110 protein-coding genes, 4 tRNA genes, 1 other RNA gene and 1 pseudogene (2 of these 116 cut by a window edge) are annotated in these 112,011 nt (G+C 62.0%); 60 read left to right on the forward strand and 56 right to left on the reverse strand.

What is annotated here, in order from left to right; translation table 11 throughout:
* The 6 genes from AC1ECK_RS13655 to gyrA all read right to left on the reverse strand — a co-directional run.
* A protein-coding gene (locus AC1ECK_RS13655; protein ID WP_480319840.1) for a prephenate dehydrogenase crosses the window boundary here: on the reverse strand, nucleotides 1-510 show its 5' portion. Its footprint begins 432 nt before the window's first position; only the first 510 of its 942 coding nucleotides appear in the window; its start codon is at nucleotides 508-510; the stop codon falls past the left edge of the window.
* Between the two features lie 80 nt (nucleotides 511-590).
* A complete protein-coding gene (hisC, locus tag AC1ECK_RS13660; RefSeq protein ID WP_480319842.1) occupies nucleotides 591-1,703 on the reverse strand; it encodes a histidinol-phosphate transaminase in 1,113 nt (370 codons plus the stop codon).
* 64 nt (nucleotides 1,704-1,767) lie between these two features.
* Nucleotides 1,768-2,850 carry a prephenate dehydratase gene (pheA, locus tag AC1ECK_RS13665; protein WP_480319844.1) on the reverse strand — a complete coding sequence of 361 codons (1,083 nt, stop codon included), beginning with the start codon at nucleotides 2,848-2,850 and terminating at the stop codon, nucleotides 1,768-1,770.
* A 58-nt stretch (nucleotides 2,851-2,908) separates the two neighbouring features.
* On the reverse strand, nucleotides 2,909-3,991 hold the full coding sequence (gene serC / locus AC1ECK_RS13670) for a 3-phosphoserine/phosphohydroxythreonine transaminase (protein ID WP_480319846.1): 1,083 nt from the start codon (nucleotides 3,989-3,991) through the stop codon (nucleotides 2,909-2,911).
* Between the two features lie 237 nt (nucleotides 3,992-4,228).
* Nucleotides 4,229-4,837, reverse strand: a complete 609-nt coding sequence (locus tag AC1ECK_RS13675) for a DUF2059 domain-containing protein (protein WP_480319848.1) — start codon at nucleotides 4,835-4,837, stop codon at nucleotides 4,229-4,231.
* Nucleotides 4,838-4,954: 117 nt separating this feature from the next.
* Nucleotides 4,955-7,585, reverse strand: coding sequence for a DNA gyrase subunit A (gyrA, locus tag AC1ECK_RS13680; protein WP_480319850.1), 2,631 nt, complete (start codon nucleotides 7,583-7,585; stop codon nucleotides 4,955-4,957).
* Nucleotides 7,586-8,067: 482 nt separating this feature from the next.
* Here gyrA and ompA point away from each other — a divergent pair, with 482 nt between their 5' ends.
* The 6 genes and pseudogenes from ompA to AC1ECK_RS13710 all read left to right on the forward strand — a co-directional run bounded on the left by ompA (nucleotide 8,068) and on the right by AC1ECK_RS13710 (nucleotide 12,380).
* On the forward strand, nucleotides 8,068-8,715 hold the full coding sequence (ompA, locus tag AC1ECK_RS13685) for an outer membrane protein OmpA (protein WP_090684547.1): 648 nt from the start codon (nucleotides 8,068-8,070) through the stop codon (nucleotides 8,713-8,715).
* A 225-nt stretch (nucleotides 8,716-8,940) separates the two neighbouring features.
* On the forward strand, nucleotides 8,941-9,639 hold the full coding sequence (ubiG, locus tag AC1ECK_RS13690) for a bifunctional 2-polyprenyl-6-hydroxyphenol methylase/3-demethylubiquinol 3-O-methyltransferase UbiG (protein ID WP_480319853.1): 699 nt from the start codon (nucleotides 8,941-8,943) through the stop codon (nucleotides 9,637-9,639).
* Nucleotides 9,640-9,670: 31 nt separating this feature from the next.
* Complete coding sequence (locus AC1ECK_RS13695; RefSeq protein WP_480319855.1) at nucleotides 9,671-10,384, forward strand: HAD family hydrolase; 714 nt, start codon at nucleotides 9,671-9,673, stop codon at nucleotides 10,382-10,384.
* Between the two features lie 62 nt (nucleotides 10,385-10,446).
* Nucleotides 10,447-10,816, forward strand: a transfer-messenger RNA (tmRNA) gene (ssrA, locus tag AC1ECK_RS13700).
* A gap of 140 nt (nucleotides 10,817-10,956) precedes the next feature.
* Nucleotides 10,957-11,145 (forward strand): annotated as a pseudogene (locus tag AC1ECK_RS13705) (transposase); the annotation flags it as partial.
* 452 nt (nucleotides 11,146-11,597) lie between these two features.
* Nucleotides 11,598-12,380 carry a substrate-binding domain-containing protein gene (locus tag AC1ECK_RS13710; RefSeq protein WP_480319857.1) on the forward strand — a complete coding sequence of 261 codons (783 nt, stop codon included), beginning with the start codon at nucleotides 11,598-11,600 and terminating at the stop codon, nucleotides 12,378-12,380.
* 73 nt (nucleotides 12,381-12,453) lie between these two features.
* Here the strand turns inward: AC1ECK_RS13710 and AC1ECK_RS13715 are convergent, their stop codons facing one another.
* The 4 genes from AC1ECK_RS13715 to AC1ECK_RS13730 form a co-directional block, all read right to left on the reverse strand.
* The gene (locus AC1ECK_RS13715) at nucleotides 12,454-12,717 is read right to left on the reverse strand and encodes a hypothetical protein (protein WP_480319859.1); all 264 of its coding nucleotides are present in this window, start codon (nucleotides 12,715-12,717) and stop codon (nucleotides 12,454-12,456) included.
* A 109-nt stretch (nucleotides 12,718-12,826) separates the two neighbouring features.
* Nucleotides 12,827-14,581: an FAD-dependent monooxygenase gene (locus AC1ECK_RS13720; protein ID WP_480319862.1), complete on the reverse strand. Its 1,755-nt coding sequence runs from the start codon at nucleotides 14,579-14,581 to the stop codon at nucleotides 12,827-12,829.
* A gap of 78 nt (nucleotides 14,582-14,659) precedes the next feature.
* Nucleotides 14,660-15,880 (reverse strand): cation diffusion facilitator family transporter, encoded by a 1,221-nt coding sequence (locus tag AC1ECK_RS13725; RefSeq protein WP_480319864.1) that lies wholly within the window; start codon nucleotides 15,878-15,880, stop codon nucleotides 14,660-14,662.
* Entirely contained in the window at nucleotides 15,880-16,227 is a 348-nt protein-coding gene (locus AC1ECK_RS13730) for an ArsR/SmtB family transcription factor (protein WP_480319868.1), read from the reverse strand. The genes AC1ECK_RS13725 and AC1ECK_RS13730 overlap by 1 nt, the downstream gene beginning before the upstream one ends.
* A gap of 126 nt (nucleotides 16,228-16,353) precedes the next feature.
* Here AC1ECK_RS13730 and AC1ECK_RS13735 point away from each other — a divergent pair, with 126 nt between their 5' ends.
* Nucleotides 16,354-18,201, forward strand: coding sequence for a tetratricopeptide repeat protein (locus AC1ECK_RS13735; protein WP_480319870.1), 1,848 nt, complete (start codon nucleotides 16,354-16,356; stop codon nucleotides 18,199-18,201).
* 121 nt (nucleotides 18,202-18,322) lie between these two features.
* Here AC1ECK_RS13735 and tcuC read toward each other — a convergent pair whose 3' ends face one another.
* On the reverse strand, nucleotides 18,323-19,618 hold the full coding sequence (gene tcuC, locus AC1ECK_RS13740) for a tricarballylate/proton symporter TcuC (protein WP_480319872.1): 1,296 nt from the start codon (nucleotides 19,616-19,618) through the stop codon (nucleotides 18,323-18,325).
* Nucleotides 19,619-19,929: 311 nt separating this feature from the next.
* Here tcuC and AC1ECK_RS13745 point away from each other — a divergent pair, with 311 nt between their 5' ends.
* Entirely contained in the window at nucleotides 19,930-20,475 is a 546-nt protein-coding gene (locus AC1ECK_RS13745) for an N-acetyltransferase family protein (protein WP_480320138.1), read from the forward strand.
* 53 nt (nucleotides 20,476-20,528) lie between these two features.
* Here the strand turns inward: AC1ECK_RS13745 and AC1ECK_RS13750 are convergent, their stop codons facing one another.
* From AC1ECK_RS13750 to AC1ECK_RS13760, 3 genes are all read right to left on the reverse strand, one after another.
* Nucleotides 20,529-21,260, reverse strand: coding sequence for a DUF2968 domain-containing protein (locus AC1ECK_RS13750; RefSeq protein ID WP_480319876.1), 732 nt, complete (start codon nucleotides 21,258-21,260; stop codon nucleotides 20,529-20,531).
* 466 nt (nucleotides 21,261-21,726) lie between these two features.
* On the reverse strand, nucleotides 21,727-23,229 hold the full coding sequence (locus AC1ECK_RS13755; RefSeq protein ID WP_480319878.1) for a gamma-glutamyl-gamma-aminobutyrate hydrolase family protein: 1,503 nt from the start codon (nucleotides 23,227-23,229) through the stop codon (nucleotides 21,727-21,729).
* Nucleotides 23,230-23,368: 139 nt separating this feature from the next.
* On the reverse strand, nucleotides 23,369-25,126 hold the full coding sequence (locus tag AC1ECK_RS13760; RefSeq protein ID WP_480319880.1) for a cation:proton antiporter: 1,758 nt from the start codon (nucleotides 25,124-25,126) through the stop codon (nucleotides 23,369-23,371).
* Nucleotides 25,127-25,292: 166 nt separating this feature from the next.
* Here AC1ECK_RS13760 and AC1ECK_RS13765 point away from each other — a divergent pair, with 166 nt between their 5' ends.
* The 10 genes from AC1ECK_RS13765 (at nucleotide 25,293) to guaD (ending at nucleotide 38,335) form a co-directional block, all read left to right on the forward strand.
* Nucleotides 25,293-25,979 (forward strand): DUF2848 domain-containing protein, encoded by a 687-nt coding sequence (locus AC1ECK_RS13765; protein ID WP_480319882.1) that lies wholly within the window; start codon nucleotides 25,293-25,295, stop codon nucleotides 25,977-25,979.
* A 7-nt stretch (nucleotides 25,980-25,986) separates the two neighbouring features.
* Nucleotides 25,987-27,345 (forward strand): MFS transporter, encoded by a 1,359-nt coding sequence (locus AC1ECK_RS13770; protein ID WP_480319884.1) that lies wholly within the window; start codon nucleotides 25,987-25,989, stop codon nucleotides 27,343-27,345.
* 178 nt (nucleotides 27,346-27,523) lie between these two features.
* Nucleotides 27,524-28,201 carry a GntR family transcriptional regulator gene (locus AC1ECK_RS13775; RefSeq protein ID WP_480319886.1) on the forward strand — a complete coding sequence of 226 codons (678 nt, stop codon included), beginning with the start codon at nucleotides 27,524-27,526 and terminating at the stop codon, nucleotides 28,199-28,201.
* A 61-nt stretch (nucleotides 28,202-28,262) separates the two neighbouring features.
* Nucleotides 28,263-29,642, forward strand: coding sequence for an amidase (locus tag AC1ECK_RS13780; RefSeq protein WP_480319888.1), 1,380 nt, complete (start codon nucleotides 28,263-28,265; stop codon nucleotides 29,640-29,642).
* An 83-nt stretch (nucleotides 29,643-29,725) separates the two neighbouring features.
* Nucleotides 29,726-30,235 carry a disulfide bond formation protein B gene (locus tag AC1ECK_RS13785; RefSeq protein ID WP_480319890.1) on the forward strand — a complete coding sequence of 170 codons (510 nt, stop codon included), beginning with the start codon at nucleotides 29,726-29,728 and terminating at the stop codon, nucleotides 30,233-30,235.
* Nucleotides 30,236-30,606: 371 nt separating this feature from the next.
* Nucleotides 30,607-32,151: a xanthine dehydrogenase small subunit gene (xdhA, locus tag AC1ECK_RS13790; RefSeq protein WP_480319892.1), complete on the forward strand. Its 1,545-nt coding sequence runs from the start codon at nucleotides 30,607-30,609 to the stop codon at nucleotides 32,149-32,151.
* On the forward strand, nucleotides 32,151-34,667 hold the full coding sequence (gene xdhB / locus AC1ECK_RS13795; protein WP_480319894.1) for a xanthine dehydrogenase molybdopterin binding subunit: 2,517 nt from the start codon (nucleotides 32,151-32,153) through the stop codon (nucleotides 34,665-34,667). The genes xdhA and xdhB overlap by 1 nt, the downstream gene beginning before the upstream one ends.
* Nucleotides 34,668-34,757: 90 nt before the next feature.
* Nucleotides 34,758-35,765, forward strand: a complete 1,008-nt coding sequence (gene xdhC, locus AC1ECK_RS13800; RefSeq protein ID WP_480319896.1) for a xanthine dehydrogenase accessory protein XdhC — start codon at nucleotides 34,758-34,760, stop codon at nucleotides 35,763-35,765.
* 73 nt (nucleotides 35,766-35,838) lie between these two features.
* Nucleotides 35,839-36,885, forward strand: coding sequence for an adenosine deaminase (locus tag AC1ECK_RS13805; RefSeq protein WP_480319898.1), 1,047 nt, complete (start codon nucleotides 35,839-35,841; stop codon nucleotides 36,883-36,885).
* Between the two features lie 94 nt (nucleotides 36,886-36,979).
* The gene (gene guaD, locus AC1ECK_RS13810) at nucleotides 36,980-38,335 is read left to right on the forward strand and encodes a guanine deaminase (protein WP_480319900.1); all 1,356 of its coding nucleotides are present in this window, start codon (nucleotides 36,980-36,982) and stop codon (nucleotides 38,333-38,335) included.
* Between the two features lie 152 nt (nucleotides 38,336-38,487).
* On the opposite strand, the gene AC1ECK_RS13815 is transcribed toward guaD, so the two are convergent.
* Nucleotides 38,488-39,177 (reverse strand): DUF4136 domain-containing protein, encoded by a 690-nt coding sequence (locus AC1ECK_RS13815; protein WP_480319902.1) that lies wholly within the window; start codon nucleotides 39,175-39,177, stop codon nucleotides 38,488-38,490.
* A 181-nt stretch (nucleotides 39,178-39,358) separates the two neighbouring features.
* On the opposite strand from AC1ECK_RS13815, the gene pepN reads away from it, so the two are divergent.
* From pepN to AC1ECK_RS13845, 6 genes are all read left to right on the forward strand, one after another.
* Entirely contained in the window at nucleotides 39,359-42,061 is a 2,703-nt protein-coding gene (gene pepN / locus AC1ECK_RS13820) for an aminopeptidase N (RefSeq protein ID WP_480319904.1), read from the forward strand.
* Between the two features lie 193 nt (nucleotides 42,062-42,254).
* A complete protein-coding gene (locus AC1ECK_RS13825; RefSeq protein ID WP_480319906.1) occupies nucleotides 42,255-42,524 on the forward strand; it encodes a type II toxin-antitoxin system RelE/ParE family toxin in 270 nt (89 codons plus the stop codon).
* Between the two features lie 17 nt (nucleotides 42,525-42,541).
* Nucleotides 42,542-42,997 (forward strand): HigA family addiction module antitoxin, encoded by a 456-nt coding sequence (locus tag AC1ECK_RS13830; protein ID WP_480319908.1) that lies wholly within the window; start codon nucleotides 42,542-42,544, stop codon nucleotides 42,995-42,997.
* Between the two features lie 236 nt (nucleotides 42,998-43,233).
* Nucleotides 43,234-44,250, forward strand: a complete 1,017-nt coding sequence (locus AC1ECK_RS13835; protein ID WP_480319910.1) for a class 1 fructose-bisphosphatase — start codon at nucleotides 43,234-43,236, stop codon at nucleotides 44,248-44,250.
* Between the two features lie 54 nt (nucleotides 44,251-44,304).
* A tRNA-Thr gene (locus tag AC1ECK_RS13840) sits at nucleotides 44,305-44,380 on the forward strand.
* A 769-nt stretch (nucleotides 44,381-45,149) separates the two neighbouring features.
* Nucleotides 45,150-45,398, forward strand: a complete 249-nt coding sequence (locus AC1ECK_RS13845; RefSeq protein ID WP_480319912.1) for a hypothetical protein — start codon at nucleotides 45,150-45,152, stop codon at nucleotides 45,396-45,398.
* 200 nt (nucleotides 45,399-45,598) lie between these two features.
* Here AC1ECK_RS13845 and AC1ECK_RS13850 read toward each other — a convergent pair whose 3' ends face one another.
* The 7 genes from AC1ECK_RS13850 to AC1ECK_RS13880 form a co-directional block, all read right to left on the reverse strand.
* Nucleotides 45,599-46,228 (reverse strand): hypothetical protein, encoded by a 630-nt coding sequence (locus AC1ECK_RS13850; protein WP_480319914.1) that lies wholly within the window; start codon nucleotides 46,226-46,228, stop codon nucleotides 45,599-45,601.
* A complete protein-coding gene (locus AC1ECK_RS13855; RefSeq protein WP_480319916.1) occupies nucleotides 46,221-46,505 on the reverse strand; it encodes a hypothetical protein in 285 nt (94 codons plus the stop codon). The genes AC1ECK_RS13850 and AC1ECK_RS13855 overlap by 8 nt, the downstream gene beginning before the upstream one ends.
* Nucleotides 46,498-46,974 (reverse strand): hypothetical protein, encoded by a 477-nt coding sequence (locus AC1ECK_RS13860; RefSeq protein WP_480319918.1) that lies wholly within the window; start codon nucleotides 46,972-46,974, stop codon nucleotides 46,498-46,500. The genes AC1ECK_RS13855 and AC1ECK_RS13860 overlap by 8 nt, the downstream gene beginning before the upstream one ends.
* Complete coding sequence (locus AC1ECK_RS13865) at nucleotides 46,967-47,368, reverse strand: hypothetical protein (RefSeq protein WP_480319920.1); 402 nt, start codon at nucleotides 47,366-47,368, stop codon at nucleotides 46,967-46,969. Before AC1ECK_RS13865 ends, AC1ECK_RS13860 begins: the two co-directional genes overlap by 8 nt.
* A gap of 92 nt (nucleotides 47,369-47,460) precedes the next feature.
* Nucleotides 47,461-47,709 carry a hypothetical protein gene (locus AC1ECK_RS13870; RefSeq protein ID WP_480319922.1) on the reverse strand — a complete coding sequence of 83 codons (249 nt, stop codon included), beginning with the start codon at nucleotides 47,707-47,709 and terminating at the stop codon, nucleotides 47,461-47,463.
* Complete coding sequence (locus tag AC1ECK_RS13875; protein ID WP_480319925.1) at nucleotides 47,702-47,893, reverse strand: hypothetical protein; 192 nt, start codon at nucleotides 47,891-47,893, stop codon at nucleotides 47,702-47,704. Before AC1ECK_RS13875 ends, AC1ECK_RS13870 begins: the two co-directional genes overlap by 8 nt.
* A gap of 180 nt (nucleotides 47,894-48,073) precedes the next feature.
* Nucleotides 48,074-48,367, reverse strand: coding sequence for a hypothetical protein (locus AC1ECK_RS13880; protein ID WP_480319929.1), 294 nt, complete (start codon nucleotides 48,365-48,367; stop codon nucleotides 48,074-48,076).
* 119 nt (nucleotides 48,368-48,486) lie between these two features.
* On the opposite strand from AC1ECK_RS13880, the gene AC1ECK_RS13885 reads away from it, so the two are divergent.
* The 3 genes from AC1ECK_RS13885 (at nucleotide 48,487) to AC1ECK_RS13895 (ending at nucleotide 51,541) form a co-directional block, all read left to right on the forward strand.
* Nucleotides 48,487-48,729: an Arc family DNA-binding protein gene (locus tag AC1ECK_RS13885; protein ID WP_480319932.1), complete on the forward strand. Its 243-nt coding sequence runs from the start codon at nucleotides 48,487-48,489 to the stop codon at nucleotides 48,727-48,729.
* Nucleotides 48,730-48,827: 98 nt separating this feature from the next.
* A complete protein-coding gene (locus AC1ECK_RS13890) occupies nucleotides 48,828-49,346 on the forward strand; it encodes a restriction endonuclease (RefSeq protein WP_480319936.1) in 519 nt (172 codons plus the stop codon).
* A 1,082-nt stretch (nucleotides 49,347-50,428) separates the two neighbouring features.
* On the forward strand, nucleotides 50,429-51,541 hold the full coding sequence (locus AC1ECK_RS13895) for a type I restriction endonuclease (protein ID WP_480319939.1): 1,113 nt from the start codon (nucleotides 50,429-50,431) through the stop codon (nucleotides 51,539-51,541).
* 649 nt (nucleotides 51,542-52,190) lie between these two features.
* On the opposite strand, the gene AC1ECK_RS13900 is transcribed toward AC1ECK_RS13895, so the two are convergent.
* The 3 genes from AC1ECK_RS13900 to AC1ECK_RS13910 all read right to left on the reverse strand — a co-directional run bounded on the left by AC1ECK_RS13900 (nucleotide 52,191) and on the right by AC1ECK_RS13910 (nucleotide 54,376).
* Nucleotides 52,191-52,400, reverse strand: a complete 210-nt coding sequence (locus tag AC1ECK_RS13900) for a hypothetical protein (protein ID WP_480319941.1) — start codon at nucleotides 52,398-52,400, stop codon at nucleotides 52,191-52,193.
* A 48-nt stretch (nucleotides 52,401-52,448) separates the two neighbouring features.
* Nucleotides 52,449-52,676, reverse strand: coding sequence for a hypothetical protein (locus AC1ECK_RS13905; RefSeq protein ID WP_480319943.1), 228 nt, complete (start codon nucleotides 52,674-52,676; stop codon nucleotides 52,449-52,451).
* A 1,265-nt stretch (nucleotides 52,677-53,941) separates the two neighbouring features.
* Complete coding sequence (locus AC1ECK_RS13910; RefSeq protein ID WP_480319945.1) at nucleotides 53,942-54,376, reverse strand: MarR family winged helix-turn-helix transcriptional regulator; 435 nt, start codon at nucleotides 54,374-54,376, stop codon at nucleotides 53,942-53,944.
* A 48-nt stretch (nucleotides 54,377-54,424) separates the two neighbouring features.
* Between AC1ECK_RS13910 and AC1ECK_RS13915 the strand changes: the two genes are divergently transcribed.
* Nucleotides 54,425-54,799 carry a hypothetical protein gene (locus AC1ECK_RS13915; protein WP_480319947.1) on the forward strand — a complete coding sequence of 125 codons (375 nt, stop codon included), beginning with the start codon at nucleotides 54,425-54,427 and terminating at the stop codon, nucleotides 54,797-54,799.
* A 103-nt stretch (nucleotides 54,800-54,902) separates the two neighbouring features.
* Here AC1ECK_RS13915 and AC1ECK_RS13920 read toward each other — a convergent pair whose 3' ends face one another.
* Nucleotides 54,903-55,790, reverse strand: a complete 888-nt coding sequence (locus AC1ECK_RS13920; protein WP_480319950.1) for a LysR substrate-binding domain-containing protein — start codon at nucleotides 55,788-55,790, stop codon at nucleotides 54,903-54,905.
* Between the two features lie 97 nt (nucleotides 55,791-55,887).
* On the opposite strand from AC1ECK_RS13920, the gene AC1ECK_RS13925 reads away from it, so the two are divergent.
* From AC1ECK_RS13925 to AC1ECK_RS13960, 8 genes are all read left to right on the forward strand, one after another.
* Nucleotides 55,888-56,664 (forward strand): HpcH/HpaI aldolase family protein, encoded by a 777-nt coding sequence (locus tag AC1ECK_RS13925; protein ID WP_480319951.1) that lies wholly within the window; start codon nucleotides 55,888-55,890, stop codon nucleotides 56,662-56,664.
* Nucleotides 56,665-56,686: 22 nt separating this feature from the next.
* Nucleotides 56,687-57,565, forward strand: coding sequence for an amidohydrolase family protein (locus AC1ECK_RS13930; RefSeq protein WP_480319953.1), 879 nt, complete (start codon nucleotides 56,687-56,689; stop codon nucleotides 57,563-57,565).
* 15 nt (nucleotides 57,566-57,580) lie between these two features.
* The gene (locus AC1ECK_RS13935; protein ID WP_480319955.1) at nucleotides 57,581-58,732 is read left to right on the forward strand and encodes a DUF5624 domain-containing protein; all 1,152 of its coding nucleotides are present in this window, start codon (nucleotides 57,581-57,583) and stop codon (nucleotides 58,730-58,732) included.
* 83 nt (nucleotides 58,733-58,815) lie between these two features.
* Nucleotides 58,816-60,135 (forward strand): MFS transporter, encoded by a 1,320-nt coding sequence (locus AC1ECK_RS13940; protein ID WP_480319957.1) that lies wholly within the window; start codon nucleotides 58,816-58,818, stop codon nucleotides 60,133-60,135.
* Nucleotides 60,122-61,228, forward strand: a complete 1,107-nt coding sequence (locus AC1ECK_RS13945) for a hypothetical protein (protein ID WP_480319959.1) — start codon at nucleotides 60,122-60,124, stop codon at nucleotides 61,226-61,228. The genes AC1ECK_RS13940 and AC1ECK_RS13945 overlap by 14 nt, the downstream gene beginning before the upstream one ends.
* A gap of 120 nt (nucleotides 61,229-61,348) precedes the next feature.
* Complete coding sequence (locus tag AC1ECK_RS13950) at nucleotides 61,349-62,455, forward strand: porin (protein WP_480319961.1); 1,107 nt, start codon at nucleotides 61,349-61,351, stop codon at nucleotides 62,453-62,455.
* A 67-nt stretch (nucleotides 62,456-62,522) separates the two neighbouring features.
* Nucleotides 62,523-63,653: a YncE family protein gene (locus AC1ECK_RS13955; protein WP_480319963.1), complete on the forward strand. Its 1,131-nt coding sequence runs from the start codon at nucleotides 62,523-62,525 to the stop codon at nucleotides 63,651-63,653.
* Between the two features lie 165 nt (nucleotides 63,654-63,818).
* Nucleotides 63,819-64,625 carry a COG4705 family protein gene (locus tag AC1ECK_RS13960; protein WP_480319965.1) on the forward strand — a complete coding sequence of 269 codons (807 nt, stop codon included), beginning with the start codon at nucleotides 63,819-63,821 and terminating at the stop codon, nucleotides 64,623-64,625.
* Nucleotides 64,626-64,714: 89 nt separating this feature from the next.
* Here AC1ECK_RS13960 and AC1ECK_RS13965 read toward each other — a convergent pair whose 3' ends face one another.
* The 4 genes from AC1ECK_RS13965 to AC1ECK_RS13980 all read right to left on the reverse strand — a co-directional run bounded on the left by AC1ECK_RS13965 (nucleotide 64,715) and on the right by AC1ECK_RS13980 (nucleotide 68,372).
* Entirely contained in the window at nucleotides 64,715-65,536 is an 822-nt protein-coding gene (locus tag AC1ECK_RS13965; protein ID WP_480319967.1) for an alpha/beta fold hydrolase, read from the reverse strand.
* A gap of 155 nt (nucleotides 65,537-65,691) precedes the next feature.
* Nucleotides 65,692-66,555 carry an SDR family oxidoreductase gene (locus AC1ECK_RS13970; protein WP_480319969.1) on the reverse strand — a complete coding sequence of 288 codons (864 nt, stop codon included), beginning with the start codon at nucleotides 66,553-66,555 and terminating at the stop codon, nucleotides 65,692-65,694.
* A gap of 15 nt (nucleotides 66,556-66,570) precedes the next feature.
* A complete protein-coding gene (locus AC1ECK_RS13975; RefSeq protein ID WP_480319971.1) occupies nucleotides 66,571-67,617 on the reverse strand; it encodes an aldo/keto reductase in 1,047 nt (348 codons plus the stop codon).
* A 143-nt stretch (nucleotides 67,618-67,760) separates the two neighbouring features.
* Nucleotides 67,761-68,372 (reverse strand): TetR/AcrR family transcriptional regulator, encoded by a 612-nt coding sequence (locus tag AC1ECK_RS13980; protein ID WP_480319973.1) that lies wholly within the window; start codon nucleotides 68,370-68,372, stop codon nucleotides 67,761-67,763.
* Nucleotides 68,373-69,005: 633 nt separating this feature from the next.
* Between AC1ECK_RS13980 and AC1ECK_RS13985 the strand changes: the two genes are divergently transcribed.
* Nucleotides 69,006-69,428, forward strand: a complete 423-nt coding sequence (locus AC1ECK_RS13985) for a DUF2628 domain-containing protein (RefSeq protein WP_480319975.1) — start codon at nucleotides 69,006-69,008, stop codon at nucleotides 69,426-69,428.
* 27 nt (nucleotides 69,429-69,455) lie between these two features.
* Here the strand turns inward: AC1ECK_RS13985 and AC1ECK_RS13990 are convergent, their stop codons facing one another.
* Nucleotides 69,456-70,376 carry a LysR family transcriptional regulator gene (locus tag AC1ECK_RS13990; RefSeq protein ID WP_480319977.1) on the reverse strand — a complete coding sequence of 307 codons (921 nt, stop codon included), beginning with the start codon at nucleotides 70,374-70,376 and terminating at the stop codon, nucleotides 69,456-69,458.
* Nucleotides 70,377-70,492: 116 nt separating this feature from the next.
* Between AC1ECK_RS13990 and AC1ECK_RS13995 the strand changes: the two genes are divergently transcribed.
* From AC1ECK_RS13995 to AC1ECK_RS14005, 3 genes are all read left to right on the forward strand, one after another.
* Nucleotides 70,493-71,617 (forward strand): aldo/keto reductase, encoded by a 1,125-nt coding sequence (locus AC1ECK_RS13995; RefSeq protein ID WP_480319979.1) that lies wholly within the window; start codon nucleotides 70,493-70,495, stop codon nucleotides 71,615-71,617.
* A gap of 813 nt (nucleotides 71,618-72,430) precedes the next feature.
* A complete protein-coding gene (locus AC1ECK_RS14000; RefSeq protein ID WP_166660758.1) occupies nucleotides 72,431-72,580 on the forward strand; it encodes a hypothetical protein in 150 nt (49 codons plus the stop codon).
* A gap of 230 nt (nucleotides 72,581-72,810) precedes the next feature.
* Nucleotides 72,811-73,413: a chorismate mutase gene (locus AC1ECK_RS14005; protein WP_480319981.1), complete on the forward strand. Its 603-nt coding sequence runs from the start codon at nucleotides 72,811-72,813 to the stop codon at nucleotides 73,411-73,413.
* Here the strand turns inward: AC1ECK_RS14005 and AC1ECK_RS14010 are convergent.
* Nucleotides 73,410-74,564 carry an exonuclease domain-containing protein gene (locus tag AC1ECK_RS14010; RefSeq protein ID WP_480319983.1) on the reverse strand — a complete coding sequence of 385 codons (1,155 nt, stop codon included), beginning with the start codon at nucleotides 74,562-74,564 and terminating at the stop codon, nucleotides 73,410-73,412. The two genes, AC1ECK_RS14005 and AC1ECK_RS14010, sit on opposite strands and share 4 nt — an antisense overlap.
* 428 nt (nucleotides 74,565-74,992) lie before the next feature.
* Entirely contained in the window at nucleotides 74,993-75,196 is a 204-nt protein-coding gene (locus tag AC1ECK_RS14015) for a cold-shock protein (protein ID WP_137956053.1), read from the reverse strand.
* A gap of 423 nt (nucleotides 75,197-75,619) precedes the next feature.
* Between AC1ECK_RS14015 and AC1ECK_RS14020 the strand changes: the two genes are divergently transcribed.
* Nucleotides 75,620-75,862 (forward strand): hypothetical protein, encoded by a 243-nt coding sequence (locus AC1ECK_RS14020; RefSeq protein WP_480320140.1) that lies wholly within the window; start codon nucleotides 75,620-75,622, stop codon nucleotides 75,860-75,862.
* A gap of 524 nt (nucleotides 75,863-76,386) precedes the next feature.
* A complete protein-coding gene (locus AC1ECK_RS14025; RefSeq protein WP_480319986.1) occupies nucleotides 76,387-77,556 on the forward strand; it encodes a porin in 1,170 nt (389 codons plus the stop codon).
* Between the two features lie 212 nt (nucleotides 77,557-77,768).
* Here the strand turns inward: AC1ECK_RS14025 and greB are convergent, their stop codons facing one another.
* Nucleotides 77,769-78,338 (reverse strand): transcription elongation factor GreB, encoded by a 570-nt coding sequence (gene greB, locus AC1ECK_RS14030; RefSeq protein ID WP_480319988.1) that lies wholly within the window; start codon nucleotides 78,336-78,338, stop codon nucleotides 77,769-77,771.
* Between the two features lie 119 nt (nucleotides 78,339-78,457).
* Here greB and AC1ECK_RS14035 point away from each other — a divergent pair.
* Both AC1ECK_RS14035 and AC1ECK_RS14040 read left to right on the forward strand, forming a co-directional pair.
* Nucleotides 78,458-78,534 (forward strand) — tRNA-Arg (locus tag AC1ECK_RS14035).
* A gap of 82 nt (nucleotides 78,535-78,616) precedes the next feature.
* Nucleotides 78,617-78,693: transfer RNA gene (locus tag AC1ECK_RS14040), tRNA-Arg, on the forward strand.
* A 131-nt stretch (nucleotides 78,694-78,824) separates the two neighbouring features.
* Here AC1ECK_RS14040 and AC1ECK_RS14045 read toward each other — a convergent pair.
* From AC1ECK_RS14045 to AC1ECK_RS14065, 5 genes are all read right to left on the reverse strand, one after another.
* On the reverse strand, nucleotides 78,825-79,313 hold the full coding sequence (locus tag AC1ECK_RS14045) for a phage protein NinX family protein (RefSeq protein ID WP_480319990.1): 489 nt from the start codon (nucleotides 79,311-79,313) through the stop codon (nucleotides 78,825-78,827).
* Nucleotides 79,314-79,404: 91 nt separating this feature from the next.
* Nucleotides 79,405-81,777, reverse strand: a complete 2,373-nt coding sequence (locus AC1ECK_RS14050; RefSeq protein WP_480319992.1) for a RelA/SpoT family protein — start codon at nucleotides 81,775-81,777, stop codon at nucleotides 79,405-79,407.
* 80 nt (nucleotides 81,778-81,857) lie between these two features.
* A complete protein-coding gene (rpoZ, locus tag AC1ECK_RS14055) occupies nucleotides 81,858-82,061 on the reverse strand; it encodes a DNA-directed RNA polymerase subunit omega (protein WP_006025620.1) in 204 nt (67 codons plus the stop codon).
* A 60-nt stretch (nucleotides 82,062-82,121) separates the two neighbouring features.
* Nucleotides 82,122-82,802, reverse strand: coding sequence for a guanylate kinase (gmk, locus tag AC1ECK_RS14060; protein WP_480319995.1), 681 nt, complete (start codon nucleotides 82,800-82,802; stop codon nucleotides 82,122-82,124).
* A gap of 31 nt (nucleotides 82,803-82,833) precedes the next feature.
* Nucleotides 82,834-83,757 carry a YicC/YloC family endoribonuclease gene (locus AC1ECK_RS14065; protein ID WP_480320142.1) on the reverse strand — a complete coding sequence of 308 codons (924 nt, stop codon included), beginning with the start codon at nucleotides 83,755-83,757 and terminating at the stop codon, nucleotides 82,834-82,836.
* 265 nt (nucleotides 83,758-84,022) lie between these two features.
* Between AC1ECK_RS14065 and rph the strand changes: the two genes are divergently transcribed.
* From rph to AC1ECK_RS14100, 7 genes are all read left to right on the forward strand, one after another.
* A complete protein-coding gene (gene rph / locus AC1ECK_RS14070) occupies nucleotides 84,023-84,763 on the forward strand; it encodes a ribonuclease PH (protein WP_480319997.1) in 741 nt (246 codons plus the stop codon).
* Nucleotides 84,764-84,815: 52 nt separating this feature from the next.
* Entirely contained in the window at nucleotides 84,816-85,430 is a 615-nt protein-coding gene (rdgB, locus tag AC1ECK_RS14075) for an RdgB/HAM1 family non-canonical purine NTP pyrophosphatase (RefSeq protein WP_480320144.1), read from the forward strand.
* Nucleotides 85,431-85,435: 5 nt separating this feature from the next.
* Nucleotides 85,436-86,653: a radical SAM family heme chaperone HemW gene (gene hemW, locus AC1ECK_RS14080; protein WP_480320146.1), complete on the forward strand. Its 1,218-nt coding sequence runs from the start codon at nucleotides 85,436-85,438 to the stop codon at nucleotides 86,651-86,653.
* Nucleotides 86,654-86,719: 66 nt separating this feature from the next.
* Nucleotides 86,720-86,809: transfer RNA gene (locus AC1ECK_RS14085), tRNA-Ser, on the forward strand.
* A 142-nt stretch (nucleotides 86,810-86,951) separates the two neighbouring features.
* Nucleotides 86,952-87,401 (forward strand): hypothetical protein, encoded by a 450-nt coding sequence (locus AC1ECK_RS14090; RefSeq protein ID WP_480319999.1) that lies wholly within the window; start codon nucleotides 86,952-86,954, stop codon nucleotides 87,399-87,401.
* A gap of 122 nt (nucleotides 87,402-87,523) precedes the next feature.
* Nucleotides 87,524-87,955 (forward strand): nuclear transport factor 2 family protein, encoded by a 432-nt coding sequence (locus AC1ECK_RS14095; RefSeq protein ID WP_480320001.1) that lies wholly within the window; start codon nucleotides 87,524-87,526, stop codon nucleotides 87,953-87,955.
* A 1-nt stretch (nucleotide 87,956) separates the two neighbouring features.
* Nucleotides 87,957-89,399: an MFS transporter gene (locus AC1ECK_RS14100; protein ID WP_480320003.1), complete on the forward strand. Its 1,443-nt coding sequence runs from the start codon at nucleotides 87,957-87,959 to the stop codon at nucleotides 89,397-89,399.
* A gap of 262 nt (nucleotides 89,400-89,661) precedes the next feature.
* Here the strand turns inward: AC1ECK_RS14100 and AC1ECK_RS14105 are convergent, their stop codons facing one another.
* The gene (locus AC1ECK_RS14105; protein WP_480320005.1) at nucleotides 89,662-89,892 is read right to left on the reverse strand and encodes a hypothetical protein; all 231 of its coding nucleotides are present in this window, start codon (nucleotides 89,890-89,892) and stop codon (nucleotides 89,662-89,664) included.
* 318 nt (nucleotides 89,893-90,210) lie between these two features.
* Between AC1ECK_RS14105 and AC1ECK_RS14110 the strand changes: the two genes are divergently transcribed.
* Nucleotides 90,211-90,372, forward strand: coding sequence for a hypothetical protein (locus AC1ECK_RS14110; protein ID WP_480320007.1), 162 nt, complete (start codon nucleotides 90,211-90,213; stop codon nucleotides 90,370-90,372).
* 318 nt (nucleotides 90,373-90,690) lie between these two features.
* Here AC1ECK_RS14110 and AC1ECK_RS14115 read toward each other — a convergent pair whose 3' ends face one another.
* From AC1ECK_RS14115 to AC1ECK_RS14135, 5 genes are all read right to left on the reverse strand, one after another.
* Nucleotides 90,691-91,206 carry a hypothetical protein gene (locus AC1ECK_RS14115; protein WP_480320009.1) on the reverse strand — a complete coding sequence of 172 codons (516 nt, stop codon included), beginning with the start codon at nucleotides 91,204-91,206 and terminating at the stop codon, nucleotides 90,691-90,693.
* Between the two features lie 26 nt (nucleotides 91,207-91,232).
* Nucleotides 91,233-91,595: a hypothetical protein gene (locus AC1ECK_RS14120; RefSeq protein ID WP_480320011.1), complete on the reverse strand. Its 363-nt coding sequence runs from the start codon at nucleotides 91,593-91,595 to the stop codon at nucleotides 91,233-91,235.
* A gap of 196 nt (nucleotides 91,596-91,791) precedes the next feature.
* Entirely contained in the window at nucleotides 91,792-92,001 is a 210-nt protein-coding gene (locus AC1ECK_RS14125; protein ID WP_480320013.1) for a hypothetical protein, read from the reverse strand.
* A 299-nt stretch (nucleotides 92,002-92,300) separates the two neighbouring features.
* Nucleotides 92,301-92,669, reverse strand: coding sequence for a nuclear transport factor 2 family protein (locus AC1ECK_RS14130; protein ID WP_480320015.1), 369 nt, complete (start codon nucleotides 92,667-92,669; stop codon nucleotides 92,301-92,303).
* 18 nt (nucleotides 92,670-92,687) lie between these two features.
* A complete protein-coding gene (locus AC1ECK_RS14135; protein WP_480320017.1) occupies nucleotides 92,688-93,302 on the reverse strand; it encodes an HAD family hydrolase in 615 nt (204 codons plus the stop codon).
* A gap of 246 nt (nucleotides 93,303-93,548) precedes the next feature.
* Here AC1ECK_RS14135 and AC1ECK_RS14140 point away from each other — a divergent pair, with 246 nt between their 5' ends.
* The 3 genes from AC1ECK_RS14140 to AC1ECK_RS14150 all read left to right on the forward strand — a co-directional run bounded on the left by AC1ECK_RS14140 (nucleotide 93,549) and on the right by AC1ECK_RS14150 (nucleotide 96,209).
* Complete coding sequence (locus tag AC1ECK_RS14140; protein ID WP_480320019.1) at nucleotides 93,549-94,073, forward strand: energy transducer TonB family protein; 525 nt, start codon at nucleotides 93,549-93,551, stop codon at nucleotides 94,071-94,073.
* A 448-nt stretch (nucleotides 94,074-94,521) separates the two neighbouring features.
* On the forward strand, nucleotides 94,522-95,829 hold the full coding sequence (locus tag AC1ECK_RS14145; RefSeq protein ID WP_480320021.1) for an MFS transporter: 1,308 nt from the start codon (nucleotides 94,522-94,524) through the stop codon (nucleotides 95,827-95,829).
* A gap of 200 nt (nucleotides 95,830-96,029) precedes the next feature.
* Nucleotides 96,030-96,209, forward strand: coding sequence for a hypothetical protein (locus AC1ECK_RS14150; RefSeq protein ID WP_480320023.1), 180 nt, complete (start codon nucleotides 96,030-96,032; stop codon nucleotides 96,207-96,209).
* Between the two features lie 187 nt (nucleotides 96,210-96,396).
* Here AC1ECK_RS14150 and AC1ECK_RS14155 read toward each other — a convergent pair whose 3' ends face one another.
* Together AC1ECK_RS14155 and waaC are read right to left on the reverse strand one after the other, a co-directional pair.
* A complete protein-coding gene (locus tag AC1ECK_RS14155; RefSeq protein WP_480320025.1) occupies nucleotides 96,397-96,525 on the reverse strand; it encodes a hypothetical protein in 129 nt (42 codons plus the stop codon).
* Nucleotides 96,526-97,101: 576 nt separating this feature from the next.
* Nucleotides 97,102-98,139, reverse strand: a complete 1,038-nt coding sequence (gene waaC, locus AC1ECK_RS14160) for a lipopolysaccharide heptosyltransferase I (RefSeq protein ID WP_480320027.1) — start codon at nucleotides 98,137-98,139, stop codon at nucleotides 97,102-97,104.
* Nucleotides 98,140-98,371: 232 nt separating this feature from the next.
* Between waaC and AC1ECK_RS14165 the strand changes: the two genes are divergently transcribed.
* Nucleotides 98,372-99,769: a chloride channel protein gene (locus AC1ECK_RS14165; protein ID WP_480320029.1), complete on the forward strand. Its 1,398-nt coding sequence runs from the start codon at nucleotides 98,372-98,374 to the stop codon at nucleotides 99,767-99,769.
* A gap of 115 nt (nucleotides 99,770-99,884) precedes the next feature.
* Here AC1ECK_RS14165 and minE read toward each other — a convergent pair whose 3' ends face one another.
* The 8 genes from minE to AC1ECK_RS14205 form a co-directional block, all read right to left on the reverse strand.
* Complete coding sequence (gene minE, locus AC1ECK_RS14170; protein WP_074263652.1) at nucleotides 99,885-100,139, reverse strand: cell division topological specificity factor MinE; 255 nt, start codon at nucleotides 100,137-100,139, stop codon at nucleotides 99,885-99,887.
* Between the two features lie 14 nt (nucleotides 100,140-100,153).
* The gene (gene minD / locus AC1ECK_RS14175) at nucleotides 100,154-100,969 is read right to left on the reverse strand and encodes a septum site-determining protein MinD (protein ID WP_007175863.1); all 816 of its coding nucleotides are present in this window, start codon (nucleotides 100,967-100,969) and stop codon (nucleotides 100,154-100,156) included.
* Between the two features lie 92 nt (nucleotides 100,970-101,061).
* Entirely contained in the window at nucleotides 101,062-101,925 is an 864-nt protein-coding gene (minC, locus tag AC1ECK_RS14180; RefSeq protein WP_480320032.1) for a septum site-determining protein MinC, read from the reverse strand.
* A gap of 157 nt (nucleotides 101,926-102,082) precedes the next feature.
* The gene (locus AC1ECK_RS14185) at nucleotides 102,083-102,616 is read right to left on the reverse strand and encodes a GNAT family N-acetyltransferase (protein ID WP_480320034.1); all 534 of its coding nucleotides are present in this window, start codon (nucleotides 102,614-102,616) and stop codon (nucleotides 102,083-102,085) included.
* Nucleotides 102,617-102,770: 154 nt separating this feature from the next.
* A complete protein-coding gene (gene map / locus AC1ECK_RS14190; protein WP_480320036.1) occupies nucleotides 102,771-103,556 on the reverse strand; it encodes a type I methionyl aminopeptidase in 786 nt (261 codons plus the stop codon).
* 412 nt (nucleotides 103,557-103,968) lie between these two features.
* Entirely contained in the window at nucleotides 103,969-104,187 is a 219-nt protein-coding gene (locus AC1ECK_RS14195; protein ID WP_480320038.1) for a hypothetical protein, read from the reverse strand.
* 180 nt (nucleotides 104,188-104,367) lie between these two features.
* Entirely contained in the window at nucleotides 104,368-105,087 is a 720-nt protein-coding gene (locus AC1ECK_RS14200) for an autoinducer binding domain-containing protein (protein WP_480320148.1), read from the reverse strand.
* 166 nt (nucleotides 105,088-105,253) lie between these two features.
* A complete protein-coding gene (locus AC1ECK_RS14205) occupies nucleotides 105,254-105,544 on the reverse strand; it encodes a hypothetical protein (protein ID WP_480320040.1) in 291 nt (96 codons plus the stop codon).
* 1,234 nt (nucleotides 105,545-106,778) lie between these two features.
* On the opposite strand from AC1ECK_RS14205, the gene AC1ECK_RS14210 reads away from it, so the two are divergent.
* Together AC1ECK_RS14210 and AC1ECK_RS14215 are read left to right on the forward strand one after the other, a co-directional pair.
* Nucleotides 106,779-108,710: a thiamine pyrophosphate-binding protein gene (locus tag AC1ECK_RS14210; protein WP_480320043.1), complete on the forward strand. Its 1,932-nt coding sequence runs from the start codon at nucleotides 106,779-106,781 to the stop codon at nucleotides 108,708-108,710.
* Nucleotides 108,711-108,822: 112 nt separating this feature from the next.
* The gene (locus AC1ECK_RS14215; RefSeq protein WP_480320046.1) at nucleotides 108,823-110,433 is read left to right on the forward strand and encodes a flavin monoamine oxidase family protein; all 1,611 of its coding nucleotides are present in this window, start codon (nucleotides 108,823-108,825) and stop codon (nucleotides 110,431-110,433) included.
* Nucleotides 110,434-110,475: 42 nt separating this feature from the next.
* Here AC1ECK_RS14215 and AC1ECK_RS14220 read toward each other — a convergent pair whose 3' ends face one another.
* A complete protein-coding gene (locus AC1ECK_RS14220) occupies nucleotides 110,476-110,964 on the reverse strand; it encodes a GNAT family N-acetyltransferase (RefSeq protein WP_480320048.1) in 489 nt (162 codons plus the stop codon).
* Nucleotides 110,965-111,234: 270 nt separating this feature from the next.
* Between AC1ECK_RS14220 and AC1ECK_RS14225 the strand changes: the two genes are divergently transcribed.
* Both AC1ECK_RS14225 and AC1ECK_RS14230 read left to right on the forward strand, forming a co-directional pair.
* Nucleotides 111,235-111,897, forward strand: a complete 663-nt coding sequence (locus AC1ECK_RS14225) for a GntR family transcriptional regulator (protein ID WP_480320150.1) — start codon at nucleotides 111,235-111,237, stop codon at nucleotides 111,895-111,897.
* Nucleotides 111,881-112,011: the 5' end (the start) of a dicarboxylate/amino acid:cation symporter gene (locus AC1ECK_RS14230; RefSeq protein ID WP_480320051.1), read on the forward strand. The gene runs 1,123 nt beyond the window's last position; only the first 131 of its 1,254 coding nucleotides appear in the window; it begins with the start codon at nucleotides 111,881-111,883; its stop codon lies off the right edge, out of view. The genes AC1ECK_RS14225 and AC1ECK_RS14230 overlap by 17 nt, the downstream gene beginning before the upstream one ends.

Genomic DNA, 112,011 nt, shown 5'->3' on the forward strand with positions numbered 1-112,011 from the left:
CGCCGGGGGATTGTCGGGTAAGGCACAGAGAACCACGTTGCGGCCCACATACAAATCGGGCAAGGCGGCATCCACCCCGCTCGACTCACGCCCGGCGATCGGATGACCAGGTACGAACTGGCCTACCCGCTCGCCCAGCGCGGCCCGTGCCGCAGCGACAACGTCGGATTTGGTGCTGCCGGCGTCGGTGACGATGGTGCCCGGATCGAGAAACGGCGCGATCCGCTCTAGCAGCGGCTGGGTCTGCGCCACCGGCGCGGCCAGCAGCACAAAATCCGCACCGGACAACGCGGCCCGCAGCGCTTCGTCGTCGGCGAGCGCGGCGCTCGCGTCGATCACGCCAAGTTCGAGCGCGCGTGCAGTCGAGGCCGGCGAACGGCCTACCCCGATCACCGTACACGCCCCAGCCGCTGTACCGCGCTCGCGCAGCGCGCGTGCGAGCGAGCCGCCGATCAGGCCGACACCGAAAATCACCAGCTTGTTAAAAGAAAACCCGGCCACGTCGGTCATAGAGAGAAGCGCGCCATCGCGTAATGCGCGGGCGCGTGGATCAAAATCTGACGCTCGGTTCGAGCGCCCGGCGCGCCCGATCAGGCTGGCGCGAGCGTCTTTTCGAGCGCGGCGAGGAATGCTTCGTTTTCTTCCGGCAGGCCGATCGTGACGCGCAGCCATTGCGGCAAACCGTAGTTGCCGACCGGGCGCACGATCACACCCTGCTTCAGCAATGCCAGATTGACGCGGTTGCCGGCATCGTCGTCGTTGCCAACGCGCACCAGAACGAAGTTGCCGAACGACGGCACATACTCGAGACCGAGCTTGTCGAACGCTTCAGTCAGACGGCCATAGCCTTGCGCGTTCAGCGCCGCACTCTTTTCCAGGAACGCCGCGTCGTTCAGGGCTGCGATTGCCGCAGCCTGAGCCAGCGTGTTCACGTTGAACGGCTGGCGCAGACGGTTCAGAAGATCGGTCAGTGCCGGTTGTGCAATCGCAAAGCCAACTCGCAGTCCGGCCAGGCCGTACGCCTTCGAGAACGTGCGCGAGACCAGCAGGTTCGGGTAACGGCGCACCCATGCGATCGAGTCGTAGCGCTTTTCCGGCGCCAGATATTCGGTGTACGCCTCGTCGAGCACCACCACGACATGGCTCGGCACCTTGTCGAGAAACGCTTCGAGCGCCGGGCCTTCGATGAACGTGCCGGTCGGATTGTTCGGGTTGGCGACGAAAATGAGGCGCGTGTCGTCGGAGATCGCGGCCAGCATCGCGTCGAGGTCGTGGCCGTGCCTGACCGCCGGCACCACGATGGCGCACGCTCCCAGGCCTTGGGTGGCGAGCGCGTACACCGCGAACGAGTATTGCGCATAGACGATCGACTGGCCCTTCTCCACCAGCGCGTGCGCGGCGATTTCGAGGATGTCGTTGCTGCCGTTGCCAAGCGTGATCCAGTCAGCCGGGACGTCATAGCGGCTGCTCAACGCTGCCTTCAATTCAAACGCGTTCGCGTCCGGATAGCGGCCCAGCTCGCTTGCGGCCTGCGCCATGGCGCGCTGCGCCGACTCCGGCATACCCAGCGGATTCTCGTTCGACGCGAGCTTCACGATGTTCGCCTCGTCGAGGCCAAATTCGCGGGCCACTTCCGAAATCGGCTTGCCGGCGACATAAGGCGCAATCGCGCGCACATAGGAAGGACCGAAAGGCGTTGTCATGAATATCTCCGGATCGACTAATTGAAGTAATGGATGAGGTTCGGCAAAGGACGAGGCCTGTGTATCAGCGGGCCCGCGGGTACGAGCCCAGAATCTTCATGAACTCGGCCTTTGCGCCGAGCTCGGCCAGCGCCGCCGCGACCGGGGCATCGTCCCGATGGCCTTCGACGTCAATATAGAAGTAGTACTCCCACGTACCGACGCGCGCCGGCCGCGACTCGAAGCGCGTCATCGACACGCTGTGGCGCGCCAGCGGTTCGAGCAGCTTGAACACTGCGCCCGGCTGGTTGGCCACCGACACGATCAGCGAGGTCTGATCGTGACCGCTGACGCTGGCCGGCTCCTTGCCGATCATCACGAAGCGCGTGCGGTTGTGCGGATCGTCCTGGATCAGCGCGTGCGCGACCTGCAGGCCGTAGTGCGCCGCCGCGCGGTCGCCGGCAATCGCCGCCACCGTAGGATCGCTGGCGGCAAGCCGCGCCCCTTCGGCGTTGCTCGACACCGCCTGGCGCTCCAGATGCGGCGCGTTCGACGCGAGCCAGCCCTGGCATTGCGCAAGCGCCTGCGGATGCGCGCACACACGTGTCACACCGGCCAGGCCGCCGCTCAAGGTCAAAAGATTGTGATGGATCGGCAAAGCGAGTTCGCCGCCGATCAGCAGTTGCGTTTGCAGCAGCAGATCGAGCGTGCGCGACACCGCGCCTTCGGTCGAATTCTCCACCGGCACGACGCCAAATTCGGCGGCGCCGGCTTCGACCGAACGGAACACTTCGTCGATCGACGGGCACGGCAAGCCTTCGATCGACTGACCGAAGTACTCGTGCATCGCCTGTTCGCTATAGGTGCCCACCGGCCCGAGATACGCGGCCTTGATGGTCTTCTCGAGCGCGCGGCTCGCCGCCATGATCTCGCGCCAGATCGCGCTGATGTGATCGCTGGCGAGCGGCCCCTCGCTCATGTCCTGCAAGCGCGCGATCACCTGCTGTTCGCGCTCCGGCCGGAACACCGGCGCGTTGAAATGCTTCTTGACCTCGCCGACTTCGAGCGCGATCGCGGCCCGCTGGTTGAGCAGCGCGATCAACTGCGCGTCGATCGCGTCAATGCGTTCGCGCAGCGGTTTTAGTCGGGTATTAAGTTCGTCGTCCATGCGTAAAACGGCTCTGCCGGGAAACTGCGTGAAGGGATGCGCGCACCTGAAGCCAGGCTTAAGCGCTGCGCTGTTCGAATTCCTTCATGTACTCGACTAGCGCTTTAACGCCTTCGAGCGGCACCGCGTTGTAAATCGACGCCCGCATGCCGCCGATGGACTTGTGGCCCTTCAGCTGCACCAGCCCGCGCGCTTTCGCGCCGGCCAGGAAATCTTCGTTGCGCGTTTCGTCCGCGAGAAAGAACGGTACGTTCATCCGCGAGCGCGAAGCGCGTTCAATCTTGTTCAGGTAGAAACTGCTTGCATCAATCGCGTCATAGAGAAGCTTCGACTTCTCGATGTTGCGCGCTTCCATGACGGCGAGGCCGCCCTGCTTTTTCAGCCACTTGAACACCAGCCCGGCAATATAGATCGCATATGTGGGCGGCGTGTTGTACATGGAATTGTTCTCGGCGACCGTTTTCCATTCGAACGCCGACGGGCAAATAGTCATCGCACGATCCAGCATGTCTTCGCGCACGATCACCACGGTGACACCGGCCATGCCGATATTCTTCTGCGCTCCACCGTACAGTACGCCATATTTGGCGATGTCCATGGGACGCGAGAGGATATGCGATGACGCATCCGCGACCAGCGGGATGTCGCCAAGATCGGGGATTTCGAAGGTTTCGACGCCGTGAATCGTCTCGTTCGTGCACAGATGCACGTAGGCCGGATCGTCAGACAATTGCCATTCCGCACGCGCGGGGGCGCGGGTAAAACCGTCTGCGGTCTCGCCGGTGGCGGCGAGATGGACGGTACCGTACTTGTGTGCTTCCTTGAACGACTTTTGCGACCACGACCCCGTCACCACGAAGTCGGCACGCGGCTTCGAACCGAACAGGTTCATCGGCACAATGGCGTTTTCACCGAGACCGCCGCCCTGCAGGAACAGGATACGGTGGCTGGCGGGCACCTGGAGCAGCTCGCGCAGATCGGTCAGCGCTTCCTCGTGGATCGACATGAATTCTTTACCGCGATGGCTCATTTCCATCACGCTCATGCCGCTGCCGTGCCAGTTGAGCATCTCGTCGGCTGCGAGGCGCAGCACTTCTTCGGGCATGGCCGCAGGTCCGGCCGAGAAATTAAAGACGCGCATTGTGAAGTCCCTGAAGCAGGCGCTTGGCCAATAAGCCATGCGAATTCGCGCCTGAAAAGAAAATGGCCGTCTGCGCGTGTGCGCAAACAGCCATTATCGCATTGACGCCGGTAACCCGCCAAACCCCAGCGCCGCGAGGGGCTTAAGGCTGACCGGTTACTAACCAGATCAAGCTAAGCGAATCCAGCCAGGCGAATACCGGTGCCGCGGGCACCGGCGGTGACAGCCACGACGTGCTTACTTGGCCGGCTTGACCGAAGCGACTTCCTGGTCAGCCTGAGCGCGCGTTGCCTTGATCGATTGCGGCATGTACTTCTGCATCAGACCGTTCACGACGTCGCGGCCAACCTGGTCTTGAACCTGGATGAACTTGCGGCCCGTCGGGCTCTTGTAGAACGCCGTCAGATCCTTGATTTCCGACGTCGTGTAGTACTTCGCGTAGGCGTCGTACTGTGCTTGCATCGCATCTTGACGGAAGCCGTCCGTTGCGAAGACCTGGCCTGCCGAGTCAACCAGCTTCGGCACAGCGTTCTTCTGCAGCGTCGGAACGGAAGCTTGCTTCTGCTTGTCCGTCATCGTCTTGTTTTCGCTCAAAGCGTCCGACAGGATAGCCGGGACCAGTTGCTTGGCTTGCATTTGCGCGCTGTTACCAATTGCGCCGACGAGCTTTTGCGCGTCGATCGCGTCCAGCAGATCCTTGATGGCAGCCTGCTTGGCCGGATCGACCGGCGCTGCAGCAGCAGTGCTGTCAGCAGGAGCAGCCGTTTGATTCTGAAGTGCTTGCGCCATCGCGAAAGTCGGCACGAAAGCAGCCAGCAACATCAACTGTTTGAATCGTTTTTGCATCATTACTCCCTAAGAGAAATTAGTCGAACTGCTTGCCGCGCGGACTGCGTATCGGCCCGATACGCTTGTCTGCGTCCACGCAGCATTCACCTAATATATGAGACTTGCCGACGCGAATCAGGCGGCTCCGCCTTCTTCACCGCTTTCGTCACCTTCAGCGGAACCTTCGGCGTCGCCATCCACATCGGCTTCGGCCTCAGCAACCTGCTGCAGACCCGACAGCTTCGTCCCTTCATCAAGGCTGATGAGTGTAACACCTTGGGTCGCGCGGCCCATTTCACGAATTTCCGACACACGCGTGCGGATCAGCACGCCCGTATTGGTAATCAGCATGATCTGGGCTTCCTGATCCACCAGCGTTGCGGCAACGACACGGCCGTTGCGCTCCGACGTCTGGATCGCGATCATTCCCTTCGTGCCACGCCCGTGGCGCGTGTATTCGGCGATCGGCGTGCGTTTGCCGAAACCGTTTTCCGTGGCAGTGAGCACTGACTGCTGCTCGTCGCCCGCAACCAGCAGCGCAATCACCTGCTGCCCGTCTTCGAGCTGCATGCCGCGGACACCGCGCGCTTCCCGGCCCATCGGACGCACGTCGTTCTCGTCGAAGCGCACCGCCTTGCCCGAATCCGAGAACAACATGACGTCGTGCTGGCCGTCGGTGATCGCCGCGCCGATCAGGTAATCACCATCATCCAGACCGACCGCAATAATACCCTTGCGCAGCGGCCGGCTAAAGGCTTCCAGCGGCGTCTTTTTTACCGTTCCTAACGCGGTGGCCATGAACACGTACTTGTCGGCCGAGAATTCCTTGACCGGCAGCACCACCGTGATCTTCTCGCCGTCCTGCAGCGGGAACATGTTCACGATCGGGCGGCCGCGCGAGTTGCGCGAGCCCTGCGGCACTTCATAGACCTTGACCCAGTAGACGCGGCCGCGGTTCGAGAAGCACAGGATGTGGTCGTGCGTATTGGCGATGAAGAGCGTGTCGATCCAGTCGTCTTCCTTCATGGAAGTCGCCTGTTTGCCGCGACCTCCGCGCTTCTGGGCGCGATATTCGGACAACGGCTGCGATTTCACATAACCCGCATGCGACATGGTGACCACCATGTCCTGCGGCGTGATCAGGTCTTCGGTGTTCAGCTCGGTGGCGTTCAGCTCGATCTTCGAGCGGCGAGCATCGCCAAATTCGGCCTTGATCGAGGTGAGTTCGTCGACGATGATCGCCGTAATGCGTTCCGGGCGCGCCAGGATGTCGAGCAGGTCGGCGATTTGCGCCATCACTTCGCGGTACTCGCCGATGATCTTGTCCTGCTCCAGCCCCGTCAGGCGTTGCAGACGCATCTGCAAGATTTCCTGAGCCTGAGTGTCGGACAGATGGTAGAGGCCATCGGACTGCATGCCGAACGCCGGGTTCAGGCCTTCCGGGCGATACGCTTCCCGACCGCCGACAGCGGCGTTTTCCGTCTCGGCGCGCGACAACATTTCGCGCACCAGCGACGAATCCCACGAGCGCGCCATCAATTCCTGCTTCGCAATAGGCGGCGTCGGCGCTGCCTTGATGATTGCGATGAATTCGTCGATGTTCGCCAGCGCAACGGCCAGGCCTTCCAGCACGTGCCCGCGTTCGCGCGCCTTGCGCAGTTCGTATACAGTGCGCCGCGTCAGCACTTCCCGGCGATGCGACAGGAAGCAGCTCAACATTTCCTTCAGGTTCAGCAGCTTCGGCTGGCCGTCGACCAGCGCGACCATGTTCATGCCGAACGTATCCTGAAGCTGGGTCGCCTTATACAGATTGTTGAGGATGACCTCGGGCACTTCGCCGCGCTTGAGCTCGATCACCACGCGCATGCCGCTCTTGTCGGACTCGTCGCGGATATCGGAAATGCCTTCCAGCTTCTTCTCATTGACGAGTTCGGCGATCCGCTCGAGCAGCGAACGCTTGTTTACCTGATACGGCAGCTCGTCGACGATGATCGCCATGCGCTGGCCGCGGTCGATTTCCTCGAAGTGCGTGAGCGCGCGCATCACCACGCGGCCTCGGCCGGTGTGATAGCCGTCGCGCACGCCGGCCACGCCATAGATGATGCCGGCCGTCGGGAAATCCGGCGCCGGAACGATTTCGATCAGTTCGTCGACCGTCGCTTCCGGGTTCTTCAGCAGATGCTGGCAGGCGTCGACGATCTCGTTCAGGTTGTGCGGCGGGATATTCGTTGCCATCCCCACCGCGATCCCGGACGAGCCATTGATCAGCAGATTGGGAATGCGCGCCGGCAGAATGGCCGGCTCGTTTTCGCTGCCGTCGTAGTTCGGCGTGAAGTCGACCGTTTCCTTGTCGATGTCGGCGAGCAACTCATGGCCGATCTTGGACATGCGGATTTCGGTGTACCGCATCGCCGCGGCGTTGTCGCCGTCGACCGAACCGAAATTGCCTTGACCGTCGACCAGCATATAGCGCAACGAGAAGTTTTGCGCCATCCGGACAATCGTGTCGTAGACAGCCGTATCGCCGTGCGGGTGATACTTACCGATCACGTCGCCGACGATACGCGCCGACTTCTTGTATGCTCGGTTCCAGTCGTTGTTCAGCTCGTGCATCGCGTACAGCACGCGCCGGTGAACCGGCTTCAGGCCATCGCGGACATCGGGAAGCGCACGCCCCACGATCACGCTCATCGCGTAATCGAGATACGAACGGCGCATTTCCTCCTCTAGGGAGATTGGCAGAGTCTCTTTGGCGAATTGATCCATTATCCGTATCTTTTACGTGCGAAGACGATGGCGGAACACCGCCTCCGCGTAAGCGCTGCAGGCGCAACGCATCACGCGATTCTAACACGCGAGGCATCCATCCCCGCTGGGGTACGTATACCTATTAGTGGGAAGCACGCGAGCGGCTCTGGAGACGCTTCTGGGACAAGCAGCAGCGGGCCCGATTCGTGCTGACTCCAGATCGGCCCGCAGCCGCAACTGGCGGGGCAAACCGCCGCTCCAAGGCTTTTGTTGCGGATGCACCACAATCGGACAGGGGTATGGAAGGGGGGCGGAATTTTTTTTCGTGGGAAGGGAACGATATGGCAAAATGCCAACGCACAAAGAGTTAGACACTGCTCGAAGTCTACACAGCGCGTCTTTTGTTCCGCACCAATGTTATACTTCGAGCAATGTATGACTTGTCTTCGTCAACAGGCTCGCAGTAAACCTGCGGTAATCTCAATTTCGAGAGGAGAAATATGAATAAACTTTCAAAGCTCGCGTTCATTGCAGCTACCGCAGTTATGGCTGCATCCGCTTCGGCACAGTCAGTGCCGGCGTCGCGACAAGCTACGAACGACAACTGGGTGAACGGTACGGGCGAGTACGTGTGGATGAACGGCACGAACGAACTCTGCTGGCGAGATGCATTCTGGACGCCGGCAACCGCTAACGCAAAGTGCGATGGTGCACTGGTTGCACAGGCACCGACTCCGCCGGCACCGCCGGCACCGGCTCCGGTTATCTCGAGCCAGAAGATTACGTATCAAGCTGACGCTCTGTTCGACTTCGACAAGGCCATCCTGAAGCCGGGCGGCAAAGAAAAGCTGGACGATCTGGCATCGAAGATCGGCGCGCTGAACCTGGAAGTCGTGGTTGCTACGGGTTACACGGACCGCATCGGTTCGGACAAGTACAACGACCGTCTGTCGCTGCGTCGTGCACAAGCTGTCAAGGCATACCTGGTCAGCAAGGGCATCGAAGCCAACCGTATCTACACGGAAGGCAAGGGCAAGCGCAACCCGGTCACGACCGGTTGCAACCAGAAGAACCGCAAGCAACTGATCGCCTGCCTCGCACCGGATCGTCGCGTGGAAGTCGAAGTTGTCGGTACTTCGAAGCAGTAAGCTCCAAATTACCGCAGTATCAAAGCCCCGCTTCGGCGGGGCTTTTTTTATGTCCCACGGGTTTTTCGTACGCCCGGCCGGCATGCGCGCCGTCGCAGCCCGGCATCAGACACGCTGCCTGCAAGCCGCAAAGGCCGTGGCATTTTGCCGCTCTGTCTGTCGGCCTATATACTCAGGGTTTATCCTCGCATCCGCTCACCCGCTCTCCTCAAGGCCGCATCCGCCATGACCAATGCCGATCCCCACGAACTGCAGAAATTCAGCGATCTCGCGCATCGCTGGTGGGACCCGAACGCCGAATTCAAACCGCTGCACGAACTGAATCCGGTCCGGTTGAGCTGGATCGACGCTCACGCGCATCTTGCCGGCAAGCGAGTGCTCGATATCGGCTGCGGCGGTGGCATTTTGTCTGAGTCGATGGCCGGATTAGGCGCCGATGTGAAGGGAATCGACCTCTCGCATCAGGCATTGGGGGTCGCAGATCTTCACAGCCTTGAAAGTGGTGTAACCGTAGATTACGAAGAAATCGCTGCGGAGGCTCTCGCGGCCCGCGAACCCGGCACCTACGACGTCGTGACCTGCATGGAAATGCTCGAACACGTACCCGAACCGGCCGCCATCGTGGCAGCCTGCAAGACCCTGGTCAAACCGGGCGGCTGGGTGTTCTTCTCCACGCTCAACCGCAACGTGAAATCGTATCTGTTCGCGGTAATCGGCGCCGAATACATCGCGCGGATGCTGCCCAAGGGCACCCACGATTACGCACGCTTTATCCGCCCCTCGGAACTGGCAGCCTTCGTGCGCGCCGCCGAGCTACGCACCGCGGACATCAAGGGCATCGTCTATCACCCGCTCAGCAAGCACTTCGCGCTGTCGGACGACACGAGCATCAACTACATGCTCGCCTGCCGCCGCGACGTCTGACGCGCGCCGGCCCCCACCCTTACCTGTATACATGAGCGACCCTACTCCCCTGCCTCAGCGCGAAGACGAAGACGCCTCGATCGGCCTGTGTCAGGCGGTCCTGTTCGACCTCGACGGCACCCTCGCCGACACGGCCCCCGATCTGGCCGCCGCCGTCAACAAGATGCGTCATGAGCGCGGGCTCGAGATGGTGCCGCTCGACGACCTGCGGCCGCTGGCATCGGCCGGCGCCCGCGGACTGATTGGCGGCGCCTTCGGCATCGGACCTGAGCACCACGAATTCACTGCGATGCGCGCGGAGTTTCTTGCCAATTACGAAGCCGATCTGTGCATCGAAACGACGCTCTTTCCCGGCATAGACGCGTTGCTCGATGAGCTCGATGCACGCAGCGTGCGCTGGGGCATCGTCACGAACAAGGCCGCGCGTCTGACCGATCCGCTGGTTGCGCTGCTCGGTCTCGATCTGCGGGCGGGCTGTGTGGTCAGCGGCGACACCACACCGCACTCGAAACCCCATCCGGCGCCGTTGCTGCATGCGGCTCGCGAGCTCGATCTGGCGCCGGAGCGGATTGTCTATGTGGGTGACGACTTGCGCGACATCCAGGCGGGCTTCGCCGCCGGGATGGTGACGGTGGCCGCCGCCTACGGCTATTGCGGCAACGACATTCCGCCGGCCCGCTGGCACGCGCAGCATGTGGTGCAATCGCCGGCCGAGCTACAGAAGCTGCTCCGCGACATCAGCTAGGCGAGCACTGTCAATCTACTGTAAAATTTAGGTTGGCCCCGAAATTGGGGGCAACAAACCGCGGGGGCGACCTGGTTTCGACAGGGGTTGCGAAGCGGCTAGGGCATACCGAGGACCCGTCACCTCGTTAATCAATGGGAAAAACGTAACTGCAAACGACGATACGTTCGCACTGGCAGCCTAAGGGCCGCCGTCCTCTGCCTAGTTCACTGACGGGCTAGTGTCGCAAGACCGGTAGCAATACCGACAGAGGTCATATACGTCAGTTAAGCCTTGGCGGTGTCACGACGTCCGGGTCGAAAATCTAGTGAATCGCCGTCATGCAGCGTGTTCGTCCGCGTCGTGGCGGTTAAATCAAATGACAGAACTAAGTATGTAGAACTGGTCGTAGAGTGCTTCTGGACGCGGGTTCGATTCCCGCCGCCTCCACCAGAACACGTTGCACACAGCAGGAATGTCTTACGAGAAACCCCGACAGCATCAGGCTCTCGGGGTTTTTTGCTTCTATCGTCTACGATGTTCCAGCAGCACTTAAGACGCCTGTGACGGAGGGGGATTTCTTCCAGTAACCGCTGCGTGAGCAAATCAACCTGAAGCATCCGCTGGTGCGCCATGCTGACCTGATCAACTGGGAACGGCTGGGCGCGTCGATAAGCGAGAGTTTCGTGTCCAGCAAGGGGTGCCCGGCTACATCGCCGCGCCTGATTGCGGGTCTGCTTTACCTGCAAACGGAACCACCAATCGCCCCATCGAGCCTGACATGTTGACCACAACCTGCGAATGATCCTCAGGAAGCTACGGCTTCTTTATGCGTTCGTTGTTGCTGCTTTGCTCAACCCCAGCATTCCCGCCGATATGATGGCGTAACGTCGGCTGCACACAAGACGAATTGTTCAGGCTCGACCAATTAGAGAAACGCACTGCCAGTCGAGTCGCGCGCAGGCACTCAATCCATTTTCACGTAGATTGCCGCGTCCGCGGACTCGCCCCGGATCGCTCACGACGCCACGTTCATGGTTCACAAACCGCCCGACTTCGTCGAAGATCGAGTCTCGTCAAACGGAATACCTTCTCTGCCGCCGTTTATGCTCGCATCCGCCTCAGGTACCAGGCCGTTTTCCGTGCTAACACCAAGCGCCGCCTGCAACCTGCGAGCGCCGAACTGCGGAGTCTATTCGGATAGCACCGGCGACATCTCCACTCGGAACCCTTCATGAAATCACTCTTGCCGAAACTGTCTGCCGCAGTACTGATCTGCGGCTCGTTACTGGCGCAAAGCGCGCACGCGGTCGATCTTCAGGTCATGATCTCGGGCGGTTTCACAGCCGCCTACAAGTTGCTCACGCCAAAGTTCGAAGCGAGTTCCGGAAACACGGTCGACACCGCCTATGGGCCGTCGATGGGTAATTCGCCCGAGGCGATTCCCAACCGCCTCGCGCGTAACGAGCCTGCGGATGTGGTGATCATGGTGGGCTACGCGCTCGACAAGCTGATCGCCGAGGGCAAAGTGGCGCCAGGCTCGCGGGTCGAGCTGGCCGACTCGCGCATCGGCATGGCGGTGCGCACGGGCGAACCCAAGCCGGACATCGGCAGCGTCGAGGCGTTCAGAAAGACCTTGCTCGCGGCAAAGTCAGTGGCGTATTCAGACAGCGCCAGCGGCGTCTATATCCAGAACGAGCTCTTCGAGAAAATGGGCATCGAAGCTCAGATGAAGCCCAAGGCCACCATGATCCCCAAGATTCCGGTGGGTTCCGTCGTGGCCAAAGGGGACTATCAACTGGGTTTTCAGCAGGTGAGCGAACTGCTACCGGTGCCCGGTACCGAGTTCGTCGGCAAGATTCCCGAGTCGCTGCAATCGGTTACCCGTTACGCGGCGGGAATCCCGGTTAACGCAGCGCATCCGCGTGAAGCCAGGCAGTTGCTTGACTTCCTCGCGTCACCCGAGGCCGCGCCGGATGTGGCCCGCACCGGTCTCGATCCGCTCGCGGCGAAATAGACACCCGGCACCGCGGCGATACTGCCCGCGCACGCACGATCGTCGGCGCGATGTGTCGCGCCGCACGTGGCTATCAGTTTTGCGGGCACTGCAGATTGCAGCCGTCCGGGTCACCGTTGTCGCCCTTGCGGCGCATCGCCGACTTCTTGTCGGACTGGTATTTGTTCGACGGCGCCGAGGCGGCAAACGGCAATTGCGGGTGTTCCTGCAGATGGAATTCGTCGGTCAGAATGCCGCCCGGCACCCCCGGCGAGTTTTGCGCAAAAGCGATGGAAACCGTGGCGCACAGCGTGCCGGCCGCAACCGCCACGGCACAGGCTTTGAGTAGAACGTTCATGTCGATCCGGCGCGGCATGCCGCGCAGTTGAGGCTAATCCGAAGGCTCAAGAGTATCGCATACCGCACCGCCACGCAGCGGCACGCACCACCTGCGTTGTTACCGACGCTTACCCCACAAACCACGCCTCGCAATGGCGCAGCAAAGCATTGGCATCGAATGCAGGCCGGCCGCGGACGCTGACGTAGCCGTCCGGGCGCACCAGGTAGAACGCCGGCCGGGTCCGCCCATAAGATTCTGACAGCGGCGGCGCGCCCTCGCCTGCAACGTCCGTGATGCGCCAGATCCGCACGGCGCCGTGCAACAGGCGCTCGACGGCTGTGCCTAGCCGGTCGAGGTCCGCCGCGTGCGCTGCGGCGATGCGGCCGGCGGACGTATCGAGCGGCGCGTCTTCGGTGCCATTCGGCGCAACCAGCAGGAAGAGCGAGAAAAACGCCGGGTCGTGCAGATCGAAAATGCAGCCGATGCCAGGTGCGCGGCCAAGCGGCCCGTCCACCACATGCACCAGAGCATCCGGCGCGCGCTCCCCCGCCCGCGGGCCGCCATCGAGGATCCGTTCGAGCGTCAGCGGACTGCGCCGGTACTGGATCGACAGCTCGCTAACCGAGAGGCGCGCGGCATCGCGCAGCGGGCCGAGTGCGGCGAGCGCCGGCATCACCCGCTCTCGCAGCAGCTTCAGCGGCCCATGATCGGCTTCGGCGAGCTGCGTGACGAAGCTCGTCTGCCGCAACACCTCGCGCTCGATCGGATGCCGCTCCAGGTGATAGGAGTCGAGCAGCCGGTCCGGCGCATCTCCCTTGATCACGCGCGCCAGTTTCCAGCCCAGATTGAATGCCTCCTGAATGCCCGTGTTCATGCCCTGAGCCCCGGCGGGACTATGCACATGCGCAGCGTCGCCGGCAAGAAACACGCGCCCGGCCCGCAACTGTTCGACCATCCGGCTATTCAGATGAAAATGCGCCGACCACCGGAGCTCCGTAAATTTCACCGGGTGATGGATGCGCCGCCCGGCAATCGCGCAGCACTCGTCGAGCGACGGCGGCAGCGCAGATGACGCAGCGGCTCCTGATGGTGAAGGCGTTCCGTTAGCAGACGCTGCCGCCGTGTCCACATTGCGCGCCGGATCAGAATCGGCCGGCGCCGCGCCCGTTTCGACCGGGTCCGGCTGCGCGGAATGATCGGCGATCAGCCGGTAGCGCTCACCGCCCATCGGGAACAGCGCCGCGAGCCCCTCGCCCGAGGCGAAGATATGAAACTCGTCGTCGGGCCATTCGGTCTCGGCATTCAGATCGGCCAGCAAAAAAGTTTGCTCGAAGGTCTTGCCTGCGAAGCTCATGCCGAGCCGGTGGCGAATCGCACTATGCGCGCCGTCAGCCGCGATCAGGTACGAGGGATGGAGGGTTTCGCCGTGGCCGTCCGCGCGCTGCAGCGACGCGCTGAGTCCAGCGGAGCCTTGCACGAATTCAGTCAGTTCGACGCCACGCTCGACTGTCACGCCGAGTGTGGCCAGTTGCTCGGTCAGCAGACGCTCGGTGATCGACTGATCGAGAAACAGCAGATAGGGATAACGCGTTTGCAGCGGATCGAAATCGAGACGCGCGAGGCGTTGTCCGTTCGAATAAAGATTGGCCGCGCGAGCCCGATGGCCCAATTCCAGAAACGGCTCGACGAGGCGATGCTGCTCGAACAGTTCAAGCGTGCGCGCCTGGATGCCGATGGCCCGCGAATGCGGGTCGGGCTGCAACGCCTTGTCGATCAGGCGCACGGGAATATGCGCGCGCGCCAGACTCATTGCGGCGGCAAGCCCGGTTGGGCCCGCCCCGACGATCAGCACCGGCGACGCATCGTAGGAAGCGGCAGCCATGCGGAACTCCTGAGACCAACATCCGGCTAGTGTACGCCGCTGCCCCGCCACCTGAAGGTGCGGTGCGTCAATCCGGCGTCAATCGCGGTGCGGATGGTCGAGGGCGCAACGATGGTCGCTGGTGCCGAGGTCGACCTGCAGCGTAGCGTGCTGCATCGCAAATTTTTCGCGCAAGGTCAGGACGATGGCGTCGACGATCGCATCGCCCGGGTGACCGTCCGGCATCACGAGATGGGCGCTCAGCGCGTTGCCGGTGGTGGAAAGCGCCCACACGTGCAGATCGTGGACATCCGTGACGCCCGGCTGGCCCGCTAGATAGTCGCGAATCCGCTGCAGGTCGACGCCCGGCGGAACCGCATCCAGGGCGAGCCGGACCGAATCGCGCAACAGCCCCCATGTACCGTAGACGATCACCGCGACCACCACGAGACTCATCAGCGGGTCGAGCCAGCTCCAGTTGGTGGCGAGAATCACAAGGCCGCTGATCGCCACGGCGGCGGAAATCAACGCATCGCCCGCCATATGCAGGAAGGCGCCGCGGATATTGAGGTCCTCCTTCTGGCCGCGCATGAACAGCCACGCGGAGAAACCGTTGACCAGCATGCCCACGGTAGCGACCACGAACACCGTCAAGCCGGCGACCGGCGCGGGGTGCAGCAAACGGTCAAGCGCTTCGGCGACGATCGCCCCGCACGCAAACAGCAGCAGCCCCGCGTTCGCCAGCGACGCGAGGATCGACGTGCTGCCGTAGCCGAACGTGTAGCGTGCCGACGGCCGGCGTGCCGTGAGCCACGTGGCGCCCCAGGCGAGCAACAGACCCAGCACGTCCGACAGGTTGTGGCCGGCATCGGCAAGCAGCGCGGTCGAATGAGCGATCACGCCGTAGACGGCCTGTATCAGCACGATGGCGATATTCAGCACGATCGCGATAGCGAACGCGCGCCCATGACCGGCGACCGGCGCGTGATGGTGATGGTGACCGCCGTGGGCATGACCGTGGCTATGGGCGTGCCCCTGGGTGTGCGAATGACCGGCCTCCTTGTCGTGCTCGTGCGCCGTTTGGTCGTGCGAGGCGTGAGCATGCCCGCCATGATCATGCGCCGGGTGCTCGTCATCCGAGTGAAGATGGTCGGCCTCATCGCAATCCGCGTGATCATGTCCGGCGCCGGCCGGTTGCACGGCATCGGCAGCCGGCTCGCCGGCACGCGTTTCGTCGGCATCCGCGCCGTCGAGCCAGACCGGCGCGTGATCGTCTTCGCGCTCCTCGGCAGCCTCGTCAGGGCGTGGGATTTTATTCATTACGAGTCCAGGGAAAAGTCGGCGAGCGGTTCGGCCACATGTTCCAGCATGCCGGCAAGCATGCCGCTGATGTGCCGGTCCGCCGCGAGGTAGAACACCTGCTTGCCCTGGCGCGCGGCCCGCACGATGCGCGCCGCGCGCAACAGGCGCAGATGATGGCTCACCAGCGAAGGCGAGAGGCCCAATGATTCGGCAATCTCGCCTACCGGGCGCTGCTCGTCGACACAGGCCAGCACGATACGCAGGCGGGTTGGATCACCCAGCAAGCGAAACAGGTCGGCTAGCGGCACGACGCGGTCGTCATTGACAGCGGTGGCGTCAACGGTATCAGTGGACAAAGGCAACATCTCTCTCAAACATATGAATAGTTGTTCATATGTTATGGATCAAGCGGCAAAAGGTCAATCGGTGGGTATGGGGCAGCGAGTGTGGGAAAATGCGACATTTGCCTTACAAGAGCTGTGCTTCCCGTCATGGAACCCCTGTTTGAAAGCGCCTACGCGGCGCATCGTGACGGCCGCCTCGACGACGCCGAGCGCGGCTATCGCGCGACGCTGGATATCGATCCTGCGCACGTCGATGCGCTGCACCTGCTGGGCGTGCTGCGTCATCAGCTCGGCCAGCATGCCGAAGCGGCCGACCTCGTCGGCCGCGCGGCCGACCTGCGCCCGCAGGATGCCGCGCTGCAGTTGAATCTCGGCAACGCGCTCAAGGCGCTGGGTCAGCTCGACGGAGCAATCGAGCGCTTTCGCAATGCGCTGACGCTCGCGCCGGCGTTTCCGCTGGCGCACTACAACCTGGGCAACGCATACGCGTTGGCAGGCCGCCACGAAGATGCGGCCGACGCGTTCCAGAAGTCGTTGCGCCTGCAACCCGATAACGCGTCGACGCACAACAACCTCGGCAACGCGCTGCACGCGCTCGGCCGCCATGAAGAAGCCATCGCGTCGTTTCAGCAAGCACTCGAACTGCAGCCGGGACATGCGGGCGCGCACAACAACCTCGGCATGGCGCTCAATGCGCTCGGCAAGGCCGACGAGGCAATCGCGCAGTTTAGTGCGGCGCTCGCCGCACAACCGCGCTTTGTCGCGGCGCACTTCAATCTCGCCAACACGCTGGACGCAACCGGCCAGCACGAAAAGGCGCTCGGGGCATTCGAAGCGGTGCTGGCACTGCAACCGCAATTTCCACCCGCGCTATTCGGTCTCGGTAATGCGCTCGCCGCGTTGGGCCGTCACCGCGAAGCGCTGCCGCGCTTCGAACTCGTGGTGGGCCTCGATCCGAAACTGGCCTTGGCCTGGCTCAGTCTTGGCACCGCGCACCACGCACTTGGCGCCCATGAGGCAGCCGTGCGCGCCTTCGATCAGGCGTTACGGCTGCGGCCCGATCTCGCCTCGGCGCACCTGAACCGGGCACTCGCGTGGCTCACGCTGGGCGATTTCGCGCGCGGGCTACCCGAATACGAATGGCGCCTGAAAACCATAGCCCAGCATGCCGCACAGACGCTGCCGCGCTGGCAAGGCGAGCCGATCGAACAACGCACCCTTTTCGTGCATGCCGAACAGGGCTTTGGCGACACGCTGCAATTCGTGCGCTTCGTGCCGCTGGCCGCCCAACGCGCAGCGCGCGTCGTACTCGAGGTACAGCCGCAACTCGTGCCGATTCTCGCGCCCGCCGCGCTCGAATGGCGCGTCACCCTGATCGCACAAGGCGCCCCGCGCCCACCGGCGGATTTGCAATGTCCGCTGCTGAGCTTGCCGCTCGCGCTTGGCACCGACCTCGAAACGATCCCCACACGCACGCCCTACCTCAGCGTGCCGCCGGCCTACCTGCGCAAGTGGCGCGGCTCGCTTGGCGGCCATGCCAGGCGCAAGATCGGCCTCGCATGGTCCGGGCGCATCCAGCAGCAGGAAAACCGCTCGATGCCGCTCGCCGCGCTCGAACCGCTGTTCGCGCTCGAGGGTATCGACTGGATCATCCTGCAACCGAATCTCAGCGCGGCGGAAAGCGCGACGCTCGATACCCATCCGCGCGCCGGCTCGATTCATCGCTTTGACAAACGAATCGGCGATTTCGCCGACACCGCGGCGATCATCGAACGGCTCGATGCCGTCGTCTCGATCGACACCTCGATCGCCCATCTGAGCGGCGCACTGCGCAAGCCGCTCTGGCTGATGCTGCCGTTTGCCGCCGACTGGCGCTGGTTTGTCGGCGCATCGCGCAGCCCGTGGTACCCCGGCGCTCGCCTCGTGCGCCAGCCGAAACCGGGGGCGTGGGCTGAGGTCGTAGAAAGCATCGCGCGCGAGTTGCGCGATGCGTAAGAGTAAGAGGTCCGCAGATTTTTAGATGTTCAGCGACGCTTGCGGCCTGCAAAAAACCCCCACGCTCGCAAGAGCGGTGGGGGTTTTCTTCGAGCCTGCGGCGTAGCGCGCCGCCTTGTCGTCAGGCCGTGCGGTACTGCTTGCGCGACTCCGGCGTGCGGTACAGCACGAGCGTCGCGATCAGCCCGCAGATTGCAGCAAGACCGAGCCACAAGCCAGGCGCCGCCTTGTTGCCCGTAGTATGGATCAGCAGCGTCGAGATGGCAGGCGTGAATCCGCCGATCGTTGTGGCAAGGCTGTAGGCCAGCGAGAAACCCGCTGTACGGACTTCGACCGGCATCACTTCGGTCAGCGCCACCACCATCGCGCCGTTATAGCTGGCGTACAGGAACGAGAGCCACAGTTCGACGGCGAGCAGGTGAGCAAACGACGGGTCGGCCACCAGCCATTGCACCGCCGGATACGCCGTAAGAATCGTCAGGATCGTGAATACCAGCAGCACCGGGCGGCGCCCGATACGATCCGACAAGGCGCCGGACAAGGGCAGCCAGACCAGATTCGACAGACCGATACAGACGGTGACGACCAGCGAATCGATCGACGACAGCTTCAGCACTTCCTTGCCGAAGGTCGGCGTATAAGCCGTAATCATGTAGAACGACACGGTGGTCATGATCACCATGCCCATGCCGCCAAGCACGACGCCCCAGTTCTCGAGCATCGACTTCATGATTTCGCCCATGCTCGGACGATGCTTGCGGGCGGCAAATTCTTCGGTTTCCTGCAGCGAGCGGCGGATCAGGAACAGGAACGGCACGATCAGACAGCCGATCAGGAACGGCACGCGCCAACCCCACGCGCTCATTTCCTCAACCGGCAGCACCTGGTGCAGGAACACGCCGATCAGCGCCGCGAACACCACGGCGACCTGCTGGCTGCCCGACTGCCACGAGCAATAGAAGCCCTTGTTGCCCTTGGTGGCGATTTCCGACAGGTAGACGGACACGCCGCCGAGTTCCACGCCCGCGGAGAAGCCCTGCAGCAGCCGGCCCAGCAGCACGAGAATCGGCGCGAGGACGCCGATGGTTGCGTAGCCTGGAATGGCCGCGACCGCCAACGTGCCGAGCGCCATCAGGCCCAGTGTCAGCATCAGGCCCTTGCGGCGCCCGTGGTGGTCGATGTACGCGCCCAGCACGATCGCGCCGAGCGGGCGCATCAGGAAGCCCGCGCCGAATACCGACAGCGACAGCATCAGCGAAGCAAAGTCGCTGCCACCCGGGAAATAGGTCTTGGCAATCGCCGAAGCGTAGTAGCCGTAGACCATGAAGTCGTACATCTCCAGGAAGTTGCCGCTGACGACGCGGAAAACTGTCCGGAATTTGGATTCGTTGGAAGATGCGTGAGACGCAGTAGACATGACACTCTCAAAATGGCCCAGCGCCGGATTGAGTCCAGCATGATTGGGCGGTTGACGACACTTCACCGCGTCGGCGAGCAGATGCCACTGGCGAGGGAGAACCTGAAGCGAATGCGCCGGGGGCGCTGCATTTTGATGCTGCGCGCATTACGACGGTATCAGGGTAAACCTAGGGGTACCGGCACAACACTTGCGAAGCCGAATGTTACCGTTCCTGAGGCGACCTTGCAGTCAAGACGGACACAGATCGCGCCCCGCGGCACGGCTCGCAGTACACTTTGAGACTGCATCCTCACGTGACGCTCCAACTGATGTCCATCGCCAGTGCTCTTTCGTTGCGCCCCGCAACACCCGCCGATGCCGGCCTGATCGCCTCGATCCATTCTGCCAGTTGGCAGGCCACCTACCGGGGCCTGCTACCCGACGACTTTCTCGACGGCGAAGTCACCCGCGAGCGCGCCGCTTACTGGCAAGCGCGCCTGAACGCCCCGGGCGCCGAACGGCGCAGCGTGGTGATCGCCGAGCGCTCGGGCGAGCCAATCGGCTTCGTCTGCGTAGAACGCCAACCGGACTCGGCCTGGGGCGTCTTGCTCGACAACCTGCATGCGCTGCCTGGCCACCAGGGAATAGGCGTCGGCAAACTGCTGATGCAAGCCGCGATCGACTGGACGGCCGCGCAAGGCGAAAACCAGCTTTATCTATATGTACTCGAGGGCAATACGCCGGCCATCGGTTTCTACGAGCGTCGGGGCTGGCAGTTCGCGGGCGCGGAGCCCGATCATATGGGCGGGGTCGATATCACCGCGCTGCGCTACGTGTACCGGCTGGATCGCCCGCGCGATGCAAGCGGATCCTGACGCAGCCGCCTTGCGTGGTGAGGCCAGTCACGCCGCTTCGCGCCGGCGCCGGCTTAGTGAGGCGCAGGCAAACCCGATTCGCTCTGGCGCTGTAGTTGCAGAATTTCGTTCTGCAACTGACGCAATTGCGCCTGAGCCTTTTCCTTCTCGGCGCGCAACACCGCAGCCTCGGTCTGCGTCCGGCGTTGATAGTCGTTGACCTTTGCCTGCTGCGTACGGGCCACGTCGAGATCGGCCTGCAAGCGCTTTGCGCGGTCTTCCGACAGTCCAATGACATTTTCGATGAACGCCTTCTGCGCCTGCAATTGCGTGCGGCGGATTTCCACCTCAGCCAGTTGTGCGCTCTGCTGCACAAAGCCGGCATAGACCGCCTCGGCACGGACCTCGTCCTGTGACTTGATCACGCGCCAGAAATGCTTGTCTTGAAACAACGCTACGTAGTACGTCATTTCCTGCGGATAGAAAAGCAGACTTGCGCCATAGCTGCCGTTGTAGGTGGTGCGCAACTCCGTGAGTTGCGAGTCGTGAATCATTTGCATCAGTTCGGCAACGTTGCCTTGTGCATCGTCACCGGCGCCACCACCGGAGGCGGAAGCCGCGGACGTCTGCAACGCAGCTGCAACCGGCTGAGGCGTGAGCGTATTCAGCGCCGGACGGGTTCCAGCGACCGGCGCGGAATACGCTGAACCGGCGCCCTCTCCCGCAAACACGGGACCACCATGTTGCAGCAGCGCACAGGTGGTCGCGAACAGCAATGCGCGCCGCACAGTCAAGAGGTACTTCATACGTGCATGCTCCATGCGAATTCCAAACAGCCGGGAATTATCGCGCGGATTTTCGCTTAAGCGAAGCGTTCCTGTGTCGTGCGACAACACTTTAAATCGAGATAGATAGCAATCTTAATTATTTGGCAAATCGCTCATCGAATTGCGGGAAAAAAGCTGTTTTCGAGATGAAAAAGGATAGCGGTGCCCTTCGTGCCGCCACTACGAACTCCGTGCGATCCCTGACGGCCGATTGCCTCACAGCCCAAATCGATCGAGACGAGTGTTTCTCCAAACATCATCCAGTCTGGTTGTCGGCTTTCTATGTGGCAGAGCTGATTATCTTGTTAAGATCGCGCCGCCTGACACACAGCGACCGTCGTCCGGGCGACAAAGGTCCGCACATAAAAAAACGGCCCCGTTCGAAAACTGAGCCGCTCTTGTGTTCGCTGCCGGCGTATCGCGCACGGCAACTGGATATGCGCGACTAGAAACGCGTCTCGCGCGCAACCCGCAGGAAGGTATCAAGCAGCGGCGTGCAATCGAGCAACTCCGGCCCACCCGCGCGATGAAACTCCGGGTGCCACTGCACGCCCATCACGAACGGCGCGCGCCGATAGCGAACCGCTTCGATGATGCCGTCCGAGGCTGACACCGCTTCGATATTGAGATCCCGCCCGATCGTCTTGACCGCCTGGTGGTGAATCGAATTGACGATTGCATCGCGCCGACCCGGAAACATGTTGGCCAGTGTCGAGCCGTCCGGAAAATGAATGCCGTGACGGTGCTGGTCATAGTGTTCATTGACGTGAACACCGGCGGTCGGTACATCCGTGGCGATATCCTGGTAAAGCGTTCCGCCGAACGCCACGTTGATCAACTGACAGCCGCGGCAAACCCCAAGCACCGGTTTGCCGGACTCGATGAATTCGTGCAGCAGTTCCAGTTCATACATATCGCGCACGCGGTCGCCGGGCCACTCGGGGCTCGTCGCCTGTTCGGCATAAGACTGCGGCGAAACATCCGCGCCACCCTGCAAGAGCAGGCCGTCGAGATGCTTCGCATAATCGCGCAGCCGGATATTGCTCGGATGCAGCATGCCCTGGTGACCGACGGTCGGAATCATGAACACCAGCACGTCGCGCGACATCACCCAGTGCGCAATCGATTCTTCAAGATACTGCAGCGTCTTGCCGCGCAAGCCTTTCGCACCCGGCTCAGGGTGGAAGATCCGCGCCGACACGCCGATACGCAAGGTGCGCTGGGTGATCCGCTGACCAGCCCGGTCGAAAATCTGCCGGGCCCGTGCCGCGACGATGCGGCCGAACACCGACCAGGCCGAATCGGTCTGCCTCAGATAGCGTGGCGGCGCAGGCGGCAGCGCGTTGGGGGGAGGTGGATTCGAAGCGCTGAAGTCGGGCGCCGCGCCGAAACCAGGCGGCGGCGAACCTGCGCCGCGCGCACCGGGTGCCGCAGTAGGGCCACTCGCGGCGGCTGGCTTCGCAGCCGTAGCATGCGTCGTTGCCGAGGCGGAATCAGAGGCTGGGGCAGCTTGCGTGGCACCTGGCCTCGCGCGTGCAGCTTCACGTTGCCGATGCACCGCAGCCTCCTGCTGCGCGGTCGAAGCCGCCGCTGAGGCGCGTGCTTCGGCGGCGTCGCGTTGCTGTGCCTCGGCTGGGTCTACGGGCGTGACAACCGATGCGCTGATGGGATCGTCGGTCGAGGAGCGGACGGCCGCGTCTTCGGGCGCCGGTGTAGGCGCCGCCGGCTGGGCAGACTTGGGAGACGACGAACCAGGCGGCACATCTTTGAGCGGCGACTGAATGGCATCCTCATGTGAGCTCGGCAACGTTACCTTCGGCGATGCCGGCGCCGTCTCGGGCTGCGCTACTTCAGACGTTGCGATATCGGGCTTCGAAGCCTCAGCCGGCGCGCCGGACGGGGATGGGGTACCGGGCGTGCCGGCATTCTCTGGCTTGTTTTCGCTCATGACTGTCGGACAGGCGCCTTCCACGCGAACGAATGGATATGGATTGATTATCCGCTACCGGGCGATGCGCGGCAAATGTGCACACAATTACTCACATTGTTACGTCTCGCCAATCAATTCGCGCGAGCACAGCCTTCACTCATGGCTCGGGGCGTTCGTCGAAAGTTTCGCGCAGGGCGATCTGCAGCGTCGCATGGATCTTGACGCACCAGCGCCATAGCAGCGTCATCAATAGCGCGGCGCACACCAGCACCACGACGAGCAATCCCGTGGGTGGCAGGATGCCCCCGGAGAGCGCCGCCACCAGGAGAAACACGCCCACCATCGACACCACCGGCACGAGGTCGGAGATCGCCGAACGGATCGCATGGGTAAAACGCCCGGCCTTCGCCGGCTGCACGCTCAGCTCGGCGAGCAGCAGTGCGAGCGATTTGGTCTTGCGATACACGGCAACCAGAAACGGCATTGCCAGCAGCAAGGCCACACTCCACAGCACGACGCGCTGCATGGGTTCGGAGGCTAGCCAATGGGAGAGCAGCGCGCTCGCGTAAGGCGCTCCGTACGACACAGCGAGAAAGATCGCCACCACGAGCGCCAGATTCACCGCAATCTGCAGAACAATCCGGCGCGTGATGTCGAATAGCGTCGGCCCGCCGCTGGCCGGGCGCAAGCTGCCAAGCCACTGCGAGTACATGCCGAACACATTGGCGATCGGACGTGGCATCGCATGACCGAGCCGCCGGGTGAGCGGATCGGCGGCGCGAATCAGATAAGGCGTGAAGAGTGTCGTCAGTGCCGACACCGCGACCGCAATCGGATACAGGAAAGCACTCGTCACCTTCAGCGTGAGGCCGAGCGAGGCAATGATGAAAGAGAACTCGCCGATCTGCGACACGGTCATGCCCACCCGCATCGCCGTGCGCCCGTCCTTGCCGGCGAGGAAGGTGCCGAGGCCGCACGAGACGATCTTGCCGACCACCACGGCGACGGTGATCACCGCAATCGGCCACGCATAGTCGATCAGCACATGCGGATTGAGCATCAGGCCGATGGTGACGAAGAAGATCGCCGAGAAGGCGTCGCGCAACGGCGCGATCAGATGTTCGATGCGATGCAGATGGCGCGACTCCGCCATGATGGCGCCGATCAGGAACGCGCCGAGCGCAATGCTGTAGTCGAGCTTGACGACCAGCAGGCAAAAACCAAAGCAGAAACCGAGTACCGAGACGAGCAGCATCTCGTCGCTGCCCGAACGCGCCACGTAATTGAGCGCGCGCGGCACGACCAGGATGCCGACCACCAGCGATACCGTCATGAAGAGCAGCAGCTTGCCGAGCGTAACGAGCGCAAGCCCTGCGCTCAGCTCGCCGGTCTGCGCGATGCCCGACAGCAGCACCAGCATCGCGATGGCGAGAATGTCCTCGACGATCAGAATCCCGAATACCAGTTGCGCGAAGTTTTCCCGCTTGAGGCCGAGCTCGGAGAGCGCCTTGACGATGATGGTGGTCGACGAGATGGCGAGGATCGCGCCGAGAAACAGCGAATCCATCGGACTCCAGCCGAACACGCTGCCGATCTCGTAGCCGATCCACAGCATCAGCACGATTTCGGAAAGCGCCGCGACGATCGCCGTGGCGCCGACCTGAAACAGCTTGCGCAGGCTGAACTCCAGTCCAAGCGAAAACATCAGGAACACCACGCCGAGCTCGCCGAGCGTCTGAATGGTCTGCTCGTCGTGAATCAACTGAAACGGCGGCGTGTAAGGCCCGATGATCACACCCGCGGCGATATACCCGAGCACCACCGGCTGTTTCAGGCGATGAAACAGCACGGTGACGACGCCGGCCAGCGCCATGACCACCGCCAGGTCCTGAATGAAGCCGATTCCGTGGTGCATAGGCCGAGTTTCCTTACAAAAAGTAATCTAAACGCCAGATAGTAACGCATCTCGGCGGCAAACCGTTTTTGCGACCTCCGGGCGTTTCGGAATGTTTTTGACACACTGGACTCTTGTGAAATATCACAATAATATTTTTCGAATATTTGGCAAATGGAGTGCAGCAATGACGCAGGTATCGTTCAACGTAATCGGCCGAACGGGAGCCAGCGCCCCCTTTACCGTCGAGGTGAATCGCTTGACCATCGCGGGCTGGGCCGGACGTGACCGCGCCGCGATCGAGCACCACATTGCCGAGCTCGCGGAACTGGGGGTGAAGCGGCCCTCGACCACGCCCTGCTTCTACCGCCTCGGTGCCGAACTGCTGACCCAGGCCGAGCAGATCGACGTGCTCGGCGCTCATTCGAGCGGCGAGGTGGAGTGCGTGCTGGTGCAGTCCGCGGCCGGCCTGCTGGTGAGCGTCGGTTCGGACCACACGGACCGCCTCGTCGAAGCCTACGGCGTCACCGTGTCGAAGCAGGTCTGTCCCAAGCCGCTCGCCCGCGACGCGTGGCGCTTCGACGACCTCGCCGGACACTGGGACCAGTTGCAGTTGCGCGCCTTTGCGATTGCCGGCGGCGTGCGGCGGGTCTATCAGCAGGGCAGCGTCGCTTCCCTGCTGGCGGCATCCGACCTGCTCGAACGCGCGCCGCTGACTGCGGGCGCAGCCATGTTCTGCGGCACGCTCGCGGTCGAAGGCGGCATCGCCGGCATGGCCGACGGAGATGCGCTCGAACTCGAACTGCATGACCCGGTGCTGAATCGCAGCTTGCGCCACGCCTATCGCGTGCATACCTTACCCATCGTCGAATGAGGCACCCATGAGCCCTGCCCCGTCTTCCGCTAGGCTGCCTGCCGGTTCCGTCGGCGCGTCTCACGATGCCGCCATAGAAGCCGCCGCGCTGCGCAAGATCACCTGGCGCATCATGCCGTTCCTGTTCCTGGTCTACGTGCTGTCGTATCTGGACCGGGTCAACATCGGCTACGCGAAACTGCAGTTCACCGGCGATCTGGGGCTGTCGAACGCGGCCTATGGACTCGGCGCAGGGATATTCTTCTTCGGCTATTTCGTCTTCGAAGTCCCGAGCAACCTGCTGCTGAAGAAATTCGGCGCCCGCGCGACGATCGCCCGCATCACCATGCTGTGGGGCACGCTCTCCTGCCTGATGATGTTCGTGCGCTCGGAGACGATGTTCTACGCATTGCGCTTCCTGCTCGGCGTGGCGGAAGCCGGACTCGTGCCGGGCGTGGTGCTGTATCTGACGTTCTGGTTTCCGGCGGACCGGCGCGCCCGCATGGTCGCGGTCTTCATGGCGGCGATTCCGGTGGCCGGTATCGTCGGCGCGCCGCTCTCGGGCTTCCTGATGTCGGCGCTGCACGAGGCGCACGGGCTGCGCGGCTGGCAGTGGATGTTCCTGATCGAAGGCATTCCGTCGATCCTCGCCGGCTTCTGGGCGCTGGCGGTGCTGCGCAATACGCCTGCGGAAGCCGCCTGGCTTGACGACGAAGAAAAGCGCATCGTGCTCGCGAGGCTCGCGCGCGAAAACAACGCCGCAGCCTCGGCCGGCGCCGAACACAACCTGCGAGCCGCGCTGCGCTCGGGACGCTTCTGGCTGCTGACGCTCATTTATTTCTGCCTCGTCACCGGCAACGCGGGCTTCTCGTTCTGGCTGCCGCAGATCGTCAAGGATCTCGGCGTGACCAATCTCGTCAGCAACGGCTTCGTCACGGCGATTCCCTATCTGGCGGCCGGCATAGGCATGATCCTGATCGGCCGGTCCTCGGACATCACCGGCGAGCGGCGCTGGCACTACGCGGTGTGCTGCTTTACCGGCGCGGCGGGGCTCCTGGGCAGCGCTTCGGTGACGAACTCGATCCCGCTGGCGGTGACCGGGCTGTCGATCACCTACGTCGGCATTCTCGCGGGCTTCGGCATCTTCTGGTCGATGTCGACTACCTTCCTGCAAGGCACCGCGGCCGTAGCCGGCATCGCCGTGATCAATTCGATCGCCAATCTGGCCGGCTACGTGAGTCCCTATGTGCTCGGCATCGTCAAGGATGCGACGCATAGCGTGACCTTCGGCCTCGTGCTGATCGCCGGGGCGCTGATCGTCGGCGGTCTCGTGACGCTGCTGATGCCGCGGGTCAAGGTGCCGCATGGCGTGGCGGAACCGGCGTGACGCCGCCCCGCCCACCGCACACCTCACTAAGCGCTGCGCCGGACAGCGCCTCGCATCAGCCCTTCCCCACGCCGCCGGGCGCGCCCGGCGGATTGCCGCCAGCGGCCCGAAGCCTTGTTCTACAATGCGGGCGAATGAGCTTCACCCTTGGTCTTCATCCGGCCCGTACGCCTTATTCATGACGCTTTTGCAAACCTCCCGCGCTCCCACGTCCGCCCGGAAAAATGGCGCGAGCCTCGCCGAACAGGCCTATGAATTCGTCAAGCGCGAAATCATCACCATGCGTTTGCGTCCGAGCGAAGTGCTCAACGAAGCCGAGCTGATGGCGCTGACCGGCATTGGCCGCACTCCCGTGCATCAGGCGCTGCACCGGCTCGTTCACGAAGGGATGCTGACCATCATGCCGCGCAAGGGCATCATGGTGCGCCCGGTCTCGCTCGACGACGTGCTTGCCATCATCGACGTACGCCTCATCAACGAGGGCCATTGCGTCGAACTGGCGGCGCGGCACGCGCAGGCGCACGATTACGAAGTGATGGAAGCGTTGCTCGAACGCTCGAAGGTATGCGTCGCTGCGCATGATGTGGAAGGCATGATGGAAATCGACCGCGAATTCCATCTGGCGATTTCGACGGCATCGCGCAATCCGGTGCTAGCCGACATCCTGCGCGGGCTGCATGAACGCTCGTTGCGCTTCTGGTTTATCTCGCTGTCCGAGCCGCACCATCTCGAGGACGTTCACGAGGAACACCTCGAACTGTTCCGCCTGCTGCGCGAGCGCGACGCCGAAGGCGCCCGCCAGTCGGTGCAGCGCCACATCGAAGCGTTTCGCGCGACCCTGTTCAACAGGATTTAAGCGCGGACTCGCCTGCGAATTTAAGCGAATTTGCCACGCCCCTAACCGGACCCGAACGATCATGGCCACTGAATTCACGCCCTTCCCGCCGCTCGCCCAGCTCGCCGCCGATCTCGCCGCGGGCCGCACCACCAGCCGCAAGCTGGTCGAAATCGCGCTCGAACGCATCGCCGACCCGGCCGGCCAGGGGTCGACCGTCTTCATGCACGTCGATGCCGACAGCGCCCGCGCTGCCGCCGACGGACACGACCGGCTGCGCGCCGCCGGCGCGGTGCTGTCGCCGCTTGCCGGGATCCCGGTATCGGTCAAGGACCTGTTCGATATCGAAGGCCAGGTCACCCGCGCCGGGTCGCGCGCGCTCGCCGGGGCGCCGCCCGCCACCGCCGATGCCCTGGCCGTGGCCCGCCTGAAGCGGGCGGGCGCGGTGATCGTCGGACGCACCAATATGAGCGAATTCGCGTTCTCCGGGCTCGGGCTGAACCCGCACTACGGCCATCCGCTGTCGCCGTACCGGCGCGGCGTGCCGGGCGACGAGCGGATTTCGGGCGGTTCGTCCTCGGGCGCGGCGGCGTCGGTGGCCGACGGCATGGCGGCCGTCGCACTCGGCACCGACACCGGCGGCTCGATCCGCATCCCCGCCGCGCTATGCGGCCTGACCGGCTTCAAACCGACCGCCGAGCGGATTCCGAAGCAAGGCGGCGTGCCGCTCTCCCCGACGCTCGATTCGTTCGGGCCGATCGGCGTGTCGGTCGCCTGCTGTGCGCTGGTCGACCGCATGCTGGCCGGGCTCGAGCCGCGCATCCCGGCGGCGCGCCCACTGGAAGGCGTACGCCTCGGCGTGCTCACCCACTACGTGACGGACGGCGTCGAGCCGGCCGTGGCCGCCGCCATCGACACGGCGCTCAAGCATCTGGAAGCGGCCGGAGCGATTGTCAGCGAAGTGCGTTTTGCGCCGTTGGATCGCCTGCCGGAGATCAACCGGTTCGGCTTCGCGCCGATCGAGGCCTATGCATGGCACCGGCCGCTGCTGGAACAGCATCGCGAGCAGTACGACCCGCGCGTGCTGACCCGCATCCTCAAGGGCCAGCCGGCGAGCGCCGCCGATTATCTCGACCTGGTGGCCGAGCGCGCCGCCCTGCTGGAAGCCGCCCGCAGCACGCTCTGGCAACGCTTCGATGCGATCGTCGCGCCGACGGTGCCGGTCGAGCCGCCGCGCGTGGCGGACCTCGTGAATGACGACGACGCCTTCGGCCGCACCAATGCCTTGATCCTGCGCAATCCAAGCGCGTTTAACTTTCTCGACGCCTGCGCGCTGTCGCTGCCCTGCCATCGGCGCGGCGACGCACCGGTCGGGCTAATGCTGGCGGGCGCCCCGCACGGCGACGACGCGCTGCTGGCAATCGGCCGCGCCGCCGAAGCGGTGCTCAACTCAATTCGTTAGACGAGAAACCGCGAGGCGGTGTTCGCGCTAGAATCGCGGGCACCCGCCCCGCGGATTTCCGACTCTCGACCGCTACCCGATCCATGAATAACGACAATGCAATGCTGCGCCGCGAGCGCACCCTGCTGGTTCTGCTTGGCCTGATCTGCGTTGCGCTGGTTGCCGGCGCGTTGTACATGCAATATGGCCTGCACGAAGACCCTTGCCCGCTGTGCATCTTGCAGCGTTATTTCTTCCTGCTGATCGCGATTTTCGCGTTCCTCGGCGCGCGTTTCGGTAGTTGGCGCGGCGTCAGGTTGCTCGAAGTGCTGGCTGCGCTGTCCGCGCTGGCCGGCATCGTGACAGCGGCCAAGCACGTTTACGTGCAGGCCAATCCGGGCTTTAGCTGCGGCTTCGACGCGCTGCAACCGGTGGTCGACAGCCTGCCGCCGGCTCACTGGCTGCCGGGCGTGTTCAAGGTCGCGGGGCTGTGCGAAACGACCTATCCGCCGATTCTCGGCATTTCGCTGCCGGGCTGGTCGTTGATTGCGTTTATCGTAGCGTTCATCCCGCTGGTGCTGAGCCTGGTGCGTAACCGTCGCCGGATCGACTGAGTTCTGAGCACAAATGAAGCGCTGGGCGACGCCACGCCGCCCAGCGCTTCATTTGTTTCCCCCCGTTTTTGCCTCCTTTTCGCCCCCCCATTACCCGCGGCGACTCGCGACCAGCCCTCCCCGGCAACCCGCTGCCCCCACCCCGCGCGGCTCTGCGCGCAATCCACCACTGTGCCGCCGACACCCGGCCACTCTCCAGCCCACCTGTGTTCATGACTAACCGCGAATAACCCGCATCACCCATGGGAAATCTTTTCGGGACAAGGTAGTGCTATCTTGGAATATGGATGGCGATCTACGTGCGCGAGGCCGGCTACGGTACGGCCCCCTCCGTAACGCGCGCCCGGTCCGCAATGTCTTTCGGATTCGCCATGACAACGCAAACCATCCGTTTCTATCACCGGGGCGCCGTCCGTGAGGTTCAAGGCGTGCCAGCGACGCGCACCGTGCTGCAGCACCTGCGCGAAGACCTGCATTGCACGGGCACCAAGGAAGGTTGCGCGGAAGGCGATTGCGGCGCCTGCACGGTCGTGCTCGGCGAACTCGACGCGCACGGCGCGCTGGTCCTCAAAGCCGTCAATGCCTGCATCCAGTTCCTGCCCACGCTCGATGGCCGGGCGCTCTTCAGCGTCGAGGACCTGCGCGCCGCCGATGGCGCACTGCATCCGGTCCAGCAGGCCATGGTCGACTGTCACGGCTCGCAATGCGGCTTTTGCACGCCCGGTTTCGTAATGTCGATGTGGGCGCTGTACGAGAACCAGCCTGCCGCCGCCGGCCTGCCGACCCGCGACGAGATCAACGCTGCGTTGTCCGGCAATCTGTGCCGCTGCACCGGCTATCGGCCGATCGTCGAAGCCACGCAGAAGATGTTCGACTACGCCCAGTATCCGCGCGTGCCGTTCGAGCGCGCCGCCGTCGCCGCAGCGCTACAGGCGCTGCAGCGCCGCGACACTTTCGAATACCGCGCGCCCGACGTGCGCGGCAGCGCCTTCGGCACCCCTGCGTTTTACGCACCGGTCACGCTCGACGCGTTCACGGCGCTGTGCGCCCAGCATCCACACGCGCGCATCCTCGCCGGCAGTACCGATGTCGGCTTGTGGGTCACCAAGCAGTTCCGCGACCTTGGCGACATCCTGTACCTCGGCAATGTGGCCGAACTGAAGCGCATTGAACGCGACGCGCAGACGCTGACAATCGGCGCGGCCGTGACGCTGGAAGACGCGTATGCGGCGCTTGCCGTCGACTACCCGGAACTCGCCGAACTCTGGACCCGCTTCGCCTCGCTGCCGATCCGCAATGCGGGCACGCTCGGCGGCAACGTCGCCAACGGCTCGCCGATCGGCGATTCGATGCCGGCGTTGCTGGCGTTAGGTGCGCAAGTCGTGCTGCGGCACGGCCCCAAAACCCGTACGCTGCCGCTCGACGCGTTTTACCTCGGCTATCAGAAGACCGCCCTCGCCAGCGGCGAATTCGTCGCGGCGATCCGCGTGCCGCGTCCGGCGCCCGATCTGCGCTTTCGCACCTACAAGGTCTCGAAGCGCTACGATCAGGACATCTCGGCGGTCTGCGCCGCGTTCGCCTTGCACATCGTGAACGGCACGATCGTCGCGGCCAGCCTCGCCTTCGGCGGCATGGCGGCGACGCCAAAGCGCGCCACCCACGCCGAAGCCGCGCTGACCGGCGCCGCCTGGGACGACACGGCGACCCGGCGCGCCATGGAAGCGCTCGCCGCCGACTATCAGCCGCTCACCGACATGCGCGCGTCGAGCGCCTATCGATTGAAGGTCGCACGCAATCTGCTGCAGCGCTTCCAGTTGGAAACGCGCGATCACGCGCCGCTCGCCCTGTTCGACGTCAATGCGTTCGCATTCGAAGCCGGCGTAGCGGACCCGGCGCCTGCGCAGGAGTCCCTGTGATGAACCAGCAAACCGATGCTTTCATCCGGCACGCCGCGGATCGCGCGGAGACGGCCGCCATCGGCACGTCTTTGCCGCACGAGTCCGCGACGCTGCATGTGAGCGGCGAAGCCGCCTATACCGACGACCTGCCGGAGCTCCAAGGCACGCTGCACGCGGCGCTCGGACTGTCACGCCATGCCCATGCGCGGATCGTCTCGCTCGATCTGGGCGCGGTGCGCAACGCCCCGGGCGTGATCGCGGTGCTGAGCGCCGCCGACATCCCCGGTGAAAACAACTGCGGCCCGGTGCTGCACGACGACCCGATTCTGGCCGACGGCGAAGTACTGTATCTCGGCCAACCGGTGTTCGCGGTGATCGCCGAAAGCCACGAACTCGCGCGGCGCGCCGCGGCGCTCGCAAAGAGCGACGACGTGGTCCGCTACGAGCCGCTGGAGGTCGTGCTCACTCCGGCCGAGGCCAAGGCCAAAAAGCAGTTCGTCCTGCCGCCGTTGCACCTGAAGCGCGGCGAGCCCGCGGCGCAAATCGCCGCCGCTGCGCACCGGATCCAGGGCAGCTTCGAAGTCGGCGGTCAGGAACAGTTCTATCTCGAAGGCCAGGTCGCCTACGCGATCCCCAAAGAGATGGACAGCATGCTCGTCTACAGTTCGACCCAGCATCCGAGCGAAATGCAGCAGGTGGTCGCGCATATGCTCGGCTGGCCAGCGCATAGCGTCGTGTGCGAATGCCGGCGCATGGGCGGCGGCTTCGGCGGCAAGGAATCGCAATCGGCGCTGTTTGCCTGCGTCGCGGCGCTCGCCGCAAAGTTACTGCGCCGCCCGGTGAAGGTACGCGCCGACCGCGACGATGATTTCATGATCACCGGCAAGCGTCACGACGCCGTCTACGAATACGAAGCCGGCTTCGACGAGACCGGCCGCATTCTCGGCACGCGGGTCGAGATCGCGCTGCGCGCGGGCTATTCGGCGGACCTTTCCGGCGCCGTGGCCACGCGCGCCGTCTGTCACTTCGACAATGCGTATTACCTGTCCGACGTCGAGATCGTCGCACTGTGCTGCAAGACCAATACGCAGTCGAACACCGCGTTTCGCGGTTTCGGCGGACCGCAGGGCGCGCTGGTGATGGAAGTGATGCTCGACGACATCGCCCGGCAACTGCGGCGCGATCCGCTCGAGGTGCGGCTTGCCAACTACTATGGCGTGGGCGAACGCGACGTAACGCCGTATGGCCAACGTGTCGAAGACAATGTGATTGCGCCGCTTACCGAGGCCCTCCTCGCCAGCAGCGACTACAGCGCCCGCCGCGCGGCGCTGGCCGCGTACAACGCAAAGAGTCCGGTGCTCAAGCGCGGCATCGCCTTTTCGCCGGTGAAATTCGGCATCTCGTTCAACGTGCCGTTCCTCAACCAGGCCGGCGCGCTGGTACACGTCTATAAAGACGGCTCGATTCTCGTCAATCACGGCGGCACCGAGATGGGCCAGGGGCTGAACACGAAGGTCGCCCAGGTGGTCGCCAACGAACTGGGCGTGCCGCTCGCGCGGGTTCGCGCCACGGCGGCCGACACCTCCAAGGTGGCCAATACCTCGGCCACGGCCGCCTCCACCGGCAGCGACCTGAACGGCAAAGCGGCCGAAGCCGCGGCGCGCACGATCCGCAACCGGCTCGCCGTGCTGGCCGCCAAAGAACTCGGTGGCCAGCCCGAGGCCGTCCAGTTCAGGGACAGCATGGTGCACGCCAACGGGGTGGCGATGCCGTTCGCCCAGCTCGTCAACGCCGCGTACCTGGCCCGCGTGCAGTTGTGGTCCGACGGTTTCTATACGACACCCAAGGTCCACTGGAACCCAAAGACGCTGACCGGTCACCCGTTCTACTATTTTGCGTATGGCGCGGCGGTGTCCGAGGTCGTGGTGGATACGCTGACCGGCGAATGGAAGCTGGTGCGCGCGGACGTGCTGCACGACGCCGGGCAGTCGATCAACCCGGCCATCGATCTCGGCCAGGTCGAAGGCGGCTTCATCCAGGGCATGGGCTGGCTGACCACCGAGGAACTCTGGTGGAACCGCGAAGGTCGATTGATGACGCATGCGCCGTCGACGTACAAGATCCCAGCGGTCAGCGATACCCCTGCAGCCTTTCACGTACAGTTGTATCGCAACGAGAACGCTGAGCCGACGGTATTCCGCTCGAAGGCGGTCGGCGAGCCGCCGCTGTTGCTGCCGTTCTCGGTGTTTCTGGCGATCCGCGATGCGGTGGCCGCCGGCGCGCCACAGGTGCATCAGGCGCCGCCCCTACGCGCACCGGCGACGCCCGAGGCGATTCTGGACGCGCTGGAGGCGATGCAGCAGCAAGCTGGTCCTGCTGCGAGCGCGACACCCGGGCAAGGCGGCCCGCAGGAGCACAACGCAGAGGCCAGCCCAGCGGCGGAGCCGGCAGCGAATCTGGCAGCGCACCTGGCAGGAAGCCCGGTGAGCGACACGCCGCCGAACGCCCCCGCCGGCGTCGACACCGCCACCTGATTTTTCACGCGCTGCGCGACACGAACGCGCCGCGCCATGCTTAACCGGCTGCACGGACACCCCGCGCGGCCATCGATGGAGAACCGCCGGATGCAAGCCTGGCTACCCGATCTGCAACACCTGCTGGCACATGGCGACGCGGCCGTGCTGGTGACGGTCGCGCGCGTCGAAGGTTCGGCGCCCCGCGAAGCCGGCACCAAGATGATCGTCACGCGCGATTCGGCGCGGCATACGATCGGCGGCGGCCACCTCGAATGGAAAGCCATCGAGACGGCGCGCCAGGTCCTCAAGGAAGGCATGCGCGTGCCGCATCTGCGCCGGCTCGAACGCTTCGCGCTCGGCCCGAGTCTTGGCCAATGCTGCGGCGGCGCCGTGGTGCTCGCGTTCGAGCGTCTGGACGTCGGCGATCTCGGCTGGATCACCTCGCTCGCCAAGCGTCTGGCGGCGGGTCTTTCGACGGTGCGTAGCGTATCATTCGGGCCCGCACCGGATGCGGTGATGCTGTCCGACCCGGAACCCGGCGTCGAAGGCGCCGACTGTTTGCTGTGGGACGGCGCCGGCTTCGACGAGAGCAGTTCGCTGCTCACCGAGACCATCGCGCCGCGCGACTTCGCCGTGGTGCTGTTCGGCGCCGGTCACGTGGGCGCAGCGCTCGTGCGTGTGCTGGCGACGCTGCCGTGCCACGTGCGCTGGGTGGACGAGCGCGACGCGCAGTTTCCGCCGCCCGCTCTGCTGCAGGCGCCGAACGTGACGATCGACCCGAACGACGCGCCCGACGAGGCCATCGACCAGGCTGCGCCGCACACGTATTTCATCGTGATGACGCACAACCACACGCTCGACCTCGAACTCGCCGAGCGCATCTTGCGGCGCGGCGACTTCGCGTTCTTCGGCATGATCGGCTCGCATACCAAGCGCAAGCAGTTCGAGCACCGGCTTGCCGCACGCGGCATCGACCCCGCGCAAATCGCGCGGATGAAATGTCCGCTCGGCGTCGACGGCATCATCGACAAGTCGCCGGAGATCATCGCAATTTCCGCGGCCGCGCAGGTGTTGCAGGCGGTAGAAGCCAACGCGCGCGCAACTCAGGCGGCATGACGGGGCAGCGCCTCACGACCTCCATCCGGCACGAATAGACTCATTCCGCATCAAACCAGGCAAACAATCGAACATGACTACCACAACCGCTCATACTCTCGCCGACAAGGTGGCCGGCGCGCCAAAGGCCGAACTGCATATCCATATCGAAGGCTCGCTCGAACCGGAGCTGATCTTCAAGCTCGCCGAGCGCAACGGCGTGAAGCTCGCCTACGACTCGATCGAAGCGCTGCGCGCCGCCTATGCGTTTACCGATCTGCAATCGTTCCTCGACATCTACTACGCCGGCGCGAGCGTGCTGCTGCACGAACAGGATTTCTACGACATGACGATGGCCTACGTGGAGCGCTCGCTCGCGGACAATGTCATCCACACTGAAATCTTCTTCGACCCGCAGACGCATACGGAACGCGGCGTATCGATCGCCACCGTCGTGGCCGGCATCGAGCGCGCGCTCGCCGACGCAGAAAAGCGCGGTCTGACGAGCAAGCTGATCCTGTGCTTCCTGCGCCACCTCTCCGAGGAAGATGCGCTCGCAACCTTCGAGGAAGCGTTGCCATTGTTCGATCAATACCTGCACCGGCTGATCGGCGTGGGGCTCGATTCGTCCGAGCGCGGCCATCCGCCTTCGAAGTTCGAGCGCGTGTTCGCCAAAGCGCGGGCGAAGGGCCTGAAGCTCGTCGCGCATGCGGGCGAGGAGGGGCCGCCCTCGTATATCTACGAAGCGCTGGATCTGCTGAAGGTGGATCGTGTCGACCACGGCGTGCGCAGCATCGAAGACCCGGCGCTCGTCACGCGTCTGGCCGACACGCGCGTTGCCTTGACTGTGTGCCCGTTGTCGAACCTCAAGCTGTGCGTATTCGACGACCTGACCAAACACACGCTCAAGGCGCTGCTCGACAAGGGCGTCGCCGTTACCGTGAATTCCGACGACCCGGCCTACTTCGGCGGCTACGTCAACGCGAACTACCTCGCCACCATCGATGCGCTCAAGCTCACCGACGGCGAGGTCTACACGATCATCCGCAACAGCTTCGAAGCAGCGTTCGTCACGCCTGCGGAGCGCGATGCGCTGATCGGGAAACTCGACGCGCACTGGCACGCTGCAGAAGTGAGCTGACCGGCGCGGTTGCGATGACCTGACAGGGACGGCGCCCGTGGCAAACAACCGGGCGCCCCCCTTTACATTCCCAATAACGGAGACGGCTTTTCCCATGACTCACTCGGCTCAATCAGCACAATCGGCATTCCGCGCCCAGTTGCTGACGTTCAACGGCGACCCGGCGCAATCGTCCAATGCAGCGGTGTTCCACGAAGACGGTCTGCTGATCGTCGAAGACGGCCACGTCGTCGCGGCGGGCGCGCATGCGGCGCTAGCGGCGCGGCTCGCCCCCGGCACGCAGGTGCAGGACATGCGCGACAAGCTGATCGTGCCGGGCTTCATCGACACGCACATCCACTATCCGCAGACGGACATGATCGCCTCGCCCGCCCCCGGTCTGCTGCCCTGGCTCGATACGTACACGTTCCCGACCGAGCGCCGCTTCACCGATCCGGCCTATGCCCAGGACACCGCCAGCTTCTTCGTCGAAGAGCTGCTCGCCTGCGGCACGACCACGGCGCTGGTGTATTGCACGGTCCATAAGGAATCGGCGGATGCGCTGTTTACCGAAAGCGAAGCACGCAACCTGCGCATGGTGGCGGGCAAGGTGCTGATGGACCGCAACTGCCCCGAGTTCCTGCGCGACACCGCCCAGTCGGGCTACGACGACAGCGCCGAGCTGATCGGCCGCTGGCACAACCGCGGACGCCAGATGTACGCGCTCACGCCACGGTTCGCGCCGACCTCGACCGAAGCGCAGCTCGAAGCCTGCGGCGTGCTGGCGCGCGAGCATCCGGATCTCTTCATCCAGAGCCACGTCGCCGAAAACACCGACGAAGTGAAGTGGGTTGCCGACCTGTTCCCGGGCCACCGCAGCTATCTGGACATTTACGACCACTACGGCTTGCTGCGCCGCCGCGCCGTGTACGGCCATTGCATCTACCTGGACGAGGAAGACCGCAAGCGGATGGCGCAGACCGGCACGCTCGCCTCGCATTGCCCGACTTCCAACCTGTTCCTCGGCAGCGGCCTGTTCGATTTCGACAAGGCCGACGAGGCCGGCATGCCGATCGCGCTCGCAACCGATGTCGGCGGCGGCACCTCGTTCTCGATGCTGCAGACCATGAACGAAGCGCACAAGGTGGCGCGTCTGACCGGTCACCACTTGACTGCCACACGAATGTTCTGGCTCGCCACCGCAGGTGCGGCCGAAGCGCTCGATCTGGCGGACAAGGTCGGCACGCTTGCGCCGAAGTCGGAAGCGGATTTTGTCGTGCTCGATCCGCGCGCGACGCCGCTGCTTGCGCGCCGCACCGCGCGCACCGAGTCGCTCGAAGAGCTGCTGTTCGCCTTTGCGTTGCTTGGCGACGACCGCGCGATCTTCGAAACCTACGCGGCCGGCAAGCGTGTGCACCAACGCGACGCGGCACGCCAGCACGCCACCCGCAAGGCGCAAATTGCCGCCTGAATCGACGCCTGAGCGCACCTGGGGAACGCGTCGAAGACGCAATTCAGCGCGCATGCCTCGCTAAAACGCAAAACGGCCCGGCAGGTTATCCCTGCCGGGCCGTTTTGTTGGCGTCCGCGCGCGCAACCGGCGCTCAACGCTCAGGCATCACGTCACTGCACGGCGGTCGGCGTCGAGGCCGGCAGCGCCGGCGCCGGCGAACCGGCCGCCTCGTTCGACACCCCAGCGTTCTTGTCCACCGGCATCCTGACCGTGCGCACCGCGCCGTTGCCCAGCGGGAAGTCCGCCAGCGCGCTGCGCGCCAGATACGGCATGGCGCGCACCAGCGACTGTTCGTCACCGGCGTTACGCGCCATCACGTTGTAGACCTCCTTGCCGCTCGTACGCTCCGTGATGCGAATGCCGAGCGTATGGGTGAATATCGGATACGCCTGAGTCACATAGGCAGGCGGGAACGGCCCGAACGGCCCCCAAGGGTCGAGCGGGCGGCCCCAGTACGGTCCCGGCCACGGGCTGCTGTAAAACACCGGCTGGCTCACGCTGACCGTTTCGGCTTTGGTGCCGTACGACAGCCCCACCAGATAATGCGCCTGCTGCGCGTCGACCTGCCTGAAGGCTTGCGTCGCCAGTTCGTTGGCGACCAGCAATTCGTAGGTCGCCTGCTCCAGGCTGTTCTGCTGTGCAGCACCGCGCGTAAACGCATAAGTGCGGCTCGCGTCGTTACCGCTCCAGTCCGAGAACGCCGTCACCTGGGTCGTCACGTAACTGGTACAGCCGGACAGCACTGCTGCCAGCGCCACCAGCATCAGCATGGCGCGCCGGGTCCAACGGTCTGATTTCATGGTCTTCCTCATCCTTGCGTGTTGTCGCCGCACGCATCCGCGGCGGCCCGATCATACGCTGACCAGGCCCCTAAACAAAAAGTTCGACGCGCACAGCGCATCCGGGCTTTGTACAATGGTCCGACATACCGGTGCGCACGGGTTGCGCGACCGGCTTTAGACCCCATTCTTACAAAATACCATGGCTGATACCGCAACACCTCCAGTGATCCGCCGCGCCGATTACGCGCCGCCCGCCTTCCTGATCGACACGGTCGAGCTCGAATTCGATCTGGTTGCCGAACGCACGGTCGTCAAGAATACGATGCGCGTGCGCCGCAACCCGGACGCCGCCCATGCCGCGCACCTCGAACTGCTGGGCGAGCGGCTTGAGTTTGTCGGCGCCGCCATCGACGGCGCCCCGTACAGCGCCGTGCGCGCGCATGAACACGGGCTGACGGTGGAGAACGTGCCGGATGACTTCGAACTGACGCTCACCAACACCTGCAACCCTGCTGAAAACACTACGCTGTCCGGCCTGTACGTGTCCAGCGGCAACTTCTTTACGCAGTGCGAGGCCGAAGGCTTTCACAGCATCACCTACTTCCTCGACCGCCCGGACGTGATGGCCACCTACACGGTCACGCTGCGCGCAGACAAGGCGGCTTACCCGGTGCTGCTCTCGAACGGCAACCTGCTCGAGGAAGGCGAGTTGCCCGACGGCCGCCATTTTGCGCGCTGGGAAGACCCGTTCCGCAAGCCCTGCTATCTGTTCGCCCTCGTGGCGGGCAAGCTGGTGTGTGTCGAAGAACGCGTGAAGAGCGGCTCCGGCAAGGAAAAACTGCTGCAAGTGTGGGTCGAACCGCACGACCTGGACAAGACCCGCCACGCCATGGATTCGCTGATCCATTCGATCCGCTGGGACGAAAAGCGCTTCGGGCTGGAACTGGATCTGGACCGCTTCATGATCGTCGCCGTGAGCGACTTCAACATGGGCGCGATGGAGAACAAAGGTCTCAACATCTTCAACACGAAGTACGTGCTGGCGAACCCGGAAACGGCCACCGACACCGACTTTGCCAATATCGAAGCGGTGGTCGGCCATGAGTACTTCCACAACTGGACCGGCAACCGCGTCACCTGCCGCGACTGGTTCCAGTTGAGCCTGAAGGAAGGTCTCACGGTATTCCGCGACCAGGAGTTCTCGGCCGATATGGCGGGCGGCCAGAGCAACGGCAGCGACGAAGCCGCGCGCGCCACCAAGCGGATCGAGGACGTGCGGGTGCTGCGCCAGATGCAGTTCGCCGAGGACGCCGGTCCAATGGCGCATCCGGTGCGTCCGGAAAGCTATGTCGAGATCAACAACTTCTACACGATGACCGTGTATGAGAAGGGCTCGGAAGTCGTGCGGATGTATCAGACGCTGTTCGGCCGCGACGGCTTCCGCAAGGGCATGGACCTGTACTTCAAACGCCACGACGGCCAGGCGGTGACCTGCGACGACTTCCGTCACGCGATGGCGGACGCGAACGGGCGCGACCTCGCGCAGTTCGAGCGCTGGTACAGCCAGGCGGGCACACCGCGCGTGACGGTCAAGACCGACTACGACGCCGCGCAGCGCAGCTACCGCGTGACGCTCGCGCAAGGCTATGGCGACGCCGCCCCGGCCGCTCGCGAAACACAAAAGGGGCCGCTGCTGATCCCGTTCGCCATCGGCCTGATCGGCAAGGACGGCGCGGATTTGCCGCTGCGCCTCGAAGGCGAAGCCGGCGCGGCGCCTGGCACCACGCGCGTGCTCGAATTTACGCAGACCGAGCAGACCTTCACGTTCGTCGACGTCGCGGAAAAGCCGCTGCCGTCGCTGCTGCGCAATTTCTCGGCGCCGGTGATCGTCGAATACGACTACACCGCCGACGAACTGGCCTTCCTGCTCGCTCACGACAGCGACCCGTTCAACCGCTGGGAAGCGGGTCAACGCCTCGCCACGCGCGAGCTGCTTGCGCTGGCCGGGCGTGCTGCGACCGGCGTGCCGCTGCAACTGGACGATTCGGTGGTCGCCGCGTTCGCGCGCGTGCTGACGGACGAGTCGCTCTCGCCGGCGTTCCGTGAACTGGCGCTGATCCTGCCGTCCGAAGCCTATCTGGCCGAACAGATGGCCGAGTCGAACCCGGCCGCGGTGCATCGCGCCCGCCAGTTCGTGCGCAATCGCCTTGCCACGGCGCTCAGGAGCGAATGGCTGGCGATCTACGAGCAGCACCACACGCCGGGCGAGTATGAAGCGACGCCGACGGCAAGCGGCCATCGCGCGCTGAAGAATCTGGCGCTGTCTTACCTCGCCGAACTGGACGATCCGGCTGACGCAGTGCGCCTCGCCTCGGCGCAATACTCAGCCGCCGACAACATGACCGACCGCTCGGCCGCCCTGTTCGCCTTGCTCAACGCCGCGGCGACGGGCGGCGGCAAAGAGGCGCAGGATGCGCTCGACGACTTCTACCGCCGCTTCGAGAGCGAGCCGCTCGTCATCGACAAATGGTTCGCCATGCAGGCTGCGCAGCGCGGCACTGCGCAGCGGCCGGTGATCGAGATCGTGCGCAAGCTGATGGCGCATCCGGCGTTCAACCTGAAGAACCCGAACCGCGCGCGTTCGCTGATTTTCAGTTTCTGCAGCGCCAACCCGGCCCAGTTCCATGCTGAAGACGGCTCGGGTTACGCGTTCTGGGCCGAACAGGTGATCGCGCTCGACGCCTTGAATCCGCAAGTCGCCGCGCGTCTGGCCCGCTCGCTGGAACTGTGGCGCCGCTTCACGCCGAAGCTGCGCGACGGCATGCGCGCGGCGCTGGAGAAAGTGGCGGGACAGGTGAAATCGCGCGATGTGCGGGAGATCGTGCAAAAGGCGCTGGGCTGATTTTCAGAAAGCGCTTTAGCGTAGGAAAAAAGCCGGCAGAGAATGCCGGCTTTTTTTCGTCTGTAGGGTCTGTCGGAGTCGGCCCATAGGAACTGGTTGGCCGTTCGGATGACTGTTTTTGTCGAGCCGCTGGGGTGAAAGTAACGCATCCAACTAACTGTTTACGTTTAACGCGACGCGTTATATCATCCCTATGATCACAACATTCGGCGACAAGGCCACCGCATCGTTATTTAGAGGCAGCTTCGTCCGTTCGCTGCCCACGCAGATTCAATCCACCGCTCATCGTAAGCTGCTCATGATCGATGCCGCGGTTTCTATTGAAGATCTGTACACGCCGCCCGGCAACCGGCTGGAGGCGTTGCAGGGGCAATGGAGCATCCGCATCAACGCGCAGTGGCGCATCTGCTTTCACTTCGTGGATGGCGAGGCGCTGAACGTCGAGATCGTCGACTATCACTGATTGATTGGGAGACCAGCATGGTCATCAAACGCTCCGAGCTGGAGAGCAGCGACTTTTCGGACATCGAAACCGGCGAGCGGATTGCGCCCGTCCATCCGGGCGAGATCTTGCGCATCGAATTCCTCGACCCGCTCGGCATGTCGGTCAACGCGCTGGCAAAAGCCCTGCACGTGCCCACGCCGCGCATCAACGATGTTGTGCTCGGCAAGCGCGCGATCTCCGCGGACACGGCACTGCGGCTCGGCCGCTACTTCGGCGCGAGCGCGCAGTTCTGGCTCAATTTGCAGATCGACTACGACCTGCGCATCGCCACTGAGGCAGCCGGCGAGCAGATCGCGAACGAAATCGAGCCGCTCGCCAGGGCGCGACGCCCGAGATTGCCCAAAATGCCGCGCGGCCACGCCAGCGCTGCCGCCCTAGCCAAAAGCGTAGCTTGCAGCGTCGCCGCTATCAAACCTCGGCGCAAGCCCTGAGCTCCAACACCCACGCGGCGCTCGCATTCCGAGTCAGATCCCGCCAGATCCCGCATCGCAGGCAATCTCCGGCAAGCGGCGGCCAGGCGAATGCGGTCAGGCAGCAGGGAGAGTACGGGCACGGCCGCTCAGCCGGGTTGCGCCGACGCAGCGTGAGCTTTCCATCTTAAAAGCACAGGAAAGACACAGCGAGCAGGTAAAATTGCAAAATTCCTTCGCCTTATCGGAGTACTGCAATGGCTTTGCAACGTCGTACCACTCTTACGAAGTACCTGATCGAGCAGCAGCGCGAGACCAACAACCTGCCGGCGGATCTGCGCCTGCTGATCGAAGTCGTTGCGCGGGCGTGCAAGGCGATCAGCTATCACGTCAGCAAGGGCGCGCTCGGCGATGCGCTCGGCACCGCGGGCAGCGAAAACGTCCAGGGCGAAGTGCAGAAAAAGCTCGACATCCTGTCGAACGAAATCCTGCTCGATGCAAATGAATGGGGCGGCAACCTCGCCGGCATGGCCTCCGAGGAAATGGAAACGTTCTTCCCGATTCCGGCCAACTATCCGAAGGGCGAATATCTGCTGGTGTTCGATCCGCTGGACGGCTCGTCGAACATCGACGTGAACGTGTCGATCGGCACGATCTTCTCGGTCTTGCGTTGTCCGGACGGCCAACAGCCGACCGAGCAGTCGTTCCTCCAGCCGGGCACGCAGCAGGTTGCGGCGGGCTACGCCGTGTATGGTCCGCAGACCGTGCTCGTGCTGACCACCGGCAACGGCGTGAACTGCTTCACACTGGACCGTGAGCTGGGCTCGTGGGTGCTCACGCAAAGCGACATGCGCATTCCGGTGGAAACGCGCGAATACGCGATCAACGCGTCGAACGAGCGCCACTGGTATCCGCCGGTCCAGAAATACATTGGCGAGTTGAAGGCCGGCAAGGACGGTGCGCGTCAGAGCGACTTCAATACGCGCTGGATCGCCTCGATGGTGGCCGACGTGCACCGTATCCTGAACCGCGGCGGCATCTTCATGTACCCGGCCGACAAGCGCACCCCGGACAAGCCGGGCAAGCTGCGTCTGATGTACGAGGCAAATCCGATGGCGTTCATCGTCGAACAGGCTGGCGGCGCCGCGACCAACGGCGAGAAGCGCATTCTGGACATCGTCCCGAAAAGCCTGCACGAGCGCGTGGCGGTATTCCTCGGCTCGAAGAACGAGGTTGATCGCGTGACCCGCTACCATCTCGAAACAAAAAATTGAGCCGGGGACTTGCCAAAGCGCTGATGAAGTCCCTATAATCTCGGTTCTCCTGATGCCGGAATAGCTCAGACGGTAGAGCAGCGCATTCGTAATGCGAAGGTCGGGGGTTCGATTCCTCTTTCCGGCACCAACAGATTCAAGCACTTAGCCCAGTCATTGCGACTGGGCTTTTTGCTTTGTGGGGTCCATGTAACCGCTGTGTAACTACTTTCGGGGAAAGTGGCGGCCGGACTCTGGAGACTTTCCTTCACAGAGGTGGCTAAAGTTCGCGGCAAGGATGCCGACAGATTCTCTTGTCCGCGCCCCACATCTGGTTGGCTACGAATCGACTTTTAGCGAAGAGAACTAAAATACCCAAACTATCTTGGAATGAGTTCCTCCAAAAGCACGGCACTGGCGTTTGTCTATTTGGGCGAGTCCCAGCTGGAAGACCGCGCGGCTTGACTCGCGAGGGCTTGGTTATGCCAACCGCGTACGGGCTGATCGGCAAGCTTCTTGTATTGATCATGTATGTCAGGGAGATTGGTCCATGAGAAAGGAAGGGAAGCTAACTCATCTAGTTTTCAGCAACGGAGATGACGTTAAAAAACTGTCCTCCATTTTGCCGGTGGGCAATTTCAAAAAAAGCACCATCCCGCCGTGTGGCGTAGTCGGCACCTTTGTCTTCGAAGGCGCAACATACAACCGTCTAGCGCCAAAACTTGGTTTTGCTCGGTAAAATGACGCGGCCAATTCTGCGAAAAGTGTCAGCGGATATGCGAATCCATCTGTGTCCTGAACACAGATAGCGCGCGTAGTACTGCTGCAGGGGCGGCGGAGCTTTCATACAACTCGTCTTTCGCTGAATACGACACTAAGGCCGTTCAGGCAAGAATATCGTCTCACCAATTGGTACCGCAATGAAAGAATCGAAGACCGCAGCCGAGCTGAACCAAATCCTCATGGGCCTGATCAGCGAAACGCCTCTGACGCGAGCCGTTCGATCAGTCGAGATCGAAGCCCATCGGATGGACGACAATGGACGAAATTGGCGCGCAAAGATCGGGGAAGTCCGAGAAGGCTCCGACGCAATTGTTTTTACAACAATCTTCCCTACCGCGATCGAGAGCGTGATTGATCACGCCAGGGACTTGTACGATCTGAAGTGAATTGCGGCGGTCGGGCACTCCTAAAGGCTCAGTAGATATCTTCGTTTGCCGCGGCCTGTGATACGAACCTCCGTAACTGCCAGTCCCTGATCTGCACCAAGGCATTCGCCCATTCCCCCGACGACAACGTCCGCCATGCCTGCTCAGGCCTCGGCCAGACACGCTTCACGCGAAAACCATCGATGTCGTGCCACGCAGGGCTAACTGGATTGGCTCGAGGCGCTGGCGTGTATAAGAACAACGAACGCCGGCAGGTTCGACATCTTCGCCAGTTCCCGGATGACGCCGATCGGCTTCTCCTGTCCAATGTCCTGTGCCACCTCAACCAGCGCCAGCGGCAACTTGTTCGAGTACCCGTATTCGACGAACAGCACGCTATCAAGATCAGCCATCGTCAGAGACTGCGCCTGGCGACGGCCGAGGAAGCGACTAATCGATCGCGACCGGTGCCAGACACCATATGCGCGGTCGCGGATGAGATGTTGTTCTTCTTGCATGGCTTGAATTATTCGCTCTGATAGCTGGCTGATCCCTTCGCCCTGACAACACGGGCTTTGGCCATCAGAAACACAAGAGCATCCATGATGCGGCTCAATGTTGATACGGTTAAAGTGACAGTCGTAGGTGATATCGCCAAACGCATTTACGCCAAGATGAACATACGAGTCACGTTGTATCTCCTTTACCCCAGCCAATCCGGAATTGATAACGACATTATCCCGGTACGTCTGCAGGCTTACAGTATGGGCTAGTGGCCTGTCTGTGCGCGGGCGGATTCTGCGGCGCCCCTTCAATCGAGGCACGGCCGGCATGTGCAGGATGTCAGCCATTCGCATGCTCCTGAAGGTAGGCATCCGGGTTTTCGAGCTCCTTTAGCCACGGATCGTCGAATCTCGGGGAACCGCCTTCGAGATCCATCTGCAGATACAGGAACACCGCGTCCTGGAATCCGCGCCGACGTTGCTGGGGCATCTGGTTGAGCGTAGACATAAACTCATCGCCCATGTCCCACGGCGCGGCGAACTGACGATCGCTCCAGCCTTCCAGAAACTCTTGGGCCTCGCGCGTGCCGGCCAGATATTCAACAGTCACAATGCGCTTAGCCATTTTTCGCCTCGCTCACAAGACCCATCAGGGTTTCTGCAAGCTTGTACATGTCCGTCTTAGCGTTGATCAGCGCGCACTTCACCGGCAATGCGTCCAGTTCGTCGTCCGGAAGCGCCTCGGCCATGAACTCCAGGAGGTTCTGGATCCTCCAGGCGAAGGCGCTCTGCTCATCCAACAGCTTGGCGATGCGTTCAATGACCTCCCTGTATTTTCCGCCCTCACGAGCCGCGCTCACCGCCTCGTCGACTCCAGCGTCAAACTCATCGAATATCTCGCTGACCAGATTGCCGAACTCCTCGTCGGACTGCCCTACCGCCTTCGGCACGTTCTTGCCGACCCAATGCGAGACCAGGTCGCGCTGGACATAGGACACCGCTTCAGCGTCACCGAAGATTGCACGGCCGCAAACCCGGGCCAGTGCGAGCGCATCGTCTTTCGGCAAAGACGCCAGATTGATAGGCTTAGACATGGCGCCCTCCCTTCTCGCTAAGAAGGAAGCTTGCGTCATCGCCGATCTGCGTGAGCTCGCTGATGACGCGGAGCTGGTCCGCAATCACGAACATCAGGTCGGTCACGTTCTGGCTAATCGTGAAGTTACCGGCGCGTACCTTGCCGGGCTGATCGTCCCAGAAGATCAGGCAGCCGATATTGGAGACCGTCTCGGCAAGGTTGCCGGCCATATGAATGGCGCATTCCGTGGCCTGGCTCAGGAATCGAAGTTCGTCGGCATCAAGGCTCTTGGTGCGGGCGTGCGGGAAGCTGAGAACAGCGGAAGGTGACATCGGGCCGAACGAACGTTCTTCGGTCGGCGGTTGTGTGTTGTCGCTGGATTGCTCAGGACGAGCAAGAGCTTCAGTATTCATGATATGGATTCCTATGAGGTTACAAAGCGCCGACGACCGGTGCAATACCCACATTACGCCTCATGCACTACGTTATTTTCCGATCCGTGCCGTCAGTCATTCCCTCCCCCGCACGGCACCGTGATATGCGACACGATCGCATGCGCCGACGTCGCCATGCTTGCCAGATTGGCGAAGAACGCGGACCGCAAGTCGCTGGTGAATGCGCCAACGTCACCGTCCTCGCACAGCATCAACGATGCCCGAAGCGCCCCGAGCAGGTAATGCAGGCGCTCGACGTCGTCTGCGCTCAGATCGGCATGCACAGTGGCAGTCGCCCTTGACTCGCATACGTTAAGCATGAGGCGTCTCCGGCATTTTCGGAAGGTTCTTCAGCCCGACGTCAGCTTGTCGCCTCACAACCGCAGCCGCGTAGGTAATTCGCTCGAGCTTTGTCCGTGGATAGGTCGAGTCCTGGAGCAGGTCAGGAATCAGCTTTGCCGCGGCCTCGATAGTCTTGATCTCGGCGCCGGTCGTGGCATTCATTGCAGCGCTCCGCGTTCAGCCGCTGCAGCCGCCGTTAACTCCGAAACCTTGCGTAGCGCATCTGCAAGCAGGTCAAGACCCTCGCGCTCGCTCGGAGCATGTACGGCAGCGCGCAGTGCATCCTGGACGATGACGTGGATCGGCGCGGTGCCGGGGTTTATGGGTAAGTGTTCATGGTGCTCACGCAAACGCCAGCTCAACGTCGTCCGTGTCAACGAGCGGGATCAGTTGCCCGTCCATCACGAAACCGAGATTCGTGATAGCTGGCGCGTTGCTGCGGGCGTCGACCGCCCAGATCGGCGAGCCCAGCACCCCCACCTTCCAGTCGTAGTAGAGATCTGCTGCGCGGCCCACGACGCGCACGACACGTGTACCAAACCGGTTTGTCAGGATCGCAAGGTTGTTGCGCTCGCAACGCAAATTTTGACGGCGAGCGCTGGCCGTGGTCTTGGCGGTACTGGTTTGGCTGTTCATGATTCGCTCCTTTAGAAGGGAAATCTGGGTGGTCATTGGCATGGTTGTACATTGACCTTGATTGAAATGCAGCACCGTGCTTTATTTATTGCAAGCACCGTGCTGCATTAATATTCGCCATGGCTCGCGACGAACCCCAAGTGAATTTACGAATCCCAGCTAATCTGAAAGATCTGCTGGACGAGGCTTCAGCCCAAAACAAACGCCCCCTAACCGCCGAGGTGGTGGCTCGTCTGGAGGGAAGCTTCGGCGCAGAGAAAGGCTCGAGCGCGCCCCTGATCGACGAGCACACGCTCGACCTGTTCGCCGAGAAGGTTGGTCAGGTGCTGGATGAGCGGGAACGGAAGAAAAAGAAAAGTTGACCGAGTCCGGTTCTGGGTCGATGAGGCCACATAGCGCACGAATAATTTCAAAGCGGCGGCAGCATGACTCTTATTGACGAAACGATACCCCTTCCCCGATGTCGCCGATCGAGTATGAGCAGACGGTTCAGGCCTGGATCGACAAAGCTGCTGGAAATGAACTGGTCGATTACAAGTCGACGCATCGGGAGATAGTCGCTGGCTCGGATGGGGAATATGAGATCGACGTCGTCACACGTTTCTCGGCACTCGGCGGCGCGCTGTTCCTGGTTCTAATCGAATGTAAGCGGCATAGGGTCAGGGTGAAGCGCGAAGTAGTGCAGGCACTCGTCGCGCGCCTGCAATCAGTCGGTGCGCATAAGGGCATGATATTTTCGACTTCCGGCTTTCAGTCAGGCGCAATCGAGGTCGCGGAAGCCCATGGAATTGCACTTATCCAGTTGGCTAACGGCAGGACTACCTGGCTGGCGAAAGGCGGCGGGGTCGACCGTAAAACAGATCCATTACCCGACTATATCGACCCTGTGGTTGGTTGGCTTCTAGCGAGCGGGGCGACCGCACTCATTTCCACCCGTGATGTCGGAGCGCTCCAGGACGCTTTTGGGCTGCCTGGTTAGGATCTAACACAGCTATCAGGCACGCTGCGCAGCGACGATGTCGTCGCATAAACAAAAGGACCTTAATCGTCGATGGGAATATCGAACTGCGTCCCGCAAGACGGAAATTTCAGGAGATCGAATTTGTGTTTCCGCGGCAATGCTATGAGCGGTTGTTCCTTGCCGGCCAAGTAGCATGCCGGGCAAGGGAAGGCATCGTGCGACTTCAGGCCATGCCATCGACACAAAGTGATCGATATCGGGAGCCGCTGTGCAACTCCCCTCAAGGCAATCCAGCAGTATGTGAAACAGCGCCGGATTCTGCATCACAGCTTTCGATGTGCGCCTGAGACGCGTATAGCGACAATCAGTGAAGCGCGGCAAACAGTGGGATAAGCGCAGGTTTGACAAAAGGCCACGCCCCGCCGATAAAAAGCGTCGCAGTCAGCCAACCGGTTCCCTCGGCGATCCGAAATGGTCATGTTCCTTGCGTTGCATCTGCGATAGCGTCTTGTGCTGATAGAGTCTGCGCATCAAGTGCCTTGATTCTCCCCATAATTTCACGCTGGCGCCAGATGTGCCCTTGAGAATTTGCGTACATATTGATGAGAGCGGCGACCAATCCAAGTGCGAAAAAGTGCCGCTGATGGGTAGCCTCCGAGAGTGGCCTTCACAACACTCTCACTGGCATAGATTGCTGAGACACCAGCTAAGCCAGCACTATTGACGAGCGCCAGCGTGCGAACAGTTCCCAGGTTTCATACCTGAAAGGCTCCCAAGCAGTCGGACTGCCACCTTAAAAGCGCCTCTCGAACAAGCCTTCGGTATTCCGGATTCTCTTGCCCTGCCATCATGTCCTCTGGAACTTTTTCTCTTCATGGCAATCACTAATCGATACCGGTCAAGTCTTCGATGTCGATCTCAATGTACTCCCGCACCTCTATCATCGCAGAATCCAAGTATCCCAGCGAGGACATGCGGAATCGGTCAAATATTACAAATCGTTAAGTTCAATACCATTCTTGCAAAAAAACGTCCCTGCGGCCAGAATTTCATCGCTTACATGAAATTTAACTAGAACCACAATGGCCGAGGGACTAATAATGGACTTTATCGATCAAGTCAGAGCGCTTGCATCGCGTGTAGCAGTTGCCAAAGATATGCTGCAGACGGAAGAGGCCACTAAGAACGCGATGGTCATGCCGTTCATCCAGTTGCTGGGGTACAACGTATTTGATCCGCTGGAAGTTACGCCAGAACTGATAGCGGACGTCGGGACAAAAAAGGGCGAAAAGGTTGACTACGCAATTCTCAAAGATGGCCGGCCTATCATGCTGTTCGAATGCAAGAAGAGCGGCGGCGATCTGAACATCAACCATGCAGGACAATTGTTTCGTTACTTCCATGTGACCGAAGCACGATTCGGCGTACTGACGAATGGTATTGTTTACAGGTTTTTCACTGACCTCGAAAAGGCGAACAAGATGGACGACAAGCCATTTTTCGAGTTCAATATCTTGGATTTCCGCGAGCAGGATGTTGATGAACTGAAGAAATTCGCCAAGGCTACCTTTGATGTCGAGACCATACTGACGACGGCTAATCACCTCAAGTACACACGTTCGATCCAAAACACGCTGAACGATTGGATGACCAATCCTCCGGAAGAGTTTGTTCGCCTTGCATCCGCAGAGTTCTTGGCAGGAAAACAGTTTAGAAATGCAGTAAAGGACCTTTTTACGCAAGTCACCAAGCAGGCGTTCCAGCAGCTTGTGAGCGATAAAATCAACGAGCGGCTCAAAGGTGCAATGACACCAGAGCCAATCGCCGCTACGCCAACGCCGATCGCCGTGGAAGACTCCCCTGACGCTGAAGAAGCGTTTGCGCCCTCGGAGAGCGCATTGGAAGCGTTCCAGATCGTCAGGGCGATTGTTCGTCCCGTGGCAAAACCGGGTCGCGTCTCCATGCGCGCCGCAGCAAGCTACTGCGCTGTTCTATTTGACGATAACAATCGCAAACCAATCTGCCGATTACGGTTCAACAATGAAAATCGCCTTGTCATTGGGTTGTTCAACGACAACAAAGAGGAAGAGCGAGTTCCGATTGGAAGTGTCGACCAAATATTTGACTTCGATGATCGCCTAAGAGCGTGTGTAAGTGCGTACGTGAAAACCGACTCTTCTAAGGAAAGCGCTAGCGACGTCGCTGCTACGTGACACTTTTCTTTAACCTAGAGCTGCGATGGACATAATAGAAGCCTGAGTCGTCCGCAAGCCGTCGCTCACCGACCCGGTAGTCGTCGACATACGGCCTGCGGAACGACTAAACCATCGCATCTGCTTGCCAACATAGTGTATCAAGGTGCACCGGCTGAAATCGAGCCGACGCTATTATCATCGTCGCACACGGGCAACAATCGATTGAGACAGAAAACTCAACCAATGAAACGGCTGAAAATTCAACTTCGGCTCGGGGTTCTTTGCGTCTTGCTGTATTTCTCAAAAGCGATCTCGGCGACGGAAACGCCCCTCGCGTGCCAAACAGTGGCGGACGACATCCAGGTGCATTCATGCGCCGACAACGCTGTCTACTTTCGAGGTGCGCTACCGGTGTTCTTCGCCTGTCCGAATTTTGGCGTGCGCCACATCTGGGGACTGGGTGCGGGTATCGAATATTCGCCTCCCCCATCGTATAGCGGCGTATTTCCCACATGCGATGGTGCTCACACAAGAATGGAAAGCGTCGAAAGGCGACGGAAGGACTGGCTCCTGAAACACGTATGGAGAATGGCTTTTCGGCTTCACCTCGGCAACTTGTACTATCTCTAGGTGCGCCCTAGTATGACGTGCCATCGCGCAGACGCCTCTACGGCGACGGAGGTCCGATCGGGTTGCCGGCGGCTTGCTTCTGTGCGTCGAATGTCTTGTTGGTGAACAGCGAGCCGCTGCTGCTATGGTTAGAGCAGGGGGGAAGTGCGACTGGAATCGAGATGATTGAAGCAACCCAAATAAGCTCAACGACGCCGAACGAGCCGACCTGCTCTGCTTCCTCGCGCTGGTGCAACTCATCGGCCATGCAAGTGCCGGCGACCGAACTACCCAGCCGCAGACGGCGTGCTGATCGTCATTCCCTCGCAAGAATCTGGATCATGTCAAGGGCATTGCGTTGCGCGACGTCCCGATAGCAGTTGTTGAACAGGACATGCGTGCGCGCTACCCGCTTCGAGATGGCCTGAATGGCCGACGCCAGCTCGCGCAACTCATCGGCCACGCGCAGACTGGCGGCTGAATGCGGACTGATCACGTCATCGAGGCTGGCCTTGAGGCGGTTGCTGACATATGAGATGCACATTCCGCATATTCCGTCGAGCGCCACGTTGACTGGCTAAACGCACAGCATCTCAACATGTAGGAAATACATAAACTTTGCTTTCCACATCAACGCGGGGCGCACTATGCTCACCAATACTGTACGTCGCGCATTTTCTAGCTGAGTTTCCGCGTTCACGCCAATACCTAAAAGCAGTCAGCGGACCGCGCACACCCTGAAATCAGCACAACTGCATGCCGATGAAGCCTGGAAAAACACGATTCAAGGGATGCACAACTCCACATTCGGCAAAGATCCGAAAGCGCAATTCTCGAAAACGACAAGCAAGTCGAAACGCTCATTCCGAATTGGCTGTCGTCAAAGCTGGAGGTCAGATATGACTGCGCCAAGCAAACTTTATCGAGTATCGCTGAAGCTTCAAGCCAAGACGCCTGCGCGCAAGTTGATCGAAATCCCCTCCTCTGAAACGCATCCAGACCTGCTAGAAGCTGTTCGCCAAGCCGTTGCTGAGAATCGGGAAGCGGCTGAGTGGCCGTCCCCGTGTTAGACACTCTTACTGTAGCAGTACATAGCATTCCGCTTCGAGCACACTCCAGTGCAATAACAGATTAAAACTAAGGCGTGCGACGCCCGGAAAAGTACGACTGAGGGTGCCCCGGGTATCGGTGAGGCCGCCGCACTCCCGCGTCCATGATCTGCATGGGGTGCAGGTGGTCGGAGGTTCAAATCCTCTCGCTCCGACCAACTCAAACCCGATGGGCGTAAGGCTTGGCGGGTTTTGTCTTTGCGTCTAAGTTTTTTCCGCAAGTTGAAGAAGATATTAGTGGTCCCTAATATTCACGCCGATTTCTTATCCGGAAGGTGCAGCACAACCGTTGAAACGGGTACCCATGGGTTTCTCCAAAACGATTCCATCTTTTCTCCCGTTGCGAATAATTTAACGCATGTTAGCATTCCGGCCGTGCCAGCTCGTAGAGCGCTTACAGGCACGACACGGAGATCTGTCACATGCATTCATTAAAAATAATAATGGTCGCGGCAATTTTAGGCTGTGGGTATCAATTCGTTACCACCGTTCTAGGCACCCTGAAACCCCGGACGGGGTCGACGCACTCCGTGACCCGCGCGCTTGACCGGGTTAGCACGGAGATGAGCGTTCACGTACCGGCGTACAACCGCGAGCGAGTGATCAGGAACATGAACGTTTGAGCGCCGGCTTTGCGCCGAAGAACGGACCGTCACTCGCCGAGGATGTCCGAAGGGTGGTCGACGGTGGCAAACGTTCACTATTGAGACAAGCCAGTGGTCAACTTTCTTAAGATCTGACGCAGTGCATCTCGCTCGTCCTTCCCCAGAGGATCGAGTATTGCATCGTCCACTTGCTGGGCGATTGCCGTCGCTTGATGCAGCATTGCTACGCCTTTTTCGGTAAGTTCAATTGCATATCGACGCCGGTCCGCTTCATCCGGGACTCGACTGATTGCACCCAACGCTTCCAGATCGTCGATCATCGCAACGATTGCACTCGGCACGAGGTTCAATGCCTGCCCAAGCGCCAGTTGCGACGTCATGGGCAACTTGCGGATTGCCGCGAGTAAGCCGCAGTGTTTCGGACGAATCCCGATTGAACGCAACCGTTGGGCGAACTGCTCGGTGGCGGCCTGCCCGAGCTTGCTTAGCATGTATCCCGAGGTGTCGGTCAGATGGCTTGACGGTTTCATTCAGACATACTACATTAACCAAATTATTCATAGAGGGAACGATTCTTTATGAGAATAAAAATCCTGTTCTTTGTCTTGGCGGCTCTCACTTCTATCAATGCACTGGTTAGCGCGGGGTTTTCGCTGGCAATGGTCATCGGTCAACCGCTGGCTGACGCTGCGGCAATGTATGGAGTTGCGCGTAGCGTGCCCCTTGCCGTTGCAACACTCGTTGCGGTTGCCATACGCTCCTATGCAGGAATCACCACGCTGGCCCTTCTATTGGCAGCGATACAGGCCTGCGATGCAATCGTCGGCTGGGTGTCTCACGACGTGATGAAGACGATCGGACCGGCGACGCTTGCAATATTGACCATAACGCCGGCGGTGATCTTCATCTATACGATCCGGCAGGATGCCCCGCGACTCGATAACGTGCGTTAGCACAAGAGGACGTACGCAAATCTTGAAGGCCAGAACACTATGACGGTGACCCGACGGATGGTTTGGCCGCCGGAGGTCGCCTGCGTCCGTCAGGGAGTAGTTATCATCTCAGCGCCAACGCCAGTTCCACAAATTGCATTGCCCGGGCATTCGCGTCGCCATAGCGGTGACCAATATACAGCGTGGTAGTCGTGTCCGTTTCGTTCAGATCTCGGAATACAACGCCTGGAACCGCGATTGTCTGCAGCGTCGACGGCACGAGGGCGATACCTAATCCGGTGGCGGTCAAGCCAATCAGAGTCGATGCTTGCTGAGCCTCCTGTACCACTTGAGGCGCGAATCCGCGCTTCGCGCATAGCGCGACGGTCTGTTCGTACACCGCCACCCCTGCTTGCCGCGGATAGGCGATGAACGGCTCGTCGCGCAGATCCTTGATCTTGACCGAAGACGCATTGGCGAGCCGATGCTGGGCATGCATGGCGAGCAATAGCGGCTCTTCCATCAGTGGCGTGAACACCAGATCAGTGGGAGGCGCGCTTTCGGGCATCCGCAGCAAACCGACGTCAATTTCGCGCTGCTCGATCGCCTCGATCTGCCGGGACGACGACAACTCCAGCAGCGTGATGTTGACCTTCGGACGTTGCGTCCGGTACGCGTGAATCAACCTCGGGAAAAACGGTGAAAGCGTTGATGCGTTGGTAAAGCCGACCCGCAAACGCCCTACCTCGCCGCTGACGGTTTCCCACACGCTCTCCTTGGCATGTTCGACGCGCGCGAGGATCGCGCGTGCGTCGTCCAGCAACGCCAGCCCCGCCTCGGTCAGCGCGACAGTGCGGCGCGTGCGGTGGAAGAGCCGCGCGCCCAGTTCCGCTTCGAGCGCTTGAATCGCGAGGCTCAGCGGCGCCTGGGTGATGCCGAGCCGCTCTGCGCAGCGCCGGAAGTGCAATTCCTGCGCAAGAACGACGAAATACTCAAGGTGTCGGAGATTCACTGATTTACTCTTTAAATCAATAATATTGGTTTAGAGAATAAGTGAAAACTGTTTACCGGGCGATACTGTCTTCCACCTACACAACGGCGGAGACAACATGAACGGTGCTGAACTGGTCGAACGCCTGCGAGCACGACACAAGGTCATCGCGCTGGGAATTCGTGCCTCGCGCACGACAGATGCGATCCGCTGGGCCAAAGCGGCAGGCTACGACACGATCTGGGTGGATATGGAACACAGCTCGCTGCCGGTCGACACCGTGTCGCAACTGTGCTCATGCGCGGTCGACCTCGGATTGATGCCGTGGGTGCGAGTGCCGGAACGCGATTACGGCACGATCAACCGCGTGCTGGATGGCGGCGCGCTCGGCATCATCGTGCCGCGTGTCGAGACTGCCGACCAGGCGCGCGAGGCCGTGATCGCCACGCGCTTTCCGCCGCTCGGCCAGCGTTCGCAACTGGCAACGCTACCCTACGTCAACTTCGAGAAACTTCCTGCTCGCGAACTCAACCGTCGTCTGAACGACGCGACCGTGCTCAAGGTGCTGATCGAAAGCCGCGCCGGCGTCGAAGCGGCCGATGCGATCGCGGCGATCGAAGGCGTCGACGTGCTCGCGCTCGGTTGCAATGATCTCTCCGCCGACCTGGGCCACACCGGCGAATCGGCACATCCCGAGGTCGTGGCCGCGTGTCGCAAGGTGATCGTGGCAGCAGAGCGGCACGGCAAGGTGGCGATCGTGGGTGGCATGCCGGAGTGCGAGGCGCTCAACGCATTGCGCCGCGAGGGCGCCGCGCCTTTTGTCTTTGCCGGCATCGACAGCGATGTTTATCTGGCGGCGCTGCGCGAACGCGTCGAGCAGGCACGTCAACTTTAATTCGAACTTCTATTTTCAGATCATGGCAGAAACCCCGCTGATTTCCACGCCGATGCGCGACTATGAAACCCTGTCGCGCCCGTCGTTCACGATGCCGCCGCTCGCCTGCGACGCGCACATGCACGTGTTCGGTTCCGAAGACAAATATCCGAAAGTCGAGCATCCACACTACACGCTGCCGGACGGCAAGCTCTCGCACTATCTGCAGATGATGAGCGTACTGCACCTGAAGCGTTTCGTAATCGTGCAGCCGAGTTTTTACGGTACGGACAACCGTTGTCTGATTGATGCGTTGCACGTGGCGGGCTCGATCGCGCGTGGCGTCGTGATGATCGACGAGGACACCGACGCGGCCACGCTGGATAGCTTCCATCAGTCCGGTGTTCGCGCGGTGCGCCTCGATCTGTTTGCGCGTTCCGGTCTGCCGACCGTCGAGATCCAGCAGTACATCGCGCGGATGGCGCGCTTGTGCGCGAGCCTCGGTTGGCACGTGCAGTTCTATGCGCCGGGTTGGGTCGTGCGCAATCTGATTCCGTTTCTCGCCGACGTACAAACCGATTTCGTCATCGATCACATGGGCTACATGCTCGAGGAAGACGACCTCACCCAGGCGGATTTCGACCGTCTCCTCAGTTTGCTGAAAGACGGCAATTGCTGGCTTAAACTCAGCGCGCCGTACCGGATCGCCAGGCATCGTGGCTATGAAGCGGTGGCGCCGATGGCCGAAGCAATCATCGAGGCTGCGCCGCAAAAGGTGATCTGGGGCTCGGACTGGCCGCACATTCCCGATTCGACGCGCGACACCGGCGAATTGCTGAATCTGCTCGGCGCATGGACCGGCGATCCGTTGGTGCACAAGATGATTCTGTCCGACAACCCGGCACGGCTGTTCGACTACTGAGGCAGTCCCCCCACTATGTCCTACCAACCCAACGCAGCGTTTGCCGGTCTCTTTCGCGCGTTCACGTCAGACCCGCAGAGCATCGGCGCGCATCTGACGCAGCAGATGGCGCAGCAGCAAGCGGACGATCCCCTACTGGTCTCGACCGGCAGCGATATCGTGCTGTTTCCCGGCGCAGGGCGTGCGCCGACCCTCGAGAGCTTTCGCAAATCGACACGTGGCTTCATCGAGCTGACGGCGGTATCGCATTTGCCGCTGGCGCTGGCTTACCTTGCGCGGATGCGTGAACTGTCGCCGCACGACGACGCGTGGCAACGCGATGCGTCGAACCTGCGCGGCCATGCCGAGGCAACCCGCGCGGCGAACTCGCTTGCGCTCTGGCGCGATCACATCGCGGTCGATAGCTTCGCGGGCCATGAGCAGAAGATCGCCGATCTCGTCGACTACACCTGTGGCGTGACGATCGAACTGCTTGACCGGATCGAAAAAGATCACTCGCTGCTGCGCTTCGAGCGTCTGAACGACGAGTACTTCGCCGCGCCGCCCACAAGCACGTTTCCCGTACCGATGAACGATGTGATGTTCGCGACCTTCGGGCTTGCGTTTCTCGACATCGTCTACCGCATCGGCAACTGGTTGCGCGCGCAGGCACTCGACTGGAACCGCCTGATGGTGCTCATCAGCGGTCAGTCGGGCAGGCCGACAGCCGGTGTAACGTGGGCGTCGAACAACATGTGCTATCTGGTGTGGTGCGCGTCGAATCGCGTGCTGTTGCCGGAGCGCGTGTTCATCGCGCCGCATGCGCCGTCGTTTTCGATCGCCGAATTGCCGGATGCCGCCGGCATGGCGGAACTGGAGCGCACGTATCGGGCGTTGTGGCTCAACACCCACTCGAGTATCGATGTCGCGCGTGCGCTGTTTCCCGGGCAGCGTCCGTTTCACTTCGATCCGGCGCCGCCCGACGGCATGCCACCCATCACCTCGCTCGACGATCGCGATGCGACTACGGCGCGTCTGCGCCGCATCATGGAAGATCCGACGCAGCTATTGTCCAACTGCGTCGCTGATTACATCGTCGATCAGTTGTACCGCAACGGCAACCAGCCGCAAAAGGTTGAGATCCCAGGCTTTACGAATGTGACTTTTCCGGGCGCCGCGCGGTCGTAACGACGGCCGCCCGACCGATACCCGCGCGTAAGGGCAGCCGCGCGGGCTACAACAAAATGCCCGTGATGAAGGAGACAGGCTTCATGAATGCACTTTTACAAGAGCCGTCGGCGGGTCCGCCGGTCAGCAACGTACTGCGCATCACGCTGGTGTGCTTCGCGGTGTCGATGATCGACGGCTTCGACACGTTAATGCTGTCGTTCGTCGCGCCATTGCTGGCGAAGTCGCTGCAGATCGATCACGCAACACTGGGACGCGTGTTCGGCGCCGGCTTCATCGGCACGGTGCTCGGCTCGCTGATCGTCGGCCCGCTGGCGGACCGTTTCGGGCGACGGCCGATGCTGCTGCTGGCGCTTGCCGTCACCGGCATTTTCACGCTTGGCTGTGCATTTGCCACGTCGGCAACGATGCTGGCCGCGCTCCGGTTTATCGGCGGCCTCGGCATGGGTGGCGCCATTCCGCCGGTTGCGGCGATCACGGCCGAGAGCAGTTCGCCGCAGCGCCGCTCTTCGCTGGTGATCCTGATGTTCATCGGCTTTCCGCTCGGCGCGGTGGTGGGCGGCGCGATTACCGCGGCGTTGATGGTGCGCTTCGGCTGGCCGTTCGTGTTCCTGATGGGCGGCACGTTCGCCTTGCTCGCGCTGATTCCGGTGCTTCTCGTGATTCCGGCGCAAGCCGTCAGCCGCGCCGAACGGGCGGCAGCGCAACAGCACGCCGCAGCGCGCGGTCTGGAAGTGGTCGGCGGCGTGTTCGCCGGTGGCCGGCTCCCGGCGACGTTGGCACTGTGGTTCGGCGTGTTGTCGAGCATGATCCTGTCGGGCTTCCTGGTCAGTTTCATGCCGACCATTCTCAACATGAACGGCGTCGAACCTGGTCGTGCAGCGCTGGGTTCCGTGCTGCTCAATTTCGGCGCGATCGGTGGTGCATTGGTGATTTCGACCGTGGTCGGCAGGCGCGGGCCATTCGTACCTGTGGCGATTTCTTTTCTGGGCGGCGCGGTGTTGACGGTGGCGTTGGGCCAGATCATCGGTGCGGGGAATGTCGCGCTTGCGATGCTATTTGCCGTCGGTGCGTTTCTGGTCGGCGGGCAGTTGACGTTTCCGGCGATTGCCAGCTATCTCTTTCCCGCCAACGTGCGTGCGGCCGGCGTCGGTTGGACGCTGGCGATCGGACGCCTCGGTTCGATCGTCGGGCCGGTGGTCGGCGGCATCCTGCTGTCGCAGCATCTGTCCTTCGAAGCACTTTTCATGCTGGCGGCGATCCTCGCCGTAGGCGCGGCGCTGGGTATTGGTCTCGCCAATGTGCTGCGGCCGCGCGAAAAAGAGAGTGGGCCGGTCACACCGACTGCGTCTTTTGCGATCACGGGTTCGGAGTTGGGAGAGGCGGGTCATGGCAAGAACTGATTTGGGCGCAGGCCTGCTCACGACGCTGCAGCAGTTGCCGACCAGCGGCGCGCGCGCAGTCGAAGTCTTTACGACGGACGAGGGTACCTTTCTCGCGGTGCCGCAACTCGCGCGCGACGTGCCGGGTGAGCCGCCTTACATGAACGGCGGCGACAGCGATATCGAAGCGCCGATTTACCGCTGGCAGGACGGTCGTTTCGTCGAGCATGAAACGCTGGCATTACCTGGCGGCGAAGACCTCGAGTACTTCGAAATCGACGGCCGGCGCTTCCTCGCGGCGGCGGGTATTCGAAGCGGCAAGGGGCCGTACGATCTCGATACCGAAGCGCTCGTGTATGAACGCATCGCTGGCGCATGGGTGCCTTTGCAAAGCTTTCCCGCATTTGCAGCGAAGCAGTGGACTGCCTTTTCGTTCGACTCGCGTCATTTCCTCGGGTTGGCGCAAGGCGCCGTGGTCGACGGTGTCGTGCCGAAACATCCGCGCGAATCGTGCTTGTTCGAATGGCATGGCGAACGCTTCGAGCCGTTTCAGACTTTCAATGGGCAATGGGGCTACAACTTCGCGTTCGTGTCATTCGGCGGCGAGCACTATCTCGCGTATGCGGATCACGTCAGTGGATCGTCGGTGAATCGATGGAATGGCGAGAAGTTTGTACCGCTGCAAACGTTCAACGAAAACGGCGGCCGCGCATTCCGCTTTTTCGAAGCGGAGGGCGCGTTATGGATGGTGCACGCGAACCTGCTTAAACACACCACGCTTTATCGATTCGACGGTGCACAGTTTGTCGATAGGCAGATACTGGGCGGCCCCGGTGGACGCGAGCTGTGCCTGATCGATGGCAAAGAGGGTCGCTATCTGGTGCGCGCGTGCTTTATCACCGGCACACCTAAAGCACCGGTTGTCGTGCAGCAATCGGAGATTTTCCAGTGGCGCGATGCGTGCTTCGAACTGGTGGGCGACTTCACGACATCCGGTGCGACCGATGCTGCCAGCTTCGTCGATGACGGTCAGCGTTATCTGGTGGTCAGCAACAGCCTGAGCGACGAGATCCGCTTTCGCACCGATTCGACGTTGTACCGGTTCAACGGTTAGCGCCTAACCGACATCCTCAGCGCTCCGGCGGCCCGCCGGGCATTCCCTTTCGGGAACAGCGATCCCTCTTGCGAGGGAGGGCACCGTTTTGCCTTAAAAAATAAATAGCGGAGACAATGAATGAATAAGCTCGCCATGAGCGCTGCAACGTTGTTTGCGTTAATGAGCCAGACTGTCCACGCTCAAAGCAGCCTCACGCTGTACGGAAGAATCGACGAGGGCCTCACGTTTGTCGACAACGAGGGAAGCGGCCATAACACGAAGCTCGATAGTGGCGTGCTGTACCCGAACATATGGGGCCTCGCCGGTCATGAAGATCTGGGTGGAGGCAACACGGTGGTGTTCAAGCTTGAAGGTCTGTTCGATCTGAACAGCGGGAAAATGCTTCCCGCCAATACGGAATTCGCACACCAGGCCCTGATTGGCCTGGAGACGGATTACGGCAGGATCACCATGGGTTACCAGTACGACATGGCCTTCGATTTTTTCAACCAGTTCAATGTGAGTGCGCTCGGCAGTGGCTACGCAATCCATCAAGGGGATCTAGACCACACCAACAACGACCGGATGCCAAACTCCGTCAAATACACCAGCCCGACCATCAAGGGATTCCAGTTCGCCGCGATGTATGGCTTCAGCAATACGGCAGGAAGCTTCCATAACGGCAGCGCGTGGAGCGTGGGCGGACAGTATGCAAACGGCCCCCTGACGATCGGCGCGGACTATACGTTCGATGCAACGCCGACGCTGGACCCGTACGCGCAGATCGGTTTGCGCACCTTCTTCGGCGTACCGACCGTGGCGGGAACCGGCAATTCGGCCACCGACCTCCAGCCGGCCTTCACGCTCCATTCGTTGGCCACGTTCGGCATCGGCGCTTCGTATGCGATTGGTGATTTCACCCTTTACGGCAACTTTACCGATACGACGCTGAAGTTCCAGGGCGAGGCTTCCGTGATGCACGTCTATGAGGGCGGGGCGACGTATCAGGCCACCCCGTTCCTGCAGTTCGTATTCGGCTATCAGCACACGGGCTTTCAGGGGCACAAATGGAATCAGGCGACGGCGGCGGCCAACTATGCCCTCTCCAAGAGGACGCAGATTTATATCTCGTCGGACTACGTGAAAGCATCGGCCGGTGTCGATGCAGTTCTCGGCGAGGCCTTTGCGCCGTCGTCGACGGGTCAGCAAGCCGACGTTCGCATCGGTATTGTTCACTCGTTTTGAATCAGGGACGAACTCCCTGTCTTGCACCTGACTTAAAACCGCAACAACTGATAGGAGATATCAACACATGAAACGAAAATACGCTGGAATCGCGCTAGCAGGAATCCTGGCGATGCTTGCCAATGCATGGGGCAATGAGGCGGCAGACAGTTTGCCAAAGTGGTCTGCAAACATCCCCGTAAAGGTAGCGACACATTTTGCTTTCGACACAAGCGCGACGGCAGACGGAAAGTACTACCTTGCCGACGGATCGAATGTCGCACTGGATGTATTCGACGTAAAAACCATGACGCTGCTTGCCCAGATTCCTGGTGATTTTGCGGGCGTGGGGAAAACCTTCGATACATCTTCGCCGGCAGGTGTGACGCCGGTCCCGGGTACCCCTCTGGTCTACGTGGGAGACGTCAATGCGGTCAAGCTTATCGACGTATCCGAAAAGAAGCTGGTTAAAACGATCGAAGTCAGCACCGAGGGTATCCGTGCCGACGAGGGTTGCCTCGACCCGGAGCACCACATTCTGATGTATTCGAGTGGCGGCGGAAAGCCCCCGTTTGCGACATTCATCGATACCCAGACTCAAGCTGTCGTCGGCAAGCTTTCGCTGCATGACTCCACCGGTCTCGAAGCGTGTGGCTACGACCCGAAGAACAGGGACTTCATGTTGAACAACGACGGCACTCAAGCCAATCCGAAGGGCGAGGTCGATGTCATTCCTGTTGAGTCCGTTCTTGCAGGAAAGCCCAGCGTTTCGAAGGTGTTCGGACTGAAAGGATGCGGGGCGCCAACTGGCATTGCAATCGGACCGGGCAACGATGCGCTGATTGGATGTGATCCCGACGAGGGGAGCAAGCAGGCGACGTTGATCATCGACCGCAGCAACGGCAAGACGCTGGCCGAATTGCCGTTCGGCGGAGTCGACCAGGTCGTCTACGACCCGGTGTCGAAACGCTACTTCCTTCCGGCCGGCCACCACTCTGCGGACGGTGTTTCTCAGGTTGGACGCAAAGACGCGAAGTTCGATTCGGTACTCGGCGTTGTCGATGCGACGACACGGCACTTCCTTGGCAGCGTTCCCGCAGGAGTCCACGCTCACTCTGTTGCCGTAGACGGGGAGTCACACCGCGTCTTCGTGCCGCATGCGGGTGGCGCCTCCGCCGAGTTTGCCAGCCCGGGAGTATCGGTATTTGCCACACAGTAAGAACGGGCTCGCCGACGACCTGTCGATATCCGTAGCCCATTCGCAATGATTGGGCTGAAGAGTCCAAACCGGCCTGGGCACATACCCGCCGGTTTCAATTGCTGTTGTGAGGCGAGCGCTGCCTTTGATTCAACACGCCTGGAAAACTGTAAAAGGAATAATGTGATGACCCGAACCCCGCATTCATATCAACGTGGCGAGACGAATCTAGTCAGTAAAGTCCCGCATATTACCGTGATGTTCTGGATCGTCAAGATTCTCGCGACCACGGTGGGGGAGACAGGCGGCGACGCCCTTTCCATGACATTGCAGCTCGGTTACGCGATCAGCAGCATCATCCTTCTCGCATTTTTCTTTGTCACGCTGACTGCCCAGATCTCGTCTAAATCGTACCGCCCTTTCTTTTATTGGCTAGTGGTGGTCGCCACAACGACCGTCGGCACGACCACATCGGATTATCTGGACCGCACCGTTGGCCTCGGTTATGTGAAATCTTCCTTGCTGTTGTTTTGCGGCGTTCTGCTGATCCTCTTCATCTGGCGCCGCGTCGTCGGCAGGGTCGAGTTCGAGAACATTGCTACCAGGAAGGAAGAAGTCTTCTACTGGCTCACGATTCTGGTTTCCAATACGCTCGGGACCGCACTAGGCGATTTCGTTGCGACCAGTGTCGGTCTGGGATTCGACGGCGGCGCGCTGGCGTTCACCGGGCTGATCGCCGTGGTGGCCGCAGCGCACTTCTGGCTGAAGAAAGTGCCGCCCAGCGCACTTTTCTGGGCCGCATATATCCTCACGCGCCCCCTCGGAGCCACACTCGGCGACACGCTCACCAAGCCTTATAGCGAAGATGGGCTGGAGTTGGGTCGCATTACTTCTTCCTTGACTATTGCAGCTTTCATGGTCGTGGGAATCATCTGGATGTGTAGAAAAAAACAACAGGATCTCACTCCATCCGGCCAGGCTCTCTCGGATTGAGTCGACGGCAAATCCGCAGCATCGGAGTCTGCCTCTTCCGCGTGTTAGAGCGCCAGCGCAATCGGCACAATCGCGCCGGCCAGATTACGTCAGCTTTGGATAAAAGCTAAAAGGTCCGCGTTGAGCACATCGGCGTGAATCGTGAGCATGCCGTGCGGATAACCAGGATAGATCTTCAGCGTCGCGTTCCTGATCAGTTTTGCCTGAAGCAGGACGGCGTCCTCGTAGGGCACGATCTGGTCGTCGTCGCCCTGCATCACGAGGGTCGGCACCTCGATCGCTTTCAGGTCCTCGGTCTGATCGGTTTCCGAGAAGGCCTTGATGCACTCGTAATGTGCATTGGCCGCGCCCATCATGCCCTGACGCCACCAGTTGTCGACCACGCCGTCGATGACTTTCGCGCCGGGCCGATTGAAACCGTAGAACGGAATCGGCACCTCGCGGAAAAACTGCGCCCGGTTGGCGGCGAGCTGCGCGCGGAGCCCGTCGAACACGTCGATCGGCGTGCCGCCAGGATTGCTCTCGCTCTTGACCATGATTGGCGGAACAGCGCTGACCAGCACGGCTTTGGCCACGCGGCCCTTGCCGTGGCGGGCGACATAGCGCGCCACCTCACCGCCGCCGGTGGAATGGCCGATGTGGATCGCGTCCCTGAGGTCCAGATGTTCGGCCAGGGCCGCCGCATCCGCGGCGTACGTGTCCATATCGTGACCGCCGGCGGTCTGGCTCGATCGCCCATGACCTCTCCGGTCATGAGCGATGACACGGTAGCCGTGCTGTAGAAAAAACAGCATCTGCGCATCCCAGTCATCCGCGCTGAGCGGCCAGCCATGGTGGAATACGATGGGCTGGCCATGACCCCAGTCTTTGTAGAAGATCTCGGTGCGATCTTGCGTCGTCACAAAAGGCATGTGTTTCTCCTATGACATTCCGGTGTAGCGCCCGACCTGAGGATGGCCTGGCAAGAAAACCGGACAGCCTGCCCAATGCCGGCTGTTCCGGCTCGATACACAGTACAGATGTCGCTTGAACAAATTGCGGCACCGCGATCGCCAAAACGCGTCCTTCAGGTCCGCGGCGCCGCGAGATAGAAGTCCCGCGCCGTTTGCGGCGGCCGCCCGATCAGACGCTCGAGATCGCCCGTGACCTCGGAGAATTCGCCGGCCGCGATCGCGTGGAACCACGCCGCGAAGAAGTTCGCCACCGGCTCGGGGAATCCTTCCCCGATACGCGCATCGACGAACTCGGCGACGGGCACGTCGCAATAGTCAATCGTGCGTCCGCCCGCATCGGACATTGCCGCTGCGATATCGGCCATGCCAATGGCCTCGCTGCCGCCGAGCGTATAGAGCTTGCCGGCATGGCCGTCGCTGGACAGCACCACGGCAGCGCCTTCCGCAAGCTCGCGCCGGCTGGCGAAAGCGCCGCGGCCCTGCCCTGCGGGCACGCGAATGCCGGCCTCGGCCACGCTTTTGCCGAACGGCAGCGTGTCGAAATACATCGTGTTGCGCAGGATCGTCACGTCGAGACCCGACGCCTGCAACAACGCCTCGGTTTCCTGCTCCCATTGTGTCACAGGAGGGATATCGACCGTACTGCCTGCGGCGCGCTGCAGCGAGACATAGTGCACATGGCGCACGCCGGCCCGTTTCGCCGCCTCGATGACATTCGCATGCTGCGTCACGACGTCGCCGAAAGCCACGGTCGATACGAGCAACAATTTGTCCACCGCCGAAAACGCGCGTTCGAGCGAGGCCGGGTCGAAATAGTCGCCGGCCCGTACGTCGACGCCTTGTTCCGTGAACGCGCGCAGCTTGGCCGGATTGCGCGCCAATGCGGCGATCTCGCCAGCCGGCACGCGCTGCAGCAGGAATTCGACGACCTGGCTACCCAATCCGCCTGTCGCACCTGTCACGAGAATCTTGCTCATTGCCTGGTTCCTTACTTATGCGACGGTTACGGAAGGTGCATCGAACTGCCCGGCCTTGCCGCCGGTGTAGAGCTGCCGGGTGTCCGGATCGTCGATGACCGTGTACGGGAAGCCCGACCGAATCGCGCTCACCGCATCGAGACGCGCGATCTGTCCGGTCGACAGCGTCACGTTCGCCGCAGCGAGATTGCTTTCGAGCTGGGCCAGCGTGCGCGGCCCGATGATCGGCAGCGAGCCCTTGGCCGCCACCCACGCGATGGCGATTTCGCCCGGCGTGACGCCGGCGTCCTGCGCGATCGCGATCAGCGTGTCGAGGATCGCGGTACGCTGAGCGGAGTTTTCGGCCTGGAAAACTTTTCCGCCAAGCCCCTCGGCACGTCCCTTTTCACCCTGGCGATATTTGCCGGTCAGCATGCCGCCACCGAGCGGCGACCAGGCCACGATGCCGAGGCCGAGTGCCTGGCCGGCCGGCAACAGCTCCTGCTCGGTGCTGCGTTCGACGAGGCTGTGCTCGACTTGAAGGGCCGCGATGGGCGCCGCCCCGCGCAATTCGGCAATGGTCGCGGCGCGCGCCACGCGCCAGGCGGGAAAATCGGACAGACCCGCGTAGAGGATCTTGCCGGCCCGGACGAGATCGTCGAAGCCGCGCACGATCTCCTCGACCGGCGTGACACCGTCGGACACATGGGCCCAGTAGAGATCGATGCGGTCGGTCTTCAATCGCTTCAGGCTCGCCTCGACCGACGCGACCATCGCCTTGCGGCTATTGCCCGTGACCAGAATGCCCGAGTTGGCATCCGTGCGCATCGTGAACTTCGTGGCCAGCACGAACTCGTCGCGCCGTCCAGCCAGCAAATCGCCGAGGATCTCTTCGGACTGGCCGAATTGATAGCCGTTAGCCGTATCGATAAAGTTGCCGCCTGCGGCTGCATAGGCATCGAAGATACGACGCGCCTCGTCGGGTTCGGCGCCATGTCCCCAGCGGGTGCCGAAATTACCGGTTCCGAGCACGAGCGTGGAGACCCGCAGACCGCTATGCTTGCCAAACAATTGATAACGCATAAATCGGATTCCTTATTATTCCGTGTATAGATCGAAAAAAATTCAGGAAAAATCGCTGCCGGCCGACACGCAATATGCCATCCAGGACGGCAAACGTGCCCGGCCAAGGTTTTGCCGGGCTCCGTCAGACTGCAGTCAAATGTTCACGAACCTTCTCGCTCGACTGCATCCATACCGGAATTGCGATTGATATCAAGCAAACTGCCAACAGCCGCATCGAGGATTCGGCTGGACAGCGCCTCGTCCTCGGTAAGACGCGACAACAAAAGCGCCCCCACCATCGTCGACAGCACGACGGCAGGATCTCTTTCCGCCCGGTGGGCCGACGAAATCTGCATGGCCCGATCGAGAGTCGCCAGATACGACCGGATACCGGTTTCGAAACTCCGGATCATTTCCGGCCCCTGCCGCGCAGCATCGGTGCCAAGTGCGGGAAAGATGCAACCATCGCCGATCCGGTCACGGTGATCATGAGACAGGTACTGGCCGATTATGGTCGCCAGCGGATCGTCGCCACCCTCTTCGACCAGGCGGGTCAGTCGTTCGCTGCTGTCGGCCAGCACACGGTCGCAGGCCTGAACCGCCAGATCGTCTTTCGACTTGAACTGCTTGTAGAACCCGCCTTGCGTCAAGCCAACCGCGCCCATCAGGTCATTGAGGCCGACCCCGTCGAAACCGTGTTCACGGAACAACCGGCCGGCTGCCTCGATGACCGCGCGCCGGTTCTCTTCCGCCTGTGCCCGACTGACCCTCATGACGCTCTCCGCCGATTCGATGAACCGATTATATTGTGATCACCATCTATTTGCAAAGGGTGGATTCGAAGTAGGGTGTGAGGGGAATGACGCGTGTGCGGCATTCGTCGGTCGCTCGTCCGCCTCTTCGGCCAACCACTCGGCCACACATCGGTCGGTGAGTTCGTTAAGCTTCAGTACCATCAACGATGCCAGTAGGCCGGCCCCGTCAAGCCTTTGTGACGCTTCTTCGTCTCAGCACCGGGGGACGCCAAGGCTTCGTGGTCAGCGATATATCGCGCCGACCGCGGGCGCTTCGTTTTCGGGGAAATGGTCGTACGGAGATACACGAGGTATTCAGCCCATGCCTCACCCATAACTACGACCTGGCGACGCGCTTCGGTCTGCGTTCTCTTAGCGCCTTGAGAGACACCTTCATTGCGCGGTCAAACACTTCGAATAATCCCGACAACGAATGACGGGCCGCATCTTTAAATGGCATGTGGCACGTTCGCCACCGTTTTAAATAAGAGCAACACATGACCGTGAGACTGTTTGATAGTACAGTCCACGAGCGCAAACGCACTGATTTATGCGCTGCGAATATCGCGCCAAGACGACGTCTATATCACTCTATTCTGGGGGCATACTGTCTTGAACACGTCCGATCCTTCCAAGGTTGCCGATATCAAACCGAAGTGGCGCGAACGCTTTGACTTCTTCGATGCTTACGGCGCGCCCTCCTCCCCTGAGTTTCGTGCCGCCTTTAAAGCGCTGCCGCGCAACAAGAAGCGGTTCGTCAATTTCAGTTTCCTCGGTTTCTTCTTCGGTCCGTTCTATTTTTTTGCGCTCGGGCTATGGAAGAAAGCACTGTCGCTGCTCGCGATCGCACTGGCAACGACGGTCCTGGAAACGATTTTCTCGATAGTCACCCAGATAGATATTCCGCGCGCAGTCGATACCGGCATCAGCATCGGTTTCGGTTATCTCTTCGGGCTCTGCGTGAACTACGCCTACTACCTGAAAGAAGTAAAAGGCAGCCAAGGCTGGAATCCATTCGAAGGAATGCGGTTCTAGGATAAAGCCCTCGAAGAGGGCAACCGCTCAGCGCCGCGCCCGCTCGCGGTACTTGCCCTGCAGGAAATCGATCAACACGCGCAGCTTGAGCGGCATCTGCGAGCGGCTAGCCGTATATAGATAGAAGCCCGCAAAGCGCGGGCACCACGCGTCGAGCACAGGCACGAGCCGGCCGTCTGCCAGTTGCTCGTGAACGTACTCGTCTGTCACGTGCAGCAACCCCACACCCTGCTCCGCCGCGCGCACCATGGTGCGTAAATCGTTGGTCACGAAGCTGCCGCGCACGTCCACCTCGAACACTCGCGACGGGTCGCGCGGCTGCGCAAACTCCCAGCGGTAGATGCCGCCGCTCGTCGAAAACCGGTAACGCAAGCAGTCGTGTCCAGCCAGGTCGTCCGGGGTCTGAGGCGGCGGATAGCGCTCGAAATAATCGGGCGAACCGGCCACGACGATACGGAGTTCGCCGCCCAGTGGAATCGCCACCATATCCTGCGCAAGGCGCTCGCCCAGCCGGATGCCTGCATCGAAGCCCTCGCCCACCAGGTCCGCGAGTCCGTCGTCGAGCACCATTTCGAGGCCGATGTGCGGATACAGGCGCGCGAACTCACCCAGGTGCGGCAGCACCCGCAATTCGCTCGCGACCCGCGAGAGATTGATTCGCAACGTACCAGCCGGATGGTCGCGGGTTTCGTCGAGCGCGTCGAAGGCGGCCTCGAGCGCTGCGAGCGCGGGCCGCACGTGCTCCAGAAACTGCGCGCCAGCCTCGGTGAGGGCGACGCGGCGCGTAGTCCGGTTGAACAGGCGCACCGAGAGTTGCGTTTCGAGCGTGCGCACCGACTGCGACAACGCCGACGCCGAGACGCCCGACTCGCCCGCCGCCCGCGTGAAACTTCCGTGCCGCGCTACGGCAGCGAAAGCCATCAACGCAGGTAATTGTGCAGGATCCAAGCGCGCTCTCAATTTTGAAGTACGACTTCATAATCCTTGCAGACAACAGCCATTTTTCCAAGCAAAGAATCGGCGCACGATACCTCCATTGCCCGACTACCTTGGAGGACACCACCATGACGATGCACCAATACACCTTGCTCGGCCGTTCCGGCCTGCGCGTCAGCCCCATCTCACTCGGCACCATGACGTTCGGCACCGAATGGGGTTGGGGCGCCGAAGAGAAATCCTCCCAACGCCTGTTCGACCTCTATGTGGATGCCGGCGGCAACTTCATCGATACCGCCGATCTGTATACGGAAGGCACGAGTGAAACGTGGGTGGGCAAATTTGTCGCGGCGCGCGGCCTGCGCGACCGGCTCGTGATTGCCACCAAGTTCGGCTACAACGCCGAGGCCGGCAATCCGAACGCGGGCGGCAATCATCGCAAGAACCTGATGCGTGCGCTGGACGGCTCGCTAAAACGCCTCGGCACCGATTACATCGACTTGTACTACCTGCACACCTGGGACCGCGTCACGCCCGTCGACGAAGTCATGCGCGCGATGGACGACGCCGTGCGGGCCGGGAAAATCCGCTACGTCGGTTTGTCGGATACGCCGGCCTGGTTCGCCGGGCGGGCCCAGACACTCGCTGACTGGCGCGGTTTCGAACCGGTGGCGGCCATGCAGCTCGAATACTCGATGATCGAGCGCAACGCTGAAAATGAGTTCGCGGATCTCGCCGCCAATCTCGGGATGGGACTCGTACCATGGAGTCCGCTCGGCATGGGGGTGCTGTCGGGCAAGTATCGTCCGTCACAGGATGGCGCGAGCCGCGGCATCGCGGGCGAAGGCCGGCTGGCAAGTCTTGCGGGCAGCCCGCCGCCGGGCTTCGACAAGCTGACCGAGCGCAACTTCCGGATCGTAGCCGCGCTGGAGGCCGTCGCCCACGAGGCAGGCCGGCCCATGGCCCAGGTCGCGCTGAACTGGCTGCACCAGAAACGCGGCGTGTCGAGCATCATCGTCGGCGCAACCCGCCCCGAGCAACTGCAGGAATCGCTCGGCTCACTCGACTTCACGCTCGCGCCGGAACTGATCGCGCGGCTCGACGCCGTCTCCGAACCGGCGCGTCCGTTTCCGTATTACATGTTTGCGGACGGTCATCAGGCACGTATTCACGGCCAGGTCGAGGTGGTCGACAAGCCTTCGGCATTCGACCCTCCAGTGCGAGTGCCGGCACCGAACGCCGACGCTTCCTGACGACCCACTTAACCCCTTGGGAGACGCGAGGTTTGCGCAGAAGCTCGCCTCGCAATTCGTCAGGGTTATCCGAGAGAAGCTTTGTGCTTCCGGATCAATGCACGCCGCGCTCAGTCGAGATGCGACGTGCATTCGTCTTTTCATATGCATACGTAAAAGAACGTTAGACGCGTCAACGGAATCACCTAATCCTTCGTTAACAAAAAATTGAGGGTGCAATTCGACGCGTTTGAATTCGGTCGCGCCCGGAAACGATATACGCAGCGTCATCCGTCTGCATGTGTGCAGCGCAGCGAAACGGATTGTTTAAGGGTCCTGATAAGTGATCAGCCTGAGAGAAGGCCAATAGCATTTCGGGATGTCGTGCCCGGCAGCCAAGGCCAGATGAAGCTCAACGGCTCGACATTGAACAGGCCTGCAATGCGTGGAACCGCGCGCTGCAACGCACCAATCCGGCCGTGCGCAGCGGTGCAAGCGGCTTGGCTTAGTGGCGAAAGAGCGCGGCGGCATCAGCAAGGAATGTTGCAGGATGCTGCGGCCGAAGGTGCGAACAGTCGTGCAATAAGCAGGCGGCGAGGACTGTCGCACCCAAGGCTGCAGACATTGTTCAAGCCATGCGGAAGGTATTGTTCTGATTAGTCCGACCGTTCGCAATTGCAGGACAACCGTTAAATTTTATTCAAATGAATTCAAGCAGAGTGGCGTTGTGCCGTTAAAGCAACAAATGGCCAATGAAAAGCAGTGTGACCGCTTTGCAGCACTGGTGCAAAACGGGGACCGAGGCAGATAATCGGTTCGTAAAGGAGAAATATCATGGATGCCAAACCGCCCAAGATTCCGACCCCGGATAAAGTGTTCAGCCCGGATCCGGAACCCGCCGGCGTTGAGTTCCTCGGCGCCGAACTGCCGGAGCATGTTCGCGCGTTCTTCGACGAACAACGCAAGTCGTGCGAGCCCAAGTAATACCAGGCTGGCGCAGCGCAGCAACCGGGGCACGCATACGGTGCGTGAGCTTGATGCTCGCGCGTGCACATCACACAGGTCGTTACGGGGCGCGGTAGCCGTTCGGGACGCGCCGGGTCATCACCTGGCGCGTTGGATCGCGCGCCTCGAAAGCAGATACACGCCGCGCGCGCTGCGCATCGTTTATTCTTCTGGCTTTCCGCTTTGACCGTTCGGTCATCTTCCCCCACATGAACCGTTTGTATCGTTCCAGCGTGACGAGTGCGCTTGCGCTGTGCGCTGCGTTGACGCTCACGCTGACGCCCGCCGCCGCGCGCGCGGACAGCGACGACACCGCTCTGACCAATCTGATTTCGCTTGTGTCGCAAAGGCTCGCGCTTGCCGAACCGGTCGCACAGTGGAAATGGGCCAACCACCAGGCGATTACCGATGCGCCACGGGAGGCCGCTTTGCTCGCCGACGTCGCCAAACGCGCCGCAGCGGCGCAAGTGGACCCCGAGTTTGCGCGCGCCTTCTTCCAGGACCAGATCGACGCCAGCAAGGAAGTGCAAAACGCCCTGTTCGCCACCTGGCGCAGCACACGGCCGCCGGAAGGCGCGGCGCCCGACCTTGTCACCAGTATCCGGCCTCAGCTCGATCAACTGACCAAGTCGATGGTCGCCGGTCTCGCTCGCGTGCAAACGCTGCGCACCGCGCCGGACTGCCCATCGCGCGTGGCGCAGGGCATCGCCAACTGGAAGTCATTGACACGCTACGACTCCACGCGCTCAGGCGCCCTCACCCACGCACTGGGTCATGTATGCGAATCGGGCGGCGTGGGCGCAACCGGTTAGGCAACGTTCGCCGCACCCGCCGGGTTGACGGCAGCACCGAGCGGCATGACCCGCAAGCCGCGCGCCAGATGAGTCTGCAGGATGCGGTAGGTCGACAGCTCAAACGAGCCCGCGACACTCGACGCATGCAGGCTCGCCGCCTGCGCGAGCGAAGGCGCGTGACCGACGTAGCGCCAGCGGTCGACCACGTGAAAGGCCCGGGCCTGCAATTCCGCGTCGCGCTCCTCGAAGACAATCGGGCCGTCGAACGGCCAGGGCGCATCGACAGGATCGCTTTTCGCAACCCGTGGCAGGCGGTTTTGTCCGGGACGCAGTGTGGCGATCCATTGCGCCTCTGCCAGCAGAGCACCCAACTCGCCGCCGGTGGCGAGCCATTCGACGCGCCGCACTTGCTGAGCCAGCCGCAGATCCTTCGACGAACGGCGCTCGCCGGTCAGATGTGAGCGCAGACGCTGGCGCACCCGCACGCTACGACCGACGTAGAGCGGCAAATCCCCTTCTCCATAGAATGCGTAGACGCCGCAACCGGCCGGCGCCGTATCGAGCAGGTCTTCAGTGATCTCGCCCGCCAGCCGGTAACGACGCAGCGTGCGGTCGATTTGCGCGCGCAGCACGTCGACAGGCACGAGACCGTGCAAGCGCTGCCAGAATTGCCACAGCAGATCGGCATCGGCCAACGCGCGGTGCCGGTCGGACGGCACGAGGGCGTGACGCTCGACCAGCGCGTCCAGTCCATGACGCTTTTCCGCGGGAAAGAGCGCGCGCGACAGGCGCACGGTGCAGAGAACGTCGGGATTGAACGCCAGGCCCGCGCGGCGGAACTCGCTGCGCAAGAAGCCACGATCGAAACTTGCGTTATGTGCAATAAACAGCTTGCCGTCCAGGCGCTCGAACAGCGCGGGCGCGATCGCATCGAAGGTCGGGGCGCCGCGCACCATCGCATCGGTGATGCCGGTCAGTTGCTGGATAAACGGCGGGATGGATTGTTGTGGGTCGACCAGCGTACTCCACCGCGACACGCCCTCGGGCCCGACTTCGACCACGCCGACTTCGGTGATGCGATGCTCGCCGGTTGAGCCCCCGGTGGTTTCAAGGTCGACAAATGCGATCGGCGCATCGATCGCGGGGTTCTGCAAAAACGCTTCAGACATGGGCGGGAATAGGTTTCGGTGCGTGGCTAGCGGCAAGTATGCACCAGTTGGCACGTGGAGATGCAGGTGGCATGACGGTTTTAACGTATCTGCTTCGAAGCTGGCAAACGCCATTCGTTTGCTTTCAGGCAGCATAAATCTCGTGTGAATATTATGTTTTTATGACCTGATTGCAATAAATCCTGAGATTTTTATACTGGAAAACCCTGAGCAAAGCAGGATATGAACCGCTGGACGCATCCAATCGGACTATATCGCCAGAGCATAAACCCATATTAAGGATGAGCCGCGCTTCCGCGCCGCATTGACGCGGATGACTGATGTATAGGCTTGCGGATTGATAGATGCCCATAAAAAAGCCCTCGGCTATGCGAGGGCTTTTCCTTGATACCGCGATGCAGTACATGCGACTGCGCGAACCGCCTGGCTTACAGGGGCTGAATGTTCGCCGCCTGCTTGCCCTTCGGGCCCGTCTTCACGTCGAAGGAAACGCGCTGGTTTTCCTTGAGCGACTTGAACCCTTCGCTACGAATTTCCGAGAAGTGCGCGAACAGGTCGTCACCGCCGGAGTCCGATGTAATGAAGCCAAAGCCCTTAGCATCGTTGAACCATTTTACGATACCGGTTTCCATATTCCAGTTTCCCTCGAGATTTTTTGATTAAAACGGGCAATGCCCTCACGCCGATTACCGATACACCCTGAACGAGGGACGTGATAGCGATACGCCATCACGCCTGCCAGTCGAAATTCAGCATTGCAGTTATACGGGCAACAAAGATCGGGCGTCAAGAGAATTTTTAACAATCGCTTATCTGTGTAAACCATAACGAGCATGGTCTGACTCAGCGCAATAGTTGAGTACGATTCAGCACATTTAAGTAGCAACCGAATAATCATGAAGTCATTTTTACTGAACTTCATTTCAGCATACATAAATAGGGAATTTTTCCCGCTATTTGTAACAAACCATGTCATTCGTAAGTGTTTGTCCGAGTTGCTGCAGTAAATCCTCGGTATCAAGATGGATATTGGCAAGATGTATGAGGAGACAGCCATGCTTTTGAATGAATTCCGGCGCCTTGCCGCCTGGCTTACCGGCTCGCTGCGCGGAACGCCCGTGGACAGTGGCGCTCAGGCCACATCGTCCGCGTTCGACTTCGATCCAATGTGGCATGGCGATCACTGGCAAAACCTGCTGTCTTCCCCAATGGACGCTCGCCACTACGTAATGGAAGATTGGAGCGTGGTGAGTGAGGTGGATTTCGCACCCACCGGTATGGCCACCCAGATCCGCTAGAACAGACCTGGAAACTTAGGGGCAAAAAAAAGCGCGACCGGGAAGTCGCGCTGACAAAGGTTTGGAGATCTTTTTCGTCAACGAAAAAGTCTGCTTCGGAAAGCAGAGATTTCAGTATACAGCCGAAGCTTCAGATGATTGGCGACGCAATCGACAATCATCTATTGCGCTTATAACAACAATCGTTTTTTTCATTCTTTTGGCGTTGTTTTTTTACATCGTTTGATGTAGCAATTGAACAACGCGTCGCGGTTGACACCGCACCGCCTCGCCCAATTCATGCTCGCAAAGCCTTTCCCAGTAAGGCTTTCACTGACACCACCAATAATTGCGCGTCAAGTAATACTTTATTGCGCAAATCGGAATGCCCGCCGGGCGACCACATCCCTACACTCTGCCTGTCCGGAAACGAGCGCGCTTGATGTATGCGCGTTTTCACGCTGTATTCGCCTCTCGCAGCGTAAGCGTGACGTTTCCTTGAAGCCTGGGTTTCCAAAGCCCATCCTGTTCTCGGAGTTACAAAGATGAAAAAGACACTCATGGTCGCGGCCCTGACGGGCGTTTTTGCTACTGCAGCACAAGCACAAAGCAGCGTCACGTTGTACGGCCTGATCGATGCCGGCATCACCTACACGAGCAACCAGCGCACGAGCGCTACGAGCGGTCACTCCAACTGGCAAGAAACCAGCGGCTCGGTTAACGGCAGCCGTTGGGGCCTGCGTGGTTCGGAAGACCTCGGTGGCGGCCTGAAGGCAATCTTCACGTTGGAAAACGGCTTCGGCATCAACAACGGCACGCTCAAGCAAAACAGCCGTGAATTCGGCCGTCAAGCTTTCGTCGGTCTGGCAAGCGACCAATACGGTTCCGTGACCCTCGGCCGTCAATATGACAGCATGGTTGACTACGTCGGCCCGCTGGCTCTGACGGGCACGGGATACGGCGGCACGCAGTTCGCCCACCCGTATGACAACGACAACCTGGACAACTCGTTCCGTATCAACAACTCGATCAAGTACTCGAGCGCGAACTACGGCGGCTTCAAGTTCGGCGCCCTGTATGGCTTCTCGAACGCCGCAGGCGCCTTCGCGAACAACCGCGCATACAGCCTCGGCGGTTCGTACACCTACGGTGGCTTGAACGTTGCAGCCGCTTACATGCAACTGAACAACAACGTCGCGGGCATCCTTGCACCGTCGGCATCGTCGAACACGGGCGGCGCAGTCGCAAGCGACAACACGTTCGAAGCTGGCCGCCAGCGGACGTGGGGCGCTGGCCTGAGCTACGCGTTCGGCCCGGCAGTGGTTGGCGCTGTGTACACGCAAACGAACCTGAACCAGGCTGTCGGTATCACGGCAAGCAACTCGGGCACGTCGAACGGCCTGGGCTTGGGCGGCGGCAGCGGCCACTTCCAGAACTTCGAACTGAACGGCCGTTATTCGCTGACGCCGGCACTGAGCATCGCAGCTGCGTACACGTACACGCAAGCTTCGATCGACGGCGTCCGTCCGAAGTGGAACCAGTTCAACCTGCAAACCGCCTACGCGCTGTCGAAGCGTACGGACGTGTACCTGCAAGGCGTGTATCAACGCGTGAACGAAGGTTCGGGCGTCGACGCAGTCATCAACGGTGTTGGCACGGCTTCGGCAACCAACAGCCAAGTCGCTGTGACGGCAGGTCTGCGTCACCGCTTCTAAAGCATCTGGTTGTATATGCAGTAGAGAAAGGCGCCGCTTGCGGCGCCTTTTTTTCGTCCTGATGCGGCTTGAACGGACGGGGGCACCCTTTGGCAAGGATGCGGGGCACGTCGCCCGAAAGCATGGCATAGCGGCCAAGGCCGCGGCGCATCGCGACGCAACATACTTCCCCTCTGAAGCCGCGCAAGAGCCGCGTTTAGCAGCCCCGCCCGTTAACCACCCGTATCCGGCGGCGGATACCTGACGTCGATCACATCGATCGGCTGCGGCCCTGCGGGCGTATGCAGCGTCACCTGATCGCCGATTCTGGCCTTCACCAGCGCCCGCGCGACGGGCGAGATCCAGCTAACCCGCCCATGGTCCAGATCGACCTCGTCGACGCCGACGATCGTCACCGTGTGCATCTCGCCATCTTCGGTCGCATAGTCGACTGTCGCGCCGAAAAACACCTGATCGACGTTCTCCTGCTTGCTGCTGTCCACCACCTCGGCCAGATCGAGGCGTTTGGTCAGAAAGCGGATGCGCCGGTCGATTTCGCGCAGGCGCCGCTTCCCGTAAATATAGTCGCCGTTTTCAGAGCGGTCGCCATTGGACGCCGCCCACGACACCAGCTTGACGACCTCCGGGCGCTCCTCATCGATTAGATGAAGCAATTCATCGCGCAACCGGCGGTAGCCTGCGGGGGTAATGTAATTTTTCGCGCCCGCCGGGATCGCGGGCTGGGCGGTGTCGAGATCGTCATCATTCTCGTCGCTCGACTCTTTGACAAAGGCCTTGTTCATGATCTTCCATTGACTGCAGCAAACCCTGCCTATCAAGGTTACACGATCAGGGCACTGGGACAAATCGCAGTTTGAGGCTTCCCTTTTCTTTTAGCTTTGCTATAATCTCGTTTCTGCGTGCGGCTGTAGCTCAGTTGGATAGAGTACTTGGCTACGAACCAAGGGGTCGTGGGTTCGAATCCTGCCAGCCGCACCACTTATTCGAGGGCCTCCCTCCGGGGAGGCCCTTCTGTTTCACCCGGGTATGTTGTTATATCCGCGTTGCACCCGTTTAGCGTGCGGCTGTAGCTCAGTTGGATAGAGTACTTGGCTACGAACCAAGGGGTCGTGGGTTCGAATCCTGCCAGCCGCACCACCTATAAAGGGCCTTCCTCACGGAAGGCCCTTTGTTTTTGATCCCGTAAAAGCATCTACCCAACCCAAGCAGCACGCGCACCAGCCGCGGCTTCAGCCGCGCCGGTATCGCACATCTGAAGCCGCCCGCCCTCAGCGGGGCGCCGACTGGATATCCCCGATCTGCCCCTCAGGCTTCGGACTCTCTTCGACCGAAAGCGTCAACGCCTGCTCGCTGATGGGCGTCGCGCTCAGGCCGACCAGCCCCTGAGATTGCTGCAGCATCTCCTCGACCGTATCGCCGAAACGGCTCGCCACGAACGCGCGCAGCAGCGCTTCGCGTAACGAAGCACCGCGCCCCTCCACCGTCCTGTGGCCGCCCGTGAAATCCGCAATGCAGTATGCCTGCTGCCGGCTGACGTGCTCGCGCACCTCGAGACGCTGCGCGCGTTCCAGCACCGCCGCCGCGGCTTCCCACGAGGTAGATGGCGTGAAGCGCCCGTCCCACAGATGGCCGTGATCCTCACCGCGTATCGCCACGGTTTGTCCGCTATCAGTAAAGTGAATTTCGCGCACGAAGTCGTGCAGGCTGCGGGCAACCCAATAGTCGAGCGCCATGCCGGTCAGGTCAGCTACGTTCATCACCCTCCCCCTCAAGAACAGAGTGAGCGGCGGATCTCGCCGAACGAAGTGAGCAAGCTTCGCGCCCAAACCTGCCCGCCACCCGGCACGCTCAGTAATCGGCCCGTTCGCGGTCGATTCGCATCCCGCCATCGTGACGGTGATGTCCTTCCTCGCTCGGCCGTTCGCGCGCGATACGCATCACGTCCGGATTCGTACGAACCCGGCGCATGACATTGGCGAGATGCACCCGGTCGCTCACCTGAATCACGAAGCGCAAGACGGTGGATTCCTGCGACAGGTCTTCGTCCATCGCAATGTGGACGATATTGGCGTCGGCGGACGTGATATCCGCCGCGACGCGGGCGAACACGCCCTTGGTGTTCTTGACGAGCACCTTCACCGCCACGTCGAACAGACGTCCCGGTTGCGGCGCCCACGCTACGTCGATCCAGCGGCCCGGATCGCGCCTGTGGATACGCTGGGCGACCCGGCAGTCGGTGGTATGGATCGCCATACCGAGGCCGATGCCGATATAGCCCATGATGTCGTCGCCTGGAATCGGCCGGCAGCAGGCCGATAGCTGCACGGACATGCCTTCGGTGCCGGTAATCACAACCGGCGGCGCATGCGACGCATGACCCGACTCGGAGCGCGGGCTGTCGTCGTCGGCATCGCGGCCGCTCATCAGCACCTCGATGCGCTTGGCCATCACCGCCGCCACACGCCGGCCGAGGCCGATATCCGCGAAAATTTCCTGACGGCTCTTGTTGCCGGTCCACTGGACGAGCTTTTCCCATACTTCCGGCGTCACATCGGACAGCGCAAGGTCGTAGCCCTTGAGCGCCTGATCGACAAGCCGCTCGCCCAGTTGCACCGACTCGTTCAGCCGCATCGTCTTCAGATAGTGACGAATCGCCGAACGCGCCTTGCCGCTTCGCACAAACCCGAGCCAGGCCGGATTCGGTTTCGAATACGGCGCCGTGATGACTTCGACGATATCGCCGCTCTTCAGCTCGGTGCGCAGCGGCAGCAGTTCATTGTTGATCTTCACCGCGACACACTGGTTGCCCAGATCGCTGTGGATCGAATAGGCAAAGTCGAGGGCGGTGGCGCCGCGCGGCAGCGCCATGATCTTCGACTTTGGCGTGAACACATAGACCGCATCCGGGAACAGATCGATCTTCACATGTTCGAGGAATTCGCTCGAATCGCCTGCTTCGCTCTGAATATCGAGCAGCGACTTGAGCCACTGATGCGCGCGCTTCTGCACGTCGTTCAGGTCGGCGCCGCCGTTCTTGTACAGCCAGTGCGCAGCCACACCCGCTTCTGCAATCTCGTGCATCTTGCGGGTGCGCACCTGAAACTCGATCGGCGCGCCGAACGGGCCGACCAGCGTGGTGTGCAGCGACTGGTAGCCGTTCACCTTCGGAATGGCGATGTAGTCCTTGAACTTGCCCGGCACCGGTTTGTAGAGCGCATGCAGCGCGCCGATGCAGGTGTAGCACTCGAGCGCGCTCTCGACGACCACGCGGAAGCCGTACACATCGAGCACCTGCGAGAACGACAACTGCTTGTCGCGCATCTTCTTGTAGATGCTGAAGATGGTCTTTTCGCGGCCGGTGACCTCGGCGTCGAGCTTCGCATCGGCAATCGCGCGCTGCACCGACTCGAGAATCTTGCCGACCACTTCCCGCCGGTTGCCGCGCGCCGCCTTGACGGCTTTTTCGAGCGTGGCATAACGATGCGGGTTGAAGTTGGCGAAGCTCAGATCCTGCAGCTCGCGATAGGTATTGTTCAGACCTAAGCGGTGGGCGATCGGCGCGTAAATGTCCAGCGTCTCGCGCGCAACGCGGCGGCGCTTTTCCGGCGGCACCGCACCGAGGGTGCGCATGTTGTGCAGGCGGTCGGCGAGCTTCACCAGAATCACGCGCACGTCGCGCGCCATCGCGAGCAGCATCTTGCGGAAATTCTCCGCCTGCGCTTCCTCGCGATTGCGAAACTCCATTTTGTCCAGCTTGGACAAGCCGTCGACCAGTTCCGCGACCTTCGCGCCGAACCGCTCGGCGAGTTCGGCCTTGGTCACGCCCTGGTCTTCCATCACGTCATGCAGGAGCGCTGCCATGATCGACTGGGCGTCGAGCTTCCAGCTAGCGCAGATCTCTGCGACAGCAACGGGGTGCGTGATGTAGGGTTCGCCGCTCTGGCGGTACTGCCCGAGGTGGGCTTCGTCGCTGAAGTGGAACGCCGCCTTGACTTCCTTGATCTCTTCCGGCGAAAGATAGCCGGACAGTGCGGTAGTCAGCTTGGCGATCGAAACGACGTCATGCCGGCGCGGCTGCTCCGGCGTGGCGGTCGGCCCGAACAGATGGCGAAACGACTGTTCGAGGACCGCGTCGATGTACTTGCGTGCAGAAGCCGGTGAGTCGCTGTCGTGGGCTTCGTGCTCCACTTCCGTGACGGGGGGCGAGGGGGTAGTGCTCATGTTCGCCTCCGTATCGGGTTGGACGCCGGTCTGCACGCGTGTGTGAATTACATGGCTATCGAGAACGACTGAAGCGTACCTTAGACCGGTACCTTCTTCAGCATTTCGACGCCGACCTGGCCGGCCGCGATTTCGCGCAGCGCAACAACGGTAGGCTTGTCGCGGCTTTCGATCTTCGGCGTGTGGCCTTGTGCGAGCTGGCGTGCGCGATAGGTTGCGGCAAGTGCCAGTTCGAAACGATTCGGGATCTGTTTCAGACAGTCTTCGACGGTAATGCGGGCCATGTTGGGTTCCTTCTCAGTATGTTGCTTATTCTACCTTATGTGCTCGATACCTCGCCGCGATCACGCGTGCGGGAGGTGGATGCCGAGCTGCACAAAAAGGTCCGTGTGGCGTGCGTATTGCGAGGCGAAGCGCAGGCGTGTGGCGGCAACGAGGCATTGCAGTTCCGCGAGCGCGCGATCGAAGTTCTCGTTGATCACCACGTACTCGGCTTCCGCCGCGTGCGCAATCTCGCTGCCGGCCGCGAGCAGCCGCCGCGTGATCACGTTCGGCTCATCCTGACCGCGCTTCTTCAGACGCTCTTCGAGCGCTTCGAGCGAGGGCGGCAAGATGAAGATCTCGACGGCATTGCGAAACTGCTTTTTCACCTGTTGCGCGCCCTGCCAGTCGATTTCGAGCAGCACGTCATGGCCGCTTTTCATCTGCTCCTCGATCCACAGGCGCGAGGTTGCATAGTAGTTGCCATGCACTTCCGCGCTTTCCAGGAACTCGCCCTCGGCGTGGCGCTTCAGAAAATCGTCGACGGCCGTGAAGTGGTAATGCTCACCGTCCTTCTCCTTTGGACGCGGCGGGCGCGTCGTGTACGAGATCGACAGGCGGATCGCCTGGTCGCGCGCGAGCAGCGCGTTGACGAGCGTCGATTTGCCCGCGCCCGAAGGCGCGACCACCATGAACAGGTTGCCGGGATAAGCGCCGGCGTAGGGGTTGCGCGGTGCGCTGCTTTCGCGTGTGTGGTCGGTCATTGCAATCGTTGTCCGAAAGTGGGCTCGAGGGTCACTCGAGATTCTGTACCTGCTCGCGCATCTGTTCGATGAGCAGCTTCAGGGTCATCGACGAATCGGCCAGTTCCTTCGCGGCGGCCTTCGAGCCAAGCGTGTTCGCTTCGCGATTTAGCTCCTGCATCATGAAGTCGAGGCGCTTGCCAACCTTGCCGCCCTTCTCGATCACGTGGCGCGTTTCGTTCAGGTGTGCGGTGAGGCGCGACAGCTCTTCGGTGATGTCGATGCGGATGCCGTACATCGTCACTTCCTGGCGGATCCGCTCGGCGATTTCCTCGCGCGAGATGCTCGTCGTCACCGTATCCGGAGCGGCGATGCCGAGCGCTTCCTGGAGCCGCTCGACAATCTTCTGTTGATGCTTGGTAATCAACTCCGGCACCAGCGGCGTAATCTTCGCGACGATCGTTTCCATCTCGGTGACGTTGGCGAGCAGCATCGTCGCCAGTTGCGCGCCTTCGCGCGCGCGCACGTCGATCAGATCGGCAATCGCCTGCTTGCCGCACGCGAGCACCGCATCGCGCAGCGTTTCCGCCGCAACGCCGCTTTCGGCCAGCACGCCAGGCCAGCGCAGGATTTCGCCGGTGCGCAGGCGGCCCGCCTCCGGGAAGGCGTTCACCACCGTGCGTTCGAGCAGCGCGAGTTGCGACAACGCGTCATGATTGATCGCCCCGGCATTGGCCGCCTGTTCGCTGCGCTGCAGGTTGATACGAATATCCACCTTGCCGCGCGAGAGCTTGTTCATCAGCATTTCGCGCAGCGTCGGCTCGCAGACGCGCACGTCTTCGGGCATGCGGAAGTTCAGGTCGAGGAAGCGCGAGTTCACCGTGCGCAGTTCGACCGACACGCTCACGCCGCCGTTGCCTGAGGTCGCCGCGAGTTCGCGCGTGGCGCTCGCATAGCCAGTCATGCTGTAGATCATCATTTGTCTCGCGATAGAGGCCATGCCGCTGAAGGGATGGCCGGAAGAGTCGAATCGCCCGGCGTGTACGAGACGCGGGGCGTGGAACCGGCATTATCCCATTTTTGGCGGAACGCCCCGCCGCACGCGGCCTGGCCGTCGCACGGCTCGCGCCGGAGCACGCAAGACGCCGGACCACGCACCGGGCCATGCTCCAGCCGCCCCGCACGATCGGCGGTAAAATCGACGTTTCCCTCCAGCCTTTTTCCCACCAAGACCCCGAACGATGAACGACACCACGAAACGCCCCAGCGGCCGCCGCGCCGATCAGTTGCGCGATGTGCGCATCACGCGCCACTATACGAAGCACGCGGAGGGCTCGGTGCTGGTCGAGTTCGGCGACACCAAGGTGATCTGCACGGCAAGCATCGCGGAGACGGTGCCCGGCTTCCTGCGCGATCGCGGCCAGGGCTGGCTCACGGCCGAGTACGGCATGCTGCCGCGCGCCACCAATACCCGCAACGACCGCGAAGCCGCGCGCGGCAAGCAGAGCGGCCGCACCCAGGAAATCCAGCGGCTGATCGGCCGGGCTTTGCGCTCGGTGTTCGATCTCGAGAAGCTCGGCCAACGCACCATGAATCTCGATTGCGACGTGATCCAGGCCGACGGCGGCACGCGCACGGCGAGCATCACCGGCGCCTTCGTCGCGGCCCATGATGCGGTGTCCAGGCTGCTCGCCAGCGGACGGATCGAAAGCTCGCCGATTACGGACTTCGTGGCGGCGATTTCCGTGGGCGTGTACAACGGCCTGCCGGTGCTCGATCTGGACTACGACGAAGACTCGAAGTGCGACACCGACATGAATGTCGTGATGACGGGCGCAGGCGGCTTCGTTGAAATCCAGGGCACGGCTGAAGGCACGCCGTTCTCGCGCGACGAAATGAACTCGCTGCTTGATCTCGCACGCGACGGCATCAGCACGCTGGTGGCGAAACAGAAAGAAGCGCTGGGGTTGAAGGGTGAATGATCGTCAAGGCGCCGGCGGCGCCACTACGGTAACGGCAGCGCTAGCGGCAAACGTGACGCCGGCGGCGCCCGGCAAGGTGGTGCTGGCCTCGAACAACGCAGGCAAGCTGCGCGAGTTCGCCGCGTTGCTGGGCGCGGCCGGCATCGAACTGATTGCGCAAGGCGCGCTCAACGTGCCCGAGGCGGAAGAACCGTATCCGACCTTCGTCGAAAACGCGCTGGCGAAGGCGCGTCATGCCGCGAGGCTCACCGGCTTGCCGGCGCTGGCCGACGATTCCGGACTCTGCGTGCGCGCGCTGCGCGGCGCACCGGGTGTCTACTCGGCGCGCTACGCGCAGCTTGCCGGCGGCCCGAAGAGCGACGCCGCAAACAATGCACGCCTCGTCGAGCAGCTACAGGGCGAAACCGACCGGCGCGCGTATTACTTCTGCGTGCTGGCGCTCGTGCGCCACGCTGAAGACCCGGAGCCGCTGATTGCCGAAGGCCGTTGGCGAGGCGAGATCATCGACGTACCGCGCGGTGCGCACGGCTTTGGCTACGACCCGCACTTCTTCCTGCCTGAACTGAACGCGACGGCCGCTGAACTCGATCCGGCGGTGAAGAACACCAGCAGCCATCGCGCGATCGCGTTGCGGCAACTGCTTGCGCGGCTGACGGAGGAAGCGTGATTCCCATCAAACCCGCCGGCCAAAGCGGCGCCGGGGTGATCCCGGCGTTCACCGCGCCGGGCAGCATTCATCTGACCTCGCTGCCGCCGCTGGCGCTGTACGTGCACTTTCCGTGGTGCGTGCGCAAGTGCCCCTACTGCGATTTCAACTCGCACGAGTGGAAAGGCGATGCATTCCCCGAGAACGAGTATCTCGACGCCTTGCGCCGCGACCTCGAACTCGCGTTGCCGCTCGTCTGGGGTCGTCAGGTGCATACCGTGTTTATCGGCGGCGGCACGCCCAGCCTGCTGTCGGCGGCGGGGCTCGACCGGCTGCTGTCGGACGTACGCGCGCTCCTGCCGCTCGACGCCGACGCCGAAATCACGCTGGAAGCGAACCCCGGCACGTTCGAAGCGGACAAATTCGCGCAGTTTCGGGCAAGTGGCGTGAACCGGCTGTCGGTGGGCATCCAGAGTTTCAACGAAGCGCATCTGAAGGCGCTCGGCCGGATCCACGATGCGGCGCAGGCGCGCCATGCGGTGGACGTAGCCGCCACCACCTTCGAAAACTTCAATCTCGATCTGATGTTCGCCCTGCCGCGGCAGACCCTCGCGGAGTGTCAGGCGGATATCGAAACGGCCTTGTCGTTCGCGCCGCCGCATCTGTCGCTGTACCACCTGACGCTCGAACCGAACACGCTGTTTGCGAAATTCCCGCCGGCACTGCCGGATGACGACGCGTCCGCCGACATGCAGGACTGGATTCACGCGCGCACCGCGGCGGCCGGCTATGAGCGCTATGAAGTGTCGGCGTACGCCCGGCCGAACCGGCAAAGCAGGCACAACCTCAACTACTGGCGTTTCGGCGACTACCTCGGCATCGGCGCCGGCGCGCATACCAAGCTGTCGTTTCCGAATCGCATCCTGCGGCAGATGCGCTACAAGCATCCGACCACCTTCATCGAGCAGGCGAAAGCGGGGACGCCCGTGCACGAAGAACATGAAGTCGGCTCGCGCGATCTGCCGTTCGAGTTCATGTTGAACGCGTTGCGACTGGTGGAGGGGTTTCCGGTGCATCGATTCATCGAGCGCACCGGCTTGTCGATGACGTCGATCGAACCGGCATTGCAGGAAGCGGAACGACGCGGCCTGATTGTGCGCGATCACGCGACGATTGCACCGACGCCGCTCGGGCAAGCCTTCCTCAATGATCTGCAGGCGCTGTTCCTGAAAGACCCGCAGTGAGTCGCAGTGAGCAATTCCAGGCGAACTTGCCGTGACGTAGGGATTTCAGGTTACAATTTAGGGCTTGGAGGTGTGGCCGAGCGGTTTAAGGCACCGGTCTTGAAAACCGGCGAAGGAGCAATCCTTCCGTGAGTTCGAATCTCACCGCCTCCGCCACACACCCCTGCGCTGCGCAACTCCGAGCGCACAGCACGTCCCGCGCAACACAGCACGTCTACGTACTTCCCCGACTCAATTTTCGCCTGGCCCAGCCGATACACAGTTACGAGTCCCGTCGGAACTCGTCTGGGAGTCACACATGAAACTTCGCCCCTTGATCACCCTGCTCGTCTCCCTCGCCATCGGCGCGGCGCCTGCCCTCGTCAGCGCCTGGGCATCCACGGACCACGATGCCGCTGCGCTGTTCGGCGGCACGAAGCTTACGACTGTCCAACAGAGCGGCGGCACGGCCACAACCGCGATGTCGACGGTGTCGGTCGGAGCGGACGTGCTCGGCGGCGCCAGCGGCAACGTCGGCGTGAATATCGCGGCGGGCGCGCTGAATGCACAAGCCAATCAGATCGCGCTGATCAGCGCGCCGGCGGCAGACGTCAATACGCTGCAGGATGCCCACGCCGCAGCAACGGTCAACGGCAGCAGCACGGCGACACTCGGTGCAGGCGCGTTGGCGCACGTGAGCGGCAATGTCGGCGTGAATGTCGTCTCGGGTGTGGGCAATGTGCAGTCGAACGCGCTCGTCATTCATTAAGGCACGTTAGCAAGACGCGACACTGAAGGCGCGAAGGCGTCCGCATAGTTCGGCACGCATCGAAACATTCCGTCAGGGGACACCCTAGACTCGAAGTCCCACAACGACGACGGAAACCGATCATGAACGAGGCCACCGAAGCCGAGATTCGCTACATCTACGACCAGTGGCACGAGACGGTCGTGCGGCGCGATCTCGCGGGGCTGCTGGCGCTTTACGACGACGAGGCGCTGCTCGAAAGCCCATTGATCCTCGCCACCTCGCCCGACAGGCAGAGCGGCATTCTGCGCGGCAAAGCCGAAATCACGCCGTTCCTGGCTGCCGGCTTGCGCGCCCCGCCTAACGATCTGGGCCGCTGGTACCGCACCGGCACCTTCTTCGCCAACGGCAAGCAGCTCACCTGGGAATATCCGCGGCAAACACCGGATGGCGACCAGGTGGATCTGGTGGAGATGATGGATATCGCCGGCGGCCTGATCGTGCATCACCGGGTCTACTGGGGCTGGGTCGGCTTCCGATCGCTCGCCGCCACACTCGGAACGAAGCGCTCCTGACATGTCCCAGCTCGCAAGGATCTCGGCCACGGCGCGCCGGGTGCTGGCCGCAACCAGCATCAGCTACACGATCGTTCTGCTCGACGCCTCGATCGTCAACGTTGCGCTCGAACAGATCGGCACCACGCTGCACAGCAACGTCACGGGCTTGCAGTGGGTCGTCAATGCCTACACGTTGAGCTTCGCGAGTCTGCTGCTCAGCGGCGGCACGCTCGGCGACCGCCTCGGCGCGAAAAACGTCTACCTTGCGGGGCTGGCGCTATTTGCGCTGGCATCGGCGCTGTGCGGCATGGCGCCCAATCTGGTGACACTCGCCTTCGCGCGCGCCCTGCAAGGCGTGGGCAGCGCGATGCTGGTGCCGTGCTCGCTGGCCCTGATCAATCGCGCCTTTCCTGACCCGGCCCGGCGAGCGTCGGCGGTTGGCGTGTGGATGGGCTGCGGCGGCATCGCGATGGCGTCCGGGCCGCTCGTGGGCGGCATCCTGATCCATGCGCTCGGCTGGCGCAGCATTTTCATCGTCAACGTGCCGATCGCACTGACCGGCATCTGGCTAACGCGCTCGATCGGTCGTGACGGCTCCGCACCGCGCCGTCATTTCGACCTCGCAGGCCAGGCCACAGCGATTGCCGCGCTCGGCACGCTGATCGCCGTGCTGATCGAAGGCTCGACGCTCGGCTGGCGATCAGCGCCGATCATCGTCGGAATATTGGTGTGCGGTGCTGCGTGGGCACTGTTCCTCGGTATCGAGCAACGCAGCGACGATCCGATGCTGCCGCTCTCATTCTTCAGGAGTCCGCTGTTTTCGGCATCGACTGCGGTCTCGATGGCGTCCGCGTTTGTGTTTTACGGGCTGCTGTTTACGCTCAGCATCAGCTATCAGACCATGCGCGGGTTCTCGGCGCTCGAAACCGGCCTCGCGTTTCTGCCGATGACGGCGATGGTCGCGATCGGCGGACTCGCGTCACATCGTCTCGTGAGGCGCTGCGGTGCCCGCCTCTCGATGTGCGCTGCATTCGCACTGTACGCGGCCGGCTCGCTCGGCATGCTGGCGGCGTCGCCACACGCGCCATATTGGGTTGCCGTTGCCCCGATGCTCGCGATCGGGCTAGCGTCAGGCTTCGTCTCGCCGGCGGCTACCGCACCGGCGATGGGTACGGTCGAAAAACAACGCGGCGGCATCGCGGCAGCAGTGCTCAATTCAGCTCGCCAGACAGGCGCCGCATTGGGTGTGGCGATCTTCGGCGGCTTCATGAGCGCCATACATCCATTCGAAGCAGCCATGGGTGTCGCACTCGAAACCGCCGCTGCGGTTGCACTGGTCGCTGCGATCGTCTGGTGGATGGCCGCGCGCGGTTTCGGCAAGGCGAGTCCAACTGCCAGGCTTTCGCCGTCGCAGGGGATCGGAACTCTGAGCCACAATGAAGCCCGCTGCACGCAGCGATAAGGGCGATAGGGACCGGTGTGGAGACCCGTGCACGCGCAACGCCATTGGAGCGGAACCCGATGCGATGCGCCAGCGCACCGGGCGCATCCGGTCACGGGTTGTAATAGCTGTAAGAACGGCTGAAACCCAACCAGCTTCACCCACGCCTACACTGGAGTTGCCTCATTCCCCGTGAGGTGTTGTGAATCTCCTCAGCTTGACTTGGCCCACCCCGATCCGGTGGGCCTTTTTACAGCGCCGCGCCGAACCTGCTCCCGCGAGCTCACACAGCGCAAACCGCCTGCTTCTCTCGCGCATCCGCGCAACGGCGATTCAAATCGCGGTGCATGGCCTGACTGTCGAGCAAGGTCGACACATCAGACAGCCCCTGGTCGAAGCGCAACACGTATTCGATATCGGTGTAATCGTGATACGCGCCGCTGTCGGCCAGCTTGCGTGCTTCGGCGATGGCGGCGTGCTGCCGCTCGCTTTTGGTCAAATCTCTGATCGCCATGATTGCCGCTCCCAAGGAACAGTGTCTCCATCATAGCAACGCCGTACGTCTCGCAAGGTAGCGCGCACGCAACACCTGGGATTTCCGCTATGTCCTCTGGGTCCGGCAAGCGCCCAGATGCGAGCGGCGCGATTCATCAGACATACTGCGAACGTAAGCATCTGTAAATGGGGCGTGCCCCCATTGTCGCGGCGCACACAGCATAGCGGGGCGCAGAGCGGATTTGCATGATTCGATCAGTAACGCACCGTCACACGCCGGGGCGAACGCATTCGACCCCGCACGTCTCCAAGCTATCAAACAGGAGGACAATCCATCATGCTCAGACTTCTCGCCTTGATTGCAGTTGCGGCCAGCCTTGGCGGCTGCGTTGTCGCACCGGCGCCGTACGGCTACGCACCGTATCCGGCCTATGGCTACTACTATGCTCCGCCAGCGGTGAGCGTCGGGGTTGGATTTGGCGGCGGCTGGCACCGTTAAGCACGTGCACGTGCGGCACGCGGTTGGCGCAATGCACTTGATGCGCGCCGGTGGAGGCGCTCAAAGCGCATAAAAGAATGCCCGCACGAAGCGGGCAAATAAAAGACCTTCCACCGATGCCTCCTTTGGGAGAGGCAACTGCAGTGTAGAGGGATTTGAGCGCGGTGGGGTTGCCGCAATGTTTCGTTCAATTACACGTGCGAGATTCATGCGACTCGCGACGGCCTGACTCGTCGCCTGTCCAAACATCCCGCCCAAAAACAATGCGGCTGCCGTTGGAAACGGCAGCCGCATTCGCATGAAGCAAGTTCGCTACGATCAATACACGCCGGGAGGCGGAGGCGGCGGCGAACCTGGGGGCGGCGGCGGAGTGGTCACATAGCCGCCGGAGGACTGCATGGTGTTCATGCGGCCCTGCACCGGAATCCGATCGCCGGATGCATACATACATTGCAGGTATGCATAGTCGTAGCGGCGCTGAACGTCGTACGCCGAACCTTGCGCCGCCCCTGCACCGATCACGCTGCCCGCCAGCAGGCCGGCGCCCGCACCGACCGCCGCGCCGCGACCGCCGTTGAAGGCAGCGCCGGCGGCCGCGCCGATGGCCGTGCCGACCGCCGCGCTACCCAACGCGCTGGCGGTCGCCGCCTGGTTGGTCGAAACCCCACCCACCTGCTGGAAGGCAAACTGCCGGCACGAGTTGTCGTCAGCGCGAAACTGATCGAAGGTTTTACCGGTGCCGGGCAGCGCCATCACGCTGGGGCCCGCCGGCATGACCGAGCATGCGCCGAGAAAGCTCAATGAGGCGATAAGAGCAAACCTTGAATATTTCATTTCCTTCTCTTTGCGGTAATGCGTTTCTAGTTTGAAGGCGACTGCGCTTGCTGCGCCGGCACCGGGCGCCAACCCGATGCGCACGACTTCACATACGGGTAGTAGGTTTTCGAGTCGTCGCAGTAGTACCAGGTGGCGCCTTGTTGCTGAGATGCCTGCGCCGTGGCCGCGCCGGGCTGACCTTGTTCCACGTACTCCTGCGGCTCTGCTGGAACCGGCACCGGCACGGCGACTGCCGGCGGATACGGGTAGTAATACGGCACCGGTCCCCACGGGTAGTAGTAACCCCCGCCTCCGATGTACACCCCAACGCGTGCTGCATGCGCCACGCCGCTCGCGCAAACCATCGCTGCAGCGGACAAGCCAAGCAAAATCTTCACCCTTTTCACACCTTTTCTCCACGACGTTAACCGGCACCGACATGGTGTCCCACAGTACTACTGAACGCTATGCCACTCTAAGCCGCAATACAATTACTTAAGAGCACGGGTATTTTTCCGCTCGTTACACTGCAAGATTTCTGTCATGAACGGCAGCGAAGACGGGCTGTGGCGAACCGGCTGCAAAACGCGTCGAGCGCCGTCGTTATTGCAGCCGGCCGCCGTCCAGATGGAGACGCTGCAGCAATTCGCGGCCACGCCGGGTCAATTGCAGCGTCGAGCCCTGCCGGTCGTGCGAGCGCACTTCGACCAGCTCGTAGCGGCGCAACGCGAGAACGTCAGGATCGCGTTCTTCCAGGTGCCGCCCGGTTTCCCGGAGCAACATGAGCGTCGCGAGTTCGTGATGGCTCAACATCTGACACCTCCGTTAGTCGATGCATGGGCGATGTCGACATCCTAGTGAGCCGGGACAATCCTTTGGCTACTGCCATGTTTCGCGAGGTTACGAGATTACATTTTCGTGCGGTGCAACTGCGCCGGCAGCGCGCTCGCGTGCCGCGCCGTGTAAGCGAGCCAGACGTTTCGTGCGCCGGCCACCGCATTGTTGCGAGCAGCGACCGGGAAAAGCCTTTCGCTGTGAAGGCGTGTGAAAGGAGGGCCAGCTTTAGCCGCACCGTCCACGCGAATCAAGTGCGCCAAAAGCGCGAAGCACGCCTAGCCCGCGTGATCGAGCGTGCGGTTTCCGGCCAGCACCCACGCGCGTGCGATACGCTCGGCGTCCACCTCGTAAATCATCAGCATTTCGATCTGGCCGGTTCCTTCGGGAAAGGTGCGGGTCACCCGTTCGTGATCCACCACCCGGTTGCCCATCACCATACGGTTGAGCAGTTTTGCGTGCAGGTTGGGCTCCTGCAGGCGCGCAGCCATCCGCTCGCGCACCGCGGCGTGGCCACTGGCCAGCAGGGTAGCGGGATGCTCGAACAACTGGGCGTCGTCGGCGTAGGTGGCAACCAGCGCGTCGAGGTCGCGCGCGTTGTAGGCGTCCAGTTGACGCTGCACGACAGCTTCAGGAGAGAGCGGCATCAGGGATTCGGAAGAAAGTTAAAGCAGCCGATAGTAAGCCAGTTCGCTCGCGAGCGCTTCCGTACCGACAAACCGGTGCCCATGCAATCCGGCCTCGAGCGCACCAGCGACATTCGCCTCGACGTCGTCGATAAAGAAGGTCTTGTCAGGCGCCGTACTGAGGTGCGCGACACAACGCCGGTACAGTTCGGGCGAAGGCTTGGCGACACCGAACGACGCCGAGGCGTACACCTGCGTGCCAAATACCTCGGCAACCGGCGGGCAAAGATAGTGGATGTAATCGGCAAGCAGGCGGCAGTTGTTGGTGAGCACCGCGATCCGATGGCGAGCGGCCACCGCTCTCGCCAATGCAATCACTTCGGGATCCGGCGTCATCGCGGCGCGGCGCGCGTCGAGCCAATCATTGAGTGTGAGTGGATAGCCAAGCAAGGCGCCGAGTTCGTCGAGATAGTCGGCGTCGTCAACCTCGCCCGCGTCGGCACGCCCTTCGAGACCCGAGTCCCAGATGGCCTGGCGGACTGCCTGCGCATCGCGGCCGACCACCGCCGCGATATGGGCGATACGCGCCGCGCGGTCGTAGCGGCACAGCACGTCGTCGAGGTCGAACAGGACCAGGGAGATGGGGGCAGTCATGGCGTCGCTCGAAGGGTGGATCGCACAAGTCGATGACCTCACGATTCTGACAGAGACCGGCAAGCGTATCCATGCTGCATACCGCACCTCATCCAGGCTGACGAGGCGCATGACGCATGCAGCAAACCAGGAGCATCAAACTGTGCACGCTTCAGTTCAGGCAAGTCGAATCAGGGGCAACTCGCATTGAAAGATAGCGGGATTTGACTACCATGAAATCACCCCTGTTATCGAGCGGAGCCTGCGATGCTTACCTGCACACGCCACCTTCGCGGCCTCGCCTTCCACAACAACTCAAGGCTCTCGCTCGCACGCGGCGCAGGTCTCGCGCTCGCGGTTTCCATAGCGACAGCCGCTTGCACAATCACGCCACCCGAGCGGCCGCTGCTGATTACGCCACCGGCCGCCGTGAACAGTGCAACGCTCGATCAATATCGCATCGCAGTGGCCCGGCGCATCCTCGATCGCAATCCGTCCTATGTGCTGCAGGGCACATTGCAACCGATGCTGCGCTCGCTGGTGGTGGTGTCGTTCACGGTCGACCGTGACGGCCAGGTCCTGCAATCTGCGGTGTACCGCACCAACGGCGACGACGAGGCCGAGAGCACCGCGCTCGCCACCCTGCGACGGGCAGCGCCGCTGCCGCAGCCGCCGGCGAAGCTGCTCAACACCCGCGGACAGGTCGAGCTGTTCGAAGATTGGCTCTTCAACGACAACGGCAAGTTCCAGTTGCGCGAGTTCGCTTCACCGCAAGCGCAGAACATCGATTGAAGCGCCGCAAGCGGCGCGCATTGGCAGGCGTAGCACGGCGCCGGGTCGCGGCTGCGCTATGCCTGCCTGTTGATCGGCCACACGGCTTGCCTACCCCCACGCTATAATTTTGCGATCCACTCGCCGGCTTGCCCGGCACGGCCATCGCCGCCGGCTCACCCGCCGGCCCCGTACAGCCGTCCTTCGCGTCGCCGCGCCACCCGCGCGCTGTGCACCGCGCTGTCCGGCCGTTCGCGCCGACGCTGCCGTTGCGCTCCACCTGGTGTTTTCCTGGTACAGCCGGCGCCGGCCCTCTTCGGTCGTTGTAAGCTGTCGAATCGTTGCCCGCGCAACGTCCTGCCGGCACAGGGCGTCCAGCCGCGGCGCACGCGAATCCAAACAATAGACGCCGTGTCCGCGCGCCGCCCTTGAGGCACGCCACGCCGCATCACGAAACTGGAGACCCTGAATGTCCACTTCGCCGATTTCCGCGACCCAGCCCGACGCGGCCGGTCAAAACAGCAGCAGGCGGATCATCTTCGCAAGCTTCATCGGCACCGCGATCGAGTTCTACGATTTCTATGTCTATGCGACCGCGGCCGCGCTCGTCATCGGACCGGTGTTCTTCCCGCATGGCTCGGCGACCGCGCAAGCGCTATCCGCCTTCGTCACATTCGGCATTGCGTTCGTCGCGCGGCCGATCGGCTCGTTCCTGTTTGGCCATTTCGGCGATCGTATCGGCCGCAAATCGACCCTCGTCGCGTCGTTGCTTGTGATGGGCCTCTCGACCACCCTGATCGGTTTCGTGCCCGGCTACAACTCGATCGGCAGCCTTGCGCCGGTCCTGCTGTGCATCCTGCGCTTCGGCCAGGGGATCGGCCTTGGTGGCGAGTGGGGCGGCGCGGCGCTGCTCGCCACCGAAAACGCCCCGGCCGGCAAGCGCGGCTGGTTCGGCATGTTCCCGCAACTTGGACCGTCGATTGGCTTTCTGGCCTCCAATGGCCTCTTCTTCGGGCTCGCCCTGTCGCTCTCCGACGAACAGTTCCGCAGTTGGGGCTGGCGCGTGCCGTTTATCGTCAGCGCCGTGCTGGTCGCGCTCGGTCTGTACGTGCGCCTGAAGATCGCCGAAACGCCGGCGTTTCGCGCGGCCATCGAACGCAAGGAGCGCGTGGCCGTGCCGATCGCCACGCTGTTCGCGCAGCACGGCTGGCCGACGCTGCTGGGCGCCCTCGCGATGGTGGTGTGCTACACGCTGTTCTATAACGCGACGACGTTTTCGCTGTCGTACGGCGTCTCGGTACTGCACATTCCACGGCAGAGCTTCCTTGGCCTGCTGTGCGTCGCGGTGCTGTTCATGGCGCTCGCCACGCCGTTGTCCGCCTGGGCCAGCGATCGCTACGGCCGCAAGCCGGTTCTGATCGCCGGCATCGTCGCGGCGATCCTGTCGGGCTTCACGATGGCGCCGCTGCTCGGCAGCGGCTCGATGCCGCTCGTGCTGCTGTTCCTTGTGATCGAACTGTTCCTGATGGGCGTGACTTTTGCGCCGATGGGCGCGCTGCTGCCGGAACTGTTTCCGACTCACGTGCGCTATACCGGTGCAGGCGTGTCGTACAACCTCGGCGGCATTCTCGGCGCATCGGTGGCGCCGTACATTGCTCAGGTGCTGGCCGCGCACGGCGGCCTGACATGGGTCGGCGCGTATATCTCGATTGCCGCGGCAGTCAGTCTGCTGGGCGTGCTGTGCATGCGCGAGACGCGTAACACTCAACTGATGTAAGCGCAGCGCCGGCGCTCGCTGCCTGCCGCGCGCGGGCGGCGCCGCACCCCACTCATTCCTCGCCCGCCTCCCGCTGATGCCTCCTCGCGCTCGCCTGGTGAGTTCCCTGTCTTGCACGCCTTTTTGGCGAGCCTATACTCAGGCCGGATACCCGTGAGACCAGATACTCGGCCCGCTACCCGAAGAGCCAGGAGGCAACCATGCGGCTTTATCTCCAGAACTCGGACATCGTGATGATCATCGCACTGGCGCTGCTGTGCTCGCTGCTGCTGGCCATCCGCTTTCGTCCTTCGAGCTGGAAAGGCATCGTGCTCGAAGCGCTCGCTGCGAATGCGGCCGCCATCGTCGCGGTTGTCGCGTTCGAAATGATGCTGAGCTAGCCGAGGCGCGGTCATTTCAGCGCCTCCAGGACCGGATCGAGGCGTTGGGTAAAAGCGCAACGGAATCGGTCAGCAAGCGTCGCACGGCCACAGATGCGGACCGTGCGACGGATTGCTTCCCCTCCCTTCTTCGCAGCCCTTCTCTCCCCGGCCGCGGCATGCAGTGAATGCGTGACGCCCCCGCTTATCAATAGTAGTACCCGTGGTGATAGTAGCCGCCCCCGCCGTAGTACCCCGGCGCCGGTGCGATCACACACCCTCCCAGCGCAGCAGCCAGCAGCGCGCCTGCAATCAAAGTCAGCGTCAAGCGTTTCACGTCGTTCTCCCGTCGTTTGAGTGGTATTCGAGTGAGCCTCGAATGCTTTCGATTGGACACGATGCGGCCCCGCACGGGCGTTGCATTTTGTAAGTGATGATGTGCGCCGCGTTACAGGTTTTGCGGCATTCGCAGGCCGGAGAACAGCGCGCGAGGCGTTGCGCATGCTGCGCAGGCGTCTAGGCCGGGTGTATGCAGCCTACGAAAAGCGACACATTTAACAGCCGTGTAATGCGCCGCTACAACTGCCCGCTGCTCGCCCGGTGAGAAGCGTATGCAGACGCGGCTGACACAGACGATTGAACTTGGCGCGCAGCGAGCAGTCTCTCTGGTGCAGTTCTGTTGTGTTCATTGCTGGATCCTCTGCGCCTGTCGTTCCCCGACGCGGGCGCATTTAGAGGCGCGCTGTGGCAGCGCTCATTGGCTTGGGCGGACTGTGCGGCGCGCCTTTTTTCTTTTCGCGGCAGAGAATGGGCAGCGGCGGGAAGTGGGCCGCAACGCAGAGCAGTGGACGAGCGTCAGGAACGCAATTGCGCAACCCGCAAGGCCGCGCGCAGCGGCCGCACAAAGGACGCCTCAGGCTGCAGCGGCGGACTGTCTCAGCGCATCGGCTGTGGCCGTGGCGGCAGCCACCTCTGCGGCATTGAGAGGATCGGTATGCACGTAGTCGATAGCCTGCAAGGCTTCGCTGACCGGCGGCACGGAACGGCCGTCACCGATCGAAATGGAGCGGAACGGCGCCTCGATGCCGAAGTGCGCCGGCGGGGTGGCGACAAAGATCATTACCGTGCGCTTTTGCAGGGCATGCGCGAGGTGAACGAAGCCCGTATCCGTGCCGATGACGAGCGAGCAGGCGTCGATCATCTGGGCAACCTCCGTCACGCTCAGTTGCGGCAGCACGGTCGCACCCGGCACCTGTGCAGCGATCGCGACGGCTTCCTCACGCTCGCCGGGCGACCCCCACGGCAGCACGATACGAAACCCGCGCCGCACCAGTTCGGATCCCACCGCGACCCAGTGCGTCAACGGCCATTTCTTGTCGTCTTTGGAGGTGGCATGAAACAGCGCCGCGACGGGTGCGTCGCCCGCCTCGAACGGCAGGGCACCCGGCTCGGGCAGTTTCAGATCGAATACCGGCAGCCCTTCGGGCTGGAAACCGAGCGCTTCGCCGGCGCTGATGCGCATGCCTTCCCAGGCGCTGGCGTGCGGACGAGGGCCAAATCGTTCGGTATAAGCGAATGCGGCACCCACCTCGCCGAGGTCCCGGTTCCGATAGCCGACGCGGCGCGACGACCGCGCCAGGAAGGCGATGATCGCGGTCTTGTAGACACCTTGAATATCGATGATGCAATCGTAGCGGTAGGCTCGCAACTCGCCGATGGAAGCGGCGATAGCCTTGAGATCCGACCAGCGGCGCGCCTTTTTGAAACGGCGCAGCGGCGCGCACAGGACGCGGTCCACACTCTGGCTCCAGTGGACCACTTCGGCAAACGCTTCGTCCGCTGCCCAGTCGACCTGCACCCCTGGGAATGCTCGCTTGATGTCGGCAATGACCGGAAGGGCCTCGACAATATCGCCCAGGGAAGTCACCTTGACGATAAGAATTCGCTTCATTTAGTAGCCCGTCACAGTATCGATCGCGGCCGTCATTATAGCTGAGCATCCCTTGGCCCTATATGCCGCCAGACCGCACCGCGGCTGAGGCAGCGCCTGGCGCGGCGCACCGCCGGTTGTTACGCTGAGCGGGTCTAAAGCGCTACCTGTCATATTTATTTCAATCTGCTTTCATCCGGTCACGCCGGCAGATCGGCCGCTATAATTCGTGCTTTGCCTGAACGCTCATCCGATGCGGGCATTCGCACCTCTGTCCTCCAACGTTGCCCGGCGCACGCGCCGCTTGTGGCGTCAATACGGCGTGTTCTGGCTCGGCGCCATTGCCGTCGGCCTGATCGCCGTGCTCTACGCCCGGCTTATCGACTTCGGTTATGCGCAGTTCCGGGCCATGCAGCACCAGCATGCCTGGCTGCCGCTATTCGTCACGCCGGCCGTCGCGGCCTTGTCCGTGTGGCTCACGCGTAAATTCTTTCGCGGCGCCGAGGGCAGCGGTATCCCGCAGGTCATCGCCACCTTGCACGCCAGGCCCGGCGAATATGGCTCCCGGCTGCTGTCGTTTCGCATCCTGTTCGGCAAGATCGCGGTGTCGTTCCTCGCCATCCTCGGCGGCTTTACGATTGGCCGCGAGGGGCCGACGGTGCAGGTCGGCGCGGCGCTGATGTTCAACCTGCGGCGTTTCTACCCGCGCTCGAACGCACTGATCGAGCGGCAACTCGTGCTGGCCGGCGCGTCGGCGGGCCTGTCGGCGGCGTTCAACACACCGCTGGCCGGGATCGTCTTCGCCATCGAGGAACTCACCCGCAGCTTCGAGGCACGCGCCAGCGGCGTGCTGATCACCGCAATCATCATCGCCGGTGTCATCGCGCTCGGGCTGAACGGCAACTACACGTATTTCGGCACGATTCAGATCGGCGCCCACTTCCCCGATCTGCTGGCCGTGGCCGTGGTGCTCACGGCTATCGTGACCGGCATCGCCGGCGGGTTTTTCTGCTGGCTGCTGCTCAACACCGCGCGCTGGATTCCGGCCCGGTTGCGCCAACTGCACAGCGAGCGGCCGGTCGTCTTTGCCGCGCTATGCGGGCTGGCGATCGCGCTCGTCGGCTTGATCTCCGGCGGCGTGACTTTCGGCAGCGGCTACGCGGAAGCGCGCGGGCTGCTCGACGGCCGCGAGCAGTTGTCGGTGTTCTATCCGTTCCTGAAAATGATCTCGATGGTCGGCTCGTATCTGCCGGGCATTCCTGGCGGCATCTTCGCGCCGTCGCTGTCGATCGGCGCGGGTTTCGGCAACCTGCTGCACATGGTGTTCGGCAGCATGCAACTGCAGATGCTGATCGCCCTCGCCATGGTCGGCTATCTGGCCGCCGTCACACAGGCGCCGATAACGTCATTCGTAATCGTGATGGAGATGATCAACGGCCACGCGCTGGTGATCTCGCTGATGGCGACCGCGCTGATCGCAAGCCGCGTGTCGCGCTTCTTTGCACCACCGCTCTATGAAGCGCTGTCGGAGCGCTACCTGGCGCCCCTGCCGCAACCGGCGCCGGCTCCCGTTCCGGAGGTGCCCGAGGCGCTGATCGGCGAGGAGCCGCAAGCGACCGAAGCCGCCACGGTCGACACGCCGCCCCGGTAGCGCGTCAGACCGCTCGGAAAGGTTGCGCCATGCAGCGCAACCCGACTCGCCCCCTCCCCGCCAGGGCAGCGGCAAGGAGTGGGCATCACACATCATGCAAACAGACCGCCGGAAATCAGGCCTGTGGAATTTCGATCTTGACCTCGAGCACTTCGAGGTCGTCCTGGCGCTCGAGACTGACGCGAATATCCTCATCGGAAATCTTCACGTACTTGGAAATCACGGCGACGAGTTCGCGTTGCAACGCAGGCAGGTAATCGGCAGGCGCATGGCCGCCGGCGCGCTCATGCGCGATGATCAACTGCAGGCGTTCCTTCGCTATTGACGCGGACTTCTTCTTCTCGCCCAACAAAAACGAAAGAATCGACATTACGTGCGCTCCTCTTACTTGGTGCCGAAGAGGCGCTGCAGGAGGCCTGGCTTCTGGTAATCGGTAAAGCGAAGCGACTTCTGCTCGCCGAGGAAACGCGACACGACATCCTTGTAGGCTTCAGCAACATCGGTACCGTCGAGGTGCACGGCCGGCAGGCCCTGGTTCGACGCATGCAGCACCGCTTCCGATTCCGGAATCACGCCGATCAGATCGATACGCAGGATTTCCTGAATGTCGGTGAGCGAGAGCATTTCGCCTTCGCTGACGCGCTTCGGGTTGTAGCGCGTGATCAGCAAGTGTTCCTTGATCGGCTCCTTGCCTTCGATCGCACGTTTGGTCTTCGACGACAGGATGCCGAGAATGCGGTCCGAGTCGCGCACCGAGGAGACTTCCGGGTTCGTCACGATCAGCGCTTCGTCGGCGAAGTGCATCGCCAGCAGCGCGCCCGATTCGATACCGGCCGGCGAATCGCAGACGATATATTCGAAGTCCATCGCGATCAGGTCGTTGATGACCTTTTCGACGCCTTCCATGGTCAGCGCGTCTTTGTCACGCGTTTGCGAGGCCGGCAGGATGAACAGGTTCTCGCACTTCTTGTCCTTGATCAGCGCCTGGTTCAGATTGGCCTCGCCCTGGATCACGTTGATCAGGTCGTACACCACCCGGCGTTCGCAGCCCATGATGAGGTCGAGGTTACGCAGGCCGACGTCGAAGTCGATCACGGCGGTTTTGCTGCCGCGCAACGCGAGGGCCGATGCAAAACTCGCGCTCGTGGTCGTCTTGCCCACGCCACCCTTGCCCGAAGTCACCACAATGATTTTTGCCATTACCCTTACCCTGTGTTCGTCAAATTCGTTCAAATAAGTCCGGCAGCCGCCCGTCTCGCGCACGCACCGCTCACGGCGCGCGCAACCGACGATCAGGTGAGCCGCAGTGGTTCAATCATCAACTTTTCTTCATCGAGCCAGATCTGCACCGGCTTGCCGAGCACGTCCGCCGGCAGCGGCGTCTCGGTGGTCCGGTAGATACCGGCGATCGAGATCAGTTCCGGCTCCAGACAGGTGCAGAAAATGCGCGCGTCATGGTTGCCGTGCACGCCGGCCAGCGCCCGGCCGCGCAACGGCGCGTAAATATGGATATTGCCTTCGGCGATCACTTCCGCGCCATAGCTGACGAGACCCAGCACCACCAGATCGCCTTTCGCGTAGATGCGTTGGCCGGAGCGCAACGGCTTGTCGATCACCGTGGTCTGCGATGAGGTGACGAGCTTCGCGGCGTCGCCAACCTGGGCGCCTTGAGCGCCCTGCGCGTCTGCGCCAGCTTCAAGCGCTGCGGACTCGGCGGCAGCAGCGGGTGCGTCGATCGGCAGTTCGCCCTGGGCCGGCGTAGCGGCCATAGTAGCCGCGCTACCCTCGCCCTCGGCGCCTTCGCCGCCCTCCGCGCCGGCCGGCCTGGCGCCCGCGCCGCGCCGGTCGCGCGCTTCGAGCAACGGCAAGGCGGACCCGGCTGCCCAGCTTTGCTGCGGGTTCGCCACCACGCCCACGGGGCGCATGCGCACGCTGTCGAGCAGCGCAGCGATCTCGGCGAGCGGCACGCGCTCGTCGTCGGCGAGGCGCCGCAGGTCAATGGCGACGACGTCGTTAGCGAAAAATTCGGGGGTCGCCTCGAAGCGCCGGGTCAGTTCGGCACGCATGGCGTCGAGGTCGGTCGTCTTGACCACGAACAGGAGCGTGTCGACACTGCCACTGCGGAGTTCGAAAAATGGCGATTTCTTGGGCGACATAGCGTTCGGCAAAAAATTTTGCGTATTTTACAGGCGTCCACGCGGGGAGCGAGTATTTTCGGCGACAGGAATAAAGGCCACGCCCCAGGCAGGGGTAGTGGACGCCGTAGCAGCGCAAGGGGAAAGGAAGCGGCGCCCGGCGGGACCGCTCGCCGGATCACTGGGCGGAGACTTTCGAGCCGGCCTGCACGTGGCGCACCAGCAGGCTTTCGGACTGGTCGGGCCAGCGCGCGGTACGGGCATGCTCGCCGGTCGGGCCGAAGCCGAGGCGCTCGTAAAAGCGCATCGCGTTACGGTTGGCGTCGGCCACCCAGGCGTAGATTTCCTGCGCGCCCTCGGCGGCCAGCCACTCGCTGGCGGTGTTGACGAGCAACTCGCCGCCACGCAGATGACGCACCGCCGGCGCGACCCAGAGTTCGCCGACAAACGCGCGGCGCACCACGGTGTCTTCGAAATGCGCTTCGATCAGACCGGCGGGATGGCCTTCGGTATAGAGGATGAACGAGGTGCACACCAGCGAGACCGCGTGGTCCGCAGCGGTGGCATCGAAGCTTGCGGCGTCGGCTGACAAGGCGTCCTCGAGCGTCTCGCCGAAGGCATAGGGCGCCTCGCGCAGCGACGCGGTACGGAGTTCGCGGAAAACTGCGCCCTGATCAGCGGCGATGCGGCGAACGGTCAATGACGGACTCATGCAGACGAAAACCCCTTGTAACACTAAGGCGTAGCTTTAACCGAACCGGCGCGCGAGTCAAATCCTTATTTCTCGATTTGTGCGCGGGCGGGCTTGACAGCGGCCATCCGGCGACCGCCCCGCAGCCGCCCGGAAGCCACCTGTCACCGGCCTTTTAAGGCGCCTCGTAGGGGCCTGTGCCGTCCGGCCAAGGCGTGAGCAGCTCGAAGCCGTCTTGCGTCACCGCCACCATATGCTCCCATTGCGCGGACAGCGAACGGTCCTTGGTGACCACGGTCCAGCCGTCGCGCAGGACCGACGTGCCGGCCCGTCCGGCGTTGATCATCGGCTCGATCGTGAACACCATGCCCGGCTTCAGGCGCACGCCCTGCCCTGGCTGACCGTAGTGCAGCACCTGCGGATCTTCGTGGTAGACCTTGCCGATGCCGTGCCCGCAGTAATCGCGCACGATCGAAAAGCCGTCGCGCTGCGCCGTCTTCTGGATCGCGTAACCGATATCGCCAAGCGTCGCGCCCGGCTTCACCTGGCGGATGCCGGCGACCATCGCCTCATAGGTGGTATCGATCAGCTGGCGCGCCACCGTGCTCGGCTGGCCCACGCAGTACATGCGGCTCGTGTCGCCGAAGTAGCCGTCCTTGATGACGGCCACGTCGATATTGACGATATCGCCGTCCTTGAGGATCTCGGACCGGTTCGGAATGCCGTGGCACACCACCTGGTTGACCGAGGTGCAGACCGTCTTCGGAAAACCCAGATAGCCCACGTTCGCCGGGATCGCTTTCTGCGTATTGACGATGTAGTCGTTGCACAACGCGTCGAGGTCGTCCGTCGAGACGCCGGCCTGCACGTGTTCGCCGATCATCGCGAGCACGTCGGCCGCGAGACGTCCGGCGATGCGCAGCGCGACGAGGTCCTCGGGGGTCTTGTAGGTAATGGCCATGGAATCGGAACTCGTTCGTGAACGCAAGGCGCTACAGCGGTGCGTTCGTGTGCGGAAGGCGAACCGGCGAGGTGCAAGGCGGCGCTGGGCGCCCGCACGAACCCCCTTCTCCGGTCGTCGATCAGGGAATTGTACAGAGGATGACAGAGGACGCCGTGCGAAGCCGGCTGACCGTCTTTTGTGAAACACGGGCCAGCGATATGACAAACCCTTCTCGGGCGATCTTTCTGCGCAGCATGATCAGGTCTGCAAAGTCCGCAAATAACCAAGCACACCTTATTGATGTATGGCGCAGAGCGGCGTCACTGCGACAAGTGTGCGGCCTCGCTCGATTGGAAACTCGGCAACATGCCATCCGCGAAACTGAATCCGCGGACGAAACCGCTGGCGGCGCGACAGGCGGCGACGCGCATTAGTCCCACATGTTCCGAAACGCAACGGCCACGATCACCGGGACGCACAGGACGAGTGGAATGGCGAAGTAAGGCACTTCCCGATCGACGAAGTAGCTGTAGACAAGCCAGCCGAGGCCAGCGCCGAGCGTTAGCAGCGCCACCAGCCACGTCAGGACGGTCAGCGTCCGGTTTGATAGCCGCTTACGCGGGCGTTGCTCGGTGGGGGGTGTGTTCATTGCTGCACCAGTGGGTCTTGTTGCGGGTCGCCGATGCGCCAATTTTACTCCGGTGAGCGAGTGGCGCACAGATTGGCAAGGACCCACAACGGCTCGCGCAATGACTCACACAACCAGGCACACAACCGCGCTCCAAGCCCCGTGATTTCTACCAGCTATCCGGGCATGCCGGCTCGGCTCTCACGGCGAATGGATCAGTCCCATTGCGATCGCCTTGACGACCGCTTGCGTCTTGTTGGTGGCGGCCAGCTTCAGCAGCACGTTGTTGACGTGAAAATTGACTGTCCGTTCTGAAATACTCAGGATCTGCCCGATCTCGTGCGACGTTTTTCCCTCGGCAGTCCAGCACAGTACCTCGCGCTCCCGCACGGTTAGGGTTGCGCGGCTTTCGGGTGCAAGCGTGGGCAGAACAAATCTGCTCATCAGCGTATGCGCCACATTCGCCAACCAGCTCATCGGCAGCGCGAGCGAATCGAGCTCGGTAGGCGTCAGCGCGCCAGTGCGACGCGACATGGTCAGGAGCCCGAACGCGCCTTGCGCGGCCCAGCTTGAATGTGCCACGCCCACCCTCAGGCCGAAATCGCGCGCATCGGACCACAGGCGCGCCGCGTCGTCGCGCGCCGCTTCCGGCCAGACGATCAGCTCCGTTCGACGCATACCTGCGCTGACTGTCGGGTCGATGTTCAGAAAGCCACTGGCCTGATAGTGCGCCATCCAGCCACGGGGGTAGGTATCGAAAATGGAAACGGCAGGTTTGGATACGGGTACTGGCAACCGGAGTCCATAACAGCAATATTCGAAGCCGATCTGCCTGGCAAAAGCGGCGACCTTCTGAAACAGTTGCGACTCATCCCTCGACATACGAAACTGCTCAAAGGCCTCGTGAAAACGCGGTTCCATTACTCTTCCTGTGGCGACATCAAATTGCTGTGGGGCCCGCATAGGCAACCAATCATACGGCGCCCCATGAAACAGCTTCCGGCATATCTTCATATCCGCAGTCGCGCCCTTCACGACGTCGCGGCTACGGTGGGCGAGTACCCTCTCGGCGCGAGGCTTGCGGAAATCAGGGAGTAAAGTATTGGCGCCGCTGATGCTGGTCCTGATGTGCCGGAAACATCGTGGCGTAGAACTCGGTCCAGCCACCCATGCGTACCCGCACAAGATCGTAACGCTCGGGATCCTGCACCGCGGCCTGGTACGTGGACAGGTCGGCGCAGGTGAGCGTGATCAGGTTGAGTACCGCCTGCCGCGAGGCCGTGTCACGGCCCTTGAGGTACACCGTCACGATCTGCCCGAACACGGCCCGCATCGGCAAACCGCGTTGCGCCCCTTCCAGCGTTGCGTCGATCGTCATTTCATTGTCTCCTTGTCTCCGTCTTGGCCTGCCAGGACCGATTCAATGATAGTCGAATATAAATTCAAATTATAAATATTCATTCCGCATTGGTATTCCCGGAACGCTATTTTTAATCGTCTGCCAGATTTATGTGTTTTGTATGCGCCATCGTTACAGCCGACGATCCCATGAATAATCCCCCAGATTATTCATAACCGGTCAATTACAGTCCGTCGAAAGAGCCGTGCTGCGCCGATGGCCCAGCGTTGCAGAGATCGCTGCAGAGGTGCAGAATACTGTATATACGGATTTGACGGCATGACTCGAAAGACAAACTGCACCCAAGGAAACCCGCGTCGATTGACGAATTGCTCCAATGCAGCGCACCATTTCAATCAATTGACATAAATTACGGAATGTTGCCCTGCGAATCACAGCGTTTGAAAGGCGCATGTCCGGCATACAGTCGATTATTTAAAATAATCACGTGCCGCGCCTGTGGATCGTCTTTATATTTTGACACCGCTCTTTCGAGTGTTTTACGTCACAGTCAAGCAGTCACCCGTCATGGAAACGCGATCTTCGGGGAGCGTCGCTCGCGACGGGTGGCGCGCCATGCTCCCCGATTGAGTGGCGCCGGAAGGCAGGCGTTCGCCCGGACACGCAGCCGCTGCCTACGGCCAGACTGAGCCTGCCAGCAACGGAAAGCTTCTCCGGTAAGCGGCAAGCCTGTTCTCATGGTCGTCTCGCTCCATGTTAATTATTTCGCCATCCGTATTGATTCAATGCGAAGCTGTACTTCTACTCGCGAACATACGAACGTCTCCCGCTGCACCGCACCGCCGGCAGCCTCGCTCACGACCATCAATTGTCGTAGCCGCCAATCGAGCGGATAACTGTCAAAGGTGACAGTAGCGGCTGCACACGCGCCCCGTTCGACCGGGCAGCGCTATCGAATCTCGCTTGCGCCGCCGGGTTTTCACCCGCCCCCACCTGTCAACCCTTCCAGTTACGGCTTGCTCCCGGCCAAGCTGTAATGACCAGGCGCAGAGGCTGTCTGCCATGCCTCGATGCCTCCGTCCGTCAGCAGACCCAGGCATCGAGCGTCCCGACCCGACTGCGCGTCGCACAGGGCAGCAACCGTCCGACAAGCTGTCACTCCAATCGGCCAGCACGAAGCCACACCGCCGTATCCGGGAACCCCGGCGTAGCAGGTTCACGAGGAATGAGCGTTTTCTCTCAAGGAGAAGCCATGACAAGCGAGACCAATAACGGGCAACAACGATGGGCGCGCGACTACGTATTCGATGCAATGCGCGAACTCGGCATCCATTTCATCTTCGGCGTGCCCGGCACCAATGAGATTCCGATCATCGACGGTACGTCTTATGCCGAGAATCAGGTCGAGTACATCGAGTGCCTGCACGAGAACATCGCGATGGGCGCCGCGATGGGTTCGGCACGGATGACCAACAAGCCCGGCGTCGTGGTCGTCCACGTGACACCCGGCATCGCGCACGCAATCGGCAACCTGTTCAACGCGTGGCGCTCGCAGGTGCCGCTCGTCATCCTCTGCTGTCAGCAGCAGAACGAACTGGTCACCCAGGAGCCGATTCTCGCCTCGGATCTCGTCGCGATTGCGCGGCAATATACGAAGTGGGCACATGAAGTACGTGCCGCCGAAGAATTGCCACTGGTTTTGCAGCGCGCATTCAAGGAAGCGATCGCTCCGCCGAACGGCCCGGTGTTCGTTTCGATCCCGTGGGAATTCACGATGCGCAAAATCGGCGACGCGGATCGCTTGCCGGGCATTACACAGATCGCACCGCGCTTCACGGCCGACGCGGCTGCGATCGGTCAGGCCGCTGCGCTGCTCGCGCAGGCGAAAAACCCGCTGATCGTCGGCGGCGACGCAGTCGGCTATGCCAGTGCATGGCCGGAGTTGCAACAGCTCGCCGAGCTGATCGGCGCCCCCGTGCTGCTGCAAACCTTCAGCAGCGTGGCCAATTTCCCCAACGACGACTACCACTGGCAAGGCGAACTGCCCGGCACCCAGGCCGGCGTGCAGCAAACCTTCGCCAAGCACGACGTTGCGTTCCTGGTGGGATTCAGCAACCAGGCGCAGGTCACGATCTTCAAGTATTCGGACGGCCCGCTCATCCCACCCCACGTCCAGCAGGTCTACCTGAGCAACAACACCTGGGACCTCGGGAAAAACTACTACGGCGAAGCCGCGTTGTTCGGCGACATCAAAGCCACACTACCGCTGATCAACGATCTCGTGCGCCAGCACCAGCCGAACGGTGCGAGCGCGCGCAACGCGCGGCTACGCGAACTTGACGCCGAGCGCCGGGTCCAGTGGGATCGGTACCTCGCGCAGGCCATGCAGCAGGAAGAAATCTGGGCGGTGGTGGTGGCCAACGCGCTGCGCCATGAAATCCTGGCGCGCGGCCTCGACAAGAAGTTCGTGTATGTCCACGAGGCCGTGTCCGATCCCGCGCCGTTCCAGTACCTGCTGCCGTTGGGTACCGAGGGCGCCGCGCCGATCAGCTACTACTGCGTCGGCGGCGGCTCGCTTGGCTGGTCGATGCCCGCGTCGCTCGGCATCAAGCTCGAACAGAGCGGCTGGCAAGGTATCGACATCAGCCTCGTCGTCAACGCCGTGGGCGACGGCTCCTCGCTGTTCTACCCGCAGACGTGGTGGACCGCCGGCCACCACGGGCTCGGCGTCCTCTACATCATCACCAACAATCACGAGTACCACACCTTGCAGCTCGGCTTGCAGCAGGTGATCGGCGCGTACGGCTCAGCGCCGGGATACGGCTGGAAACCCAAAACCGACAACCCCGAATATCTGCGCATCCACCGGCCGGCGCCTGACTTCGTGTCGCTTGCCCAGGCCTTCGGCGACCTCGAGGGCGAGATCGTCCGGCATCCGGAGAACGTTCGCGCTGCCGTACGGCGAGGCATCGACTACGTCCTGCAGCAGCGTCGACCGTACATCCTCGACATGCGAACCGCCGGCGACCCGCCGCCCACGCCTCCGACCGAGGAAACCCGCACCGCGTCGCTGCGCCGTTATCTCGAGCAGCCGCCGCTCGACGTGTTCCACCGCGAGTCGCTGATGAGGTTGGCGGCGAACGGCGAAGACGGTCCGACGCCGAATCTGCCCGTGATCTTCTGATATCGCGCGCCGCTGCGCGCGGCCCGGCGCCGCGCGCGTGATGAACAACGAGCTCACTCAATACCACCGGAAGCACCGCTGGAAATCATCCGCAACAGGAGGACTGGAGATCATGGCTGACGAAAACATCGATATCGCCGTCATCGGCGCCGGAGTCTCGGGCGTCTACAGTGCGTGGCGCCTCAAGCAGGCCAACACGAACAGCAAGGTCGTGGTCTTTGAAGCCAGTGACCGAATCGGTGGGCGGCTGCTGTCCGTGCGGCCACCCGACATTCCGGACATGGTCGCGGAGCTCGGCGGCATGCGCATCCTGCCCGCCGTGCAGCCGTTGATTGCCCAATTGATCGAGACGCTGAACCACATCGTGCCGCCGGCCGAGAAGATCGAACTCTACGACTTCCCGGTTGACGAACCGATCAACCTGGCCTACCTGCGCGGCGTCTATCTGCGGCTCGCGGATTTCACCAAAGAGCCGCACAAGGTGCCGTACCAGCTATCGTTCCTCGATCGCGGCGAAACCGCAGGCAGCATCATCATCAACGCAATCGAGCAGATCGTACCCGGCATCACAGCGCCACACCTGAGCGAAGACGAGCGTCGACAGATGGCACAGCGGGCAAGCTTCGCCGGCGAGCCGCTCTACAAGCAAGGCTTCTGGAACGTGCTGCTGCGCGTGATCAATAGCGAGGCATACCAGCTCGGCGTCGACGCGGGCGGCTACAACTCGACGCTGACCAACTGGAACGCTGCCGACGCGATTCCCTGGTATCTGTCCGACTTCGGCGTCAACGCTCGGTACAAAGGTTTCTCGAAGGGCTTCCAGGAAGTGCCGAAGATGGTGGCCAATCTGTTCATGCAGGCAGGCGGCGAGGTGCGGCTGGGAGCGTCGGTGTCCGGGCTCGAATGGGTCGACGGCGCCTTCGAGTTCCAGGCACATGGCAAACGGGTCCGCGCGCGGCAAGCGATCCTCGCGATGCCGCGCCGCTCGATCGACCTGCTGGGGCAAACCAGCCCACTGCTGCAGGAAATCCAGGGACTTACGTCGAGCGTGACGCCGCGACCGCTGTTCAAGCTGTTCACGACCTACAACAACCCGTGGTGGCGGGCGTCGGGATACACGCGGACCAACGCCTCCGGAACCTCGGAGTTCGTCCCGGTCGAGGCGGGGCGCTCCGTCACGGACCTGCCCGTGCGCCAGGTTTACTACTGGCCGAAGTCCAACGGCAAACCCAAGACCGCGGGGCCGTCGATGCTGCTGGCCAGCTATGACGACGGTAACAACATCGGCTTCTGGGATGGATTGCGCCCGCAGCGTCGCCAGTCGCGACAGGGCAATCACGAGGCCCCGGTGCTGGCGGATCCGTTCATCGGCATGGATAGCGACCGGGCCGAGGGATTGGAATGGTCGGGATATCGGGCACCGCGGCGGATGGTAGCCGAAGCCGCACGGCAGTTGGCCACCGTGCACGGCTTGTCGTACACGCCGGAGGTGCGTAACGCGGCCTTCCGGGACTGGGGCGACGATCCGTATGGCGGCGGGTGGAATAGCTGGAACATCGGGGTCAAGAGCTGGGAGGTCAAACAGCAAATCGTGCAGCCGCTTGCCAACCGGCCGCTGTTCATCTGCGGCGAGGCTTATTCGGATGCGCAGGGCTGGGTCGAAGGCGCATTGCAGACAGCGGATCTGCTGCTGAAGAAGTTCGGGATCGAGCCGTTACGCTAGGAGCACAACGGGCACGGGATGGATGCGGGACCGCGGCGGCGCTTACGGCACGGCTCGCGTCCCGTGTCCGCTGGGCAAGACATGGTGCATTTCGTAGAAGCGGACGTCACCGCGGGAAGGCAGCGTGAACGGCGCTGCCGGGGCGACGAACTCCAGCGACTCGTAAAACGTTCGCGCCGACTCTCTCGCGGTGCACCAGGCAAGTTGCCCGCCTTGCTTTTGCACGTGATCGAGGCACATGTTGACCAGCAGCCTGCCAAGTCCGTGTCCCCGCAAGCCTGGTTCGACGGCGACGCCGCGCAAGCGCCATTGGGTGTCGCTAGTGGCTCCGCTTAGCGCCTCACGGCACACGGTCGCAACAGCGACGATTCGTTCGTTCTGATGGACCGCCAGGTGCAAGGTCGAAGCCTCCCCGTCACCGCGAAAGCGGCAGGACTCCGAATGCCCGTCCAGCAGAACTGCGCCTCGTAGCGGATACACCCGTTCAGCCGGAACGGAGCGGACCGAAAAAAGCATGGAATGGTGGGACATGATTCGAGGATACCTACGCTGCGATGTCGAGAGATTCAGTTCCCGATAGCCGTCCGCAGCACTGCGAAACCACAACCGGCCGGCATCGAAAATGTTAAACGGAACAAACTTACCGGGTCTGCCGAAACAGCGCAATACCACTCGGCAAACTTCGCGAACCGCGGTCAATCGTCCTGTTAGATCTGACAGGTGTGCGGCGAACCGTCATGCGCTACTCTCGCCGGATCCTGAATATCGAGCAGGTCATTAGCTCTACTGAGATCTCAGATGATGGAAAACGACTCATCCGATACCCAGATCGCATACACCCAGATCCGTTCGCGAATTCTCGACGGCCGGCTGGCGCCCGATCATCCGGTATCGCCCCGCAACATGGCTAACGAGCTGATGCTCGGACATACACCGGTGCGTTCGGCAATACAACGTCTGGTCGTCGAGGGCCTGGTGAAGGTGGTGCCGCGCAAAGGCACTTACGTCGCCGCGCCGACCACGAACGATTTGCGCGAGATTTTCGAGGTGCGCCTCGCACTGGAAAGTACTGCCGCCTACCTGGCCGCGCTCAACGGGGCAACCGATGGACTGACCCGAGTGGTCGTCCAGTTGCAGCAACTCCTCGCTGACGAAGCGATTGACCTGATGAACGAGCAGCGCACCGGCTGGGCGTTCCATCACGAGATGTTTGCCGCTTCGCGTAACGAGCGCTTGCTGGCGACATACAAGGGACTACGCGCACAAACCGGTTTGGCGCTCAACGAACTGCGTCGCAGCGATGCCGCTACCGTTCGCCGCGGCACCCTGGAGCACCTCAACATTTACAACGCAATAGCGGCGCAAGAGCCGGAAGAAGCACGACGTCATATGTGGAATCACATTGTGGATGGAACCGATGCACGGATCCAGATTATTCGAGGCCAACATGAAACCCCAAACTAGAAAAATCTCCGTTCCGATACAGATGCTGGCTGCCCTGGTGTTAGGGGTGCTGACCGGACTTCTTGCCCCGGGTGTGGGCGGCAAGATTGCCTTTCTCGTCACGATTTTTGGGCA

The organism is Paraburkholderia sp. SSBN10T (assembly GCF_056619545.1).

Coding starts and splice junctions, on each gene's coding strand:
- hisC (WP_480319842.1), bottom strand. CDS start 1,703: ATGACAACGCCTTTCGGTCCTTCCTATGTGCGCGCGATTGCGCCTTAT.
- pheA (WP_480319844.1), bottom strand. CDS start 2,850: ATGGACGACGAACTTAATACCCGACTAAAACCGCTGCGCGAACGCATT.
- serC (WP_480319846.1), bottom strand. CDS start 3,991: ATGCGCGTCTTTAATTTCTCGGCCGGACCTGCGGCCATGCCCGAAGAA.
- AC1ECK_RS13675 (WP_480319848.1), bottom strand. CDS start 4,837: ATGCAAAAACGATTCAAACAGTTGATGTTGCTGGCTGCTTTCGTGCCG.
- gyrA (WP_480319850.1), bottom strand. CDS start 7,585: ATGGATCAATTCGCCAAAGAGACTCTGCCAATCTCCCTAGAGGAGGAA.
- ompA (WP_090684547.1), top strand. CDS start 8,068: ATGAATAAACTTTCAAAGCTCGCGTTCATTGCAGCTACCGCAGTTATG.
- ubiG (WP_480319853.1), top strand. CDS start 8,941: ATGACCAATGCCGATCCCCACGAACTGCAGAAATTCAGCGATCTCGCG.
- AC1ECK_RS13695 (WP_480319855.1), top strand. CDS start 9,671: ATGAGCGACCCTACTCCCCTGCCTCAGCGCGAAGACGAAGACGCCTCG.
- AC1ECK_RS13710 (WP_480319857.1), top strand. CDS start 11,598: ATGAAATCACTCTTGCCGAAACTGTCTGCCGCAGTACTGATCTGCGGC.
- AC1ECK_RS13715 (WP_480319859.1), bottom strand. CDS start 12,717: ATGAACGTTCTACTCAAAGCCTGTGCCGTGGCGGTTGCGGCCGGCACG.
- AC1ECK_RS13720 (WP_480319862.1), bottom strand. CDS start 14,581: ATGGCTGCCGCTTCCTACGATGCGTCGCCGGTGCTGATCGTCGGGGCG.
- AC1ECK_RS13725 (WP_480319864.1), bottom strand. CDS start 15,880: ATGAATAAAATCCCACGCCCTGACGAGGCTGCCGAGGAGCGCGAAGAC.
- AC1ECK_RS13730 (WP_480319868.1), bottom strand. CDS start 16,227: ATGTTGCCTTTGTCCACTGATACCGTTGACGCCACCGCTGTCAATGAC.
- AC1ECK_RS13735 (WP_480319870.1), top strand. CDS start 16,354: ATGGAACCCCTGTTTGAAAGCGCCTACGCGGCGCATCGTGACGGCCGC.
- tcuC (WP_480319872.1), bottom strand. CDS start 19,618: ATGTCTACTGCGTCTCACGCATCTTCCAACGAATCCAAATTCCGGACA.
- AC1ECK_RS13745 (WP_480320138.1), top strand. CDS start 19,930: ATGTCCATCGCCAGTGCTCTTTCGTTGCGCCCCGCAACACCCGCCGAT.
- AC1ECK_RS13750 (WP_480319876.1), bottom strand. CDS start 21,260: ATGAAGTACCTCTTGACTGTGCGGCGCGCATTGCTGTTCGCGACCACC.
- AC1ECK_RS13755 (WP_480319878.1), bottom strand. CDS start 23,229: ATGAGCGAAAACAAGCCAGAGAATGCCGGCACGCCCGGTACCCCATCC.
- AC1ECK_RS13760 (WP_480319880.1), bottom strand. CDS start 25,126: ATGCACCACGGAATCGGCTTCATTCAGGACCTGGCGGTGGTCATGGCG.
- AC1ECK_RS13765 (WP_480319882.1), top strand. CDS start 25,293: ATGACGCAGGTATCGTTCAACGTAATCGGCCGAACGGGAGCCAGCGCC.
- AC1ECK_RS13770 (WP_480319884.1), top strand. CDS start 25,987: ATGAGCCCTGCCCCGTCTTCCGCTAGGCTGCCTGCCGGTTCCGTCGGC.
- AC1ECK_RS13775 (WP_480319886.1), top strand. CDS start 27,524: ATGACGCTTTTGCAAACCTCCCGCGCTCCCACGTCCGCCCGGAAAAAT.
- AC1ECK_RS13780 (WP_480319888.1), top strand. CDS start 28,263: ATGGCCACTGAATTCACGCCCTTCCCGCCGCTCGCCCAGCTCGCCGCC.
- AC1ECK_RS13785 (WP_480319890.1), top strand. CDS start 29,726: ATGAATAACGACAATGCAATGCTGCGCCGCGAGCGCACCCTGCTGGTT.
- xdhA (WP_480319892.1), top strand. CDS start 30,607: ATGACAACGCAAACCATCCGTTTCTATCACCGGGGCGCCGTCCGTGAG.
- xdhB (WP_480319894.1), top strand. CDS start 32,151: ATGAACCAGCAAACCGATGCTTTCATCCGGCACGCCGCGGATCGCGCG.
- xdhC (WP_480319896.1), top strand. CDS start 34,758: ATGCAAGCCTGGCTACCCGATCTGCAACACCTGCTGGCACATGGCGAC.
- AC1ECK_RS13805 (WP_480319898.1), top strand. CDS start 35,839: ATGACTACCACAACCGCTCATACTCTCGCCGACAAGGTGGCCGGCGCG.
- guaD (WP_480319900.1), top strand. CDS start 36,980: ATGACTCACTCGGCTCAATCAGCACAATCGGCATTCCGCGCCCAGTTG.
- AC1ECK_RS13815 (WP_480319902.1), bottom strand. CDS start 39,177: ATGAAATCAGACCGTTGGACCCGGCGCGCCATGCTGATGCTGGTGGCG.
- pepN (WP_480319904.1), top strand. CDS start 39,359: ATGGCTGATACCGCAACACCTCCAGTGATCCGCCGCGCCGATTACGCG.
- AC1ECK_RS13825 (WP_480319906.1), top strand. CDS start 42,255: ATGATCACAACATTCGGCGACAAGGCCACCGCATCGTTATTTAGAGGC.
- AC1ECK_RS13830 (WP_480319908.1), top strand. CDS start 42,542: ATGGTCATCAAACGCTCCGAGCTGGAGAGCAGCGACTTTTCGGACATC.
- AC1ECK_RS13835 (WP_480319910.1), top strand. CDS start 43,234: ATGGCTTTGCAACGTCGTACCACTCTTACGAAGTACCTGATCGAGCAG.
- AC1ECK_RS13845 (WP_480319912.1), top strand. CDS start 45,150: ATGAAAGAATCGAAGACCGCAGCCGAGCTGAACCAAATCCTCATGGGC.
- AC1ECK_RS13850 (WP_480319914.1), bottom strand. CDS start 46,228: ATGGCTGACATCCTGCACATGCCGGCCGTGCCTCGATTGAAGGGGCGC.
- AC1ECK_RS13855 (WP_480319916.1), bottom strand. CDS start 46,505: ATGGCTAAGCGCATTGTGACTGTTGAATATCTGGCCGGCACGCGCGAG.
- AC1ECK_RS13860 (WP_480319918.1), bottom strand. CDS start 46,974: ATGTCTAAGCCTATCAATCTGGCGTCTTTGCCGAAAGACGATGCGCTC.
- AC1ECK_RS13865 (WP_480319920.1), bottom strand. CDS start 47,368: ATGAATACTGAAGCTCTTGCTCGTCCTGAGCAATCCAGCGACAACACA.
- AC1ECK_RS13870 (WP_480319922.1), bottom strand. CDS start 47,709: ATGCTTAACGTATGCGAGTCAAGGGCGACTGCCACTGTGCATGCCGAT.
- AC1ECK_RS13875 (WP_480319925.1), bottom strand. CDS start 47,893: ATGAATGCCACGACCGGCGCCGAGATCAAGACTATCGAGGCCGCGGCA.
- AC1ECK_RS13880 (WP_480319929.1), bottom strand. CDS start 48,367: ATGAACAGCCAAACCAGTACCGCCAAGACCACGGCCAGCGCTCGCCGT.
- AC1ECK_RS13885 (WP_480319932.1), top strand. CDS start 48,487: ATGGCTCGCGACGAACCCCAAGTGAATTTACGAATCCCAGCTAATCTG.
- AC1ECK_RS13890 (WP_480319936.1), top strand. CDS start 48,828: ATGTCGCCGATCGAGTATGAGCAGACGGTTCAGGCCTGGATCGACAAA.
- AC1ECK_RS13895 (WP_480319939.1), top strand. CDS start 50,429: ATGGACTTTATCGATCAAGTCAGAGCGCTTGCATCGCGTGTAGCAGTT.
- AC1ECK_RS13900 (WP_480319941.1), bottom strand. CDS start 52,400: ATGGCCGATGAGTTGCACCAGCGCGAGGAAGCAGAGCAGGTCGGCTCG.
- AC1ECK_RS13905 (WP_480319943.1), bottom strand. CDS start 52,676: ATGTGCATCTCATATGTCAGCAACCGCCTCAAGGCCAGCCTCGATGAC.
- AC1ECK_RS13910 (WP_480319945.1), bottom strand. CDS start 54,376: ATGAAACCGTCAAGCCATCTGACCGACACCTCGGGATACATGCTAAGC.
- AC1ECK_RS13915 (WP_480319947.1), top strand. CDS start 54,425: ATGAGAATAAAAATCCTGTTCTTTGTCTTGGCGGCTCTCACTTCTATC.
- AC1ECK_RS13925 (WP_480319951.1), top strand. CDS start 55,888: ATGAACGGTGCTGAACTGGTCGAACGCCTGCGAGCACGACACAAGGTC.
- AC1ECK_RS13930 (WP_480319953.1), top strand. CDS start 56,687: ATGGCAGAAACCCCGCTGATTTCCACGCCGATGCGCGACTATGAAACC.
- AC1ECK_RS13935 (WP_480319955.1), top strand. CDS start 57,581: ATGTCCTACCAACCCAACGCAGCGTTTGCCGGTCTCTTTCGCGCGTTC.
- AC1ECK_RS13940 (WP_480319957.1), top strand. CDS start 58,816: ATGAATGCACTTTTACAAGAGCCGTCGGCGGGTCCGCCGGTCAGCAAC.
- AC1ECK_RS13945 (WP_480319959.1), top strand. CDS start 60,122: ATGGCAAGAACTGATTTGGGCGCAGGCCTGCTCACGACGCTGCAGCAG.
- AC1ECK_RS13950 (WP_480319961.1), top strand. CDS start 61,349: ATGAATAAGCTCGCCATGAGCGCTGCAACGTTGTTTGCGTTAATGAGC.
- AC1ECK_RS13955 (WP_480319963.1), top strand. CDS start 62,523: ATGAAACGAAAATACGCTGGAATCGCGCTAGCAGGAATCCTGGCGATG.
- AC1ECK_RS13960 (WP_480319965.1), top strand. CDS start 63,819: ATGACCCGAACCCCGCATTCATATCAACGTGGCGAGACGAATCTAGTC.
- AC1ECK_RS13965 (WP_480319967.1), bottom strand. CDS start 65,536: ATGCCTTTTGTGACGACGCAAGATCGCACCGAGATCTTCTACAAAGAC.
- AC1ECK_RS13970 (WP_480319969.1), bottom strand. CDS start 66,555: ATGAGCAAGATTCTCGTGACAGGTGCGACAGGCGGATTGGGTAGCCAG.
- AC1ECK_RS13975 (WP_480319971.1), bottom strand. CDS start 67,617: ATGCGTTATCAATTGTTTGGCAAGCATAGCGGTCTGCGGGTCTCCACG.
- AC1ECK_RS13980 (WP_480319973.1), bottom strand. CDS start 68,372: ATGAGGGTCAGTCGGGCACAGGCGGAAGAGAACCGGCGCGCGGTCATC.
- AC1ECK_RS13995 (WP_480319979.1), top strand. CDS start 70,493: ATGACGATGCACCAATACACCTTGCTCGGCCGTTCCGGCCTGCGCGTC.
- AC1ECK_RS14000 (WP_166660758.1), top strand. CDS start 72,431: ATGGATGCCAAACCGCCCAAGATTCCGACCCCGGATAAAGTGTTCAGC.
- AC1ECK_RS14005 (WP_480319981.1), top strand. CDS start 72,811: ATGAACCGTTTGTATCGTTCCAGCGTGACGAGTGCGCTTGCGCTGTGC.
- AC1ECK_RS14010 (WP_480319983.1), bottom strand. CDS start 74,564: ATGTCTGAAGCGTTTTTGCAGAACCCCGCGATCGATGCGCCGATCGCA.
- AC1ECK_RS14015 (WP_137956053.1), bottom strand. CDS start 75,196: ATGGAAACCGGTATCGTAAAATGGTTCAACGATGCTAAGGGCTTTGGC.
- AC1ECK_RS14020 (WP_480320140.1), top strand. CDS start 75,620: ATGCTTTTGAATGAATTCCGGCGCCTTGCCGCCTGGCTTACCGGCTCG.
- AC1ECK_RS14025 (WP_480319986.1), top strand. CDS start 76,387: ATGAAAAAGACACTCATGGTCGCGGCCCTGACGGGCGTTTTTGCTACT.
- greB (WP_480319988.1), bottom strand. CDS start 78,338: ATGAACAAGGCCTTTGTCAAAGAGTCGAGCGACGAGAATGATGACGAT.
- AC1ECK_RS14045 (WP_480319990.1), bottom strand. CDS start 79,313: ATGAACGTAGCTGACCTGACCGGCATGGCGCTCGACTATTGGGTTGCC.
- AC1ECK_RS14050 (WP_480319992.1), bottom strand. CDS start 81,777: ATGAGCACTACCCCCTCGCCCCCCGTCACGGAAGTGGAGCACGAAGCC.
- rpoZ (WP_006025620.1), bottom strand. CDS start 82,061: ATGGCCCGCATTACCGTCGAAGACTGTCTGAAACAGATCCCGAATCGT.
- gmk (WP_480319995.1), bottom strand. CDS start 82,802: ATGACCGACCACACACGCGAAAGCAGCGCACCGCGCAACCCCTACGCC.
- AC1ECK_RS14065 (WP_480320142.1), bottom strand. CDS start 83,757: ATGATCTACAGCATGACTGGCTATGCGAGCGCCACGCGCGAACTCGCG.
- rph (WP_480319997.1), top strand. CDS start 84,023: ATGAACGACACCACGAAACGCCCCAGCGGCCGCCGCGCCGATCAGTTG.
- AC1ECK_RS14090 (WP_480319999.1), top strand. CDS start 86,952: ATGAAACTTCGCCCCTTGATCACCCTGCTCGTCTCCCTCGCCATCGGC.
- AC1ECK_RS14095 (WP_480320001.1), top strand. CDS start 87,524: ATGAACGAGGCCACCGAAGCCGAGATTCGCTACATCTACGACCAGTGG.
- AC1ECK_RS14100 (WP_480320003.1), top strand. CDS start 87,957: ATGTCCCAGCTCGCAAGGATCTCGGCCACGGCGCGCCGGGTGCTGGCC.
- AC1ECK_RS14105 (WP_480320005.1), bottom strand. CDS start 89,892: ATGGCGATCAGAGATTTGACCAAAAGCGAGCGGCAGCACGCCGCCATC.
- AC1ECK_RS14110 (WP_480320007.1), top strand. CDS start 90,211: ATGCTCAGACTTCTCGCCTTGATTGCAGTTGCGGCCAGCCTTGGCGGC.
- AC1ECK_RS14115 (WP_480320009.1), bottom strand. CDS start 91,206: ATGAAATATTCAAGGTTTGCTCTTATCGCCTCATTGAGCTTTCTCGGC.
- AC1ECK_RS14125 (WP_480320013.1), bottom strand. CDS start 92,001: ATGTTGAGCCATCACGAACTCGCGACGCTCATGTTGCTCCGGGAAACC.
- AC1ECK_RS14130 (WP_480320015.1), bottom strand. CDS start 92,669: ATGCCGCTCTCTCCTGAAGCTGTCGTGCAGCGTCAACTGGACGCCTAC.
- AC1ECK_RS14135 (WP_480320017.1), bottom strand. CDS start 93,302: ATGACTGCCCCCATCTCCCTGGTCCTGTTCGACCTCGACGACGTGCTG.
- AC1ECK_RS14140 (WP_480320019.1), top strand. CDS start 93,549: ATGCTTACCTGCACACGCCACCTTCGCGGCCTCGCCTTCCACAACAAC.
- AC1ECK_RS14145 (WP_480320021.1), top strand. CDS start 94,522: ATGTCCACTTCGCCGATTTCCGCGACCCAGCCCGACGCGGCCGGTCAA.
- AC1ECK_RS14150 (WP_480320023.1), top strand. CDS start 96,030: ATGCGGCTTTATCTCCAGAACTCGGACATCGTGATGATCATCGCACTG.
- waaC (WP_480320027.1), bottom strand. CDS start 98,139: ATGAAGCGAATTCTTATCGTCAAGGTGACTTCCCTGGGCGATATTGTC.
- AC1ECK_RS14165 (WP_480320029.1), top strand. CDS start 98,372: ATGCGGGCATTCGCACCTCTGTCCTCCAACGTTGCCCGGCGCACGCGC.
- minE (WP_074263652.1), bottom strand. CDS start 100,139: ATGTCGATTCTTTCGTTTTTGTTGGGCGAGAAGAAGAAGTCCGCGTCA.
- minD (WP_007175863.1), bottom strand. CDS start 100,969: ATGGCAAAAATCATTGTGGTGACTTCGGGCAAGGGTGGCGTGGGCAAG.
- minC (WP_480320032.1), bottom strand. CDS start 101,925: ATGTCGCCCAAGAAATCGCCATTTTTCGAACTCCGCAGTGGCAGTGTC.
- AC1ECK_RS14185 (WP_480320034.1), bottom strand. CDS start 102,616: ATGAGTCCGTCATTGACCGTTCGCCGCATCGCCGCTGATCAGGGCGCA.
- map (WP_480320036.1), bottom strand. CDS start 103,556: ATGGCCATTACCTACAAGACCCCCGAGGACCTCGTCGCGCTGCGCATC.
- AC1ECK_RS14195 (WP_480320038.1), bottom strand. CDS start 104,187: ATGAACACACCCCCCACCGAGCAACGCCCGCGTAAGCGGCTATCAAAC.
- AC1ECK_RS14200 (WP_480320148.1), bottom strand. CDS start 105,087: ATGGAACCGCGTTTTCACGAGGCCTTTGAGCAGTTTCGTATGTCGAGG.
- AC1ECK_RS14205 (WP_480320040.1), bottom strand. CDS start 105,544: ATGACGATCGACGCAACGCTGGAAGGGGCGCAACGCGGTTTGCCGATG.
- AC1ECK_RS14210 (WP_480320043.1), top strand. CDS start 106,779: ATGACAAGCGAGACCAATAACGGGCAACAACGATGGGCGCGCGACTAC.
- AC1ECK_RS14215 (WP_480320046.1), top strand. CDS start 108,823: ATGGCTGACGAAAACATCGATATCGCCGTCATCGGCGCCGGAGTCTCG.
- AC1ECK_RS14220 (WP_480320048.1), bottom strand. CDS start 110,964: ATGTCCCACCATTCCATGCTTTTTTCGGTCCGCTCCGTTCCGGCTGAA.
- AC1ECK_RS14225 (WP_480320150.1), top strand. CDS start 111,235: ATGGAAAACGACTCATCCGATACCCAGATCGCATACACCCAGATCCGT.